Annotated in this window: 93 protein-coding genes and 1 tRNA gene (1 of these 94 only partly in view); 37 read left to right on the top strand and 57 right to left on the bottom strand. The window is 48.3% G+C overall.

Going from position 1 to position 115343, the window contains the following annotated elements; genetic code table 11:
• Both deoA and FM042_RS08130 read left to right on the top strand, forming a co-directional pair.
• Positions 1 to 765, top strand: partial view of a thymidine phosphorylase gene (deoA, locus tag FM042_RS08135; protein WP_143235926.1) — the 3' portion only. The gene continues 564 nt to the left of window position 1, outside the view; 765 of the gene's 1329 nt are visible here — the last part of the coding sequence; its start codon lies off the left edge, out of view; its stop codon occupies positions 763 to 765.
• A gap of 11 nt (positions 766 to 776) precedes the next feature.
• Positions 777 to 1997 carry a phosphopentomutase gene (locus FM042_RS08130; RefSeq protein ID WP_143235925.1) on the top strand — a complete coding sequence of 407 codons (1221 nt, stop codon included), beginning with the start codon at positions 777 to 779 and terminating at the stop codon, positions 1995 to 1997.
• Between the two features lie 50 nt (positions 1998 to 2047).
• On the opposite strand, the gene FM042_RS08125 is transcribed toward FM042_RS08130, so the two are convergent.
• From FM042_RS08125 to FM042_RS08115, 3 genes are read right to left on the bottom strand one after another with little or no spacing between them, the layout of a single operon-like run.
• Complete coding sequence (locus tag FM042_RS08125) at positions 2048 to 4111, bottom strand: S9 family peptidase (RefSeq protein WP_143235924.1); 2064 nt, start codon at positions 4109 to 4111, stop codon at positions 2048 to 2050.
• Positions 4112 to 4124: 13 nt separating this feature from the next.
• A complete protein-coding gene (locus FM042_RS08120; protein WP_143235923.1) occupies positions 4125 to 4784 on the bottom strand; it encodes an alpha/beta hydrolase in 660 nt (219 codons plus the stop codon).
• A 31-nt stretch (positions 4785 to 4815) separates the two neighbouring features.
• Positions 4816 to 5235 carry an OsmC family protein gene (locus tag FM042_RS08115; RefSeq protein WP_143235922.1) on the bottom strand — a complete coding sequence of 140 codons (420 nt, stop codon included), beginning with the start codon at positions 5233 to 5235 and terminating at the stop codon, positions 4816 to 4818.
• A 212-nt stretch (positions 5236 to 5447) separates the two neighbouring features.
• On the opposite strand from FM042_RS08115, the gene FM042_RS08110 reads away from it, so the two are divergent.
• Positions 5448 to 5894, top strand: coding sequence for an Hsp20 family protein (locus FM042_RS08110; protein WP_143235921.1), 447 nt, complete (start codon positions 5448 to 5450; stop codon positions 5892 to 5894).
• A gap of 89 nt (positions 5895 to 5983) precedes the next feature.
• Here FM042_RS08110 and FM042_RS08105 read toward each other — a convergent pair whose 3' ends face one another.
• Complete coding sequence (locus tag FM042_RS08105) at positions 5984 to 7549, bottom strand: leucyl aminopeptidase family protein (protein ID WP_143235920.1); 1566 nt, start codon at positions 7547 to 7549, stop codon at positions 5984 to 5986.
• Positions 7550 to 8075: 526 nt separating this feature from the next.
• Here FM042_RS08105 and FM042_RS08100 point away from each other — a divergent pair.
• From FM042_RS08100 to FM042_RS08090, 3 genes are all read left to right on the top strand, one after another.
• The gene (locus tag FM042_RS08100; RefSeq protein WP_143235919.1) at positions 8076 to 8750 is read left to right on the top strand and encodes a hypothetical protein; all 675 of its coding nucleotides are present in this window, start codon (positions 8076 to 8078) and stop codon (positions 8748 to 8750) included.
• 33 nt (positions 8751 to 8783) lie between these two features.
• A complete protein-coding gene (gene mgtE, locus FM042_RS08095) occupies positions 8784 to 10142 on the top strand; it encodes a magnesium transporter (protein WP_143235918.1) in 1359 nt (452 codons plus the stop codon).
• 103 nt (positions 10143 to 10245) lie between these two features.
• Entirely contained in the window at positions 10246 to 12315 is a 2070-nt protein-coding gene (locus FM042_RS08090) for a S9 family peptidase (protein WP_143235917.1), read from the top strand.
• Positions 12316 to 12359: 44 nt separating this feature from the next.
• Here the strand turns inward: FM042_RS08090 and FM042_RS08085 are convergent, their stop codons facing one another.
• Complete coding sequence (locus tag FM042_RS08085; RefSeq protein ID WP_221931512.1) at positions 12360 to 15002, bottom strand: bifunctional diguanylate cyclase/phosphodiesterase; 2643 nt, start codon at positions 15000 to 15002, stop codon at positions 12360 to 12362.
• 317 nt (positions 15003 to 15319) lie between these two features.
• On the opposite strand from FM042_RS08085, the gene FM042_RS08080 reads away from it, so the two are divergent.
• Positions 15320 to 15396: transfer RNA gene (locus FM042_RS08080), tRNA-Arg, on the top strand.
• 174 nt (positions 15397 to 15570) lie between these two features.
• Here FM042_RS08080 and FM042_RS08075 read toward each other — a convergent pair.
• The 8 genes from FM042_RS08075 to FM042_RS08040 form a co-directional block, all read right to left on the bottom strand.
• Entirely contained in the window at positions 15571 to 17214 is a 1644-nt protein-coding gene (locus tag FM042_RS08075) for a P-loop ATPase, Sll1717 family (RefSeq protein ID WP_143235915.1), read from the bottom strand.
• Between the two features lie 44 nt (positions 17215 to 17258).
• On the bottom strand, positions 17259 to 17993 hold the full coding sequence (locus FM042_RS08070; protein ID WP_143235914.1) for a M48 family metallopeptidase: 735 nt from the start codon (positions 17991 to 17993) through the stop codon (positions 17259 to 17261).
• A 2-nt stretch (positions 17994 to 17995) separates the two neighbouring features.
• The gene (locus FM042_RS08065; protein WP_143235913.1) at positions 17996 to 21271 is read right to left on the bottom strand and encodes a type I restriction endonuclease subunit R; all 3276 of its coding nucleotides are present in this window, start codon (positions 21269 to 21271) and stop codon (positions 17996 to 17998) included.
• Positions 21272 to 21345: 74 nt separating this feature from the next.
• Positions 21346 to 22551: a DUF6161 domain-containing protein gene (locus tag FM042_RS08060; protein ID WP_143235912.1), complete on the bottom strand. Its 1206-nt coding sequence runs from the start codon at positions 22549 to 22551 to the stop codon at positions 21346 to 21348.
• A 67-nt stretch (positions 22552 to 22618) separates the two neighbouring features.
• Complete coding sequence (locus FM042_RS08055; RefSeq protein WP_143235911.1) at positions 22619 to 23476, bottom strand: GIY-YIG nuclease family protein; 858 nt, start codon at positions 23474 to 23476, stop codon at positions 22619 to 22621.
• Positions 23473 to 24687, bottom strand: coding sequence for a restriction endonuclease subunit S (locus tag FM042_RS08050; protein WP_143235910.1), 1215 nt, complete (start codon positions 24685 to 24687; stop codon positions 23473 to 23475). The genes FM042_RS08055 and FM042_RS08050 overlap by 4 nt, the downstream gene beginning before the upstream one ends.
• Positions 24677 to 26200 (bottom strand): type I restriction-modification system subunit M, encoded by a 1524-nt coding sequence (locus FM042_RS08045; protein ID WP_143235909.1) that lies wholly within the window; start codon positions 26198 to 26200, stop codon positions 24677 to 24679. The genes FM042_RS08050 and FM042_RS08045 overlap by 11 nt, the downstream gene beginning before the upstream one ends.
• Positions 26201 to 26307: 107 nt before the next feature.
• Positions 26308 to 26490, bottom strand: a complete 183-nt coding sequence (locus FM042_RS08040) for a helix-turn-helix domain-containing protein (protein ID WP_456298077.1) — start codon at positions 26488 to 26490, stop codon at positions 26308 to 26310.
• A 167-nt stretch (positions 26491 to 26657) separates the two neighbouring features.
• Here FM042_RS08040 and FM042_RS08035 point away from each other — a divergent pair, with 167 nt between their 5' ends.
• The 5 genes from FM042_RS08035 to FM042_RS08015 are packed head-to-tail and all read left to right on the top strand — an operon-like array spanning position 26658 to position 29097.
• Positions 26658 to 26897: a hypothetical protein gene (locus FM042_RS08035; protein WP_143235907.1), complete on the top strand. Its 240-nt coding sequence runs from the start codon at positions 26658 to 26660 to the stop codon at positions 26895 to 26897.
• Entirely contained in the window at positions 26890 to 28071 is a 1182-nt protein-coding gene (locus tag FM042_RS08030) for an Arm DNA-binding domain-containing protein (protein ID WP_143235906.1), read from the top strand. The genes FM042_RS08035 and FM042_RS08030 overlap by 8 nt, the downstream gene beginning before the upstream one ends.
• Positions 28071 to 28397 (top strand): hypothetical protein, encoded by a 327-nt coding sequence (locus FM042_RS08025; protein WP_143235905.1) that lies wholly within the window; start codon positions 28071 to 28073, stop codon positions 28395 to 28397. Before FM042_RS08030 ends, FM042_RS08025 begins: the two co-directional genes overlap by 1 nt.
• On the top strand, positions 28387 to 28764 hold the full coding sequence (locus tag FM042_RS08020) for a helix-turn-helix domain-containing protein (protein WP_143235904.1): 378 nt from the start codon (positions 28387 to 28389) through the stop codon (positions 28762 to 28764). Before FM042_RS08025 ends, FM042_RS08020 begins: the two co-directional genes overlap by 11 nt.
• A 51-nt stretch (positions 28765 to 28815) precedes the next feature.
• Positions 28816 to 29097: a hypothetical protein gene (locus FM042_RS08015; protein ID WP_143235903.1), complete on the top strand. Its 282-nt coding sequence runs from the start codon at positions 28816 to 28818 to the stop codon at positions 29095 to 29097.
• An 8-nt stretch (positions 29098 to 29105) separates the two neighbouring features.
• On the opposite strand, the gene abiEi is transcribed toward FM042_RS08015, so the two are convergent.
• The 3 genes from abiEi to FM042_RS08000 all read right to left on the bottom strand — a co-directional run bounded on the left by abiEi (position 29106) and on the right by FM042_RS08000 (position 31606).
• A complete protein-coding gene (gene abiEi, locus FM042_RS08010) occupies positions 29106 to 29696 on the bottom strand; it encodes a type IV toxin-antitoxin system AbiEi family antitoxin (RefSeq protein ID WP_143235902.1) in 591 nt (196 codons plus the stop codon).
• Between the two features lie 347 nt (positions 29697 to 30043).
• Positions 30044 to 30796 (bottom strand): hypothetical protein, encoded by a 753-nt coding sequence (locus tag FM042_RS08005; protein ID WP_143235901.1) that lies wholly within the window; start codon positions 30794 to 30796, stop codon positions 30044 to 30046.
• A gap of 477 nt (positions 30797 to 31273) precedes the next feature.
• Positions 31274 to 31606 carry an MbcA/ParS/Xre antitoxin family protein gene (locus FM042_RS08000; protein WP_143235900.1) on the bottom strand — a complete coding sequence of 111 codons (333 nt, stop codon included), beginning with the start codon at positions 31604 to 31606 and terminating at the stop codon, positions 31274 to 31276.
• A 241-nt stretch (positions 31607 to 31847) separates the two neighbouring features.
• Here FM042_RS08000 and FM042_RS07995 point away from each other — a divergent pair, with 241 nt between their 5' ends.
• Positions 31848 to 32132, top strand: coding sequence for a hypothetical protein (locus tag FM042_RS07995; protein ID WP_221931511.1), 285 nt, complete (start codon positions 31848 to 31850; stop codon positions 32130 to 32132).
• A gap of 831 nt (positions 32133 to 32963) precedes the next feature.
• The gene (locus FM042_RS07990; RefSeq protein ID WP_221931510.1) at positions 32964 to 33626 is read left to right on the top strand and encodes a Fic family protein; all 663 of its coding nucleotides are present in this window, start codon (positions 32964 to 32966) and stop codon (positions 33624 to 33626) included.
• Positions 33627 to 33670: 44 nt separating this feature from the next.
• Here the strand turns inward: FM042_RS07990 and FM042_RS07985 are convergent, their stop codons facing one another.
• Positions 33671 to 34105 (bottom strand): antitoxin Xre/MbcA/ParS toxin-binding domain-containing protein, encoded by a 435-nt coding sequence (locus FM042_RS07985; protein WP_143235897.1) that lies wholly within the window; start codon positions 34103 to 34105, stop codon positions 33671 to 33673.
• Positions 34106 to 34382: 277 nt separating this feature from the next.
• Here FM042_RS07985 and FM042_RS07980 point away from each other — a divergent pair, with 277 nt between their 5' ends.
• Both FM042_RS07980 and FM042_RS07975 read left to right on the top strand, forming a co-directional pair.
• Entirely contained in the window at positions 34383 to 34739 is a 357-nt protein-coding gene (locus tag FM042_RS07980) for a helix-turn-helix domain-containing protein (RefSeq protein WP_143235896.1), read from the top strand.
• A gap of 8 nt (positions 34740 to 34747) precedes the next feature.
• The gene (locus FM042_RS07975; protein WP_221931509.1) at positions 34748 to 35293 is read left to right on the top strand and encodes an ImmA/IrrE family metallo-endopeptidase; all 546 of its coding nucleotides are present in this window, start codon (positions 34748 to 34750) and stop codon (positions 35291 to 35293) included.
• Between the two features lie 750 nt (positions 35294 to 36043).
• Here the strand turns inward: FM042_RS07975 and FM042_RS07970 are convergent.
• The 8 genes from FM042_RS07970 to rluF form a co-directional block, all read right to left on the bottom strand.
• A complete protein-coding gene (locus tag FM042_RS07970) occupies positions 36044 to 36676 on the bottom strand; it encodes a type I phosphoribosyltransferase (protein ID WP_143235895.1) in 633 nt (210 codons plus the stop codon).
• Positions 36677 to 36679: 3 nt separating this feature from the next.
• Positions 36680 to 37573, bottom strand: a complete 894-nt coding sequence (locus tag FM042_RS07965) for a DNA-processing protein DprA (protein ID WP_143235894.1) — start codon at positions 37571 to 37573, stop codon at positions 36680 to 36682.
• A gap of 474 nt (positions 37574 to 38047) precedes the next feature.
• Complete coding sequence (locus FM042_RS07960) at positions 38048 to 41260, bottom strand: site-specific integrase (RefSeq protein ID WP_143235893.1); 3213 nt, start codon at positions 41258 to 41260, stop codon at positions 38048 to 38050.
• Positions 41257 to 43710: a hypothetical protein gene (locus FM042_RS07955; protein WP_143235892.1), complete on the bottom strand. Its 2454-nt coding sequence runs from the start codon at positions 43708 to 43710 to the stop codon at positions 41257 to 41259. Before FM042_RS07955 ends, FM042_RS07960 begins: the two co-directional genes overlap by 4 nt.
• Positions 43694 to 44161 carry a hypothetical protein gene (locus FM042_RS07950; RefSeq protein ID WP_143235891.1) on the bottom strand — a complete coding sequence of 156 codons (468 nt, stop codon included), beginning with the start codon at positions 44159 to 44161 and terminating at the stop codon, positions 43694 to 43696. Before FM042_RS07950 ends, FM042_RS07955 begins: the two co-directional genes overlap by 17 nt.
• A 471-nt stretch (positions 44162 to 44632) precedes the next feature.
• Entirely contained in the window at positions 44633 to 46174 is a 1542-nt protein-coding gene (locus FM042_RS07945) for a Fic family protein (RefSeq protein WP_143235890.1), read from the bottom strand.
• Between the two features lie 479 nt (positions 46175 to 46653).
• Positions 46654 to 48708 carry a TonB-dependent receptor domain-containing protein gene (locus tag FM042_RS07940; RefSeq protein WP_185960746.1) on the bottom strand — a complete coding sequence of 685 codons (2055 nt, stop codon included), beginning with the start codon at positions 48706 to 48708 and terminating at the stop codon, positions 46654 to 46656.
• A gap of 565 nt (positions 48709 to 49273) precedes the next feature.
• Positions 49274 to 50062 carry a 23S rRNA pseudouridine(2604) synthase RluF gene (rluF, locus tag FM042_RS07935; RefSeq protein WP_143235888.1) on the bottom strand — a complete coding sequence of 263 codons (789 nt, stop codon included), beginning with the start codon at positions 50060 to 50062 and terminating at the stop codon, positions 49274 to 49276.
• A 263-nt stretch (positions 50063 to 50325) separates the two neighbouring features.
• Between rluF and FM042_RS07930 the strand changes: the two genes are divergently transcribed.
• Positions 50326 to 51273 (top strand): tetratricopeptide repeat protein, encoded by a 948-nt coding sequence (locus tag FM042_RS07930; RefSeq protein ID WP_143235887.1) that lies wholly within the window; start codon positions 50326 to 50328, stop codon positions 51271 to 51273.
• Positions 51274 to 51377: 104 nt separating this feature from the next.
• Here the strand turns inward: FM042_RS07930 and FM042_RS07925 are convergent, their stop codons facing one another.
• A complete protein-coding gene (locus FM042_RS07925) occupies positions 51378 to 52433 on the bottom strand; it encodes a linear amide C-N hydrolase (RefSeq protein WP_143235886.1) in 1056 nt (351 codons plus the stop codon).
• Between the two features lie 343 nt (positions 52434 to 52776).
• Between FM042_RS07925 and FM042_RS07920 the strand changes: the two genes are divergently transcribed.
• Entirely contained in the window at positions 52777 to 53244 is a 468-nt protein-coding gene (locus tag FM042_RS07920; RefSeq protein WP_143235885.1) for a mobile mystery protein A, read from the top strand.
• Positions 53241 to 53834 (top strand): mobile mystery protein B, encoded by a 594-nt coding sequence (locus FM042_RS07915; RefSeq protein WP_185960745.1) that lies wholly within the window; start codon positions 53241 to 53243, stop codon positions 53832 to 53834. The genes FM042_RS07920 and FM042_RS07915 overlap by 4 nt, the downstream gene beginning before the upstream one ends.
• 32 nt (positions 53835 to 53866) lie before the next feature.
• Here the strand turns inward: FM042_RS07915 and FM042_RS07910 are convergent, their stop codons facing one another.
• The 3 genes from FM042_RS07910 to FM042_RS07900 all read right to left on the bottom strand — a co-directional run bounded on the left by FM042_RS07910 (position 53867) and on the right by FM042_RS07900 (position 57815).
• Positions 53867 to 54244: a DUF3192 domain-containing protein gene (locus tag FM042_RS07910; RefSeq protein ID WP_143235884.1), complete on the bottom strand. Its 378-nt coding sequence runs from the start codon at positions 54242 to 54244 to the stop codon at positions 53867 to 53869.
• Positions 54245 to 54475: 231 nt separating this feature from the next.
• A complete protein-coding gene (locus tag FM042_RS07905; RefSeq protein ID WP_143235883.1) occupies positions 54476 to 56461 on the bottom strand; it encodes an acetyl-CoA hydrolase/transferase C-terminal domain-containing protein in 1986 nt (661 codons plus the stop codon).
• A 232-nt stretch (positions 56462 to 56693) separates the two neighbouring features.
• Positions 56694 to 57815, bottom strand: coding sequence for an OprO/OprP family phosphate-selective porin (locus tag FM042_RS07900; RefSeq protein WP_143235882.1), 1122 nt, complete (start codon positions 57813 to 57815; stop codon positions 56694 to 56696).
• A gap of 56 nt (positions 57816 to 57871) precedes the next feature.
• On the opposite strand from FM042_RS07900, the gene FM042_RS07895 reads away from it, so the two are divergent.
• The 6 genes from FM042_RS07895 to FM042_RS07870 all read left to right on the top strand — a co-directional run bounded on the left by FM042_RS07895 (position 57872) and on the right by FM042_RS07870 (position 64401).
• Positions 57872 to 58810 (top strand): alpha/beta hydrolase, encoded by a 939-nt coding sequence (locus tag FM042_RS07895; RefSeq protein ID WP_143235881.1) that lies wholly within the window; start codon positions 57872 to 57874, stop codon positions 58808 to 58810.
• 96 nt (positions 58811 to 58906) lie between these two features.
• Positions 58907 to 60496 carry an ABC-F family ATPase gene (locus tag FM042_RS07890; RefSeq protein WP_143235880.1) on the top strand — a complete coding sequence of 530 codons (1590 nt, stop codon included), beginning with the start codon at positions 58907 to 58909 and terminating at the stop codon, positions 60494 to 60496.
• Positions 60497 to 60636: 140 nt separating this feature from the next.
• Positions 60637 to 61149, top strand: coding sequence for a diaminobutyrate acetyltransferase (gene ectA / locus FM042_RS07885; protein WP_143235879.1), 513 nt, complete (start codon positions 60637 to 60639; stop codon positions 61147 to 61149).
• A 53-nt stretch (positions 61150 to 61202) separates the two neighbouring features.
• Positions 61203 to 62483, top strand: a complete 1281-nt coding sequence (gene ectB / locus FM042_RS07880; RefSeq protein ID WP_143235878.1) for a diaminobutyrate--2-oxoglutarate transaminase — start codon at positions 61203 to 61205, stop codon at positions 62481 to 62483.
• A gap of 25 nt (positions 62484 to 62508) precedes the next feature.
• The gene (locus FM042_RS07875) at positions 62509 to 62907 is read left to right on the top strand and encodes an ectoine synthase (protein ID WP_143235877.1); all 399 of its coding nucleotides are present in this window, start codon (positions 62509 to 62511) and stop codon (positions 62905 to 62907) included.
• A 57-nt stretch (positions 62908 to 62964) separates the two neighbouring features.
• Positions 62965 to 64401 carry an aspartate kinase gene (locus FM042_RS07870; protein ID WP_143235876.1) on the top strand — a complete coding sequence of 479 codons (1437 nt, stop codon included), beginning with the start codon at positions 62965 to 62967 and terminating at the stop codon, positions 64399 to 64401.
• Here the strand turns inward: FM042_RS07870 and dbpA are convergent.
• Positions 64398 to 65777, bottom strand: a complete 1380-nt coding sequence (dbpA, locus tag FM042_RS07865; protein ID WP_143235875.1) for an ATP-dependent RNA helicase DbpA — start codon at positions 65775 to 65777, stop codon at positions 64398 to 64400. The genes FM042_RS07870 and dbpA overlap by 4 nt on opposite strands.
• Before the next feature lie 237 nt (positions 65778 to 66014).
• On the opposite strand from dbpA, the gene FM042_RS07860 reads away from it, so the two are divergent.
• Positions 66015 to 68735 carry an Ig-like domain-containing protein gene (locus FM042_RS07860; protein ID WP_143235874.1) on the top strand — a complete coding sequence of 907 codons (2721 nt, stop codon included), beginning with the start codon at positions 66015 to 66017 and terminating at the stop codon, positions 68733 to 68735.
• A gap of 8 nt (positions 68736 to 68743) precedes the next feature.
• The gene (locus tag FM042_RS07855) at positions 68744 to 70192 is read left to right on the top strand and encodes an OmpA family protein (protein WP_232366403.1); all 1449 of its coding nucleotides are present in this window, start codon (positions 68744 to 68746) and stop codon (positions 70190 to 70192) included.
• Positions 70193 to 70253: 61 nt separating this feature from the next.
• Here FM042_RS07855 and FM042_RS07850 read toward each other — a convergent pair whose 3' ends face one another.
• From FM042_RS07850 to FM042_RS07785, 14 genes are all read right to left on the bottom strand, one after another.
• Entirely contained in the window at positions 70254 to 71015 is a 762-nt protein-coding gene (locus FM042_RS07850) for a Crp/Fnr family transcriptional regulator (protein ID WP_143235873.1), read from the bottom strand.
• A 155-nt stretch (positions 71016 to 71170) separates the two neighbouring features.
• Positions 71171 to 72421: an amidohydrolase family protein gene (locus FM042_RS07845; RefSeq protein WP_143235872.1), complete on the bottom strand. Its 1251-nt coding sequence runs from the start codon at positions 72419 to 72421 to the stop codon at positions 71171 to 71173.
• A complete protein-coding gene (locus FM042_RS07840; RefSeq protein ID WP_185960744.1) occupies positions 72421 to 73737 on the bottom strand; it encodes an outer membrane protein assembly factor BamB family protein in 1317 nt (438 codons plus the stop codon). The genes FM042_RS07845 and FM042_RS07840 overlap by 1 nt, the downstream gene beginning before the upstream one ends.
• 132 nt (positions 73738 to 73869) lie before the next feature.
• Positions 73870 to 75261 carry a winged helix-turn-helix domain-containing protein gene (locus FM042_RS07835; RefSeq protein WP_185960743.1) on the bottom strand — a complete coding sequence of 464 codons (1392 nt, stop codon included), beginning with the start codon at positions 75259 to 75261 and terminating at the stop codon, positions 73870 to 73872.
• Positions 75262 to 75384: 123 nt separating this feature from the next.
• Positions 75385 to 75939, bottom strand: a complete 555-nt coding sequence (locus FM042_RS07830) for a fused DSP-PTPase phosphatase/NAD kinase-like protein (RefSeq protein ID WP_143235869.1) — start codon at positions 75937 to 75939, stop codon at positions 75385 to 75387.
• A gap of 10 nt (positions 75940 to 75949) precedes the next feature.
• A complete protein-coding gene (locus FM042_RS07825) occupies positions 75950 to 76819 on the bottom strand; it encodes a copper resistance D family protein (protein WP_143235868.1) in 870 nt (289 codons plus the stop codon).
• 6 nt (positions 76820 to 76825) lie between these two features.
• A complete protein-coding gene (locus tag FM042_RS07820; RefSeq protein ID WP_143235867.1) occupies positions 76826 to 77191 on the bottom strand; it encodes a copper resistance CopC family protein in 366 nt (121 codons plus the stop codon).
• A 24-nt stretch (positions 77192 to 77215) separates the two neighbouring features.
• The gene (locus tag FM042_RS07815; protein WP_143235866.1) at positions 77216 to 78997 is read right to left on the bottom strand and encodes a 2Fe-2S iron-sulfur cluster-binding protein; all 1782 of its coding nucleotides are present in this window, start codon (positions 78995 to 78997) and stop codon (positions 77216 to 77218) included.
• Positions 78994 to 79710 carry a PepSY domain-containing protein gene (locus FM042_RS07810; protein ID WP_143235865.1) on the bottom strand — a complete coding sequence of 239 codons (717 nt, stop codon included), beginning with the start codon at positions 79708 to 79710 and terminating at the stop codon, positions 78994 to 78996. Before FM042_RS07810 ends, FM042_RS07815 begins: the two co-directional genes overlap by 4 nt.
• 54 nt (positions 79711 to 79764) lie before the next feature.
• The gene (locus FM042_RS07805) at positions 79765 to 82467 is read right to left on the bottom strand and encodes a TonB-dependent receptor (RefSeq protein ID WP_143235864.1); all 2703 of its coding nucleotides are present in this window, start codon (positions 82465 to 82467) and stop codon (positions 79765 to 79767) included.
• Between the two features lie 409 nt (positions 82468 to 82876).
• A complete protein-coding gene (locus FM042_RS07800) occupies positions 82877 to 86575 on the bottom strand; it encodes an efflux RND transporter permease subunit (protein ID WP_143235863.1) in 3699 nt (1232 codons plus the stop codon).
• A complete protein-coding gene (locus FM042_RS07795; protein WP_143235862.1) occupies positions 86572 to 88440 on the bottom strand; it encodes an efflux RND transporter periplasmic adaptor subunit in 1869 nt (622 codons plus the stop codon). The genes FM042_RS07800 and FM042_RS07795 overlap by 4 nt, the downstream gene beginning before the upstream one ends.
• Positions 88437 to 89747 carry a TolC family protein gene (locus tag FM042_RS07790; protein WP_143235861.1) on the bottom strand — a complete coding sequence of 437 codons (1311 nt, stop codon included), beginning with the start codon at positions 89745 to 89747 and terminating at the stop codon, positions 88437 to 88439. Before FM042_RS07790 ends, FM042_RS07795 begins: the two co-directional genes overlap by 4 nt.
• 73 nt (positions 89748 to 89820) lie before the next feature.
• A complete protein-coding gene (locus FM042_RS07785; RefSeq protein WP_143235860.1) occupies positions 89821 to 90243 on the bottom strand; it encodes a hypothetical protein in 423 nt (140 codons plus the stop codon).
• A gap of 164 nt (positions 90244 to 90407) precedes the next feature.
• Between FM042_RS07785 and FM042_RS07780 the strand changes: the two genes are divergently transcribed.
• The 3 genes from FM042_RS07780 (at position 90408) to FM042_RS07770 (ending at position 92005) form a co-directional block, all read left to right on the top strand.
• Positions 90408 to 90791, top strand: coding sequence for a hypothetical protein (locus FM042_RS07780; RefSeq protein WP_143235859.1), 384 nt, complete (start codon positions 90408 to 90410; stop codon positions 90789 to 90791).
• A 113-nt stretch (positions 90792 to 90904) separates the two neighbouring features.
• On the top strand, positions 90905 to 91369 hold the full coding sequence (locus tag FM042_RS07775) for an EVE domain-containing protein (RefSeq protein WP_143235858.1): 465 nt from the start codon (positions 90905 to 90907) through the stop codon (positions 91367 to 91369).
• 18 nt (positions 91370 to 91387) lie between these two features.
• Positions 91388 to 92005, top strand: a complete 618-nt coding sequence (locus FM042_RS07770; protein WP_143235857.1) for a glutathione S-transferase family protein — start codon at positions 91388 to 91390, stop codon at positions 92003 to 92005.
• A gap of 3 nt (positions 92006 to 92008) precedes the next feature.
• On the opposite strand, the gene FM042_RS07765 is transcribed toward FM042_RS07770, so the two are convergent.
• Positions 92009 to 92959 (bottom strand): YeiH family protein, encoded by a 951-nt coding sequence (locus FM042_RS07765; RefSeq protein WP_143235856.1) that lies wholly within the window; start codon positions 92957 to 92959, stop codon positions 92009 to 92011.
• Between the two features lie 172 nt (positions 92960 to 93131).
• Between FM042_RS07765 and FM042_RS07760 the strand changes: the two genes are divergently transcribed.
• Positions 93132 to 94001: a hypothetical protein gene (locus tag FM042_RS07760; protein WP_143235855.1), complete on the top strand. Its 870-nt coding sequence runs from the start codon at positions 93132 to 93134 to the stop codon at positions 93999 to 94001.
• Here FM042_RS07760 and FM042_RS07755 read toward each other — a convergent pair.
• The 3 genes from FM042_RS07755 to FM042_RS07745 all read right to left on the bottom strand — a co-directional run bounded on the left by FM042_RS07755 (position 93998) and on the right by FM042_RS07745 (position 96855).
• Positions 93998 to 95203, bottom strand: a complete 1206-nt coding sequence (locus FM042_RS07755) for an EAL and HDOD domain-containing protein (RefSeq protein ID WP_185960742.1) — start codon at positions 95201 to 95203, stop codon at positions 93998 to 94000. The two genes, FM042_RS07760 and FM042_RS07755, sit on opposite strands and share 4 nt — an antisense overlap.
• A 99-nt stretch (positions 95204 to 95302) precedes the next feature.
• Positions 95303 to 95842: a choice-of-anchor V domain-containing protein gene (locus FM042_RS07750; RefSeq protein ID WP_143235853.1), complete on the bottom strand. Its 540-nt coding sequence runs from the start codon at positions 95840 to 95842 to the stop codon at positions 95303 to 95305.
• Complete coding sequence (locus tag FM042_RS07745; RefSeq protein WP_143235852.1) at positions 95839 to 96855, bottom strand: Vgb family protein; 1017 nt, start codon at positions 96853 to 96855, stop codon at positions 95839 to 95841. Before FM042_RS07745 ends, FM042_RS07750 begins: the two co-directional genes overlap by 4 nt.
• Before the next feature lie 157 nt (positions 96856 to 97012).
• On the opposite strand from FM042_RS07745, the gene FM042_RS11995 reads away from it, so the two are divergent.
• The 5 genes from FM042_RS11995 to FM042_RS07725 all read left to right on the top strand — a co-directional run bounded on the left by FM042_RS11995 (position 97013) and on the right by FM042_RS07725 (position 101572).
• A complete protein-coding gene (locus FM042_RS11995) occupies positions 97013 to 97135 on the top strand; it encodes a hypothetical protein (protein ID WP_269902492.1) in 123 nt (40 codons plus the stop codon).
• A 94-nt stretch (positions 97136 to 97229) separates the two neighbouring features.
• Positions 97230 to 98057: an SDR family oxidoreductase gene (locus FM042_RS07740; protein ID WP_143235851.1), complete on the top strand. Its 828-nt coding sequence runs from the start codon at positions 97230 to 97232 to the stop codon at positions 98055 to 98057.
• A complete protein-coding gene (locus FM042_RS07735; RefSeq protein ID WP_143235850.1) occupies positions 98054 to 99463 on the top strand; it encodes a coniferyl aldehyde dehydrogenase in 1410 nt (469 codons plus the stop codon). The genes FM042_RS07740 and FM042_RS07735 overlap by 4 nt, the downstream gene beginning before the upstream one ends.
• A gap of 10 nt (positions 99464 to 99473) precedes the next feature.
• Positions 99474 to 99995, top strand: coding sequence for a twin-arginine translocation pathway signal protein (locus FM042_RS07730; protein WP_143235849.1), 522 nt, complete (start codon positions 99474 to 99476; stop codon positions 99993 to 99995).
• A complete protein-coding gene (locus FM042_RS07725; RefSeq protein WP_143235848.1) occupies positions 99992 to 101572 on the top strand; it encodes a GMC family oxidoreductase in 1581 nt (526 codons plus the stop codon). The genes FM042_RS07730 and FM042_RS07725 overlap by 4 nt, the downstream gene beginning before the upstream one ends.
• A 30-nt stretch (positions 101573 to 101602) precedes the next feature.
• Here the strand turns inward: FM042_RS07725 and FM042_RS07720 are convergent, their stop codons facing one another.
• Entirely contained in the window at positions 101603 to 101974 is a 372-nt protein-coding gene (locus FM042_RS07720) for a SirB2 family protein (RefSeq protein ID WP_143235847.1), read from the bottom strand.
• A 171-nt stretch (positions 101975 to 102145) separates the two neighbouring features.
• Between FM042_RS07720 and hemN the strand changes: the two genes are divergently transcribed.
• The gene (hemN, locus tag FM042_RS07715; protein WP_143235846.1) at positions 102146 to 103555 is read left to right on the top strand and encodes an oxygen-independent coproporphyrinogen III oxidase; all 1410 of its coding nucleotides are present in this window, start codon (positions 102146 to 102148) and stop codon (positions 103553 to 103555) included.
• Between the two features lie 73 nt (positions 103556 to 103628).
• Here hemN and FM042_RS07710 read toward each other — a convergent pair whose 3' ends face one another.
• From FM042_RS07710 to FM042_RS07675, 8 genes are all read right to left on the bottom strand, one after another.
• Positions 103629 to 105446 carry a DUF4153 domain-containing protein gene (locus FM042_RS07710; RefSeq protein WP_185960741.1) on the bottom strand — a complete coding sequence of 606 codons (1818 nt, stop codon included), beginning with the start codon at positions 105444 to 105446 and terminating at the stop codon, positions 103629 to 103631.
• A 260-nt stretch (positions 105447 to 105706) separates the two neighbouring features.
• Complete coding sequence (locus FM042_RS07705; protein ID WP_143235844.1) at positions 105707 to 106762, bottom strand: efflux RND transporter periplasmic adaptor subunit; 1056 nt, start codon at positions 106760 to 106762, stop codon at positions 105707 to 105709.
• A complete protein-coding gene (locus tag FM042_RS07700) occupies positions 106752 to 110054 on the bottom strand; it encodes an efflux RND transporter permease subunit (protein ID WP_143235843.1) in 3303 nt (1100 codons plus the stop codon). The genes FM042_RS07705 and FM042_RS07700 overlap by 11 nt, the downstream gene beginning before the upstream one ends.
• Before the next feature lie 28 nt (positions 110055 to 110082).
• Entirely contained in the window at positions 110083 to 110286 is a 204-nt protein-coding gene (locus tag FM042_RS07695; protein ID WP_143235842.1) for a YgaP family membrane protein, read from the bottom strand.
• A gap of 76 nt (positions 110287 to 110362) precedes the next feature.
• Positions 110363 to 110665: an ArsR/SmtB family transcription factor gene (locus FM042_RS07690; protein WP_185960740.1), complete on the bottom strand. Its 303-nt coding sequence runs from the start codon at positions 110663 to 110665 to the stop codon at positions 110363 to 110365.
• A 153-nt stretch (positions 110666 to 110818) separates the two neighbouring features.
• Entirely contained in the window at positions 110819 to 111862 is a 1044-nt protein-coding gene (locus FM042_RS07685) for an ACP S-malonyltransferase (protein ID WP_143235841.1), read from the bottom strand.
• Positions 111859 to 114081, bottom strand: a complete 2223-nt coding sequence (locus FM042_RS07680; protein ID WP_143235840.1) for a thiamine pyrophosphate-dependent enzyme — start codon at positions 114079 to 114081, stop codon at positions 111859 to 111861. The genes FM042_RS07685 and FM042_RS07680 overlap by 4 nt, the downstream gene beginning before the upstream one ends.
• Before the next feature lie 6 nt (positions 114082 to 114087).
• Positions 114088 to 115269, bottom strand: a complete 1182-nt coding sequence (locus FM042_RS07675; protein WP_143235839.1) for an acyl-CoA dehydrogenase — start codon at positions 115267 to 115269, stop codon at positions 114088 to 114090.
• Positions 115270 to 115343 lie beyond the last annotated feature (74 nt).

Genomic DNA, 115343 nt, shown 5'->3' with positions numbered 1-115343 from the left:
AAAAAACTGTCCGCTGGATTGGAAGCCTTAGTGATGGACGTGAAAACCGGCAACGGCGCTTTTATGACGGATCTGGATAAATCCCGAGCCCTCGCGAGCAGTATTGTCGAAGTGGCCAATGGTGCGGGTGTAAATACCAGTGCATTAATTACCGATATGAACCAAGCACTCGGCGACACCGCAGGGAACGCCACGGAAATGCGCGAAGCGGTGGAATACCTGATTGGTAAGCGCCGTAATCCGCGCCTACATGAAGTCACCATGGCCCTGTGCGCACAAATGCTGCTCCGGAGTGGCCTGGCTCAGAGCAAGGACGAAGCCGATGGCAAACTTCAAGATGCATTGAATTCAGGCCGGGCGGCGGAAATTTTCGGTAAAATGGTCCATGCTTTAGGTGGGCCAGCGGATTTTGTCGAAAGTTACGAACGCTACCTACCGAAGGCGCCAGTGATCGTTCCTGTCTTTGCTGATACGCCCGGATATGTGAGCCACGTAGCCACCCGTGAACTTGGCTTAGTGGTTGTGAGTCTCGGTGGCGGACGCACGAATCCAAGCGACAGCATTGATCATGCCGTTGGATTAAGTGATATCGCGCCCATCGGTAGCTTTGTGGACCACGACCGTCCACTGGCGATGATTCATGCGCGCGACGAAGCCGCCGCCGCGATGGCATCCGTTGAATTGAAGGCATCGATTGGCATGAGCGAATCTTTGCCTCAGCTCGACCCTGTGGTTTATGAGATACTAACGAAAGACAGTATCTAGGAGTACGCAAGATGGCACGTGCGATCATTTTAATGATGGATTCATTCGGCGTTGGTGCTTCTGCCGACGCCGCAGACTTTGGTGATGTTGGGGCCAATACCTTTGGCCACATCGCCGAAGCCTGCGCTAAGGGTGAAGCCGATGAAGGTCGTTCTGGGCCCCTTTCTCTCCCCAACTTAGAAAAGCTAGGTTTAGGATTATTGGCCGAAGAAAGCGGCGGCGAACGCCCACCTGGAATGAATTTTAACGGCCCCGCAGACGCACTTTATGGTTACGCCCAAGAGCTCAGCCGAGGGAAAGACACCCCCAGCGGACATTGGGAAATCGCCGGCGTACCCGTGCTATTCGACTGGCATTACTTCCCGCAAGAAATCCCGACATTTCCCGCCGATTTAATCGATGAACTGATTGCCGAAGGGGATCTCCCTGGTATTTTAGGGAACTGCCATGCGTCCGGCACAGAAATTATCGCACGTTTGGGTTCAGAGCACATGGCCACCGGGAAACCTATTGTATACACCTCGGCAGACTCGGTACTGCAAATTGCCGCACATGAAGAAAGCTTTGGGTTAGAGCGCCTGCTTGCTCTCTCGGAACTTGCTCGTAAAAAGCTCGACAGCCACGGTTTGCGAGTTGGTCGAGTGATTGCGCGCCCATTTCTCGGAGATAGCCCCGACACCTTTAAACGAACGGGTAACCGTCGGGATTATTCGGTATTACCCCCTGCGCCCACCGTGTTAGATAAACTCAAAGAAGCCGGTGGTGAAGTCATTAGTATCGGAAAAATTGCCGATATCTATGCCCAACAGGGCATTACGCAGCAAGTAAAGGCAAGTGGCAACGACGCCTTATTTGATGCCACTTTAGCGGCCCTCGATAGCGCTCCAGATCGCAGCGTAATTTTTCCGAACTTCGTTGATTTTGACATGGAATATGGCCATCGTCGCAATGTGGCCGGTTATGCGCGCGCACTCGAGGCCTTTGATCAGCGCTTGCCGGAACTCCTTGCCAAATTGAAAGACGGTGATCGGGTGTTTATTACTGCTGACCATGGCTGTGACCCAACCTGGCCAGGTACCGACCACACCCGAGAATACGTGCCGGTGATTTGTTTTGGCCCGGGCATCAAAGGGGGCAACATTGGTCGTCGAGAATCCTTTGCGGATATTGGTCAAAGCATTGCCCAACACCTCAAATTACCACCCACGGAATACGGTAAATCGTTTCTTTAAATAAAAACGGTGGCTATCTGCCACCGTTTTTTAATCAATGAACCTATCACTTATTGTTCATCGGCATCCTTGTGATAGCGCTTAAACCACGCCAAGGCATACTCCACTTTCGCAATCATCCGTGATGGCCGGCTCGAAACCCCATGGAAGGCGCCAGGTACTCGAACCATCGCGGACTCTACATTAACTAACTGCAATGCTTGATAAAGCTGCTCGGTATCTGAGATCGGTGTACGTCGATCCTCTTCACCGGTAAATATCAACGTAGGCGTGGTGACGTTATCCATTAAGGAAAGCGGCGAACGTTGCCAGTAATGCTCATGCGCTTCCCATGGCAATCCCGGGAACTGATTTGGGATCTGCGACAGATACGAATCAGCAGTGAGCACTTTACTCACCCAATTCACCACAGGATTGGTGGCCACTGCAGCATTAAAGCGATCGGTCAAACCAATGGCATAAGCTGTGGCGATACCACCCGCCGACCCGCCGGTAATAAACAAGTTGTTCGCATCAACAAAGCCCTTGTCGATCAACGCATCAATACCCGACATATGGTCGGCAAAATCGTAAGGCGATGAATAGTTGTACTGTAACAACAGTGCGAAGTCTTCCCCGTAGGAGGTGCTGCCGCGGTAATTGTTATAGAACACGATGTAGCCTTCCGCCGCGTAGCGTTGTAGTTCGGCTGCGAAATAAGGACCATAAGCCAAATGCGGACCACCATGAATCTCGATCAGCAGTGGATATTGCTTATCTGGATCGAAGTTAGGTGGCGTAATATACCAGCCGTGAATTTCCTGCTCGTCGTGGCTCGAACGATAGGTAAACTCATGCACTTCTCCGAGATCCCGTTGGCTCAAGAGGGTATCACTGAGTTTTGTCAGCACACGATGATTGTTACCTTGCCAAACGCCAACTTCGCCCATGCGATAAGCGGTGCCGTGGGTAAATGCAACAACGCCATTTTGCGACGAACTAAACATGCCTCCGAGGTACGGACGCCCATTGCTTCCGGTACCGACGCTATCAAGAAGATCCGTGTGACGACCACCCCGCACCGAAATGCGTGCAAGCTTTAACTTGCCGCGATCGGCATATTGAAATACCAGAGTGTTGTTGTTTAACCAATCTGGGGATTCTACGGAACGATCTAAATCAGAGAGTAATTCAGTGACCTGTTTATTGCGCCAATCCATGACCTGCAACTTCGCATTGCGGTATCCCACGCGCTCATTATGGCCATGCAAGAAGGCGAGATAACGACCATCGGGCGAGAAAACAGGATGGTACTGACGCCCCGGCTGATCCGTCAGCGCTGTGAGTTCCTTGCTATCAATATTGACTTGATACAAATTGGCTTCGAGAGTTTGAAACTCCCAGTCGTCTCGGCGGTTGGCTGAGAACACAATGTTTTCACTGTCTGGCGTCCAGGCTAACTCACCACCGTGATTGTAATCACCCGATGTGAGTTGGCGCTCACTGCCACCACCTGCTGGAACAATAAAAAGATGACGATAGGCACTTTCAAGAATGCCGCGTCCATCTTGTTGATAATAAGCACGCTCAATCACTACGGGGGTGTCCGCCCATTGGGCTCCATCAGGTCGATTGGGGCGGTGTACGCTGCGGACAAACTCTGTGGCACCCGCAGGCACTTCCATGCTGAACGCCAACCATTGCCCATTCGGTGACCACGTTACATTGCTCACGCCACGACGTACATCCGTGACACGGGCACTGGTATGTTCATCAATCCAGTGCACATGTACTTGCTGAGAACCGGAACGATTGGAAACAAAGGCAACCCGATTATTATCAGGCGCCCAACGCGGGCTTGAGTAACTGTATTCGTCTGAAAACAGTGGGATATGCTCACCAGTGCTCAAATCAATCATCCACAAACTACGACGCGTGCTATCGGTCATAATGTCGTTACTGTGACGCACGTAAATCACCCGTTTGCCATCCGGCGATACCTGCACATCATTGGCGTATTCAAGGGCAAAAATATCTTCGGCACTAAAATGACGGTCCGTGTTCGCGTCGACAGAAAAACTCAACATGCTGAGCAACAACGCGATAACTAACCCTAATCCGATACGAGAATTCATCTACTGTTCTCCTTTAGTTGAAAACGCCGCTCAACCAAGCGCTCACGTCGTTAATTTGTGGGCCGCACACTTGATGCGCCATAGGATAGGTTTGATATGTCACCTGATACCCTTTGTTTTCTAACCACTTGCGGGCATGCTCGCCCAATTGCACTGGTACCACAGGATCTTGATTACCGTGTTGCACCAGAAATGGTGTTTCTTTGTTTATTTCATTCGGGTTAACCGATTCATGGGTCGCCAAATAAGTTGATAAACACATCACACCCGCTAACTTGTATGGCGCCGTCAGTGCCGCTTCATAAGCCACTGCACCACCTTGAGAGAATCCAGCAAGGACAATTCGTTCCGCGGGGATACCGCGCTCCATTTCACGCTCGATCAGCGCAAGCGCGTGCGCCGCCGATTGACGCAACTGGGTTTCATCAACACTGCGGGCGATACTCATCTCTAAAATATCGTACCAAGCAGGCATCGTCATACCACCATTGATGGTGACCGGTATTTTCGGTGCATGGGGAAAAACAAATCGCGTATGTACGCCTTGGGGTAACTGGATATGGGGAACAATAGGCTCAAAATCATGGCCATCGGCTCCTAAGCCATGTAACCAAATTACTGCCGCGTTTGCAGGTTCTTGCGGCTCCACCTCTACACAAGGCAACACTGTCATTCGATTTTCCTTTTTAACTACGATGTTATTTTTACGATTCGTCTTTTAGGGATGTAGGAATTTCTAAATTCGGATTCGTTAAGGTTTTATGTACGGGGCATTTATTTGCTATCTCAAGCAAACGTACTCGCTGCTCCTCACTTAAATCACCTTCGAGAGTGATCACCCGACTTAAATATTCAGCCCCATGCTCACCTTTTGTGTGTTCAAGCTCAACCACAACGCGTTCTAAGGGCCATTCTTTGCGTTTTGCGTACATGCGCAGAGTCATAGACGTACATGCCCCCAATCCCGCCAATACCATTTCCATCGGTGCCGGCCCCTCATCAGCCCCCCCAAGCTGTTCCGGCTCATCAGCCAACCAGCGGTGGTTATAGGTGGTTACCTGATTGGTAAAGGGTGCCATTTTCTCTTCAACACGAACACATCCCAGCTTCACTTCATGACTCATTAGATTATTGCTCCTGTACCTTCAGTGCATAGCTTGCTCAAAACTACCCGACCCTCTCTTCGGTTGCAAAGGCGAAGGTAAAAAATTTCATGTGAGGTCTTGAAACCCATTGCGATGACCACACATAGAAATTGTAGGCAGCGGGTCTCAAAGAGAGCGCTTCCCCTACACAGTCTAACTTTATGTCATCGCTCAAAAGAGGATACACGACTATGAACACAATTGATCTTACACCCTTATATCGCAGCAGCATTGGCTTCGACCGTTTAGCATCGATGCTCGACAATGCCCTTCGCGGAGACACCGGCACCGGTGGTTATCCTCCGTACAATATTGAAGCCACAGGCGAGAACCGTTACAGCATTACCATAGCGGTAGCCGGCTTCACCGAAGATGATTTAGATATTCAGATTGAACGCGGTGTGCTTACCGTGCGCGGTAAGAAATCCGACGACGAGAAAGACCGCAATTACCTGTACCAAGGAATTGCAGCGCGCTCTTTTGAACGCAAATTTAACTTAGCGGAGCACGTAGAAGTCGTTGATGCGGAATTAAGCAATGGCCTATTGAACATTCAATTGGTGAAAGAAATTCCAGAAGCCATGAAGCCGCGTTCTATCGAAATTAAACGTGGTACTGCGCTAGAGCACAAGAAGTAACCCGCGCTCTAGCTCTGTATAGAGGCCTCATGTACAGGCCTTAAGTAAACGAAAGGCGCCATGAAGGCGCCTTTCTTTATAGACAAGAATTAGTGCTGGCGAGAATAAATTTTCACCCATTCTGTGAGCATTCGCACACCGTAGCCAGTGGCGCCTTCAGGATGAATACCCGATGCACTATCAATGAGGGCACTCCCCGCCATATCGATGTGTACCCATGGCGTATCGCCGGCAAAGTGCCGCAGGAAAATGGCACCCGCTTGAGCCCCTGGCGACCCCGTGTTTTTCATATCGGCAATGCGCGAACGAACCACATCTTCGTAGCCATCAAGGGGTAACTGCCACACCCGCTCACGAGTCAACTCGCCCGCTTCACGCAAGGTTGCAAGAATATCGTCATGGTCACTGAATATTGCAGAGTACTGTGTACCCAAAGCACCTACTTTTGCACCCGTAAGGGTAGCAATATCAGCAATCACACGGGCATCAAGATGCTCCCGTGCGTACCAGATTCCATCGGCGAGAATAAGTCGCCCTTCCGCATCCGTGTTGGCCACTTCAATGGTGGTTCCATCGCCCGCAACGACTACATCACCCGGCAAGGTGGCTTCACCAGAAATCATATTCAACGATAGCGGCACTACCCCAACCACATTCACTGGCGCTTGCTGACCGGCAAGGGCTTTTACCGCACCCACAACTGCAGCGCCACCGGCTTTATCCGTTTGCATGCGCAAAATAGAGGCTGCATTCGTTTTTAAGTTATACCCGCCGGTATCGAAAGTATTGCCCTTGCCCACTAACGCGATCGGGCGCTCATCATCACTGTTCTTGTAATGCGCCACCAGCAGGTGAGATTTATGCTGACTGCCTTCACTCACACTTAGTAACGACCCCATACCCAGCTCACGAATTTGTTCGCGATCAAGAATAGTGACAACGACACCTAAGGGTTCAAGCTGCTGACGCGCATATTCTGCGAAGGCCGCTGGATAACCATCACTGCCGGGTAGGTTAGTAAGCTCTCGCGCAATAAACACACCTTGAGCCAATGCATTCAGCTGATTGTAGGCACGCTCAGCCGCTGATGCGTTGGAGACAACCCATTGATAGCGCTGCCCTGGGCGTTCTGCGGGTTCGCTTTTATAACGGTCGAAACGGTAACTACGTAGCTCCACACCGTGCGCAATAGCCGATACCACATCCGCATTCACGCCAGGATTGGTGACCAAACGGCTATCAATCACGATAGATTCGGCTTTGCTCCCCTGAATGTGCGCCGCCAGCGCAGCCCCCATTTCTTCTGCCACATAACGGGGCAAGTCTGCAGGGTTACCCACGCCAAGAAGAACTAAGCGCGCGAACATTAGATCGGCAGGTGCAAGAATCTCCACCCGCTGTTGCGCTTTCCCTTCAAAGTCAGCGGCTGCCATCGCCCGCTTCACATGATCTGTCGTTGCATCACTCCAACCCGACACACGCACACCACCCGCGTCTTCTGGCACTAATACCACAAGCACATCCCCTTCATTCACGCTCTGTTGTGTAAATGAAGTTGCCGTATGCAAGTAACTTGCAGACGCGACAACGGTAGTGAGTAATAAACCTAACGTGAGGCTCAACAAACCCAATGCCCAACCACGAAACCTTTTCATACATTCCTCTCTATTGCGATAAAGATAGCTACCTGAACCTACGATTCGACAAATACCCGTTTAGATCAAGTCGGATTCTAGAAAATGCACCATTTTCAGGACCAACCACATGAATTCCCGAAGATTTGCGAGATTATCGTCTAGACTTACCTATTGAAAAAGGAAACGAGGTTCTGTAGTATTCGCGCCGCTTACGTGTGTAAGTATCTTTTTTGAGAGAGAAATGAATATTAACTACGGATGCTTAGATTCGGAACCTCCGAGTTGTAGCTTAAACATAAACCGCCGGACGTTAACCGGTTTGTAAGCGTACCGAACTCTCCTCCCCTAGCCACTTCGGCAATCCGGGTGGTCCTCGGCGCGATTCAAGCTGCTGAGTGACTGGCCAAAAATAATCAATAGCCCAATATGGCTGTACAAGTGCCCCAGCACCGAGTTTGCTCGTGCCAAAGGCTTGTCGTTGAGCTATTCATCATTTCTGGTTTTTTCACCTATCGTTCGGCATTCAGCAAAAAGGAATGCTGCGATGTTGAGAAACACAATGAAAAAACTACCGTTAACCAGTGCGTTACTGGCCCTTGCTTTTACCTCAAGCACTGCTTTCGCTAACGGCGGCCACTTTCTTGTGGACGATGCCACCATTACTGATCCTGGTACCTGCCAATTAGAAACCTGGACCAGTCGCGTTAGCGGTGAATCGGTTTGGATTCTGCAACCTGCGTGTAGCACCCAAGGTGGCTGGGAATTCGCGGTTCCATTGGTTTACTCATGGAGCGATAGCGAGGTTACTGAAGTGGGCCTCGAAGCCAAAACTATCGTTTCAGAAGACGTCTATGGTGGAGCACTCGCGTTCACTGTTGGTCTCGTGATGGACACCGTCGACGATGAGTTTGCCGGTGGTTTTGTGAATATCCCCTATTCTCGCGAGTTGAATGCCTACTGGACGTTACACCTCAATGCGGGCACAGAATACGACCGTATCGGCAAATACTGGAATGCGTTGTGGGGTGTTGCTACCACCTATGCGTTAACACAACATATCGACGTGATCATGGAAGTTGCCGGTGTGGGCTCGGATGATCCCATTTTTGGATTTGGGGCCCGTTATCAGTTTGATCGGTTTGATTTGGATTTAGGGATCGCGCGCGACACGCAGGTGAACGATACCATTTACACCATTGGCTTGAATGTGGCGTTTTGATTGCGCTAAACGAATAGTAGGGAGTCATAGGCTATGACCAGAGAAGAGTTACAAAACAAAATTCACGCGCAGTTGGCCACCTTTGATGCCAATGATTGGCTGTATCTAGTGCGCGAGCAGCAAGCGGCCGATATTGCTGACGAATTGCAACAAATGGATGCAGACGACGTGCACCAATTGCTCGTTGCCCTGCCCGATGCTGAGCTAGCCGACTTATTTGGGTACTTCACCCATGCCCAGCAAGACACCTTGTTGGAGTTGTTTAGCACCAGCGATAAAGCACGTTTGCTCACAGAGATGGCACACGATGAACGGGTAGATATTTTTAATCGCTTGTCAGAAAACGTACAGAATAAGATTCTTCCAAAACTCGCAAAAAAGGAGCAGGAGGATATTCTCCGCCTTGCGGCGTACGAAGAAGGCACCACCGGTGCGTTGGCGACATCCGCTTATGTGGCGATTCGCGCCCACATGTCTGTCGCTGAAGCCATTCGCTATGTGCGTACCCATGCAGCCGGTATGGAAACCATTTATCAGCTGTATATTATCGACAATAAACAACGGTTGTTGGGCACCTTGTCGCTGCGTGAACTGATGACCAGCGACGATGACGCATTGATTTCAGAGATCATGAATACCGAGTTGGTATTTATTAATGCCATGGAACCGCGTCAATCAGCTGCCGACATGATTCGTCGTTACGACCTGCTCGCGTTACCTGTCATTAATGGCGGCGACCGCCTGATTGGTATCGTAACCGTCGATGACGCCATGGACGTTGATGTTGAAGAAAGTACCGAGGATTTCCATAAAGGGGGTGGTACTTTAGCGCTAAAGGACGTGTCTTTGCGCGAAGCCAGCACCTGGACCATGTTTATGAAACGAGCGCCTTGGCTGCTCGTACTCGTATTCGCCAATATGTTCTCCGGTGAGGTTTTGGAAGCGTACGAAGATACCATTATTACTTATGTTGCCTTGGTGTTCTTCTTGCCGCTGCTGGTGGATAGCGGTGGTAATGCCGGTTCTCAGTCGGCAACCTTGATGGTCCGAGCACTTGCCACCGGCGACTTGCACATGAAGGATTGGTTTAAAACCTTAGGTCGTGAGTTCTGGGTAGCTTTGCTTCTGGGTATTGCTATGTCTGTCGCCGTATTTGGCTTAGGCGTCTACCGGGGTGGTATGGAGATTGCGATGGTTGTTTCCATTTCGATGGTCGTTGTAGTTATTTCCGGCAGTATGATCGGTATGTCGTTACCTTTCTTACTGAGTAAGCTCAAGCTCGACCCGGCAACTGCAAGTGCGCCGTTGATTACCTCGATTGCGGACTTTGTTGGTGTACTTTTGTACTTCTACATTGCTGTTAAAATGCTAGGAATGCCGGACCTCGGATAAGTCCATATGCAAAAAATATGGTAAGGTTTACGACTAAGCCGGGCTGTGGCCCTCCCACAGCTCGGCTTTTTCATAAATCTTTTAGGTGAGATGGATAACAACCATGACCATATTGCGTACTTCATTGAAAACCATGGTATCGGCCACAGCAGTAATGCTTGTGTCATTACTCATGGTCACCGTCGCTAGCGCAGAGCAGCGACCTATTACTCCAGAAGATATTTGGGCGGTAGACCGCCCGTCTGCTCCAGTGATGTCACCCGATGGCACTCGGGCCATTATCGGCCTTACCTCCTTTAGCATGGAGACAGATCGCGGCACTACATCACTCTATATGCTGAATCTCGACGATAACAGCATCACACCATTGACCCGTCCGCGCAGTGGCAGTGATAGCAGCCCTGTGTGGAGCCCCGACGGCAAGACGGTCGCTTTTGTGTCTCGTCGCGGTGCGAACAGTAACCAAATTTTCCTGATGCGCACCGATGGTGGCGAACCTATTCAGCTCACCGACTTACCTATTGGTGTATCGGCACCGAAGTGGATGCCGGACGGTGAACACTTAGTATTTATGGCACAGGTGCCTAGCGATTTTAATGGCGATTTTGAGGCCCTCAAAAAACAACAGGAAGAAGACAATAAATCCAAAGTATCGGCCTTTGTGACTGAAAATCGACTGTACCGCCATTGGGATCGGTTCTTGCCGCAAGACACCTACCCTCGCTTATTTAAGGTAAACACAGACAGCAAGGAGGTGAGTGAACTCACGCCAGGTTGGGCACGTTTCTTTAATATCGGAGGTGGAGTCAGTTACGATATTTCGCCCGATGGGTCGCTGATTGCCCTCACAGCCAATACTACAGAAGCACCGTATGATTCACTCAAAGCCGATGTGCTCTTACTGAAAACTGATGGTTCGGGGGATTACACCAATATCACCACAGAAAACACCGGGCGCAGCGTCAATCCTATTTTCAGTAATAATGGCGAATACGTGTTATATGGGCGAAGCATACGTACCGACTTCTATGCCGACCAACTTAATTTAGTGCGCTATAACGTACGTACCAGCAACGAACGTGTACTGACCGAAAACTTCGATAATACACCGAGCAATTGGCAGTATAGCCGCGATGGCAATCGGATTTTCTTCGAAGCCGGTGACCGCGCGATGACATCCATTTTTTCCATCCCTGCCAGCGGTGGCGATGTGCGTGAAATATTGCGTGGCGGCACTAATAATGGTGCGGCAGAAACCGCCGATGGTCGCTTGGTGTTTGTGCATCATGCTCTCAGCTTTATGCCTGAGCTTTTCGCGGTGTCGAGCGATGGCGGTAATAAATCCCAGCTATCCAACTTCAATACTGCGCTGCAAGAACAAATCGCCTGGGGCCGTGTTGAAAATGTCACCTATGTAGGCGCTAACGGTGCTCCGGTACAGATGTTCGTGATCTACCCGCCTGATTTCGATGAGAGCCAAACCTACCCGGTATTGAACCTCTTACACGGCGGCCCTCACGGCTTTTTCGGTGACACCTTCCACTACCGTTGGAATGCGCAAGTATTCAGTGCGCCTGGCTATATTACAATCATGCCGAACTTCCACGGTTCTACCAGCTTTGGTCAAGATTTCGCAATCTCTATTCATGGTGAGCATCCCACGCTGCCCTATATCGATTCTGAGAAAGCCATTGAGTACATGTTAGAAAAACCCTACGTGGATGGCGACCGTTTAGCAGCGGCAGGCGGCAGCTATGGTGGTTACTTAGTCAGTTGGATTGCTGGGCAAACAGACCGCTACGCTGCGTTAATTAACCATGCAGGCGTCTATAACCTCATGGGGCAATTCGCATCCGACACCACCGCTCACCGCGCCTATGCCTACGGCGGTGCGCCTTGGGATGGCCTTGACCACATGCTGCAGTGGAGTCCCGCAATGAATGCGGCGAATTTCAAAACGCCCATGCTTGTGATCCACGGCGAGCTCGACTACCGCGTGCCGGTCACGCAAGGATTTGAAGTGTATGGGGTATACAAAGGCATGGGCTTAGATGCGCGCTTGGTATACTTCCCAGATGAGAATCATTGGATTCTCAAACCAAACAACTCAGTATTTTGGTTTAGCGAGTTTCATGGTTGGCTGGATCGTTATCTAGGCGCCGGCGCTCAGTAATTAGTTGACTACCTAGCTCACAGCGCACTGATTCGTGCCGTGAGCTAGGTGTCCACTTCATCACGCAGCAACGTGCGCTGCATTGGCTTCGCAAATAAATATCCTTGAAACAAATCACATCCTTGCTGCTTCAAGATCTCGTATTCTTCTTCGCTTTCCACGCCTTCAGCAACGATTTGCAGATCTAAACTATGCCCCAAAGAAATAATACTACGGGTAAGCTTTTGGTGAATGTGATTGCTATCGAGTTTCTGCACGAAGCTTTGGTCAATTTTTAGTTGGTCAATGGGCAAGCGTTGTAAGTAGCTTAAGCTCGAGTAGCCGGTACCAAAATCATCGAGAGCAAAGCGTACGCCTTTGGCGCGCAATACATCCATTTTATCAATGGCCGCTTCGGTATCTCCGAGTAACATCGACTCCGTAATTTCCAACACAAGCAATTTAGGATCTGCACCGGTTTCCAACAAAATCTGGATTACCTGATCCACAAAGGATTCGCCTCGCAGTTGTTTTACGCTCACATTGATAGCGATCGTCCAGTATTTGCGAACGGGATGACTTGACCATTCGACAATTTGCGCACACGCAGTACGAACCACCCACTCACCCATCTTCAAAATATCCGCTGACTCTTCAGCAATGGGAATAAATATTCCGGGCGACACCATGCCCCGAGTTGGATGGTGCCATCGGGCTAAGCCCTCTACACCTACAATTTTGCGCTCAGCATTCACTTTTGGCTGATAATAGAGCTCAAATTCGTTTTGTGCTAAGCCACGATGTAAATCACGTTGCAGCTCAAGTCGGTTATTTAAACGTGCCTGCAAGTTCTGATCGAAGAACACCACCGTATTTCGCCCGGCGTCTTTGGCCTCATACATGGCCTGATCTGCTTGTTGCAACACCTGCTCTACAGAGGTATCCCCTTGTCCGAGCACTGTGACACCAATACTTGCCGTGAGTAAGTACGTATCGCCTTTGAGGGTAATCGGCTTGTTTATCTCTTCAACAATTCGCTTAACTAACTCATTGGTATAGCGAATAGCGGTCTCTTCATCCTCATCCATACCACTGGTGAGTACAACAAATTCATCGCCCGAAATACGCGCAACTGTGTCGTCTTCCCGAACCAGGGATTGCAAGCGCTGGCCTATCGTACGTAACGTTCGGTCGCCCTCTTCCTGGCCTAAGTTATCGTTCAGTAACTTGAAATTATCGAGATCGATACTGAGTACCGCAGCTCGCTGCATCGAATCACGATTGCGCCGAATGGTATCGAGCAAACGCTTATGTAACAGCGTTCTATTGGGTAAATGGGTGAGCGCATCGTAATGAGCCAGAGAGTCAATTTGCTCCTGTGCTCGGTGTTGATCGGTCACGTCCATCATTACACCGTGCCAGACACGACCAACGCCATCATGCTCGCCTGGTTGTGATTGAATACTGAGCCAACGCGTACGGCTGTTAATAATAAAGCGTCCCGCCCAGTTAAAGCTGACATGGTTTTCCACCGCAGCCGACTCAGTGGCAAAAAAGTCGTCTAGGTCCTCCGGATGCATACGCTCCATGACTGCCGATAGTGCGTCTGCTAGCGGTACCGTCGACTTCAATCCAAACACATCTCGGGCACGCTGACTGAGATATACAAATTCGTGGTCACCATCGTCGCGGATGCGCAATTGATAAACACCCACCGGCAGCATGGTGGTTAAACGACTATAACGTTCCAACGAATTCATTAATGCCTGCTGACGCTGTTGAATCTCCGTATCGGAGCTTTTCAACAGTTCTTGTGCTCGACGATAAGAAAAATAAAGCGCGACTGCGCTCGCAAGAATGATTAAGGCGAGTATCAGCATGCGTTGCAGCCAATCGCGAACCATGTGCGATCGCGGTCGCAACACCACTACCGTAAGATCGAGTTCTGGAACTTTTTTCACCATGGCGTGATTCGCGATCGTATTACCCGCCCGCCCTGGTCGTTGATACAGATAGTGACCATCGGGCCGCCGTATTAGCTCCCGTAATGCCAAACTAATCTGATGGCTATAAATTCGCTCTAACCGGTCATCACTCTCAGGTGTGGGGTAAATAAAATTAACGTACCCATCCGGTCGGATCAGCGCAATTTCAATACCCTCGGTAACCGTCCCTGGGGTCCATGGTGTATGCCGTGCATTAACGCGCAAACCGGCCGTCATAAAGCCCATGAGTTCGCCCGAAGCATTAAAGAGTGGTGTTCGGATGGGAATAGCCCACTCTTCAAGCATAGGTGTGAAGTATGGGCGCGACATGGAAAACCGAGGTTGTCGCAGCAATCGTTGAAAGTCGCTTGCGGCACCTTCAATATCGAGCAGGTTGAGGCCTTGCGCTCGGCCATCACCAAAACTTGTGGCAAGGAACAAGCCATTGCGATCTACAAATCCTAAACCCAGCAGATCTTGCTGCCGCTCCGCTACTCGCTCTAAGTATTCATTGGCTGCCTCAGGATTATTGAATACATCGCGATAGAGCACTTCTTGACCCACACTTTGCAGAAAAAGCTCATTCAGCGACATGTGATTTTCTACCCCGCGGCCCATAAAATCTGCCAAGGTTTCCATCTCTTTTTGATGCATGTCGACCGTGCGAAACCAGATAATGGCAGAGGAAACAAATGCCACCGTGACGAGCAGCCACACGGACACATTGACGAATGCACGGAGCGATGCGGCGTGCGTACGAAAAGATCGGCGCTGATGAGGTTTACGAGCAGCAACTGTAGGTCTTCGAGATTCGCTGCTTCGCGGATGTACAGGTTCCAAAATATATGAGCTCTACACAGCTGAAAGCGGTTGCTTCAATCTAGCGACTATCTCCCCAGAACGCAATGTATTCACTATGATCAGAATTGGCCAATTATTACTCAGGCCATACCTCCTTTGCATGATTACCGCCCTTTTCCTCTGGACATCACCCGTCTAATTCCCTAAAATCCACGCCTGCTCTTTTGAGCACAATATTTGCGCCCGTAGCTCAGCTGGATAGAGCGCTGCCCTCCGGAGGCAGAGGTCAGAGGTTCGAATCCTCTCGGGCGCGCCATCTATAGAAAGACATCCCGCGATAGTAACTACTTACCTATTTTTCTTTGTGTCCATCCTGTGACCATTTTGTGCCCATGATTTTTGAGGGCGATAGGTATGGTGATGGGTTTTGACCTGTGGCTGCAAAAATTTAGCAGTTCTGACAAAAGCTGAGTTTCAATGTCGAAGTGTTTTAGTATTGAAACTTAGGGGTTGAAGCATCTATATCTAGAGCCCTATGCAGCATCTTGTGAACTTTAAAATGACTTGCCCTTTTTATATCACCTTTACTAACACTAGCTTGATCAATATGAGACCAAGAAAAAGTGTCCAATGAACTTAGTTTCACACCAATCACACCAATGCGATACAGAGACTGCAAGATTGTGTAAATAACATCAGACTCTCTTGTTCCCTTACCCTCCATATAACTCAGTACAGCAGAGCAACAAGGATCAGCTAATGACATGTCGCTAATAAGAAAGGCGATATCCGAAAGCCGCTCTGAGGAAATGGCCGACTTCGTAAACTTTGGTTGCACACCACGAATTAATTCCACCGTATGTTCAAACGATGGATACATTTCCCCCCATTCTTCTTGAAGAGACTTGAGTCTTTTAAGAGAGTACTGTGCATCTGCAGCGCTTAAAATCCGCCAAGACACGCATTGTCCCTCCGGAACTAGGTTAAATGTCTCATTTACAAACTGTAGAATATCTCTTGGACGATACAAAGTTCGTTCAAGCATAAAATCTATTGCGAGCTGTCCTCCGCCCTTTTTTTCCTTTGGGAAAATCATGTCAAGCTCTATGGAGTCCTTCGTGTACTGACTTTTAAAAACCTCGTTAACTCTGAGCGAGATCATTTTTTTCAACTCGGCGGTACTCCATTTGAGCTCCAACATATAAGCTTCATATTTTTCTTCCTGAAAACCCGAGTCTCTAGTTTGATCGTAAACTAACTCTAAAAGATCCTTTCTAAGAGCAGCAATTATTTTAACAGTTTTAATTTTTCGGAATGTTTTTATCTCTTCAATCAGCGCTCTTATAAACCTACATCTAGTTGATGTGTTAGCCCAATTTTCGTCTAAGTGATCGATCAGAATATAGAATTTTTTCTGCGGATCGTCGAAAGCGTATTCGCCGAGCAAATCTAGAACTTCATTTAATTTCTTTATTTGCAATCCACTTACGACTTGGCTTGCTCGCTGCTTTATCTCCACCCTTTCTTGCTCAGTTAGGTTTTTAATCCCTTCTGTGTTTAACCCAACCCCCGAATACTCAAAACCAATTGTAGCTCTTGTTTCTTTTTCAAGGCGTGATGTTATCTCCTTCATATGCTCATCAGTGTTTAGCCAAAATTTGTCACCCCATTCATTGAAGTACTCAATCGATTTCTTGCGTGCTTTATCTTTTCTCAACCATGAAAAAACTCCTTCTATAAACCTTTTACCTTCTTCTTCGTTTCTAATCTCGTAGCGCAACTTCAAAATTTCAACAACAAGTAGATGCCGCCAAAGTAATCGATAGAACAAATCTAGTTTTATATTTAATGCGTCAAAGAATCTAATTATGTCCGAGTATTCAAGAAACCTTATCGATACATCATTCGGATCCAGTCGCATACAGCTGCTAACTGAGGTCTCAATTTTGTGAATTAAAGCGCTTTTCCCAGAGCCTGTTCTCCCTAATATGATTGCTCTTGGGTTTTCGACGTCTAACAGTTGTTCTAAGTCTCCTTTATCCACAAAGCACTTGTCTAAGAAATCGGTATCTGTTTCCGCATCCAGTGCGCCTACCTTTGAGTTTCTTGTAATTGTTATCTTTTTTTCAGTCATAAAACCATTCCTTGTAAAACATTACTAGGGTAATTTCCGCTACCTTAAACAGTAAAAAATTTGGGTGCAATTTGGTCTAAATGCTGCTTCATTTTTTCCCAATTTGGCATAACCTGCCCCATCAGTCGATAAAATCGTTCGCTATGGTTGTGCTCGGCGATATGGCAGAGTTCATGCAGAATCACGTAGTCAATACAATCGCGGGGGGCTTTTACGAGTAAGGGGTTGAGGGTAATTCGTCCATTGGGCGAGCAGCTGCCCCATTGGGTTTGCATGGTAAGTACACGTATAGGTGGTCGTTTATCTACCCACAGCGCTTGCTCAAGAACGGCGTCCAGACGTTTTTGAAATACTTCCTTGGCGCGAGCTTTATACCACTCGTCTAAAGCCAACTTGACACGCTCTCGCTCACCCGCACGAATGCTGACACGCAACTGACCTCGCAAAAGCTTCGTGCTTCGCGGAGCATCAGGATTCACTTCCACTTTCAAAACGTACTGTTTGCCCAGGTAATAATGACTTTCACCGCTTACATATTTACGAGGGGTGATGTGCTCAAGCTGTTGTTGAAACTCGCGAAGCTGCTCGTATATCCAGCGCCCTCGTTTCTTAACCGCGAAAAGTACGTCTTTATCAGAAGCTGAAGCCGGCGCTGCCACATGGACAGTACAGTCTGGTTTGACTTTGATAATTACTTTATGGCCACGGCTTTTTGTTGCCGTGCGGCTGAAGGGTATCCAGTCATCGCCATAGTAAAAGCCTTGGATTGGGACATTCATTGCTATGCGCCCAACCGGCCAACACGAACAATTTGAACTACGGATTCAACAATACGCTTGGCCTGATCAATGCCGCCACCTAGACTCTTGCACTCGGCAAAGATGAGCGGGAGTAATCGCTTTCGAATATCCGCTTCAATGTTCCGCGGATTAATAGAGTTCTCTGCAACGGACTGACTGACAATTTCATCCACCTTAAAAGCCAGGCTTGTCCATTTCTCCTGGGACTGCTCATCCATTAATGCAAATTCTTCGGGCAGATTTTGTTTAAACACGCCATAGTAGCCTTGAGCGTGTTTATTGCTCTCAAACACATCCGGTATATCGTCAAGACGACGCTCTTTCACCTGCTCTTCAAACTCATGGAACAACATGTACTGTTTGAGTGGATGGTCAAAGAGCTTCTCTGCCTCTTGAATGGCTTGGCGCAACAATTTAGAGAAAGCTTCTTGTGTGTAGGGGTCGTCACGAAGTTCTTGCTCTATTGTTTTGGTAATACGGGTCTTAATTTTGTCGGTTTCGTTGCGCGTCTTCTCTTCAGTCCATTCCTCGGGCTTTTGTTGGCCCATTTTACCAACTTCATATAGCCCCTCGGACTCGCGCACACCAACACCGGCTACATGTTTATCCAGCAGTTTTTTCACATCCGCAGTGTATTTGTCATAACTGATCCGTTCTCCGGAGTCCTGCTGCACGACCTGACGAAGGCTTGTAAGCTGCTTCACTGTCTCTTTGTATTGCGCCCGATCTTTGTCGGTAAAACTCTTATCATCAAAGAATGTTTTTGATTGCAGAGCAACTTTCAGGCAACTTGCAAACTCGGTCAGTGCCTCATAAAAATCTTCACGAACTTTCAGGTTCACATCAACAAACTCGTCGCCACGCTCTTCCATTCGGGGAACCAGAACATGCCTCAATGCTTCGATATCAGACTTATTTTTTACCCCGTCAAAGATACTCCACAAGCGTTTATATAGCTGCGGCAGGCGTTTATATTCAGTACTCATCTGCTGGTACAGGCCTTCAAGGTCGTTTATGTCGTATCCGCCTTGGGTACGTGAAGCTAAATCCTGATAATCCTGAATGGTGGTATCGAGCTCAGATAGAATGCCGCGATAATCAATCAACAAACCGAATTTCTTATCTGGGTGCAGCCGGTTCACCCGCGCAATGGCTTGGATAAGGTTGTGGCCTTTTAAGGGTTTGTCGATATAAAGCACGGTATTGCGGGGCTCGTCAAAGCCGGTTAGCAGCTTGTCCACCACAATCAAAAGCTTAAGCTCTGGATCACTGGCAAAGCGTTCAATCAGCTGCTTCGTGTAGGTTTGCTCCTCAACGCTACCGACGTGTTGCTTCCACCACTTGCTCACTTCCGGCATGGTGGCTTCATCCACAGACGTATTGCCCTCCCGCGTGTCGGGCGAACTCATCACCACGGCCGATTCAATCAGCCCAATTTCATCTAAGAAGCGTTTGTATTTAATTGCCGACGCTTTGCTGTCACAGCAAAGCTGGCCCTTGAGGCCTTCTTGAATGTTTTTATCGAAGTGGTGGGCAATGTCATAAGCAATCAAACGAATCCGGTCATCGGCGCCGTATACCTGACCTCGCTTCGCAAACTTCTTCTTAAGGTCCGTTTTCTGCTCATCACTCAAGCCTTCGGTAATACGCTCAAACCAGGCATCGATAGCCCGCTCATTCACTTCTAAATCGGGTACTCGTTCTTCATAGAGAAGTGGGGTAACTGTCTTATCTTCAACCGCCCGTTGCATGGTATAAGCATGCACAATAGGCCCAAATTTATTTGTCGTTTTATCGTCTTTTAGCAGCGGAGTACCTGTAAATGCGACAAACGCGGCTTTGGGGAGCGCTTGCTCCATACGAATACTGTTTTCGCCGCCTTGGCTTCGGTGACCTTCATCAATCAACACGATAATATCGGCACTTGGGTTGTAGCACTCTTTTAGCTTGGTCGCCGAGTTAAATTTTTGAATAAGCGTAAAGACAATACGCTCATTGCCTTTACCAATTTGCTGAGCCAAGCGCCTTCCCGACGTTGCCATGGCTGATTCACGGTCTTTTTTGCTGGCAAGCTCACCACCAGAGGCGAAGGTTTTAGAAAGTTGGTTTTCTAAATCGACGCGGTCGGTCACCACTATCACGCGACACTGTTTAAGCTTGTCGTGAAGGATAAGGGTCTTGGATAAAAACACCATGGTTAGCGACTTGCCTGAGCCGGTGGTATGCCATATAACGCCACCCTCGCGGCCGCCATCTTTGTCACGTTTTTGAATGCGATCAATCAAGCGCTTGACGCCGAAGACCTGTTGATAGCGACCTACAATCTTGCCGATTTTTTTATCGAAAATGGTGAAGAATCGCACCATATCAAACAAGCGATCTTTTGAAAGCAAGCTAATCAGCAACTTATCTTGGCCACTGACCATCAGCTCCCCACCAGCTAATAGATTTTCATACCAAGTTAAATCATTTGGATGACGGTGTGCCAAAAGGTGAGCGACTTCAGCTTCTGAGCGTTTCTTATTTTTAAGCGTCAGCATTTCAGCATCGCTTAGTTCTTCTTCCCGCCAAGCCGCCCAAAACTTCTCTGGGGTTTCAACGGTGCCGTAACGACCATCACCGCCGTTAATCGAAAGCAATAATTGTGTGTATGCAAACAAATGTGGGATTTCATCGGACCGCTGATTGCGAAGACTTTGAGATATCCCTTCAACCACCGTTGGACCTTTTTGTGCGTTACCGTCTGGGCGTTTAGCCTCAATCACGACCAGAGGTAAGCCATTCACAAAACAAACTAAATCGGGCCGGCGATTATCAAGACCATTGGCGCGAGTGACTGAAAATTCCTCGGTGAACTGGAATACGTTATTGTCGAGGTTGTGCCAGTCAATAAGCTGAATAGTTGGGCTGACTTTTTTGCCATCAACGAACTCGGTCACGGACATACCGTATAGCAAGTGGTTGTAGATTTGTTCGTTGGCGTGGCGAAGCCCTTCGTTCAGCGCAGGACTGCATAGATGTGAGATGATGTTATCAACAGAGTTATTTGAAAGCGGGTACGTGGTGCCGCCATGGACAAAGGTTCGCTTTGTAAGTACATCACGCAGCACCGACTGCAGCACAACTTGATCCTGCTTTCCTCGTCTGAGTGCTAGGGCATCAACTGGAGAGATAAACTCCCACCCCAAATTCGCCAACAGTGCCATCGCTGGAATTTTGGCAGCGTATTCTTCCTGAAATTTTGGGGAATATTCCATTCTTGAAAACTCCGTATACGTTTCCCTAGCGATAGCGCAAAAAACCCTAAACTGGTGTCATGAACACTGAATCACTAGCTTCCCTTTGCGAGATCTCGTATTCCCGGCATTGTGGGTCCATTTTCGGTGACGAGTAGTCCAGTTTCACTTCGACTAAATAGCGCTTGTAGTATTATTTCTCGCGCTCTTTCATCGCTTTGTGTTTCATTGATTAAAGATAGGTAAAGGTATGTTAATTGATGTCTTTCTTCCGCATCTCTCATCAAGTGAAAGGAACTAAACGCCATTCGAGAAGTAACCCTTACTCCGTATGCGAAAATGGCCGCCAGACTACCAAAAAGCACTACCCCTTGGAGTGAAGCTAATGACAACGGCGTTTCACCTTTTTCCATCCACAAACTTAAAATCGAATAAACACCATATAAACCCAGCCCTATTAAAACGAGCAATATTATTGTAAATATTATACCCTGATTGCGAAATTTCTTGCCTGCATCGGACCAGTATTTAGCTGGTTCTTCAAGTCTTAGCTGATCTGCGTGAACTTTTCTTAGATCTTTAAATTCATTATCCCAATATTCTTTTTGACTAACAAACTCCTCCTTTTCGTTCTTTCTTAATTTTTCGCTCAGTACTTTCTGTGCTCTATAACGTCGGATTTGCTTTCTCTTCGAGTTTTCACTCCATTTCCGACTATCATCCTTTAACTGTTCGATATCAGAAAACAATTCATCTCGAGCTCTCTGCAGATCATTTCTAAGCTTGGATAACGAAATTTTTTCGCCTCTTTTTCGGCTTAAGTGCTCATCAGAGGCATCAAAAAACTCATAGGCCGCAAAAACTCCAACTAATACGGATTTTTGTTGAATATTACTTACATTTTTCCCTATAGCGTAGGCAAAAAACGCTGCTGCCGCCTCACCCCCATGCTCTTGTGCGCACCTAATATAAGCAGATATATAAGAATGAGTTCTAGATAGCCAATACTGCTGAATGTTTCGGAGGTGTTTCTGTGTAAGACTCTGAATCATCGAATTTAATTCATCAGGATCAATGTTCCGACTGTTTGAGGATATTTCAGATATAGCAGTATAAAAACTTTTTAGATGCTGAGCGCCGTCAATGAATCTCAAAATATCGGTATTGCTTGGGAATAGCTTTTTTGCCTCCTGCCAGAATTCTATTTCATTACGAATGAAATCTTTCAGTCCTTTCAGGCTAGTAAACGGAAAGTCCTCCCCGCTGGCATCTTTTATCGAGTAACTAATGCTATCGGCCATGATTTTCGATTTCCTTTTGAAGAGATAAAGTAGATATCCAACTCATGCTATCAAACTTAAAATTAACTTAAGTTTGACGCCCTACATAATCATCCAGCGTTTGCCCTGTTTTCGTTTTCCACTCTTTCCAACCATTTGTAGCACCAAGTATTAATAAACACGAGGCTCCACTGGGAGAGTTGAACAGATAGTCTTTCTGAAAAACGGCGCGATCACCCTGCCGGACCAGCACACCTTTATCGAGCAACATATCACGTTGGCTGATCAATCGCGGTTGCGTGGTTTTTCGTTTTGGAATCAAGGGTGCTGATGAGCCTTTTAGCACGACCATTCCCTCGTTTGTGTAGTAGGCTCGGCCATCTACATCACCGCGTTGACAATAAAACATTTCATCGGTTGCTGCTTCTACCGGATCAATCAAAGCCTCAAAGATGGGGTAACCCAAGGTTGCGAGCAATAACGAGCCTGCTCGATGGATTTCCTCGCAGTCTGCTTTAAGCGGTATAGGCGTATGCGGCTTCTGCCCACTGTTGCCATTGATGAGTTCGTAACGGCCGCAGGCACGCGCCTTTTCGATGCTGATCGACTCTAAATATAGAGCATGGGTTTGGGTCAAGTTATTGGTAAGCGAAATCAGCACTAATGCTCGCTCCCAATCTTTCTTTTCATTCTTCAAATGCTGACCTAGCCGGTGGCCTACATCACCCGACTGTCCTATGTACACTTCATCCTGGTTTTCACGACCTGCTAAGAAGTACAATCCAACTTGATGCGCTTCCGGCATTTTCAGGAACTCAGCCATCTGGTTTCGTGGCACTTCTATTAGCCGCACAATCGAAGTCGTTATCTCTGCGACACGAATACCTGACGGGTCGCCGGTCGGCAAAAATATTTGGATAGTTCTGGGCTGCTTCTCCGGATTCATACTGCCTCCTCATCGGCCTTTACACGGCTCTTTCCGGTGAGCAGCTGCTGCATTAGGGCTTTTTTCTCTTGTTTTAAGGCATCTATCTTTTGCTGTAAGTTAATAATCTCGCCATCGGAAATGGAAAGCACAGAGGCAATTTTTCGTTGTTCGTCCATGAGAGGAAGTTTGAATGGTAATCTGCAGAGAGCATCAAATCCTACAGAATCCCGAACAGATCCCTGTGTACTTCCAACTATTCGTTGTTTTGCTTCATTGGAGCTCATCCAGTTCAAGAAGTAGTCACTACAGAGAAGCCCCTCTTTGACACTAAACACAACATACATGGGGCTCAATAAACCATTGTCATAACTATCTAAACGGGCAAATGAACCGACATTCAATCGCGAAGGATTGTAACCATATTGACCTTTTCGAACAATTTTGTAATTTCTTACATTCTCACTTGCAACTCGTTTTGAAAACTGATCTTCTGGAAGAACAAAGCCACTATGATTTGTTACACTGAGTACTCTATCAATTTTATTATCTCTATTACGCGATTTTTCTTCTGTAAGTAATTCTTTCAGGCGCACTTCTTTCCACTCTCCACTAAATCTCTCCCCATTCTCATCCAGCAGGCGTTTTTTGCCAGTGAGCAGTTTTTGCATTAGGGCTTTTTTCTGCTGCTGGCTGTTGGCGAGCAGTTGTTCGGCAGTGGTGATGGCCTTATCCCAAGTGGCTAGGATTCCCACAATTTTCTTTTGCTCCAAAAGAGTGGGGAGTCTGACTGGTAGCGAAAGTAGTTTTTCTTGAGTTAGGTGAGCGATGCTAGTCCTAGTCGTATAATCGTCCAATAGCTTTGTACCTGAAATGCTCTCCATATAGGCTTGAAAAAAATCAGGAAGAATCTCCCCTTTTGTTCGAAGACGATGAAGAGCTTTCTGATAGTATATGTTTTGACCTATCTCCTGCCAAACGGCACAGCGCCCTACTTCTCCCCCCTCGCACATAATAATGTCGTTAGGTATTAAAGAAAACTTCATCAGTTCGCGCTCATTGAAATGCATAGTTTTCAAATCGGATAAGTCAAAACGTCCCCATTGGACATTAGAGTTTCCTAAGTATGGAAACTGGGGTTCCTTTTGCTTCGCTTCTTTATTGAGCATCTTTCCCAGCTGGGCGTCAAATAGCTCACCAACCCGTTTTAGGGTCCAGCCCTCAGGCACCATAACCTAGCTCCTCCAGATAACTCGTCATCTGCTCCTCAAGTGTATCAAGCTCAGCTTTTAGCTTTTGTCGCTCAGCGCGCACCGCCACGAGGTCAATTTCTTCCTCTTCTTCGAAGGTGTCGACGTAACGTGGGATATTGAGGTTGTAATCGTTCTCTTGAATTTCTTCGAGGGTGGCAAGGTAGGAGTACTTATCGACGCTTTCACGAGCGTGATAGGTATCTACTATTTTTTGAATGTTCGCTTCGCTCAACTGGTTTTGGTTTTTGCCGGATTTAAATTCACGCGAGGCATCAATAAACAACACGCGTTCATTATCTTTGCTTTTCTTAAACACTAATATCGCGGCAGGAATACCCGTGCCATAGAACAGCTTCTCCGGCAATCCAATTACGGCATCCAACAGGTTTTCATCAATCAGCTGTTTACGAATTTTGCCTTCGGATGAGCCTCGGAATAACACGCCATGGGGCACCACAACACCCATACGGCCGTTTCCTGGCTTCAGCGTTTCAATCATGTGGAGGATAAACGCGTAGTCGCCTTTGGTTTTGGGCGGCACGCCACGCCGAAAACGTCCGAACTTGTCGTTCTCGGCTTCATCATGGCCCCATTTATCCAGGCTAAACGGTGGATTGGCGGTCACGATATCAAACAACATCAGGTCGCCATTTTTATCCAGTAATTTGGGGTTACGAATGGTATCGCCCCATTCGATTTTGTGATTATCCTCACCATGCAAAAACATGTTCATTTTGGCTAATGACCAGGTCGAGCCAATCGCTTCTTGACCATACAGTGCATATCTCTTGCTTCCATGGTTCGCCACGACTTTACGCCCACACTTCATCAGCAACGACCCTGAGCCACAGGCAGGGTCACAAATGCTGTCCCCAGGTTGAGGATCAAGAAGCTCGGAAATCAGATCTGATACTTCTGGTGGGGTATAGAATTCACCCGCTTTCTGGCCACCGCTGGCCGCGAAATTCTTGATGAGATATTCGTAAGCATTACCAATAACATCCAAGGAGCCCACTCGGCTTGGTTTCAAGTTAAGTTCGGGCTTGGCAAAGTCTTCAAGCAAATGGCGGAGAATGTCGTTTTTTTGTTTTTCTTCACCGAGTTTATCGGTGTTAAAACTAATGTCCTGGAACACACTTTTCCCAGCATCTTTCAGCTTAGTGCCATTGGCTTCTTCAATCGCATGGAGTGCCTGGTCGATGCGCTCGCCATTGCCTGGCTCATAGCGGCGATCATATAGCGCATAGAAACTAGCACCGGAAGGCAATACAAAGCGTTCGTTTTTCATCAGCTCTTCGATAAGTTCAGGCACATCACCATGCTCTGCTTTGTAAGTGTCATAGTGGTCTTGCCATACATCCGAGATGTATTTAAGAAATAATGCGGTGAGGATAAAGTCTTTGTAGGTATCAGCACTTACCGTGCCGCGGAACGTATCACATGCGTTCCATAGCGCCTTATTAATTGTATCTTGCGTAATTGGCGAGTTCATTCGTGTCCTTACCTTGTCTTGTTTTTCACGTTCTATTTGTTTTTACAGAGAGACTCAACTTTACAGAGTAACTGCTAGTTACGTCAGCAAGCGTCGTAGCCTCAATTCTACTTGTCCGGGTAGACTTCCAGCAAATCCCCGACTTCGCATCCAAAATAAATGCAGAGCGTCTCCAATGCAGCGAAATCAATGCGCTGTGCCGTCTCCTTGTAGAGGAGCGTTATCGTATTGCGGTTTAAACCAGTCTCCCGCGCTACGTCCATAATTTTGAGCTTACGTTCGCCCATCATTCTCGCTAAATGACACTTAATCATAACTACCCCAAAAAATGTCATCTAGAATGGCAAAAAGCTGTTGCAAATGTCATTTTGCGTGCTAATATGTCATTTAGGATGACAATTTGAACTCCTAAAGTGCGTATTGTCATTCAATCTATCACTTAACGAAGGAGCTTGCCATGTTAAATGACATGACACTTTTGACTACTGAGGAGCTCTCGGAGCGAATCAAATATGACCCGCGCACCATTCGCGACCGACTCAAAGATTCGGTGCTTCTGGAGGGTACCCACTACATCCGACCATTCGGGGGCAGAAAGATTCTATTTCTTTGGGAAGCGATTCGGGACGATATGGGCAAAGCCTCGAATCATTCACTTGCAATTCCAATGGCCAGAGGAGGTGCTGCTCATGGCTAGCGTGAGTGTACGACCACAAACCGGCAAGCTGTATCTGGATTTCCGATACCGCGGTCAGCGCTTCCGAGAACAAACTGCGCTGAATGACACTAAAGCGAATCGCCGCAAGGTTCAGCTATTACTGGAGCGCATCGAAGCGGAAATCACGCTTGGTACATTCGATTACGCCCGGCATTTTCCAAACAGCCCGCGCGCCGAGAAGTTTAAAGCCATGCAGAGCAGCTCTCGGCTGTTGGACACACCACTTTTCTCCGAGTTTGCTGAGTTGTGGTTTAGTGAGATGCAAATTCAGTGGCGCACATCCCATTCAGATACCGTACGTATCTCGCTCGACCGATATCTACTACCTCAGTTTGGAGAAAAGGAAGTTGGCCGCATCACCAAAGCGGAAATACTGGAGTTCCGGGCATCACTCGCCAAAGTAAGAACCCGGAGCAACCAGACGCTATCACCGTCGCGGATAAACCACATCATGACGCCATTGCGCATGATTTTGAATGAAGCAGCCAACCGCTTTAATTTTAGCTCACCCTATCAAGGAATTAAATCACTCAAAGTACCGCGTACTGATGTGGAGCCGTTTGGCCTTGATGAAGTTCAGATGATTATCAACACAGTCCGCCCTGACTTTCGGAACTACTACACCGTCCGCTTCTTCACCGGAATGCGCACCGCGGAGATTGATGGTCTGCAGTGGGACGCCGTGGACTTTACTCGCCGGCAAATCATGGTGAAACGTACGATTGTGAATGGTGAAGTCCAGTACACCAAAAACGATGGCTCTTTTCGGGCAATTGACATGAGCCAGCTCGTGTTTGATGCACTTAAGCGTCAGTACGAAACGACCGGTCAGTATGACTACGTCTTTTGTTCGCGGACCGGAACCCCACTTGCCCACAACAACGTCACAAAGCGTGTCTGGTATCCCCTACTTCGCCACTTAGGGCTGGCCAAGCGGCGCCCTTATCAGACTCGACACACTGCAGCGACATTATGGCTTGCTTCTGGCGAGAGCCCTGAGTGGATTGCACAGCAAATGGGCCACTCCACGACGGAAATGCTCTTTCGAGTGTATTCACGCTATGTGCCAAACCTTACTCGCCAGGACGGCTCAGCTTTTGAGCGGTTATTGAAACAGAACTTCGACACTCAGCCATATGGAGGTAAATCGTAATGAGTTATGAATACGAACGCCACCTAGCCCACACCATCGTGCTTCGACAAGATGCTGCTGAGTATGCGCATTGCCTTGCTAAAAATCTCATGGCCTCGCTTTGCATAAAATCTGGGGATGATTTGGTACCGCATATCGGTTGTGGTACCGAGGACTGTAATCTGCAGGCCGTTGAGAGTTGGGTCTACATGGTATGCACCTGCCTCAAACTTCCATTTTCAGCAGACCAATTGGAGGTCCTGGAAGGCTTATTGCAACCAACGCTGAGTGCATTAAGCGAACAGCTTGGCTATCCCCTGCAAAAGGAGGTCAGTAATGTCGGTTAACCAACATGACATGTCACGACAAAGTCCCGACGACCCAAATAACACTAGCTACTCACTCATCAGCATAAAAGAAGCCGCAAAAATCGCGCATGTTACCGAGCGTACCGTTAATCGATTAATCGCAAGTAACGAAATTCAATCCGTTAAGTCCGGAAAGCGTCGGTTTATTTGGCGCGACTCGATCTTGACATGGTCACGACATCGCACTGACACAACCGATCCGTCATTTGAAGCTCTGGTGGAAGAAATCCATCGCTCCATCGAAGAACTCAAGACCTTAAGTTTGGCTTCGATAGAGCTTTACCACCCTTCCAGTCTCTCGGACATTAAAGCCAAACTCGCAATTAAAGAACGTATTAATCAATAGGTACCGAAGCCTAATACAACCAAAACATGACTAAAAAACAAGGAGAGCTAAATGGAAATAATCGAGCGTATTTACCCGTTTTACCTACCGAACTACTCGGATGAGAAGTTTGAAAAAGCACTCAACGATATATATGACGCCGTTGTTGATGACTTGGGAAAGTGCTCGCAAGCCGAGGTAATTCGAGTTCTGGATGAGCGTGTTGAGGCAGCTTTTGAGGCCGCGCTTCGTGATTGGATTAAGCGTTGCGTGCAAGTACGCGAACTCCCGTTATCAAAGAGCTCCTCAAAGCAAGTGATCGCCCAATTTAAACTCTGCGTTGCAGATAATTAACTATTGTTTCAACGGTCCTCTTCCCACCAAGAGCAACTTCCAGGTTGCTCTTCTTCTTTTAGCGCCTCCGCTAACATCTCTGGATCAACCAAATCCAGATTACGCCCGGCTCGCTTTAAGTCGGCATAGGCAATAGATACTGGCGGAACGTAAAGGCGTCTTTCTTTGCTGAATAGGTACTTATCAATGTCACCCATGAGCTTTAGCTTTGTTGACGTAAACTCGATTTGCCCTAAAGGCGTTCTGACTTTTCCGCTAGCTCCCGTAGTCATGAGAGTGACCACGAAGGCTTGCTGAGAAATAATCGAGCGCTCACTAAGGAAAGTTTCCTGGCTCAGATACACATAGTGGCCTCGTCGCAACGCTTCTGCGGTGTGCTCAAGCAGGAACGGAAATTTTTCGTAGTCTTCCTTTAGTGCGTAGATACCTCGGCAAACTCGCGCAATTTTGCCCCGCCTGTGGAGTCTTAAAAGGGATGTGTTGATATTTTCGCGCTTTTCATCCGGAAAAAAAGCGTGAATATCGGCCGCACTCGCCACGCGGGGACCGCCATCCTTCCGCCTCATATGCATCACTTCAATCAGATTGTCTGCTTTCATATGTCAATTTCTCAGGAAAGATTTCACCCGCATGGTCTGCTCTCAGTTTAGGGGAAGTGGACAACCTCGCGAGCTGGTTTACAATTCTGTTCAGACTTAACAATAATTCAAACCGTTAGCTAAACATTTTCTATTTACTGCGGATTTTAAGATTATTTAATTTCAATTTGAGTGACCGCCCTGATGCGGCTACTGTATTGGCTAAGCTGGCTGAGTGGTTCGAAGATTACAAATTCCATCCGCACACCGGCTTGAAAATGCTGCCACCGAGAGAGTATCGAGCTCTTAAAGTGGCAAGTTAAACTGTCCGTTTTCGCGGGGCAGCTACAGTAAAACCAACACAGGTTTTAACCCCGAAATGGCACATCAAATTTGACATCATACGAATCAGAGTACAAATCAACAACCTTTCTTAACTCGTGTTGATACTCACTAAAATCTTTCGCATACATTGAAATTTTATGGTCTTGAACCTTGATCCTGTAAACCTTGGTGACAAGCCCGAAAAAAGCCGAGTTCTTGAAGTCACTCAAACGTGATAATAGCTCTTTGTGCTCTACTCGAAAGAGGCTATACATCTCAATTATCTGATTACAAAGCTCCTTGCTTTTGTTTACATGCTCATTCATGTATTCCCTCCAATCATACGCAAGCATACTATCTGCATAGCAAACTGGAGTATTTCTCTCAAAGTAGTTTATCGCTGACATACTCTCCTTCAGTGTTTCAAGATCGGTGGGAAATTGAGGAAAGCTCTCGCTTGTATAGTTTCCTTTTAATATGACACTCGTAAACGCAATATTCATTTGTACCAATTGACGTACCTTAGGAAAAGATTGCTCTAGAAATGCCTTTTCCTTACGAACCAAGTCACCAACAGTCACTACATTGTAAAAAATCGTAGAAATCACCAACGCTAAAACAGCGCTCTCAAAAACCATTCCTAACTTATTAGCACCCTGAAAAAGTTCAGGCAAGAAGTCAAAATACGTGATTTTGATTACAAAGACCGCGAACAACACGAGCACCATCAGTGTAAATTTCACTGGTATCCGTTTCAGGTATAGCTTTATTGCCATCCTATTGGTGACGTTTTCCATAAATTCTCTCATGATAAGCCAGTAGTAGGTGGACACTATTATTATCACAGTTCAGCTTCCAGGGTTTAATTTGAGCTCACTGCCCCAACAGAATTCTTAATCTTCCAACCACAATTTTGCTAGCCGAAGCTATCATTACCCCATATGTCAGACCGCCTAGTCTCGCCGCTCTGTCTCATCTGAGTACACCTTAACGGTACGCCAGAACGCGGCGCAATCGATGTAACATTTAAGCGGGGGCAACTACAAGACATTCATATTATGGAGCAGCGCGATTTACTGCATTTAGAGCTTGCTGAGGCATAATCATGCAACAAATTGGAGATATCCGAATATCGTTACCTAAATAGTCGGAAGTGCGATTCAGCAGTTAAACATCACAACATTCGAGCATCCACCGTGTCCGAGATATGGAGTCTACAACGTAACTAACAATCTAATGGGATATAGCCAATTGGATACTTAAGTAATTACGGATTATTTGCTAGTGTGGGCTTCAAGATAATCGACGACTGATTGAAGGCCAATATCAGACAATAATTGGGCTCGTGGTGTCGAGCCAAATTGCCTATTACTGGTATTCAACCAAGCGAGTGCGGCCTCATCGTCTTCGAGCAATGCATGGGCGGCATAATGTAACCGGATAAGAAGGATTGCCTTTTGCCCAGCATGGGAGGCTGGCTCAATGTCGCTCTCATCAAAATTGATTTCCGGCACTGCCAAAATTTTCGCAACTTCAGACTTGGACAAACCCAATCTATCCGCGGCATTCATGACTGCTGTAGCCAGAACTCTGTTCTTTTCTTGCAAAGTATTGCCTCCATTCAGTATAGATTTTCCGACACGAGATTAATGATCAGCTGAGTCTCGTGTCATAAAAAGATACCCTATCCTAGGAATATTATCACGCACACTGCATGAGGAATTTCACTGACCCTGAGTTGATTGACCTCAAACTTGCATGGCGATAATCTAACCGGACTATTACCCCAAACAATCCGACAAAGATGGCGTCAGGGAAGAGCCTCAGCGCACAATGAATAAGGAAATTATGATGAGCGACAAACTATTTAAAGTCGTTTTTAGTCTCGAGTATCTCCAGAAGCATGTTGATTATTGGCGCAAGGGTGAAGCTGCTGTTGGAAGGCCGAACAGCGTAACCATCGATGTAGCTACTCTCCAGAACTTTCTAGCGACGCATCCTGACGCAGCGCTCATGCTCAAAGAAGCAAAAAACCCACGCGATATACACGACCCTTTAAGCGCCACAGCTACTGATCTTATTTTTACGTACCTTGATGAGGTACTAGAGGCCGCTAGCTCAATCTTTCACTAGGATACGTACTCTAGATTGTTGATCATTCCGAAACTCCCTCGGCGATGCTAACATTTGGGGGTATGTTAGTTAACTTCTAGTCAGTCGAAGCGGTAAAAAAATATCCCAAGCCCATAAGATCTTGAGATATATGTATATCGCAGGAGTTAAGGTCATCCAGACCCTGGGATATAGAATAGAGGAATTCCGCAGGTGTGATGCCATACAGATCCTAGGATATAGGTTAAAACTCGAGAATAATGATATGCCACAGGAGTCGGGCCATCCAGATCCTGGAATATAGGTTAAAACTCGAGAATAAAGGTATGCCACAGGAGTCGGGCCATCCAGATCCTGAAATATAGGTTAAAACTCGAGAATAAAGGTATGCCACAGGAGTCGGGTCATCCAGATCCTGGGATATAGGTTAAAACTCGAGAATAATGTTATGCCACAGGAGTCGGGTCATCCAGATCCTGGAATATAGGTTAAAACTCGAGAATAAAGGTATGCCACAGGAGTCGGGCCATCCAGATCCTGGAATATAGGTTAAAACTCGAGAATAATGGTATGCCACAGGAGTCGGATCATCCAGATCCTGGGATATAGGTTAAAACTCGAGAATAATGGTATGCCACAGGAGTTCGCCTCCTATGCTTATCTTAATACAGTCAAATATCAGCTTTAAATTGTGCAATGTCTCTTGTATCGTCAAGCTGTAACTCATAATTGACTGCGCGTGACATGACTCTTTTTGAAGCCCTTGGATTCCACTGGGACCAATCACAAATTCTTGCATCACTTCCGACCTATTCGTTAGATCGAGTGTGCTTTCGTATGCATAGGATGCTCGTGGAATTCATTTGGGATGCTGCGGTACTCGAAGGGAACCCTCTTTCTTTCTGTGAAATTAAAACATTAGTTGATGGCGTGACCGTTGGAGGCAGAAAAGTCTCAGATCAGCAGCAGATTCTAAACCTCGTAGATGGTCATCGGCGCCTTCTCAGCTTACTGAAAAGTAGGCAGTTTATCGCTTCTTCGAAAACCATATTTAGTCAACTGAATGAAATAATCGTGCACGGTGAAAGCATCGATTCTGGATGCTTTCGTGGAGAGGGGAGAGAGTCGGCCAAAACGCCTGTCATCAATTTAGGTAAGCTGGGCCACTACACGCCAATATCAACATCCTCAGGGGCGTCCGAGCTAAACCGTGTTTTCCAAGAAGGTATTTCGGCACTTAATTCATTAGTTGCCTTCGAGAAAGCAGCCGCCTATTTTTTGTTTGGTGCTTTGCAGCAGTTTTTCTTTGATGGCAACAAGCGCACATCACGACTCATGATGAACGGGGTGTTGATGTCACACGGCATCGACGCAATTAGTTTTCCTGCTGCAAAGGCTGATGAGTTTAAAGATAAGATGTTACGTTTTTATAGCTCCAAGGACGGTACCGAAATGATGCGCTTTATCTTCGAGTGCCATCCTGAAGCTGACACTGCAATTCATCCTGTCGACTGAACCTGCAGTAAGTTATTCAGAGCCCAACGGCGACATTTCCAGAGTTAGTACATGCCACTATCGATCTCTATCAGCATCTGAGTAACCACTCTTGCTCCAAACTCATCCTTAGTGGCTTCGAGTGGTGTTAACCCATTCAACTTTCTTTTACTCTTGCTCAACCATCGCCGAGCTTTCTCTGGTCCACCAAACACATTTTCGGCAAGAGCAGCAAGGCGGGCCAGGCGGATTACCTTAGCGCTCTCATCAACAGTTAGCATTTTCTGACTTCTAATCCGCTCACTGATTGCTCGTGGGGAAATAATCCATGAAGTTTCATCGCGACTGAAGCCGATGTCTTCCAGAATTGACACGGTAGTTGGGCTGAGCCTACTCCTGGCTAACCGTGAGTATTCCAGTTCAGTGTCAACTCCCCAACCAAACCATTCTTCTAGCTTTCTGCTAGCAACACCTTTCTTCGAATTTTGCACAGTGGCCATATTAGTCTGGTTTCCATTCTACCGGATGTAATTAGATGCCCTACTGAAGTTCTTAGGCCCAGATGACCTATCTTAACGAAAATCTCACCGCTGTCATGATCCTATTCTTTTAGAGATCGTAGGGAAAATGATTGAAAACATCTATAAATTATAATAGGTTTCCAATGTGAACCATAAATAGGTTGACATTCGAGTCTTTTTCGACTATACTGAAGATTGGATGGAGCTAAAAATAACAATTAGAACTACATGTACATAAAGAAATTGGAGAAAAGTCATGTTAACGCCCTTAGGTAAAGAAATTAGAAAACGTCGTATAGATGTAGGGATTTCTTTGAGAGGTATGGCTGAAAGAATGGGAGTCAGTGCTGCATATCTATCTGCACTGGAGACAGGGAAGAAAAGTGTAGCTGAATCCACGTTAAATCAGATAGCTAATGCTCTCGAAGATCAAGATGGTAGCTTCTTTGAGCTTATACGAAAGCGAAATGAGTATTCAAAACCCAAAATTGAGTTAACGCTTCAGGGAAGTTCAGATCGCGCCCGCGAGGCCGCAGTCATTTTCGCTCGTCGATTTAACGGAATGGAAGATGACGAGTTTGACGAACTGATTGAATTTATAAATAGAGATTAGGAGGCACAATGTCGGGAACTAAGTTTAAAGTTAAGCCCCGTAGTAGGGTTAACATAAGAAGGGTAGCAAACGCTGTCCGCAAAGTGACTAATTGTACTACGGCCAAGTTCCCGATAATGCATGTCCTAGAATTCACGCTTCCAATGCTAGATGAAAACTTTGAGCTAATTGTTTTAGATGAGAAAACAATGGGTGCAAATCATGGCTTTGCAAAGCCTACTAAGGGAATAATAGCTCTTAGAGAGGATGTCTATTATGGAGCGATAGATGGTAACCCTAGAGACCTGATGACCGCCGCTCATGAGTTGGGGCATCTGCTACTTCACCATGAAACACATTTTATGAGGACTAGCGCTGATGTTCCGTTAAGAGCTTTTGAGGATAGTGAATGGCAAGCCAATTGCTTTGCTGGAGAACTCTTAGTTCCAGCTAACATCGTTGCATCAGAATGCGAATCTATCAATGAGGTGATGGAATTGTTTGGTGTTTCTCGTGAAGCTGCCAAAGTACAAACAAAGGCCTTCCAAAAGGAAGGCCTTATTAATTGGTCTTAACATTGTGGCTGCAATGTTAAGAACAAAAAGAGACGGTCCCGAGGGCGTCTCACTTGGAATTAGATTCAACTGGAGTATAACAAACACCAGATTAATTTCAAGCCCTAATCTCCTCGGTGTAAGGAGGTGATATGACGTATGACCAAGAAGACGGTTAAAGTTCCACCCGGCATGATGGTTATTTTCCGAGCGAGCAAAACTTGTCCAAAGACGGGCCAAGTGATGTATGCGAGAGATTATGGCCTTAGAGCGTGGCCTATCTATGTGAAGAAGAAATAGATGGTTCCGCCGAATAAAATAGGGGGGTGAATTCCCCCCTATTTTTATACACATAACAGTACTCTCATTTCTAGCCGGACATTCGAAAACATAATCAATGATAAAAACTAGTTACTCAACTTTCCTGTAAAAGCGTGTGGTGTCTGTGGTCTAGTTTTTCAGTACAAAAAAGATACTTGGCCCTATCATATTTTTGATGTACGGGCCTGATTTCTGAAATCAAATTTTCACGAGAAATACCCGATATCTCGACGCCTTCGTCTAAAATAGCGCTTAATGAAGTATGCTAAACGGTAAACCAATCCAATAATGTGCTATCTAAACCCTTAATTAATAGATGTTTTTTAATTTAGTAATTGCTATTTATTTTGTCAGCAGCTTTCAATTTTTTAACTAAAAGATAGTCATCTTCCATAAACTGAGCAAATCATGCATCAATCCGTGCGCAGGCAAGAGGCTGAACCAAGGGTATTAAACTTCGTCGTCAAAATAGGTCTTCGAGTAAACGCTTCTTGCTATGAATACACCACGAATTCGAACAAAGGGATTTTGTTGCAAAATAACTCTCTTCATTGCTTTAAAGTGAGAACCTGTCGTTAACACATCATCGAAAATGATAATATTATTGTACGGTGTAGCAGGAGCATTAAATTTATAGATGTGCTCTAAATCATCAGGCCCCATCCTGTTCCCTTCTTGGAGATGGTTTGCGGCATGACTTTTTGTAAGTAAAATAGCCTCGTGCCAATTAATAGAATTGTTCAAAGTTTTTGCATTTTGCAAGATATCTACCATCCGTGAGTCGTATTCAGGATGTGTTTTTTCTTTAGATGGTGGGATAGGCACAAAACACCAATCTGTGAAGTCAAACCCACTCAACAGTCGAGCTACGCGCCCAATTGCATTCTGTTTATGCCTGTAGTCTGGATAGCCTTTACGGGTGACACTTTTCTTTAAGTTAAATATGAGCTGATTAGGATCACTTGCGGAATACCCCATACCCACCGTGTACTCGTAAAAATAGAAGCATTCATCTGAGTTATCTAGATACCGATGGAAAGGAAGTGAAGCTGCGTCAATTTTATTAAGCCTGGTGTTTGGCATGCTTTACTCAAGATTCTCGATAATATCGGAAAACTCTTTAACCCTAATGGCACCTTTCTTAAGGTACTGATCAGGCCAGGATATTTCATGATTTTTAAAGCAACTATCAAGAATAAATAGTTTTCTCCCCTGCGCGATTGCCGCCCTTGCTTGATACAAAGTTCCACTAGTATCCGAAGCCTCAACGATTATCGTCGCTTCAGTTAAAGCGGACATTGTGATATTTCGCTGCGGAAAGAAACTTCGATTAATCCTGAAGTCTTGCTGCGAGTATCTTGCAAATGGAACTTGACTAATGACAAGATAATCCTTTGCGATTTTACTTTGTAGTTCTGTGTTAGATTTCGGATAAACTTGAGTCAGTGGTGTTCCAATCACAGCAATTGTCCTACCCCCAACTTTGATCGCTGTCTGATGCGCCATCGTATCCACCCCTTCCGCTAGACCCGACACAATTGTATAGCCGGCTTCTACCAGAAGGCGCGTAATCTTTCTCGTCCTTTTCAAACCTTCATCGGTTACCTTTCGCGCCCCGACTATTGCTATTGAAGGCGAATGAATAAGATTCCAGTTTCCTTGATAATATAGAACCTCAACAGGATTCTTAGCGTCCCTTAGCTTTTCAGGGTAGTTCGGCTCTCCATGCACACGAATACCGAAAGGAACGTCTGACTGAGAGAGTTCATTGATTATTTTTCGAGCCAGTTCCAGATTTCCAGAAAGCTCTTCCTCGCCTACCATATCGGATGGCTTCAGAAAGGGATTTTTTTTGAAATAATTAGCTATACGGGAAAACGAAGTTTCCTTTCGCTGCCAAATGGCCTCATATGCCGCCATTTCAATAAAAGGGGAAATGGCATCACCAAAATCAAGTTTATCTTCAAACAATTCTCGCATTTGTTACTCCAGAAATCGTCGTGATTTTTCTGTTAATGCTTAATGTAATGAATCGCCAACAGTAAGTCCATTTACGACCGTCAGTAAAAAAACAGTCCAGAATGGCAGCGGAAATTTCGGGTGCTCCGGCAACATGGTATAAGCGCAACCAGACACAAAATAATACCCTTTGAGTTAGTAATACCCCAACTTCCTTACAAAAAAGTAGCCTTCCTGGCCTCCTGCCACTCGCCGACCATGGTCCCATGCATGCCAACAGGTGCAACTGTAGGGCTGGACTGCGCTTGGCCTTGTTATGATTGCCCGTGACTCTGTTAGCCTATTTAGGCGCAAGGTTAAGCGCCTGTTGCATAAAAGTTTCGAAAGCAAACTACGTAGCGATATCTATTCGTTACGTTGAAACTAAAACCTATCGGACCGCCATTAAGCCCTGCACTAACTGTAAATTATACGCGAATTTAATTCTCAACTACGCTAACCACTCATCCACTTATCCTGAGTCAGGTATAGCACATATAAGCCAACGCGAAAGCCATTATCCGCAGTGCGCCGCTTTTTGATTTCGACTTTTGTGTCACTGGACTCAAGCGATGTCTGTGCCTCTGGCGCCATCAAATCAAGCAACACATAACCATTCTTATGCGTCAGTTTCCTCTTCCTATCTCGGTATTCAAATTGATACGACTTTTTGAACCCAACATTTTTGTTCCAATATGCTCGACTGCTTAACTTACTTTCCTGATTTAACCCATCTATACAAATAGTGGCTCGTAGGCGCTCTACAGGCTTCCCGTCTCTGTCTGGTAAGGAAAGATCTAGTAATCGCATGGCGGATATAAAAGTCGAGAAGGGTCTTTGTGACGTAAACTCAATACCTTGTTCAAAGGCTTGGCTGTGGGTGATAAAGTATTCGAGCGCTCCATGCAGTTTTTGCTTTTGCTTTTTTGTCAGCTTAGCCACTGCCAATAGCATCCTCTCAAGTGTCATCATTTCCCTTGTTTGTCTTGGTAAAGGGACTAACTCTTTTACATAGACAGTTTGCTTAGTTTTCACCGAACTCTCTGGTTCCTCAATGTATTTCGTCCGTTTTCGAGAATGCCGAGCCCTCAAGATGACTCTGTTGCCTTTCCTAACCTCCTTTTTTAATTCAAAAAGCGATTCTGCTCTGGCAATTGTTTGCTCAATGGATACTCCATGAACGCTGTATTTATCTTCCAAAATTCGGAGCGATGGACGAGTATCAAAATACTCGCGACATGCTAGATAAAGGTCTATTAGTTCTAGCCGTTCTCCACTTGGCTCCCTTCGATAGAGCCCTATCTTTTCGGCGATCACAGGCCTCCAATCTTTCACCTCATTCGCAACCGAAGATTTGCGACGCAATAGACGCAGTGATCGTTTTCGCAGAATGCACGGGGTGAGCTCGCCGGTGTTCGTCAGTTCTGTATTAGGCACACCCTTTTTCTTTACTATCTCAAATAAGCCCCGCTCAGTAATACCTGCTAGTGCGCTTAGTTCTTTATTTCTTAACGTAGGTTGTAGTCTCATGAGCTCAGATTCGAAGATGAGCGATGCAGTATGTATGTAGTGATGCAAGGTTGTACTCGGATGTGCGTGTCCGATAATCAGACTAATAGCATGAAGAGTTTTCCGACTGGGTTGGAGAGGTTCACTGACATCTAGCACAGCCATCCTTTCCTGCCCAATCTGCGCGATAATTTCGGGTGTGCTCATTCTGGCTATTAATGAACCTGCATGTACAGTAGTTGGCATCCATGACCAGAATCTCCATGTTCCAAAGCTATGGCGCAAGTGATGAAAGCGCATTCTAGGATTGCCCGTGACTGCACGAAGATACCAAGCTAGAGGTTCGAACAAAGCTTTTGCTGTGAGAAAAGGACGGTTATTGGAAGTTATATTAAATAGGAAGCTATTTTCTCCAGATTCATTCAGCCGGGTGCAAAAGAACGCGAAAATGGTACTTCTTTCGGTCGGCGTGACTAAAGCTCCAACGGGAATCCTTCTGTAACCAGACACAGACTTTAAAGATCTTTGTGAGTGAGGACTTACAACTATTTCCGCTTTCTGCAAAAGTTGCTCGCCATTTAGGTCGACCGGAATATGGAAATCCGTTAATCGCAGGTAATGCACTTCTGACCTTCGCATTCCGGTGCGGTATCCCAAAATAAGAAGCACCAACTGTGCTAATAATAAATCCGCGTCTTCTTTTTTCTGTGTTTTCTTTTTGCTCTCCCCCGATAAGAATTTTTTCAGTGCAAGATACTCCCAGGGCATGAGTACATCAGCATCGACCGCTCCTACTTTGTGAATTCTATATTTACGTAATATAAAAGTGTCTGGGACGTGATTTGCCTCAATTCCATATTCTCGTGTCATAAAATCATGAAAATCGCGCAGCGCTGCTGCTAGGTTATGAGCTTTATTGAATAGCCTCTTCGCTTTTTTCTCATCCGTTTCTTTCTCAGCGCGTTTCGCAACACCCTCAAGAACTCTCGTATAAAGGTCTGATACCTCGCTATTTGAAAGTTCTGTGAAACTCCTGTCGCGATCAATAAGTTTTAGGACTTTATTTATCCTTTTATAGCGATTTTTTGATGTCTGTACTGTGAGTGATTTTGACCAAGCCCCATCATTCAACAACCGATTGGAAAGCCATCGTGTTGAAAATATCAACTGGGGGCTGACTAACCACTCCATTTGCTCAATCTGGTCGTCTAGAGTTGCAGAGAGTTGCTTGCGTTCGGTGTCCGCTGATGCATTCAAAAGGTCTTCAATGTGCTTCACAAAGAAATCATCTGGACTTTCTGACACTAGCTGAAGAGACGAACGAGACAGAGTGTATTCCTTTCTGCTATTCCCCTTCCCCATTTTTGCTCTTGGTGCTTTTCTAGTAATGAGCCGCAGAAATGCACCTCTGGTGATAGGGAACGAGGTCACTTCTCCGTTTGCTATATCAACCAGTGTAGGCGTCACCTCTATGGCAAGTCTTGATGATACCCCTCGAATCAACTGTCCCTCACTCAACGGTTGAATCGATTTATCCGAATATTTTTTAAAAAAATCACAGAGCTGCCTATACCAAGACTTTCGTTTACCCTGAATTCTCTTTCCGTTGAACCATGAGGTAATCATCAACAATGTTAAAGAGTCTGGATTCCATCTTTTGTACTCCCCAGTGCTACTTACAAGATCAAACCAGACCTCTTGTTCAAGAACACATGGTGCATCCAGTCGGCGGAGTTGATGATAAAGGACCTCCAAAAACTCCTTTCGGAGCAAACCACCGAACCGCATGGCGCTATACAATATCCGGCCTATCGCATGCTCAGGTTCTATGTTTGTAACACCTAGAGAGTATCTGAATATCTGATCTAGGTTTGACACGTACTTGACTAGGTCTAGGTCATTAAGCACAAACCTAGCCGTCGGTCTCTCGATAGCTACGGTGCTTAACGTAAAATCCCCACTGCGATTCAAGCTAGAGATAAAAGCACTCAATTCCTCGGATATAGATTTGGCATCTATTGGCTCAAACTGTGTCATTCTAAAGAAAATGTCATCTATTACGTCTTTCGTGAATAGAGGCACTTCTCGATGCAACTCTACATCGGGAAATACTCTTCTAAGTATCTCTTGAAGCTCATCACTCAATTGCAGAAAATTCATACATTTAACCCCGCGATTGGTTCAATAGATAAACTTTGAATCAACTTATCAATAGCGGGCATGACTTCCCTTCGAACATCCGCCAAGCTGAATGTGGACATTCGGTCACCAACGCTTTCCCCCAATGAATAATGCCCAAGCATTATGTCCACCGATTCGGCGGATACCCTTTCCCGCTCTAGGAACGAACGCAAATATTTACGATTGGAGTTAAGTGGCAGAGTGTTGAAAGGCTTGAGAAATTGGCCAATTATGCTTGGCCGTGAGCTTAGAATTTTGTGAGTAACCGGGTCTATGAAGAACGTTTTGGATTGACCATATTTATCGGAGTCAAAGCTTTTCGGATTTAGGAAAAACAATTTGTCCCTTACTGACGAACTGTGCATCCTGTAATTGTCTGCAAGCACGAGGGTTAGGGGGTGTGTAGGTTGCATCCTAGTGTGAAATTGATCTTCGGTATCCTTGTCACGAAATACCAAAATGTCAGATTCGGCAAGAATATTCTCTCTTCCAACAAAAGGGTCAATCACCGAACGGATTCCAGTAAGTAGGCTCTGTGCGAAGATTGAATACACGGTATATAAGTTATGGAACTCGATAAATGCGTACTTAGTCGTTGCGCGGCGCAGGGTATTCAGTTCGTTCTGTAATGCAGCGATAGTCCGATATAGCCCCTTTGTGTCAGGAACATACCGAGCCCCAAAACTTTCTTCTGGCTTAGTAAGGTCGAAATCATACTCAAGGGAGTCGAGGGGCTCACATGAATGCGCGTTGATGGAGTCCTGAAAAGTTGCCTTTAGACTCAATTCCGCCTCAGCGAGCTCAAGGTAAAGTTTTGTATAGTGGTCCAGGGGATGCGCGGAGTAATAATAACGAGCGAGACTTCCGGGAAGGGTTCTCGCGAATATATAGCCGGCCACAGAAACACCGAACCTCGAAGCTGCAGCACTAATCAGATAATTGGTGACCTTTGCTGATGTGATACGGTTCGATACAGAGCCAAGAAATTCCTGCACATCACCCATAGATACTTTTAGTTTTAAAAAGGGTTGAAACAGTTCCGCGTGTTGATCAACAAAAGACAGATTAATCACTTCCACAATGAAACCTAACAGAACAGGGAAACGCAAAAGTGTCCTTGGCGTCGTCGATTTTGAATTCGATATCTCTGGAGTTTTAAAAGGTAACTCCAACCGGGGTACGACCCACGCCTTTCGGGATAAACACAGGGCTATATTATCTCCCATCTGATCAACATCGAGATTGTCACTGTTCTTTGTGACGTATACTCTTTTTGCTCTGTCGAATGTTGAAGATGTAAGCAACATGATGAGGATAATCAATGACAGCGCAACTTCCCGTCGACTTCTTATATCGCTATTCATTGTTGCGTGCAGCAGCTCTTGCACTTCGAAATTAGAGAGTCTAGTTACGCTGAGTGGAAGATACTGATTATGCCGCTCGATGCGATGCTGTTGACCCAGCCTCTTAACTTTGTTTCTAAATTTCTGCGCGTAAAGAGGTGTACTGACGTCAATAAACCACGCCGTCGGATTTGGGTTCTGAAGCTCAGCGATTTCGATGCCCGCTTCCTCTAACTCAGCCTCGAGTTCTTCACTCACCTCAAAAGATTCATACGTTCGGGCGTGCGGAACGAAATTTTCGTCAAACTCATCGCGGAACGTAAGTGGATAGACGAAGTACTTATCACCAAGAGAAGCATAGCCCCTGATTCCTAATGAAAGCCTTTTCTCAATAACCTTTTTTTCACCTATACGCTTTCTTCGCGTTACTGGTCGATTAGTAATAACTTTTAGGAAACGTAATGCAGATTTAGTGTTTGTGAAAAGGTTGCGGCCGTAATCATCAACATGTACGAATTCCTCGTTCTGGCACTCCAGAAATCTATTGACCGCCAAATAAACTAACTCGGTCGACAGGGTTGGGTGCTCAAGCTGTTCCTTTAATATCTGAGGGATTGGGTTCTCACTAAGTATTCGAACAAAGCGACAATAGTCGTCGATGTCGTTAGCGGAGACTTCTGAGGTCTTTAACCACGCTACTTGCTTAAGTTGATGTAAAACGAAGGTGCGATCTTCAGGGGCAAAAAATAGCAGTGAGTAGAGTGGAAAGCTCTGAAGCATGCCTCGGGTAAGTTTTTTTGCAGCCACATTCTCAGCGATAAATCCAGACAGCTCGGCTTGTGAGTGTATTGCTCTAAGCAACTTTTTGGCTGTACTCAAATACTCAAGCAGTTTAGGTGAAGTGAATTCCTCGACGGCTGGTACTCGAAGCATTTTGATGCAGCCAGAGATTGCTGCGCTCAAGTTCTTAAGATGATGCGGGGCCTCAATAAAATTTAGAAATTCTATCAGCCGCTCTCGCTCCACATCTGAATATCTGCAGAGGTCATCAATGTTCTCTTGAAACAAATTATTTTCGACGCTCATGTATTCTCGTCATTCCGCGAATGGAGCGTAGATCCGAATGTATTCTTGAGGCGCTCTCTCCACCCAATACGTCCACAAGCTTCTTAGTCTGCTGCGCAACTTTTGTGGACAAAGAAAATAAGCATGGAGAACCAACTAGATCTGTTTTGGCGAGACGTAAGATTTCGTCCGATGTTCCTTGCACAATAAAACAACCAACTTTTGATTCAGGCCGCAGAACTGATTTAACAACTTGAAAGGTCTTAGCGCCAGCCACCACAAAAATTTTGTTGTTACGCTGACTTAAAAAAATGGGATGAAGCAGTGCCAAATCGAATGCTGCTTCTTCCGTGAAACCAGAGCTAACTGCAACAAAATCTCTATCAGAAAGCTCTGCTATGAAGCCGGCTACTCGGGGATCAAAAGTAGTGATTTGATTAAGCTCGATCTCTCGCCTTTCGAGGATGCGCATGTGTGTCCAATGTCAGCTAAATGTCAAAAAGGACTATACATAAATCGGAATTAATGTGCCACATTTTACATCAATCGATGTAAATTGGCTCTTAATCTAATATAAAGTGATTTACAATTACCCCTTGAAGCCCAATAAAGCCGCGCTATACTGATTAAGACTAATTGCATCTACTGCACTCCGGAGGCAGAGGTCAGAGGTTCGAATCCTCTCGGGCGCGCCAAAATAAAGAACCACCCAAGCGGGTGGTTTTTTGTTTTGGGGTGCCTGAGGCCAGATGAGAACTTCTTCAGGTTCGACAAAACGGCAGGATTGCCGTTTTCAACTTACGAATGTAGCGAGTACGCCCGCAGGGTGAACGCCATGGATGGCGCGAAGGAAGATGCCCGCTAACTCCTGACCTATTTGGGTTGTTTCGTTTTAAGTCAGCCAAAACGTACTTCATTAGCGACCAATTCGACTAACCTTTGTTTACAATGCATCACTAAAAAAGACCTCATGGTATTTGCTCTCGATCTCCGCTACTTCCTCATCGGTCAGTCCCGCAAATTCCTTTCCTTTAGCCCTTTGTGACAACCTACCCTTACCTTGCGTTAAAAAATTCAACAGCAGGCTCATATCTTTATGAGGCATATCAAATCGATTATTTAAATATTCCCATACTTCATCATACCTTTTAAGGTACCTCACTTCTTCTGGAAGGACCTGCTCTACCGTGTCTTTCACACACGCAAATAGGAATTCCGCCTGGCGAGTCATATCACCATACCGGTACAAATCAATCGTATCGTTAGTGACGTGAACATTTCCTTCTCCTGTTGGCTCCCATTCGATATACCTTAATCGAGGCTTAGTAAAAGACTCTAAAACGCTCTTATATTCCCCTATTTTTTTAAGAATAACGGCGGAGACAGGAAAAATAACACCTTTTGGCGTGAAGCCACTTGCGGACAAAACATGGTGCATTAAGTATCGATGGATTCGACCATTTCCATCCTCCAACGGGTGGATAAAAACAAACGAAAAAGCGATAACAGTCGCCATTAGAACTGGATGAAACTCGGACACTTTCATAACATGATAAGCATCTAAGTAAGACGATAATAACTCATTCAAATCTTCCGGCTTCGCAGATATGTGCTCCGGAATTGGTAAGTTGGTTACCCTATCATGCTCACCAACAAAGCCTCCCGTAACGCGAATGCCTGGTACAATAAATCGATTATCGGGAATCACGATTTCCTGTAGTCGTTCTATTTCATCAATGGTTAAATCTTTCTGACCTGCTTGCCCGATAATCTTGCCCCATCGCTCAATACGGTTTCTCGGCGGTCGCTCACCTTCGATAGAATATGACGCTTTCGAATCGGATAATAATAAGAAGGCTGCTGCTCTTGCTAGCAAGTCACTGTGAACGCCTCCTATGCTACGGATCGCCTTTTCGCTTAATTGTGCTTCTATGTACTGGACAATTGCGTCTGTCTTTTTTATCAAAGGACAGAATCCACTCACCCCTGGTAGATTATTATTTATCCGTTGGCGCGCAATTTTTCTTGGCCTACAGCCAAATTGTAACGCCTCGTTAAGTGCATCAACATAGTTCCCAGAAGTCGCATCTTCAATTGGCAAGACTTGGCCGATAAGCCATTCATAAAGAAACCAGATTCTGCGACTATACGCACCCGTCGGTTCAGTTAAAATTGAACTCGTAACATCTTGTTCACCTAAGGCAATAAACAAGCTTCGGATAATCGCTAAGTCGACGCCTTCATATTTTAAAGCAAAGGTTAGTTGCGCAAACCAATGTGCGTCAGGCTTGTAGCGGCTGCCCAATAATCGCCATCTCCCCTTGCTGCGTTTTGCATTTTTAGCTGGGATGATGGCATATATTTCATCGGGTGCTGGAACAGAAAGGCGATACTCGGTGATAAGCCAGGCGTACCCCACCAAAGCAGCTTCGGGCTCTGGGAAAGCTTCCTCATCAAAAAACTTCACTTGCCTACCGAGCACCATATCACCACCATGAAAAACAATTACTGAGCATGAAAAACAGTTATATTAGATTAATCGCTGTGCATAATGATTACAAGATAAGATCTACAGCTATTGCTACAGTGAGTTGTGAAAAAGGTTTACTTTAAGTGAAAAACGATTAGGAAATGGCCATTCTGGTGATTTTTGATTATTTTAAACGATTCGGGTCCGCAGTTTTTTCTCAATTCACAGAGCTAGAATCGGCCCCCAAAGCGGGAAATGTTTAATTGACCTCTCCCCCATTCCGTGACCAAAGGTCACACTAATTGATGTAAAAGGTGAATTCATGAGTAAAAAAAGGCGAAAAACCCTGCACAAAAAACGTTAAAAGAGAAACGTCGAGAAAAAAAGCAAAAACAGCCTAAGACTGATTAACTCTCGACCCTTGCGCTAAGGGCTTCTTCGGAAGCCCTTAGCGCAAATCAATCCTCCGGCGTGGCGAACCTCGATCCCTACCATCAAAACGTGCCTTGTATCGATAAGGTGAATATCGGCCCAATGCGGCGGTCGCGCTCTTCGACAAAAGCGATAGGATCCGTTCTGCGGCCTTCATAGACAGTGCGATCCCACATACTGCGTGCGCCTAGCAGGTTGCCGAGTGTTGCGCGCACCGTGTGTCCAAACACACCGCGATGCTCTAAGTATGCGCTCGCCCACACGGGCCCTTCCCAGAACCGTCCTTGCTCTGTTAATCGCACGTTCCGCGCTTCATACACATAGGACGCATTCATGCCCCACCCCCAATCACTTCCAGGAGGATCGCTTCTGAGCACGATGCTGGCAAGATTTTCCAAGCTACGACTAATTGGTCGTGTTTCACCAGTTAGGGGATCCTCCACTCGGCTATCCTGCCATATAAAACGGGTATCGACACGACCCCCTTCCCAGCCCAGTGAAGCAAGCTCAAATGTGTTTTTCCATTCCACACCGTAGCGCCAAGCATGGTCGATATTACCCGGTGATTCACCGTCGTCGCCAATAGGAATGATATCAACGATATCATCAATGCGATGCACGTAGGCTCGCAGCGTCGTTGTTCCCATCTCACCAATTTTAGTGGATAGTTCACTCTCTAACTCCCACAACTGCGGTGGTCTCAAATTGGGGTTTGCCGAATTTCTAACATTGTCATTAAGATTGACACTCGACAGAAAGTCAAAGAAGTTGAGCTGACCGACACGACGTTGCAATCGGATATTCGCGTCGGTGTCAGAAGACAACTGCCAAGCGAGGCTTACTGAGCCTTTAGGCCGTCGGAAGTGACGCGTCATGCCATCAGCACCGACCTGCTCCAAGCGGGAATACTCACCTCCCGCATTCACCTGAAGGGTTAAATTATCTCGGAGATGGCGGTTGTAACCGGCCATGATTTCCATGCGTTTTTCTTCTACAACGGCGGTGGCTCCTGCCAGTTGCACAGGCTGAAATTGGCCATCTTGTAATTGGAAAAGGCTAGCCGTGCTATCGAGTTGATTGAATGCCGCTTCCGATGAGAACTGCCACTCACCGCCGTCTCGAACGAGGCGATATTCAGCTCGTGCGATGTGTTCACTTTCGTCACTTGTTCGATCAAAGCGATTACCTGTAACAGGTCGGTCGTCGGCATAAAACATATGCACCTGGTTGGACGATTCAACATGCATGGCGCGCGTAAGACCAATCAGTTTCAGTCGACCCGGTCCCCACGGAAACTCGTAGTCAGCGCCCAGCTCGTAATTATAACCGTCAGCGTCACCGCGCAGTTCGCGTCGGCGATCCACCATTTCTGGACCACTTCTCGTTCCATCTTCAGAAAAATGCTCAAAAATCTGGCGATAAAGTACATTAATATTAGCCACGGAATCGCCAAGGTCATTGATCACAAAGCGGCCACTTAGGCGAGGTTGGTTAAAGCGTGATTTCCACTGATCGTCACGATATTCAATCACATCACCTTGTGCATTACGCACAACAGTCGGTCCGTCGGCTCCACCATGACCGGAATGGTTATCTAAACCAAGGGAATACTCGACGCGTCCTGTATGGCCTCCTGCTGATACTTCGAAATTTGAAAGGCGAGGGTCCGTATTGTACGGACGAAATTCAGGTCGCCATGCGTAAGCGCCATTAATCCGCTCAGCCTTAACAATCACATTAGCCACTTGCCCCGACAAACCGGACACATCAAGTGTCGAAGCATCAACAATTTCAATGCGGACCACGTTTTTAACAGGAATACGACCGAGTTCCCCGATAACTTCATTGCTCTTCCCTGACATCCGCTGACCATTGATCAGAACGTTGCCCGTCGCCTGCCCTAGGCCACGTTCCTGAATCTGCTCACGAATCACAAAACCCGGAACCTGCTGCAGCATCTCTAGCGCGGTGCGCGGTGCATAGCGTTCAAAGTCTGCGGCAATATAAATGCGCCGCCCATCATTAATCTGCGAGTCGGTATCATCAGCAAGTGCTGGTACCGAAAAGAAAGATACTGCCAAAGCGCAGCCTAAGGTGGTAAAAGATTTCAAATTCATAAACGGACTCTTCATAGTTTTTCTCAATTTGTACGAATGTCTTCGGTACAAAACCCTGCAGTGGTGAATCAATGCTGATTCAAAATCTATATGAAGCAATTAGCGTGCCAAGTGAATAATTCAATATAAATCAACGCGGTAGGAGATATTTCTTGAGGTGGTAATGATAGGGTTCACGAGTATTTAGTGGTTTTTACACCTTTTTATGTTGAATTGACCACTGCTTACAAAAAACCAAGACTCTCGCCCGCGCAGGTGCTAAACGCAAGCAATTCACTATAAAAATAACGAGTTAGGAGTCAGGGTGGTGTAGCGCACATACGACCACGATGCGTATCTTCATAATCGGAGCAAGGGTCACAATTGAGTGGCACTTAACAACGCTCCTAGGAGATAACGTTATGGATAGTCAAAAAAATCAAGGCTCAAACGCGCCGAGCAAGCCAGCTCAGAAGCAGCAAGCTCAACCTGGTCAGCACGATCAGAAAAAGCCTCAGCAAGCGCCTAGCAAAAAAGCGTAGTTTCTTTACGCCATACAGGGCTCAGCAGAATTTGCTGAGCTTTTTTATTGAACCTGCTTCTTTGCGAAGCGCGGTTTCGGCCGACGGCTGCGATGCCCTTCTGGGGCTAATCCGCTGGAATGTTTAATGGAGTTCATCAGCGTATCGAGCTCATCTTGAGTGAGATCGCGCCATTTGCCTACGGGTAATTTATCCAATCGGATATTCATAATGCGCGTACGCTCCAACTTGCGCACTTGATAATCGAAGTGTTCGCACATCCGGCGGATTTGTCGGTTCATGCCTTCCACCAAGATGATTTTAAACACAAATGTAGACAACTTCGTCACCTTGCAGCGTTTGGTGCGAGTTCCTAGGATCGGCACCCCGTTCGACATACCACGAATAAAATCTGCGTTAATGGGCTTATCGACGGTGACTACATATTCTTTTTCATGTTGATTACCGGCCCGTAATATCTTGTTCACCAAGTCGCCGTTGCTGGTCAACATAATCAGACCTTGGGAGTCTTTATCTAGCCGCCCGATGGGGAAGATACGTTCTTTATGGCCCACGAAGTTAGTAATGTTATTGCGCTCTGCCGAGTCTGTGGTAGACACCACTCCCACGGGCTTATTTAACACGATGAAAACAAAGCTCTCTTTATCTTGAGCAGCAATGATGCGCCCATTCAAACGTACTTCATCACCGTCTTTCACTTTGTCGCCCATCACCGCAGGACGACCATTTAAGGTCACCTGGCCCTGCTCGATAAATTTATCGGCTTCTCGGCGCGAACAAATCCCACTTTCGCTGATGAATTTATTCAGTCGTACCGTGTCCCGTGCTTGCATAGTTCCTCGGTGCAGATGAAATAACACAGTTATTATCTATTTCTGAAGCGGCGAAAGCCAATGAAAATATCAGCGATGTTTTCCGTAGAATATCGAATATGCTGAATCATATGCCTACAGGTTTCGCCTTCGAGACGCTCAAACACCTGTGTTGTGATGGATATATCGTTCTGCACACCGCAACAAAATGGCATAAAGTAATGTCTATAGGCGAAATAATTGATAAATCATTCATAAACATCCCGAAACAAGGACAACAACACATGCATCACGCCACTGGGTTCACAAGGAATTGTTGGTTATTTTCCGCATTCATCGCATTGGCGATGTTTATCGCTGTACCTGCCCACGCCCAGGATATTCGCTCGGGGATCAACGAAGCCTTTCATGAGGTGTACGATGCCATTGAAGCGGCCGATGTGAAAACGGCTGAGCGAGCCTTAAAGGATATGCGGCGTACGCATCGCGATACGGCAGATTTTCATTTTCTTGAAGGGCAAATCAGCATGCTGAAATTAAACGATGCGTCGATGGTACGCATGCCATTTATTGCTCGCGGGATGCGCCGAAGTTGGGAGCGGGCGGTAGAGATTGACCCTGAGCACCAAGTATCCCTATTTAGCCTTGCTATGTATTACGCCGCCGCACCCGGCATAGTGGGTGGCGATAAGGAAAAAGCCACGGCGATTCATAAGCAACTCGCAGAGCTCAACAGTAGCTGGCAATACCCATTACATGTCACCTTACTTATGGGTAAAGAGGCAGAACACGACGAAGTGGAAGCTGCTTTTGAACGCTGGTTCGAAGCCTACCCAGAGCTCATTGGTGCACGGATGAACTATGTTCTTATCCGCAACAATGAAGACGATCGCAGCCGCGTGTACGAGCAATTAAAAATTGTCGATACGCTAATTGAAGCGAACCCGGACCAGGTGACTGCCGACCAGCGCTCCCAAGTGGATTATCAGTGGGGAAAAATGGCCGCAGAATCGGGTATAGCCCTTGAGGAAGGAAAGAAGCGATTGCTCGCGTTGATTGAAGAAGATCGCATCCCCATGAATATACGCGAAGGCTTTGTGCACGCGCGCTTGGGCGCAATCTATCAGCAACTGGACGATCAAGAAAACGCCCAGAGCCACTTTGCGAAAGCCAAACGACTCTCATCTGACGACAGCGATCTAAAGGAATTACTGGAACGTTTAAATGTATAAGTAACTCACCCGTTTCACTCATTGGCGCACATAGCGATGCATCCTACAACACGATAAAAACTCTCGGGCGCTGAATGTACTTTCTGCAGCCCGAGAACTTCAAATCATAATCCTTGAAATCGGAACGGTTCTGCTTCAGCAAAATAACCGCTGGATTCCCCCGCATAAATCTCACCGCCTGCCAGTTCTAACTTTTTCACCGGGGCTCCTTCACTAAAATCGACATTATTGAAGTCGACCCATACCGTATTTGGAGTGAGTACGTTCTCGAAGTAATACACCAAATTGCGTTGGTCAGATACCACCCTCCAGCGGGTATTCGATAGGTGCGGCTGTTCTGGCGTACCTATGCCATAGGGCACGGAAACATTACGAACCACACTAAAAACACTCGCCGCCGCGATTCTCGGGTCACTCGTTTGTGGGATCATATTTAAGTAGTACGACGCTCGCACGAAACGATCGGCGGCCTTACCAGTACCAGGCAAAAACGCCTGCCCTGGCACGGTATCCCAATAACTCTTAATCGCGAGTTGCTCACCAAATGGAGGATCGTTGGTCATCACTTGATAGTCACGGCTATGATGAATCTTTAGCTTACCGCCAATATATTCAAAAATAGCACTGTCACCAGTGGCATCCGATAACGACAAGTGTACCGTAGTGAATTTATCAGTGCCGGGAATGAAATCTGACACAATGGCAAAGGACTCTTCCGCAAAAAAATCCACAGCCTCCGCGACCGTGGCAAAGTTATCAAGCGCATACTGCGCCCAAGCTGATATGGTCAAGCCAGGTTGATCGCCGTCTTTCTCAAAGTCTGGATACTCAGAGGCGACCAACCACAGTAGATTAGCCACCAGACCCTTTTCATTCATGCCATCAGGAGTAGCTATATCCCACGAACTTGCAGCAACACTGCCATATTTCGAGCGCCATGTAATCGAGTTAGGACCCACTTCACCTTGTCGCTCCATACCCCGAGGGAAGATCCATAAATTGGCCGGAATATCGATCGAGAAGTCCATACTTCGACCCGTAAGCACAGTGTTATCTGGGCCTAAATACACCAAGCGGGTGCAGGCTTCGGCGGGTGTGGGCGTTGCGATATAGACGACAAGACTCGCGGTAAAAACGGTTGTGACTAACTTTTTTATCATGATATTGGCCTCACTGTCGGAGTCGATACGTACAGGTCTCGAAAAATCATCCAAGTACTCGCTGCGCCGTATTAGCAGCCTTGTTCGTTAGAATACGGAGCTTTGGCCATTTTGGGTTCGCATTGCGCAGTGAGTAGCAACCAGTCGCCATTACCGGAGCGATCCTTAGATATCTCGATATATAGCGTAATGGCTGAAAAAAACCACCATCCCTGTGAGAAGTATTAGGATTAAAGTGATATTCAAAAATTGCTAACTGCATATTATATAATTGACAGATTAACAATAGATGCATATTGTTTAATTTACATTAATTAAATATATGAATATTAGGTGATGTGCAATGAGCGTAAAAATTGCTGCGAATAGACAATATGTGCAGATCGTAAATCGTTCTGCAGATCAGCTAAACACATTGAAAAAACCACCTGAAGGGTGGCTTTCGGTTATGCGTAAAGCACTCGGCATGTCGGGAGCTCAGGTAGCGAAACGCGTTGGCGTCAGCCGTAACGCGATCTATCAAGCCGAACGCAATGAACGCGATGGAGCAATTACGATTAATCAGATGCAAAAGCTTGCCGAGGCCATGGGCGGACGGTTTGTCTATGCCATTATCCCAGAACACGGTCATGTGGAGGATGTAGTTCGATCACAAGCCCATCGGGCAGCAGAATTGTTGGTCCAACGTGCAAATGCTCATATGGCGCTAGAGCAGCAATCACTTTCCCAATCTCAAACAAAACGCCGGATTGATGCACTTACAGAGGATCTCATCCGTGAGATGCCCGCTGACTTTTGGGAGCCTAAGTGATATTTAAAGAGCCCGATGGAGCAACGCCGCTCGATCCTAATGAAACACAAGGACTGAAATTTCAGCATATAACAACGCGTGCTGAATTAAACGAACTAGAGCAGGCGAATATTGAACAAGGCCTGCGCTGGGTGTCGCGACGACGTGGCGGCTCTGTTTTTGATGATCATTTCATCCGAACCCTGCATAAACGGCTCTTTGGTGATGTTTGGACGTGGGCAGGCGCGTATCGAAGAACAGAGAAAACCATCGGTATAGATCCACAACAAATATCAGTCCAGCTCAGGATATTACTTGATAACATTCAATATTGGATTGCCCATAGTGTTTACCCACCCCTCGATATTGCTGCCCGCTTTCATCACCGCTTAGTTCAGATTCATCTTTTCCCCAATGGCAATGGCCGCCATGCGCGCATCGCAACCGATATATTACTCGAGGATGTGTATAAGCTACCACCTATTCCATGGGCCAGTGGCTATGATCTTGAATACGACAATCAACGACGCAAGGAATATATAACCGCCCTTCGCGCCGCTGATTGCAATGATTTCACGCTGCTACTCAAATTTGTTGAACGAGCTAAATGAGTTCTCATCAGTCCGACAGCGCGGATGGGTTATTAGCTACGCTCAATAGCATCAAGCTTACTTTGCCCCCATCCGAGCAGCTCGCCATTGGCGAATACTAAGGGTGTGCATTCGTCTTTTGTGGTCATGCCATCGGCGGTGACGCGCTGTGTACGGTAATACAGCACACGATATTCCACACCATCACGAGAAAGACGCTCATCAAAGTCAGGGGTGCCCATTTTCATCAGTACCGCACTCGGTGATGTCCCAATATTTAATTGCGAAATAGCGGCACGATTTTTCTCTTCGCGCACTTCGAAAGACGCAGATTCCCGTTTCACTCGCTTGTCACCATCGACGACCACAACACAACCAGACAAAAGGCTTACCGACAGAAGCCCGGCGCTTAATAACATGATTTTTTTCATTCACTACTCCAATAATTCATTGCGTTAGGTAACGCGAACATAGCTAAGGGAACACATAATGCATTCTTCAATCAGTAAGAAGCAATTAGCGTGCCATTTATTTTAAATAATAAATTCAATGAGTTATAGGGGAAGGGTTAAATATGGATTACCCATGAAACGAAAGCTTCGCCAATTTCGCTAAATAGATCGGCGAGAAATGCTAACTGAATGGCGAAATGTGTCGTTGCTTTAGGCGTCGGCTTTTTTGAGTCCCCATACGAGTAACCGACGGTCGAGCCATGTTTTGAAATCTGGCGTTTTTTCCAGCTGCATGCGCTCTAGGAGCGAGGCGTACTTATGACCTGCCGATCCAAAGAGAAAGGCCTGGATCAAGGTTTTTGCTTTCCCCAATGGTGTCGCGGTGTCGGCCTTCAGCTGTTTTAACCCTTTACCAATACGCAGCTCTTCATCGCTGAACTCGCAACCAAAAGGAAACGGCGGGAACAGGTCTTGTTGCTGAAACTCACGCAGTGTTTGGGCTACGGCAGCCGGCGTATTGTGTTGCCAGTCCGCCGGCATTTCAAAGTTCGCATCTACCTTCCCCGCTTTCTTTGCCTGCTTTAATAGATCGGCTTGGAAGCGAGAATCAGCAATGCGAATCAGAGCTAAATACACATTCTCATCTGATTTTCCGCGCAAGTCCGCGATGCCATACTCCGTAATGACAATGTCACGCAAATGACGAGGAATAGTGCAGTGCCCATACGAAAATACAATATTTGAATTTGTTTTACCGTTTGCGGTGCGAGTACTACGAAGGGTTAAAATAGAGCGGGCTCCTTTTAACTCATGGGCCATAGCCACAAAATTATATTGCCCACCGACACCACTGAGCACACGTCCATCTTCGAGCCCATCCGACACTGCCGCCCCATCCAGGGTGCATTGCATTGCCGAGTTAATAAAGCGACTCGATACGCGCTGGGCCGCCTTCAACCGTTGATCACCAAAGCGATGATCATTGAGGTCATTGATAAAGTTAACGCTGGTCATATTAATTAACTTGCGTTGCTCCGGTGTGAGCTGTGCCAGCTTCTGGTAAAAATTACGCGGCCCTAAGTAAAAGCCACCATGCATCACCACTCCTTGCGCTAAGCGAGAGTCATTAATGGATTCTGGGAGCGGGATACCATCGTTTATCTGCTGCTGTAACTCCGCATCGGGATACACCTTGCGACTTAAAACTCCGGCTTCAAACAAATAGATAAAGCCATCTACCATCATTTCGCTACACCCATATAATCCCTTCGTAAAGGGTGCGATGCCTCCATACTTCTTCGCAACTGGGAAGCGCTCAGCCACCTGAAGGTGGTGATATAGCGACTGCCAAGCAGAGTTGTTCTGATGACGTAAACAGGTGCTATAAATCAATGCAGAGCCCAATGAGCCAATACCGACCTGCAGAGTGCCACCATCTTTGAGTAGGGTACTGGCGTAAAAACCAATCAGATGATCTGTCGCATTAATCGGTGCTTGTGGTACCGAAAATAACGGATAGTCGGTACTTTCTGTGTCAAAAATCACATCAAATGTAGACGTGGGCAGCGCAGCGTCATTGCCAAAGAAGGGCAGATTACGATTGCACTCAGCGACCAGAGCCACGGGCTTGGTATCTGTTTCAGCGGCCCGTAATTCGGTAAATAAATCCAAGGACAAGTCAGGATTACAACTTAAACTGACCTGATCAGGGTGTGCTGGATCAGTATCCGGCGCCACGATTTGTGCGACTACATTGATATCAAGGGCAAGTAAATCGCGCAGTGCGTGGGTATAATTAGTGCAAATATAGCGCTGCTGTTGCTCTTTGTGATTGAGATAGTTCCCCGCCTGAAAAAAGAACTCCGACACCTTCACATTGTCGGGCAACTGGTGATTAAGAACATCACGAGCGTATTCAAGCTCAGGAATATCACCATAGATCCGCTCAATGAACGGGCCCATAAAGCGCGCTTCAAGGCCTGGTTTAGGCTTTGGCGCGACCAACGACAACGCAGTAACAATATGCAGGTCGATTTCCGGATCGTCTTTCGCTCGTTGGTATAACGCGTTGATAAAATGAATCGGCTTTCCCAAGCCAAGCGGGAGACCCAAGGTAATTTTCTTGCCCACTTTTTGAATCACCTGATCGACACACACATGACTTTCTGACGTTCTTTTCGGCGGTTCCTGCGACATGATGCGACTCCAAGGCTTTATCGATTTCCGGTTACTGAGCGTCGGCATAGCGCGACTATTCAAAACTAATCTGGTGCGTTAACACATGCCTATCCACACAGATTATAGTCAATGCATCTCACTTCGATGAGAACTGCCTGGGGATTTTTCTTTATCCGACATAAAGTTGCTATGCGGGCATAAAAAAACGGAGGCTGCTGCCTCCGTTTTTCAAATAGTTTTGGAACCGAGCTTAGAACGCAAACTGTGCCCGCAGCGCAAATGCTGTTGGCTTCTCATCACCGTTGATACCATCTTTGATATCCGCGAAGATAACGTTCGCCATAAAACGTACATTGCTGCTTGCATAGTAGTTTAAGCCAAGCGTGATATTACTTTGCTCACCACCCACGATCAGGCCATCTGACAAATTCGTTTGGCTATAACGTGCTGCCACTTCCCAAGCGCCTTTGCCATTTGGAGAAATACCACGGAAGTTACCACCGCGGTAACCACGTTTTTCACCGGTCAACACATAGCTCGTTTGAATGTGGAATCCGTCAAATGTAACGTCTGGATTGCCATCACGGTTTACGTTGTTCGCAAGGTATTCTGCTTCAATTGAGAACGGGCCTGATTGGTAGGCCGCTTCTAAACCGAATTTCAACGTGGAATCCACATCAGCAATGGTGCCAGTATCGATTAAACGAATATCAGCCGGACGCACTTCTGGGCGATCACGGTAACGCAGTGCGTTAAAATCACCTCGGTCTTCGGCAGCAACTGATACACCTAAGTGCAGCAACTGATTTTCGCCAACCGACGGAGTAAACACTAAACGTCCCGCGATACCCATAGGTGCATCACTACCTGAGTTCGCACCTGAAGGACGCTCGCCCCCAATACCACGGGTATAAAGCATGGATTGGAACAACAGGTTATCTATTGATTGTGCGTAATGAATACCGATACGGCGGCTATCTGCAGTAATATTACTGTTCGAGGCCCGCTCCATAAAGGTAATAGCATTTGAGCTTGTTAATTCATTCAAGCCCATAGGTACTTTTACCTGACCGATGGTCAAGGTACCTTCGCCCAGCGGTCGGCGTAGGTACACATCGTTAGCGCTGGTGCCATTTTCAGCAAAATCATATTCAATTTGGAATGACCAAGTGTCGTCTAACTTGCCAGACATACCTAGGCGAGTACGACGCAAAGCCGTTGCGTTGCCCAACTCAGTCACATCTGAATCATACGTTGCCGTATCTAAGTGCATACGACCTCTAACTTCGACGCTTTTTGCTTCTGCAACTCCAGAAGCACATGCCAGTGCGATCAATGCTGCAACCGCTGAGATTTTTAGTGTAGTAGTCATAACAGTTCCATAACAGGTTGAGTGAGAGTTACGGAAAGCTATTAGACGTGCATTGCATGACAATTCTGCGAATTAATTATGACGTTATCGTGACAATTGCAATCGACAGTGAGCCATTTCAAACCGCCTTTTGGTCTACACTAACAAACATGAACTCTATTTCTACGTTACTTTTAGTTGTTCTCTTGGTATTCCCTGCCCCTGCGTTTTCCGATAATCGCGAACGTACTGTCTGTGGGTTTATTAAAGAACGCCTTTATTTCAGTATTTGGAGTTCTCAGGCTCCGAGTCGCAATCCTGCTCAAGTCACTGCAAACGTGCTCGTCGACGAAGCAGAGTTTGTTACTGGTGATGGGAAAACCCTCCGCGGCTATCGATACCATGCTCACAATGACAGTTACGAGCGAGTTGAGCCCCAAGGGTATGTGCTCATGGCCATGGGCAATGCCATGGTGAGCGATCAGATGATCGCCACCCTTGCGCCCTACGCTGCGGCAGGTTTCAATGCTTATGTGTTTGATTACCGAGGTTATGCAGACTCCGAAGGACGTCGACGCATTCAAGCCATCGTGAAAGATTATCAAGAGCTGATCGCGCATCTGGCAGACGACTATTCAGAAGGATTGCTGTATGGCACTTCGTTAGGTGGTCTGGTTATTCTCAATGCACTCAGCGAGCATCAGGATTTTACCCGTGCAGTGATCGATGCGAGCCCTTCTCGGCTCTCTGATCACGGCTGTCCAGAACGATTCGACCCCACAAACCATCTCACTGCAAACAACGCAAACAAGTTTTTGGTGATTACCGGTGGTCGCGACCGCGTGCTCAACGACGGCATGACTGGCCCACTGAGACAGAAAGCTGAGGAAGTTGGTGCTCACACCTATCATGGAGAGCAGTTTGATCATCCATTTATGGATTCAACGCGATATCACAACCAACGGCAAGCGCTCATTATTGAGTTTTTGTTACAAGGAAGGGTGAAAACGCCATAAATCCTCACCAATATGTCCCCGCGCATTGAATGATCGGCCTAAATCGCGTAGATTGCGCACCTTCATTCGCCTGTCTAATTTTTGAGTACCTATTTAGTGATTTCAGCTGCAAACATCACCATGCAATTTGGTGCAAAACCTCTCTTCGAAAATATCTCTGTCAAGTTCGGCCAAGGTAATCGTTATGGCCTGATTGGCGCGAATGGGTGCGGCAAATCCACCTTTATGCGTATTTTAAGTGGTGATCAAGAACCCTCTGCCGGCAATGTGTCGGTGGCACCGGGTTTGCGTGTAGGTAAACTGCGCCAAGATCAGTTTGCCTATGAAGCCTTCACCGTTGTGGATACGGTGATTATGGGTCATGAAACGCTATGGGCTATTAAGGAAGAACGCGACCGGATTTACAGCGGCGAGATGACCGAAGAAGACGGCATGCGCGTAGGCGATCTGGAAGTTGAATTTGGTGAGTTAGACGGGTATACCGCCGAGCCGCGCGCGCAAGAACTGCTTACCGCTTTGGGCATTCCCATCGAGCAACATTTTCAGCCCATGTCGGCGCTGGCCCCTGGATTAAAAATCCGCGTGCTCTTGGCGCAGGTGTTATTTTCGGATCCGGATATTATGTTATTGGACGAACCGACCAATAACTTGGATATCAACACCATTCGCTGGCTTGAGAATATTCTTGCAGAGCGCCAAAGTACCATGATCATTATTTCTCACGATCGCCACTTTTTAAATAGCGTGTGCACGCACATGGCCGACATCGATTACGGCGAACTGCGTTTGTATCCTGGAAACTATGACGACTATATGTTTGCGTCAACTCAGGCCCGCGAGCAGTTGCTACAAGACAACGCCAAAAAGAAAGATAAAATCGCCGAGCTGCAAAGCTTTGTGAGCCGGTTTTCTGCCAACGCATCAAAAGCAAAACAAGCCACGTCGCGCGCTCGTCAGATTGAAAAGATTAAGCTCGATGAAGTAAAAGCCTCGAGCCGTATGAGCCCCTATATTCGCTTTGAGCAACACAAGAAGCTCTATCGTCAGGCATTGGAAATCGACAAGCTGAGTAAATCCTTTGGTGAGCTGACAATTCTTGATCAAGTCTCCACCCATATCGAAGTGGGCGAAAAAGTCGCGATCATCGGTGCCAACGGTATTGGAAAAACCACCCTACTTAAATGCCTTATGGGTCAATACAAAGTCGATCACGGTCGCTTCAAGTGGTCTGAAAATGCCAACATCGGTTACTGCCCTCAAGATCACGGCAATATGTTTGAGCAAAACATCACGGTGTTTGAGTGGATGAGCCAATGGATGCAACCTCACCACGACGAGCAAAATGTGCGTGGTGTGTTAGGCCGTATGCTATTTTCCCAAGACGACATCAAAAAGCCGGTGAAGATACTTTCAGGTGGCGAAAAAGGGCGCATGATCTTCGGCAAGCTCATTCTACAAACACCGAATATTCTCGTGATGGATGAACCTACCAACCACTTGGATATGGAGTCCATCGAGTCTCTGAACTTAGCCTTAGAAGACTACAAAGGCACCTTGCTATTTGTCAGTCACGACCGTGAATTTGTATCGTCATTGGCCAACCGAATCATCGAAATCACCGAAGATGGCATCCGAGATTTCGCCGGAAGCTATGATGATTATTTACGCCAGCTAGACAAGGCGTAACGCTATAGGCCTTATCAAGTAAGGGCCATGGCGATGGTGTTAACTTAACTTTCCAGTAAGTCCAAACCGCTGACTTGTTTATCTCTGCCTGTTTACTAGTATGTATAGGCTTCAAAAAAATGAGGAGATAAGTCAGCGCTATGGCGTTAGAGCCTACTGAAGACAGCGACAAGATAAAATTAGGTGTTCCGCAATCCACAGATGCTTCTGCGGTGAACCTGCTCATCCAAAATAGCCCACCTCTCGATACCAACTCACTCTATTGCAACCTATTACAAACGAGTCATTTCGCTAATACAGCGATTGTAGCGAAACTGAACGATCAGGTTGTTGGCTTTGTTTCGGGGTATATCAAACCCGAGCAACCAGACACATATTTTTTGTGGCAAGTGGTGGTTGGTGAGCAAGCACGAGGTCGCGGCTTGGCCAAACACATGATTACCGCCCTGTTTGAACGGGACAACTTTCGTGATGTGCACTGGCTGGAAACGACAATCACCCCAGATAACACGGCATCACAACGGCTTTTCAAATCCTTAGCAAGCGACTGGCAAGCATCTATAGATGTGCAGGTGTTTTTTGACAAACACGCACACTTTGCTGGCCAACATGAAAGCGAAGAACTTTATCGCATTGGTCCGTTGCAGCGATAACGCGCGCCAGCCTATTTCTTATGATTATTTTTAAAATTGATACGGAGTAAAGAATGAATATTTTTGAGGAAGTTGAATCTCAAGTGCGTTCCTATTCTCGTTCATTTCCTACTGTTTTCACGACAGCGAAGAATGCTCGTTTACAAAGCCGTGATGGTCAATCATACATCGACTTTTTAGCCGGTGCAGGCACCTTAAATTACGGTCACAACAACGACCACTTCAAGCAGCCCTTGTTGGACTACATTGAGTCGGATGGCATTACCCACGGCTTAGATATGTATACCGGTGCGAAAGAAGATTTCCTAAATGCTTTTAACGATATTGTCATGGGTCCGCGCGATATGGACTACAAAGTCCAGTTTACCGGTCCAACAGGCACCAATGCGGTGGAAGTGGCCCTAAAAATTGCCCGCAAAGCAAAGGGACGTACCGGTATTGTATCGTTCACCAATGGCTATCACGGCTGTACCTTGGGATCGCAAGCGGTAACCGGTAACAAAGGCCAGCGTTCTGGTGCTGTGGTGTCCCTGCCCGATGTGACGCGTATCCCCTATGATGAATATGGCGACGAGAATGATGACTTTATGGGTCTCAAACTCCTCGACCAGATGTTGAGTGACCCAGGTAGCGGCGTGGAAGTACCTGCCGGTGTAATCGTGGAAACGGTACAAGGCGAAGGCGGCTTGAACGCAGCCCGTATGATCTGGTTACAGCAGTTAGAGAGTCTCTGTCGTAAGCACGACATGCTGCTGATTATCGACGACATTCAAGCCGGCTGTGGCCGCACAGGTACCTTCTTTAGTTTCGAACCTGCGGGCATCAAGCCTGACATTGTGACCTTGTCGAAGTCCTTAAGCGGCTACGGCTTACCGTTTGCGATTACCTTGCTGCGTCCCGAGCTGGATAACTGGGAACCCGCCGAACACAACGGTACGTTCCGCGGCAATAATTTAGCATTCATTACGGCTCGCGTTGCCTTAGAAAAATACTGGCAAGATGATGCCTTCAGTAATGAGATTAATGAGAAAGCCAAGGTGCTCGAAACCCGCTTCCAGCGCATTATTGATCGCATGGATGTGCCTCTTACCCTGAAGGGTCGCGGCATGATGCGCGGCATTAGTACACCCGATGGCGATATCGCCACGGCGATTTGTAAGCATGCCTTCGCAAATGGGCTTATTGTTGAAACCAGTGGTTCTTGGGGCGAGGTCGTGAAATGCCTGTGTCCTCTCACAATTCCCATGGATGATTTGAAGCAAGGGCTGGATATTCTCGAAGACGCATTTGAACAGGTTTTGAATAAGAAGCAGGCTCAAGCGAAAGCAAGCTAATTAAATTAAAAACAGGAGATAGTACATGATTGTTCGCACACTAGAAGAGTGCCGAAATTCGAAACGTAAAGTAGATGGTGAAACCTGGAATAGCGTTCGTATGTCGTTAAAAGACGACAACATGGGCTATTCGTTTCATATCACGACCATCTATGCCAATACGGAAACTCCGATTCACTATAAGAATCACTTAGAAACCGTGTATTGCATCTCAGGTGAAGGATCTATTCTCGATAAAGCCACTGGCATCGAGCATCCGATCAAGCCAGGCACTGTGTATATGTTGAACAATAACGATGATCATATTTTAAAAGCGAAGTCGGAATTGCAAATGGCTTGTGTGTTCAATCCGCCGCTAAACGGAAAGGAAATTCACGGCGAAGATGGTGCCTATCCATTGGAGGCTGAAGCAGTCACGGACTAACGCACAGCTTGCAACACCATTCACCGTTACACTCACAGAGCAGAAGGGGAAAGCAACATGCAAGGCCATACAGTCGAAAAAATTGGTGGAACTTCCATGAGCGATTACGAGGCGGTTCGCGACAATATTATTGATCTGAATCGTCCTCCCCATGCTCTGTATAACCGTGTGTTTGTTGTGTCCGCCTATTCGGGCACAACAAACGGTTTGCTGGAAGATCAATCCACTAACAAGCCCGGTGTATACGCCCTGTTCGCCAATGATGATTCCGATTCAAAATGGAGTGACCGCCTCACTGAAGTTGCCGACGAAATGTTAGCGCGTAATAAGAAGCTATTTCCCAATGAACATACGCGTCGTCATGCGGATCAACTGGTAAACGATCGCATCGAAGGCATTCGCAACTGCCTACTGGATCTCCAGCGTATTTGCTCCTGTGGTCATTTCCAGCTTGAGGAGCATTTATCCACAGTACGGGAAATGCTTGCAGGTCTTGGCGAAGCCAATAGCGCGTTTAATCTTGCCCTACTTATGCAACACGAAGGGGTGAATGCGCGCTTTGTCGATCTCACCGGGTGGCAAGAAACCGACAAGCTCTCCATCGATGACAAAATTAAAAAAGAACTGGCAGATTATGATTTCAGTAAGGAAATGCTGATTGTAACCGGCTACGCCCATTGCAAGGAATCCATGCTCCGGGCTTATGGTCGCGGCTACAGTGAAATTACCTTTAGTAAAATTGCGGAAATCACCGAAGCAAAAGAAGCCATTATCCATAAGGAATATCATTTGTCGTCGGCAGACCCGAAGGTGGTGGGCGATGAGAAAGTCAGCCCTATTGGACGCACCAATTATGACGTGGCAGATCAGTTGTCATTAATTGGTATGGAGGCTATCCATCCGAAATCAGCCAAAGGTCTGCGTAAAAAGAATATTCCTCTGCGTGTGAAAAACACCTTCCAACCGGACCATGACGGGACCTTAATCACTAACGATTACGTGAGTGATGAGCCCTGTGTTGAAATCGTGGCGGGGAAACACAATGTGTTCGCCCTTGATGTATTTGATCAAGATATGACCGGCGAGCAAGTTCACTTTTTGAATATCCAGCAGATTGCCCAAGACTGTAAAGTGTCATTGTTGGCCCGGGAACATAATGCCAATACTGTCACGCTCTACATTAGTAGTGGTTTCCAAGGTATTAATAAGCTCAAAAAGCGCCTGCAGGATAACTATGTGAACGCGGAAATATCGAGCCGGAAAGTGGCTGTTATTTCCGTAATTGGCAGTGATATGAATGTACCTGGCATATTGGCAGACGTGAGTAATGCGTTAGCCGACGACAATATTAGCATCCTGGCGATCCAGCAGGGAATGCGCCAGGTGGATATCCGAGTGATTGTTAGTAACGACAGTTACAAAGACGCCATTCGCGCACTGCACCGCCGCTTTTTTGAATCAAGCAAAGTAGTATGCAAGCATAAAGTCGCTTAGAGCAAGCGCGCTTTAAAACGGCGACCTTTGAGTTTGTCGTTATTTAAACAGGACAAAGCCAGTTTGGCTTTGTCCTTTTTGATCGCCACGTAGCTATTAATGCTTTGTATGCTGATCTTGCCGACGCTATCAAAATCTAAAACGTTATTCCGTGTCAGCGCACCCACGATGTCGCCCGGACGTAACTTATCTTTTTTCCCACCCATAATATGGATAGTGGTCATTTCCGCGTGTAAAGGACGCACCTGTTGAGCTGCAGACTCAGGCAACTGTTGCGGCTGGCCCAGCGTTGGCATCGTATCTTGCAAGAGGCGGAATTTGTATTCGTCCGCAGGCGTAACCAAGGTGATGGCCAGGCCAACCTCACCGGCGCGCCCGGTACGCCCCACGCGATGGATATGCGTGTCAGTGTCGTGGGCCATGGATACGTTAATCACCATATCCAAGGCTTTAATATCGAGACCCCGCGCAGCCACATCGGTGGCCACCAGTATGCGAACGCTCTTATTGTTAAACTGCAGTAGAGTTTGTTCCCGATCTCTTTGCTCTAAATCCCCATGCAGTGCCTGCACACTAAAGCCGACATTATGGAGAACTGTAAACAGCGCATGAGTCTCACGCTTGGTATTGCAAAACAAAATGGCATTGTCAGGCTGGCGCTCGAGTAACAATTGAATCACGGCATCTTCGCGGCTATCGCTAGATACTTCATAAAATACTTGCTCGATACTGTTCTCAATAGGATTCTCTTCCACAACAACGTGCTTCGGCGATCGCATCAAACGCTCGGTAAGGCTCGCAATTTGAGAAGGAAAAGTGGCACTAAAGAGTAATGTCTGTCTGGTGGCAGGTGTAGCCGCGATAATCTGATCGAGCTCCGCCTGAAAGCCCATATCTAACATGCGATCCGCTTCATCGAGCACTAATGTTTGTAAGCGCGAAAAGTGAACTCGTTGCTGAGTGAGATGATCCAGAATACGTCCTGGCGTGCCCACAATCACATGAGCGCCATGTTGCAGCGACTGAGTTTGAATTCGGGAAGGAACACCGCCACATAGGGTTAACACTTTGATGTTGGCCTGACTACGTGCCAGCCGACGGATTTCATCAGCGACCTGCTCGGCAAGTTCTCGGGTCGGACACAGCACTAGGGATTGCACATGAAAATCCGCTGGATTCAGGCGCGCAAGTAAACCTAAAGCAAATGCAGCTGTTTTACCGGAGCCTGTCTGTGCCTGCGCGATGACGTCATCACCCGCTAACATCGCGGGCAAACTTTGCGCCTGAACCGGCGTCATCTGATTGTATTGAAGGGTTTTTAGGGTGGCTAACTGCTCGCTCGACAGCGGCAGATTGGCAAAATCAGTCACAGACATCACTTATTCATCTTAGCGGGCAAACGCCCTGCGTCACAAAACGCCAGTATATCAAGTGTGGACCCTCCCGACGATATGAATCACCCATACGATCAAACTGACCATGAGTATATAAACATAAGTGCGCCACCGCACAGACAGCTTTAAGCCGCCCATTCATAATCACAGCCATGTTGAATTCTACAACATACGGGGTTGGATATTACCCCGTATCACTATATCGAGAGGATATACACAATGCGTCCTACATTATTTAATTGGTCCAGCACACCCAAGTGGTTTTTGCTGGCAATCGTTGGCACCTTCTTGGTTGCCTGTAACGATCATGGGCGTGGGCCTATTCTCGGAACAGACGGCAATGTTGCCTTATCACCCACCGTCACAGCAGTGGCACCTGCTAACAATGCGACCAATGTTACTGTCATCAATCCGACAATAACGGCTCAATTTAGTGAGCCGGTCAACGCCTTAACAGCAGCAGACTTTACGGTAACGTGCGCGAGCCCGTGTACCACCCCAACCGGAACCGTCACGATGAACGCCTCGAACACTATGGCGACATTCACCGTAACCGATCCAGCAGAACTAAGCAGTTCAACCGTGTATACGGCAACCATCGTTAACGCGACCAGTCGCAGTAACGGACTGTCGATCGCACAGCCTTATGTTTGGAGCTTCACTACCGGTGCCGCATTAGTCAGCACGCTTCCACGGGTGACCTTGACCGTTCCAGTAACCACGGAATCGGATCCAACACCTAATGTGAGTGTCAATACATTGATTACTGCCGAGTTTACTAAAGACATGGCGGCGGAAACCTTTACCGACACTAGCTTTACCGTAACTTGTGGAACGCCTTGTGTGAATCCGACAGGCTCGGTGTCGTATAACGTGGCATCGAAACGTGCTGAGTTTACACCGACAGGAAGTTTAGACTGGGAAACCACCTATACGGTTACTATTCATAGCTCGGTCACCGACTTGGCTGGCAATGAGCTTGCCGGTAATCAAGGCGATGCCACCAGCGCAAGTGATTACATTTGGAGCTTCACTACTGCAGCCGCCCCAGTTGCCACGCTTCCTCGCGTGTCTTCAACTGTACCGGCCACATCAACGTCGTCTGAGCCGACCTCGAATGTAGTCGTTAACACGGTGATTTCCGCAGAGTTTACGAAAGAAATGGACGCGGATACCATTACCGACGCCACCTTTATCGTGACCTGTGTGTCCCCTTGTGTGAATCCCGTAGGCTCTGTCTCATACAACATGGCATCGAAGAGCGCCGTGTTTATACCAGAAGATAATTTAGACTGGGACACGACCTACACCGTAACAGTAGATAGTTCAGTGACCGACCTAGACGGTAACGAACTTGCCGGCAATCAGGGTAATGCGACAACTGTAAGTGATTACATTTGGCAATTCACCACAGGCTCTTTAGTGGATACGACACGCCCACGGGTAACCATTACGGAACCGGTAACTTCAAGTAATGGCCCCACGGAAAATGTTCCGGCAAATACTGCCATCACAGCGGTATTTAGCGAGAGCATGCTCGCCAGCACAATCGATAGCCAAACTTTCACGCTCACCTGTGAAACACCTTGTGTGTCTCCTGCTGGTGCCGTGTCGTACGTATCCGGCTCAAAGAGTGCGGTGTTTACACCTGAAGAGAATTTAGAGGAAGGTACAACCTACACGGCAACAGTATTTAAAGAAGTAACTGACCTTGCCGGTAATCAATTAGCAGGTAACCAAGGACCGGTTACCAGTGCTAGTGATTACATTTGGACTTTCACCACCGTTGCAGCCGTGCCGGCGGATAACATTTTTGTTCTATCTACTGACCCAGGCGATGGCGATTTCATGGCCGTATGCCCGAGTGCAAGTATTAATGCCACTTTCGAAATCCCCTCAGGTGTTCGCCTTAATCCAACGACTGTAAACGACATGACGTTCATTGTGGTTGAAAACGACAATCCTGCGAATAGCGTTACTGCTGAATCCATCATGCTTGATCAAGATACAGGCACCATCATCACCTTTATCCCTCAGGAAGAGCTTCCAGAGAATGTGACTTACCTTGTCACCATCAAAGGCGGCCCTGATGGCGTGAAAGATCTCATCGTTCCGGGCAACGAAATGCTCGAAGATTATGAATTTACCTTTACTACTGAAGCACCAACCGAAAGTTGTTTGGAGCCTGTGGATCTCGGCACCGCAGCCCCATTTGGAACGTTCGGTGGTAGCGCTGGTGTTACTAACCAGGGTTTACTTACCATTGTGAACGGCGATTTAGGAACCACTGCGACGTCAACATTGGTTACAGGATTTGTATCTGAGCCAGGTTGTGAATACACCATTACTACGCTAAATGAAGGCCAAGTGAATGGCAAAATATTCACTGCTCCACCGCCTCCAACAGTTGCGTGCCCACAAGATGGTACAGCAGAGACTGAAGCCATTGCAATTCAGGCGCGCCTCGATGCAGAAGCCGCATTCATTGCACTATCGCCAGCCAACATGCCCGGTGGTCAAAACCCAGGTAACGACAATCTTGGTAGCTTGACACTTACCCCAGGTATTTATACAGCACCTAGTGGATCATTTCTTATCCAAGGTGGCGATCTTACGTTAGACGCACAAGGCAACCAGAACGCGGTATGGGTATTCCAGATGGCGACCACGCTTACCGTGGGCGGCCCTGGTGCTGATTTCCCACAAAGCGTTGTTTTAACAAACGGTGCACAAGCGAAAAATATCTTCTGGCAAGTTGGTAGTGCAGCCACCATTAATGCAGGGGGCGGCGGCAATATGAAAGGAACCATCATTGCTCAGGATGGAGTCAGTATTTCAACCGCTGGCAACGTCGATATCGTGACCTTAGATGGTCGGGCACTATCTCTGACCGCATCAGTTACGATGGTAAACACCGTGATTAATGTACCTGCAGAGTAATGGAGAACATGATGAAAACGAATAAAATTACCCAAGCGATAGGTGCGCTGGCCATACTCGGCATGTCGGTACCCGCGGTAGCCGCTGATCAAACCGGATGGTTTATCGGCGGAAGCGGTGGACGGGCACACGCGACCATCGCAGAGAAAGAAATCATTGCCGACTTGCTGGCAGCCGGATTTGAAACCACAGATTTTAGCACCGACAGAAAGGACTTCGGTTATAAGCTCTTTGCTGGCTATCAGTTCAATCCAAAGTTTGCTATTGAAGCCGGTTACTTTGATTTAGGAACCTTCGATTACACAGCCACAACAGACCCAAGTGGTAGTAAATTCGGAACCCTAAGTTTTAGTGGTTGGAATCTCGATTTTGTCGGCACCATGCCGCTTACTGAACGCGCCGCATTGATTGGTCGCTTTGGTGTGCATGAGGGCAAAACCAATACCAACTTTGTCGGGACCGGTGCAGTGAACGTGCTGACCCCGCATTATCAAAGCAAAGACTTTGACTTCAAAATTGGCGTGGGGTATCAGTATCAAATTAGCGATTCCTGGACCTTCCGCCTAGAAGCTGAGCGCTTCCGCATGGATGATGCAGTTGGCAACGCGGGCGATATCGACTTGTTCTCGATGGGTGTGATCTATCGCTTTGGTGCGCGTAAGCACGCCCCTGTAGCAGCACCTGCACCAGCGCCGGCACCGACGCCTGCTCCAGCCCCTCCAGTTGCAGCAACTGAGCAATATTGTAGTGCTCTAGAAATGCAATTTGAGATTGGTCAGGACAGTGTCGAGCGCGTGAATCGGGAACACATTCAAGTACTGGCAACCTTCATGACCACCTATCCAACCACTAAGGCTATTATTCAGGGCCATACGGATAATGTGGGCACTATTGAAGATAACCAAGCGCTATCGGAGCAGCGTGCGCAGCGGGTCGTCGACTTCCTCATACGTGAACATCGTATCGCAGCTAGTCGTCTGAGCGCTGTGGGCTACGGTGAGACGCGCCCAACCGCCAGCAACAGTACCGTTGAAGGTCAACAAGCCAATCGTCGTATCAACGCCGTGATTGATTGCGCGAACGATATGGCAGGGCTTAGTACACTGCCTGCGCGCACAACCTTAGCCATGGCACTTGAGTTCGATGCCAATAGTGCAACGGTCGATGCCAAGTATCACCATCAATTGGAGAATGTGGCGAAATACTTACACGCCAATCCAGATTTGATTGTGACGCTTGAAGGCCATACCGACAATGCGAATCCAGCTATGGCGCAAGCCATATCGGAACAACGCGCTCAAAACGTTGCCGATTATCTGGTGAATCATTTCCGGGTAGATCGCTCACGTCTGAATGTGGAAGGCTTCGGCGCCACACGTCGTGATACATACAACATCACCGCGTCGCATCGTCAAGATAACCGTCGGGTGAATATTATCCTTGGATACCCTAAATAACCTTTAGGGCTTACCAACCTTTAACGTGTGCCTGGTTAGTTGTTCCAGGTACGCGTTTTTTTTATTGCTGTTTTCGTAGTTTGGGTTTGTAGTGGATTAACCGTTCGCACTCTGTTTTCACCACTTGATAGCATTCACAACTACGATCCTCGAGCTTGTCGCGGTCTTTGATAGTTAAGCGACCACGGTGATACTCGATAACCCCTAGCTTTTGTAATTTCCCCGCCGCCACAGACACCCCTTCCCGACGCACCCCGAGCATATTCGCAATTAATTCTTGAGTCATCGTCAGCACGTTACTAGGAATGCGATCGAGTGACAGTAACAACCATCGGCATAGTTGCTGATCAACACTGTGATGCCGATTGCATACGCCCGTTTGCGCCATTTGTGTCATCAATGATTGTGTATAACTCAAGAGCAGCGTTCGGAAATGGCTATCCTGAGCAAATTCTTCTTTTAATACATGTGCAGGCAAACGGTATGCCACTCCGGCACTCTGAACAATCGCTCGATGTGGCGTACTATCGCCGCCCAAAAATAACGAGGTACCAAGAATGCCGTCGTTTCCGATTACGGATATTTCCGCAGAATCGCCATTTTCCATCACATAGATCAAAGATACGATTGAGTTTGTCGGGAAGTATGCATGCTTGAGAATATCGCCAGATTCGTAAAGGGATTGCCCCAAAGGCAAATCAACTTTTTGCAGATGTGGAGCTAACCGTGCCTTTAGCTCCGTACTGAGGGCGTTCAGCAAATAATTTTGCTCCGGTGTGGATAGCGGATAACTACCGCAGTCCATTTGTTTGATCGAGTTCATGCCGCGCCCATCCATTATATTCTTGGAGATCCAACTCGTCATAGTAGCTGTTATCGGGCACGAGCGTGAAACTTTATCGTGAAATGAGCATGAGAAAATCGCATCCTTCGCCTAAACCTTGATATCCAGAGGCACGGGACATCCGTGCCGCTAGGTTATTTTTGATGTGCTTTGAACACAACCTCACCATGTTTTACCACAAGCGCAACAGATTCAAGATGCGCAATATTTTGCAGTGGATTCTCTTGCAGAACAACAAAGTTGCTCTCATACCCTTCCTTGAATTCACCTATCTTGCGGTCGGTAAATAAACGCTGTGGTCCTATCTTTACAGCGCTATCTAATAATTGCTCGGGTGTGAAGATTCCAAAATTCTGCAAGTATTTAAGTTCGTGCACCACATTCACATCAAAGCGGTCGGTACCAGGGATAATCGCGACCCCTGCCGCATGCAAGCGGCTTAAATTGTTGATTTGAAGTGCTTGTACTTGCGCCAACTGCTCAGGGTTATCGGGATATACCATTTCACTCACGCTGACAGTGGTAATCACCGCCGTGCCTTGTGCCGCGGCCTGCTCGATAATTGCATCGGAGAGTCGGTAACCCTCTGGGTCATAACCCCGTTCCCAACGATAACCGGGTAAATGCGCGATGATATCAACACCGGCATTCACCGCTGTGGTGAAATCTGCATTGCTCTCCACATGCGCTACCACCCGTAAACCGCGCCGTTGCAGTTCTGCGGTTAAAGGCTGCACAAGCTCTGCTTGCAAGCCGTTAATACCATGGAAGCTCGGATTACCACGGCGCTCTTCTCGATCCGAATGGACTAAAATGATTTTGATAAATTCGCTGCTACTGGCGTTAATCAACGGCCATTTTTCATCGATATCCGCGATGGAGTCGATCACGATGTAATCCCGATCATGGATGTCTGCGGCAGTCACACCTTCATCGGCAAAACTCTGTAACGCCATACGTAACGGGTGCCCATCGGAACTCGAGATACAGGCTCCCGCCAATTGAATATCTAAACTGGTTTGGTCCAAGATAGTCCGAGTTTCCGCGGCATTGTGATGACTCCCACAAAGCATCAGGCCATACAAAATACCAGCTCGTTCGTAGTTGGGTGCAAAGTTGTTAGCAAGCCAAGGGTTTTGTAAATTATGATTATGACCTTCTACAAGGGGAGGAATAACAAAACCTCCTCGCAGATCCAACTCGTCATCAATCACGTCGGGAGTCGTGGTTGTAAGCACGCCCTCAATGGAATACCAGATTTGTGATACGAATGCGCCCTCTTGATACCACATTCCGTTAACCATACGAATTGTGCTTTGCCCCGCGCTAACCGAAGCTGATACACAGAAGCCTAACGCCACGAACAGTAACATCAGAGTTTTCATTATTTTTCCTCGCTTGAGTGCGCATCCCAGATCATAATCTCGCCCGCGGTACTCAACAAAATTAATTGTTGGTTTACCCACGCCGGACTCCCCATAAATCCACCACTCGCCATGACTCGTGCCATAACGCCATAGAAAGAGTCTTGCCAGGTGCCGTTGCTCATATCCCGACGCAAACGATCGTTCTCACCTAAAATTTGGTACACGTCATTAAGATAGGCACCATGGCGGCTTTCCCAAATCACCGACCCGTTCATTTTATCAAGGGCAAGGAGGCGCCCCGTCATGGTGGCGGTGAGTACTGCATTGCTAAACACAAGCGGTGAGCTGTATGTCCACGCGCCTGTCAATGCGCGCCATGCTTCCTCACCGGTATCCCGATGCAAAGCAAGCATTAACCCGGTATCCGAAGTACCTAAGTAAACATGCAGATCATCCACCGATACCGTAGGCACGACCCACGAACGACGCATATCATAGCGCCAAATTTCTTCGCCAGATAGGCCCGTTAGTGCATACATATAGCCATCGCGACTTCCAATAAACACTGTGTCATCAACCACCGTAGGGCTTGCTTGAATGCCGCGCCAAACGTTTATTCTTTGTTCCGATTCAGTGTCAAATTTCCATCGTAGCACGCCATCCGCATGTTGAATCGCATACACGGCGCTGTCCCAACTTCCCACGACAATCAGATCGTTCAACAAGGTCGGTGAGCTGTGTACGTGTCCGCCTGTTTTGAACGCCCATTGTACATTCCCTGTTTCAGTATTCAGTGCATACACATGATGATCGCTGCTACCAAATACCACTAAATTATCGACCACGAGAGGCGACGACTGCATCAAGTCCCATGCATCCTTCACTAGCTTGTTATTCGCCACACCGAGGTAATTATAAGCGGCAAACGTTGATTCGCCTTGCGTCTCAAACGACCACTGAATAGCACCATCACTGAGGTTAATGGAATAAAAGGCACCCGCTTGACTCAAAAAGTACACTTGTCCGTCGTTTACCGCAGGTGTCGAACGAATTGCACCGCCGCTATCAAAAGCCCAAATTAAACGCTTATGCTCGAGCGAGAACGCGTAGAGCACACCATTGTCTGTGGCCGCTAAAAGCGTATCACCGGATATCACGGGCGATGCAGTAATAGTGGCAGGGAGCCGGTGTTGCCATACGAGGGAAAGTTTCTCGGGAAATGCATCGGTAATGACCGCGTTGCGATCGGTACTTCCTTTGAAAGTCGACCAATCGCTCGCTGCCGCTTGCGCTTGACTGAAGAACAATAAAACAGCCAATAAAAGCAGGCTCAAGGTACTGAACCCGAACCCACGTTCGGATATTTGAGTGGAGAATGTATTCACAATAATGCCTCGTTTTAGTCAATGTGCATCGACAGTACGAGACCCGGATACAAAGAGGAACTTAATAAACCTAAAGGATTATTAAGGTGCCCTGACTAACGCCTTGAATCGCTCCATAAGACCCCTGTAGCCCTGATGATCGGCGACTTTCTCATACAAGGGATCTGCAGCAAACCACAGTGCCTCAACTTGTTGCTCAGCGAGTGCTTGGTCGAGATATGTCATGGCTGAATTGGCATCCCCGGCAATAATCGCATGACGGGCTAGCGACAGCGGCGGCCCATAATGACCTAGGCGGGAACTCGGTAATTCCTCTTTTAATATTCCATGAACTGCCGCTAAACCTTCGTCTTGGAAAATCATTTCATACCGATAGACGCTTTTGTCGGGCAAGTCAGCGAGCTTCATCAGGGCGTACAAATGCGACCACGCCATTTCATCATCGTCGGCAGCAAGCCCGATGAGCTGGCCAGATACGTGCAGCCCATAGGTGGGCGCATCACTTTCTAAAATGCGATTTATTTCTCCCCGTGCCGAGTCAAGATCACCCATCATCAAATGCAACCAGGCCACTGCGGGTATCGCATAAAACTCCGGGTAGGATCGACGGAGCTCATGAATACTCTCCGCGACACGGTCAGTTTCACCCATGGCCAGCATCATTTCTGCATAGCTGAGTAGGAATTCCGGCGTGTGCGTCTCTCGGGTGTACGCTTGCGTAAGTTCCTCATGGGCTCGAGTAAAGTCCCAGAATCCATAGAAATACACCTGCGCAGAAATCCAATGCAAGTGCGGTAACTCGCTATCCAGATCTCGAGCACGATCCAACAGAGAAGCCAGCTCTTGACCATGCTCTTTTAGTTGTGCCACTGGAATTTTGAATAACTTGGCCTGTACTAACCCCAGATAGGCTGAGGCATCTGGCCCTTGCGCCAGCACCTGTCGAAATAAACGCATGGCGTCGTCGGGAGAGTCGTGCAGGAGCGCTTGGGCGTCGGCGATCAACGCAGACGGTGGCTCAATGTCCGTCGTCGTGTCTGAGAGCCTGACAGTAAGTAATGCGACAATGGCGACCACCGCGATGCCTGTGCCCCACCACCAACGAGTGCGAGAGTGAGATGATCGATTTAATTCAGCTCTTTCAGTGACGGGGAGCCAACAATAGCCGGATCCAGGAATAGTCTTAATGAACATCTCCGAGGATGTTTGCCCAAGATACTTACGCAACTGACTAACCGCCACCGTAATGCTCTCTTCGCTCACAACCCGTGGTGCCCATACCTCCTGCAGCAGTGTCTCTTTGTTGAACACCGATTGCGGCTGTTCACAAAACAACTGCAATAGCTTGGCTAAACGTGGCTCTAACTCAATGCGTTTCTCTTGCGGCGACAACAATACGGCCGTAGCGGGAATAAACGTCCACCCGTTAAAACGATAGGCTATGTTAGCTAGCCAAGGTTGAGAGTCTTTCACGCTCGATTTCATGACGCCCGAGAGTTCCATTCTTAGTTGATTTAAAAGGGACTGCATTTCGAAAGCACAATGCCAAAGGCGCTGGGCGCAACCGCGTCGTCGTCGCCCAAACATCCTAACCGTCTAGTCTAGGTTTGCTTCCGCTTGCTCCCGCACATGACGCTCAAGACTTGTTAAGCCATACGCTTTACCGAGCGCGATCGCTTCTTCGAGTTCTACCCCTTGATGCCAGTGCGCCCGTAATGCCACCATGGCACCCACTCGGTTAGCGCTTGCACAGTGCAACAGAGACGATTCACCTTCAATGCGATTCATCACCTCATGGAAAATACCCACATAGTGCGGTGTTAAATCAGCACCGCCGGCAATCGGAATATGGAAGTACGCCATGGTTTCTTCCGTTGCCCACGCGGCGGGGTTAAAGTCTTCGGTTTCTGAAGGCGGTCGCAGGTTTACCACGTTTTTTACACCCAGCTCTGCAAATGCTGCGAGCTGCTCACGGGTGGGCTGACCACCTGTAAAATGTTCAGCAGTGGGCCGCTGGATATTAAATACATCTGCCACCGATTCAGGGATGTCTAAACCGGACTCGTGATGATCACGGGCTTCCACGCAGCCAGTGAGCATTAATAGGCTCACCACCATAGCGCCCAACAAAATAACAGTCGTGCTTTTCATAAATACTCCTCTAATGATGTCCTACAACTACAGTAAATGTCGCTGTTAAGGCAAAGATAACGGCGACGCAAATCATTTCAATATAAATGACCGTCGAGAGATAGGGCGAAACGGTACTATCTGCTAAGCGTGGCACGATTATCCATTTATTCAAGGCCGCACAAGTAAGCAAAATAATAACGAGGATCAGTTTAAGAAGTAACGCTATTCCATAGCGTGTTTTCACAAAGTCAGAAGGCGCTGCCAGTAGGTACCATGTCATGGTTATCCCGGCAACGATGAGTATCGCCACGATAATTTGCGCCCACTGACCGAAGGTTTCGAAGACCCGTTGCCAAGTCGCACGTGTTTTTTTACGTGCAGCTAACCATAGCGGCAACAGCGCTCCTGCCCATGCGCCAAAGGCCAGTACGTGCAACATCAGTGCGAGTTGCAACCCGTACGACGATGACGCCAGGTGCCCCCTCACAGTGAAACTCCATATCAACAACCCATAGGCGAACCATAGCAACAGGCGCCAATAGCGAGATTCGCGACCCAGACTAAATCCAATCACCAAGAAGGCAAGGGCTTGGGCCATAGCTGCTTTACCGGGGGGATCCATCAGTAAAAACACCATCAAATCCGCATCAAGCATACCGCGAAGGCCTGATTGGTTGATGCTACCGATGAACAACAGATAACTCGCACAGGCAGCGATACAGCCTATGCAGGCTGCGGCAACACTATAGCGACGATGCATACGTTCGTCTCGATTCCCGAGTTCAAGCGAAGGTGCTCTTTGTTGCCAAAGCATACGTACAAAAGCACCGCCAATAACTCCGGCGGTGCTTGCGTAGATCATGGTGTAGCTAAGTGCTACCCATATATCCCATGTCATCGTTGATTAATCACGATCCAGCACAAACAAAATTGTACCCGACACCCGGTGACCATCTTCACCTATCAACGTCCAAGTGATGGTGTAGTCATCACTTTCAAGCTCCGGAACGCTAATCCGAAAATGATCATTTGCGCGTCGCGCTCGGCGAAAATCAATATCGATCTCGCCATGCTCATTTCCTACTAGCTCAACCGACAACAAACGGACTTCTTCGTTATATTGAAGATGAAGTGCCGAGGGAGAACTTGTGAGCCGATCGCCATTCGCTGGAATTGATTGCACTAATTGACTGTGCGCCTGGGCGCTTTGCATAAGCGCCCCCGCAAACCAAAGTACAAACACCAGCGTCATTTTTGGAAACAATGTCATGGGTATTACCCTCCATTAATTCAGTTAAATACCAAAGTCATCAAATCGGATACGGCTTTGATCCACACCTAATTGCTCTAACATTTTCAGTGTCGCTGTGAGCATCTTAGGCGGCCCGCACACATAAAAATCAAAGGCTTGAATGTCGCTTTGTGCAAGGTATGCAAATACAGCTTCATGAACAAACCCTTCTTCACCTGTCCATTCACAACTGGGTTGTTTTTCCGATAACACAGGAACGTAATTCACTACACCACGTTGATTTAGCTCGTTGAATTCCTGAGCATAGACTAACTCCTGACGGTTTCTAGCACCATAGTAGAATACCATTGAGCGCGGCTCTGGTTCTGACAGCTCCTCTTGAATCAATGCCCGCAATGGTGCCATTCCTGCCCCACCTCCGATAAAGAAGAGTTGTCGATCGGCACCTGGAAGCCGCTGGAACTCACCATAAGGCCCTTCCGCCACAATACGCTGCCCTACTTTCATATTGCACAAGTAGGTTGACCCAACGCCCGGATGGTCGTGACCATTACCAGGAGGTTGGTAACGCACCGTGAACACCAGTTCTTGCGTATCCGACGAAGTCGCCATGGAATAGCTTCGGCGCACTTCCTGGTGCGTGAATACCGCTTCCTTAATATTAATCCATTCCGGAGAGAACGCCTCGGGAACATCAGAAGGTCGGGTTGGTGTTTGTGCAGATGGAATCAAGAACTGCATGTATTGCCCTGCAGAAAATGGAATATCCCCATCATGAACTCGAAAGCGCAATTCTTTGAGCATTGGCGTTAAAAACTCGCTGCTCATAAGCTCAAGCGTGTATTTATGCACATCCATTTCTTTGACTTCTACCACAGGCGCATCGCTAATTTGATGCTGGCAAGCCAAACGGAAACCTTGTTCAAGCTGTTCTTCACTCAGCAAATCACGTTCTGCTGACGTTACCTTAGTTGTTGTCGCCAGTTTCACCGTACACAATCCACAGGTACCGCCTCCACCGCAACCACTTTCAACCGGAATATCATGCTTTTGCAAAGTTTGCAGGATTGTTTTATGCGCTTTATCCTGTAAATTCACATCTTGATTGCCCACCTTAGCTCGCAGTGTCGTATTGCGCAGGCTGACACGCATTTCACCGCTTCCAATGAGCTTCACAAGTAGAATAAGCCCAGACAATGCGAACCACAGGGTAACAATCCCAGCGGTGATAATAACGAGATTATTAAAGTTCCGGCCACCGGTGTAATCTATAAAATGTAATCTAAACATCCAGTCTGCGACCACCCAGGGAGTGTTTCTGTGGTCGAGGACTTGGCCCGAATGGCTATCCACGTACACTCGGGTATTTAGATCGTCATTGTAGTCTATCCGGTAGCCTTGTCCTTGCCATCCATTGAGTTCTCGCGTGCGTGTGATGGCAGCAACCCTTACAGCTTCACCGGGGCCGGAGTAAGTTGTATTGGCAATCTGAATTGCCAAGTTTTGATGAGTTCGCCACGGTTCCCCCGTACGCCCATCAATAAAGCTAATCCCTTCCCCGTGATGTATCTCTACTTGAGGAATATTGGCGATTAGCCGTGTTCTGAGTTTCGTAATATCGCTAAAATCACTCCACCAACTGGGATCCAATGCAGCTACCTGCTCTACATTGAGTGAGAGCGTAGGCGGATGCTGATGATATTGATGTCCTTTCATTCCATGATGGTCCACAAGGGCAAAGTACAGCCCACTGATAGTCCAAAGAATGATTTGCAGCAGAATGATTAGTCCCGTCCAACGGTGGAGCCATTGCATAAATTTCATACCAGCTTCCTCCGCGACGAACGCAATGTTTGGATCACAAGAATGGTTCCGGTAAAGGTAAATCCGAAGGTGGCCAATATAAACCCACGCAACCACCATGTGGTAATGTCGGTTCGGTCCTTGTAGTCCATAATATGAAGCATCCACATAATGTCGAAACCGCGCCAGAAATCATGGCGGCGTACTGTCATTTCCCCAGTTTCTCTATGCAAATACAAACTCGTGCGACCGAAGTCGTCAAAATCAACACGCCAAATAGGCAGGTGAGCCGGATTTAGCTCCGTAGGCGCATTATCCGTTAGCAATTCGACCCGAGTGATTTCAGCCTCACCTTTCTTATAATAACGAGCCGCTAGCGCTTCGATATCTCGGTCGTTGAGCGTGATCGTTGCTAAGTTATTTAAACTGACCAGGAATTTTCGATCAGGCGTATGAAGCTGCGCTACTTCTTGATATTCACCACCGATAAAACGACGCACAACATGCACGTCATGCACATCCGGATAGGCTTTCAACACGTCCGGTAACCGATTCATTGTGGTCTGGTTCGTAAGGGGCTGATCAGCCTCTTGCGTAAGGTGAACACCATGAATAAATGGCAGCTTGAAGAACACCATATACGCACCGGAGATGGCCCAAATAACCATCTGAATACCAACGATCAGCGAAAGCCAACGATGCCAAGTACGATAACTGGAAGACTGCGTTTGCATAGAGAATCCCCAACTAAAAAGCGGCGAAAGCAACTGCTTCCGCCGCTTACAACATTAGAACTGATAACGTAATTTCACATAGAGCTGACGCCCCATCAAATCGTATGTCATCGTATCGGTGTTCGCGTCTGTCCAGCTCCGGATAAACGGCGCTTTCTTATCAAACAGATTGTTCACACCCGCACTTAACGTCCAGTTCTCATCGAAGAACCACATGCCTTGAACATTGTGATAAAACACGTTGGATACACTCGCGCCGATATCACCAGGTGATGCATTGATATCATCCGCGGAACCAATCATGCGTACACCATAGTGGAACTGCCATTGGTCAGCACTAAAGGTCGCTGAAGCATCAGAGCGTAAACGCGCGAAGCTGCCGCTACCACCCGTGATCTTACCCGCATAACGAATCGGGTTAGCTCCCGCAAAAGGTTCTAACGTGTATTCGTCGAGATAGGTCATGTTCACATTGAAACGCGCATCAAGACCAAACATCTGGGTACGGTAGTACATGGATGCATCCACCCCGGATACGGTCTCTGTCGCCACGTTGTCAGGCTGTGCAGATAGGAAGTTAATTGCGCCTGTTAACGGATCACGGGTGAACGTATCAGAACTACAGAACGGATGAGATAGGTTATCCGAGTTGTAACACGCTGATAATTTAGTTGATCCCGCCACTCCGCGAATCGCACTCTTTATTTTTATGTCGAAGTAATCAAGAGTGAACTGGAGCCCTTCCACGTAAGGTACATCCCACACAACACCTGCGGTGAATGTATTGGCATCTTCGGGTTGTAAGTCTGGATTACCGCCCGTGCGCGTCAGTACTGTTGAACCCGACTGGGTGTAACCTGCTGGAACGCCATCTGCTTGACAATTCGCCGCGACTGTTGGATTTGCTCCAGGCTGATCCCATCCTGAACATGGATCAGACGTCGTTAGGTTCCCTTCACCAATACCGCCAAATAGTTCTGGTATATTGGGGACACGGAACGCAGTAGATTGTGTCGCACGTAGCTTCAGGTTGTCATTTACAGCCCAGTGCAATCCGAGCTTATAGTTCCCATCGCTGCCAAAGGTATCGTAATCAGAGTAGCGATATGCGACATCCAAAGCGACATAGTCTGCGAAGTCACGATCGACGAGTAATGGAATCGAGGTCTCAACATAGGCTTCTGATACCGTGTACTCACCGCGCAGGGGTTCTTGACGGTTAGTGTTCATGATGCCGGCAACAACTGATGAGTCCGGCTCACGCCAACCGCTTTCTTTGCGATGCTCTACGCCAAAGGCCACCGGGATCACACCATTACGGGTTTCAAATAAATCACCTGCAATATTTGCGGTAATGGCCCGTTGCTGGTTACCACCGTAATCGTTGATTCGGAAAAGAATATAGTCCATGGCCTCTTGTGAGATATTGCCCAGACCAATTAAATCCGCACAAGGAACTCCGTTACCACAGGTGTCTGGATCGATAGCTCGCCCTAAACGCTCTAAGTTCACAATGTTATCTGCCGCATCGTTTCCTGTCGTGCGACCAAAATTATAGGCCACTTCCCACGACCAATTGTTGTCCCAGAGTCCATTTAAACCTGTCACCATGCGGAAGGTATTTACGTCTTGTTCGAAATGACGTGGACCTGCTTCTTCAAGGCGGCGCTGTACGATTCGAATGTCCTCTCCCACAGGGTTATGTGGGTGATCGGCGGAGTAGTCTAAGTTGCGCAAGGTACCTGGGGTCGCAATTTGATTTGAACGACGGTTGTTATAAAGCACTTCTGCAAACGCATAGGTTTCCTGACCAATTCGATAGTCACCGAAGCTCGAGAAGCTCAATGTGGTCACAGGATTGACCGCGTTCAGCATGTTGAAGAAATCAACGTTGTGAACTGCTGGATCATAGGTGTCATATCCTTTCGGATCGCCACCTGGTGTTTGGTTGAAGTTAATCTGCCGGCCGGTTTCTGGGCCGCTTGTAATGACAGCGCGACCACCTGGCGTAGAAGCACTACCGAAGCAGCCTAATTGGCCAGGAGATGTTTCTGCAAGCGCACAAGCGGCGCGATCTGCCATATTTACTGCTTCTGTTGAACGATAACTTAACGTCGTTGTTAAGCGACCGCGATCCGAAGAGGTTCCGAGCATCATATTGACCGATGTTTCCTCGCCATCACTCTTATCGGTGCTCGCGAAACGCGCTTCTGTCATGAAACCTTCAAAATTCTTGCGAGTAATGATATTCACGACACCGGCAACTGCATCGGCACCATAAATCGCTGATGCGCCGTCTTTCAATACCTCGACGCGTTCAATCATGGTCACTGGAATGGTATTTAAATCGACAGCTGCATTGGCTCCGGTACCACCATTCACTACGCGACGCCCATTGAGTAGCACCAAGGTACGGTTGACCCCTAGGCCCCGCAAGTTCACTTGGGTTGTTCCCCAGCCACCGCCAACCCAATAAGCACTGGTTTGGTTGCCGCCAAAACCGGCGGATGCTGACATCTTCTGAAGCAAGAGCTCCATTGAAGTCACGCCCGACAATTCAATATCTTCTGCCGTGAATACTTGAATTGGGGCCGCACTCTCGGCTTCACTGCGCAGTACTCGTGAACCGGTCACAGAGATGCGTTCTACCCGCTGTTCTTGCGCGTCTGGTTGTGTGTTTGTTTCTTGTGCAAATGCGCTTGAGCTAGGTGCGACAATAAATCCGACCGCAATAGCAACGCTTGATAATTTATGCATTTTCATGATTCCTCCGGCATGTGCCTTGTTGTTATCTTATGCACTTCTATTCATAGCAGCGATCTTGTTGTATATGCAACTTTAATTAATCGCTCACCCGATACGTATCCAATTGTTTTTATTTTAAATTTTGACCGATAACGGGCCCAAGCCGTGATTTTTAAACGACTTGTATAGATAGCTATATGCATTTAGTGTGTGTGTTTTAAAGCATTTTTTGAGTTCGTACCTCCTTGCCAAGGCTAAGTTGTATGTGCATATATATATTACTAATATGAATAAGAATTTATTTATTGCGCCAAATAAGTTTAAAAAACGTGCACTTTTTTATTTTTAAATCAACCTTTACGCTTGCCTATAAACGGGTGAGCACTGGGGCGCACGTGTCATCACCCGCATCTTGTCTAACTTAGCCAGTCGGTTGCGTACCTTTCAGTCGTAACTGCCACTCTTCCCGCAAGCTATACAGCACCGGTACCACGAACATGGTAAGCACCACAAAGGTCAACCCACCCACGGTCGGTATGGCCATAGGAATCATCAAATCGGCACCACGCCCTGTAGCTGTTAGTACTGGGAACAAGGCCAAAATGGTGGTAGCACTGGTCATCAAGCACGGACGTACCCGCTGGAGTCCCGCCTCAACGACGCGCTCACGAATAGCCTCGATGCTATCGCTGGCCCCTTCATTGAATCGTTGTTTCAGGTATGTCGCCATCACCACCCCGTCGTCTACGGCGATACCAAAGAGGGCTAAGAAGCCAACCCAGACGGCCACGCTTAAGTTGGTCACATCGAACTGGAAGATTTCCCGTAAGGTGACCCCTTGCGTGATCAAGGGCACTGAAAAATTGGCAAACCAAGACTGACCATAGAGGTAGAGCATAATGAAGCCCCCGCCCCAAGCGACGGCAATGCCACTAAAGACCATCAAGGCCGTGCTCACTTGTTTAAATTGCAGGTACAACAAGATAAAGATAAGCGTCAATGACAGTGGAATAACGACCTTCAACGTTTCCATCGCGCTTTGTTGTTGCTGGTAGCTTCCTGCAAAGGTGTAACTGACTCCTATTGGCAGCCTTAACTCGCCTCGGTCCCGAGCCTGTTGCAGATGCTCGCGAGCTGCCTCTACCGCTTCGACTTCCGCAAAACCAGATGCGGCCCCGAATGTGACATAAGCGGTGAGGAAGGTATTCTCCGAGCGAATCATTTGCGGCCCACGCTCAAAGCGGATTTCCGCCAGTTCCGAGAGCGGTACCTGAGTTCCGTCAGGTGTTGCAACGAGGATGTTATACATGGCTTCGATGTCGTCGCGTTGTTCGCGTTGATAACGTACCCGAATCGGATAGCGTTCACGCCCTTCCACGCTCCGTGTCACCTCAACACCGCCAATGGCAGCTGCCACGGTATTCTGTACCGACTGAATTCGCAGCCCATAGCGGGCAATCTGATCCCGATTCAGGTGAATCTCAAGATATGGACTTCCGACGACACGTTCGGCGTTTACAGAACCCGAACTAACCCCTGGCGATGTGCGCAATACAGACTCAATCGCCAATGCGGCTTGTTCCAATGCCGCTAAATCTGGGCCTTGTACTTTCACCCCCATGGCCGCTCGCATTCCCGTTTGCAGCATGAGTTGGCGTGTTTCAATCGGTTGCAAACGTGGTGCTGATGTTACCCCTGGCACGTCTGCAGCACGCACGATTTCATCCCAAATATCCCGCGGGCTCTGGATATGATCACGCCACTGCCGATAAGGGCGTCCGCGACGATCTTCAATCAGATTACCTTGGCCATCCCGCACGAATTCACCTTGGCGGTTTACACGGAAATTCAGACGACGGCCGTTGGCATCAGTTTTAAATTCACTTTTGTAGTTAATCACGGTTTCGATCATCGACACTGGTGCAGGATCAAGCGCCGTTTCCGCGCGACCAATCTTACCCACCACGGTATCGACTTCCGGAATTGCAGCGATCGCACGATCTTGTTGACTCAATACATCCAATGCTTCGCCAATAGATGCGTGCGGCATGGTGGTTGGCATCAGAAGGAATGAGCCTTCGTCGAGCGGCGGCATAAACTCCCGTCCCAACCCAGGCATAATCACCAAGCCGGCGATCACCACCAAAGCTGGCAATGCTAAAAACAAGGCTTTGAACCGCAAACACCAGCGCAAAATATGGGCGTAGAAGTGAATAAGAATTGAGAAGCCACCTACCACGATCGCGAATAGCCCACCCACGAACAGAATATTACGAAACGAGCCAGCACCAGGACCCAAAGGCTCCCACAGCCCCGCTAAGATCACTAACACCACAAAGGTCAGCAGTGCATAGCTTCCATGATAAAGCCGCTTACGTTGCGCTAACCACTGATCCACAACCTTGAACCGGTCGCTTAGCAGTATCCGCAGCATAATTGGCACCACCACCAATGCAAGCACTATGGCCGCAAGCAACACTAAGGTTTTAGTGTAAGCCAATGGGGTAAACAGCTTCCCTTCCGCACCTGTCATAGTAAATACCGGTAAGAAGCTAATCACCGTGGTTGCAATGGCAGTCAACACCGCAGGTCCCACTTCCTTTGCACCTTTAACGATGGTTTCGGTTACCTCAAGGGACGGATGTTTCTTGCGCAATCGCAGTATATTGTCGGTGACGATGATGCCCATATCGACAATAGTACCGATCGCGATAGCGATACCTGCTAACGCAACAATATTGGCTTCCACACCGAGCATACGCATCCCGATGAATGTCATCAGTACCGCCAACGGCAGCATGGTGGCAATGGTGAGTGCTGCGCGAAGATGCAGCAACATAAGCAATACCACTGCTGCGGTGATCAGTAATTGCTGAGTGAGAGCATCATTTAAGGTGCCCAGAGTTTCCATGATCAACGTAGAGCGATCGTAGAACGGCACAATGGTGACTTGGCTGAGGTTCAGCCAATCAGGCCATCGCTCGCGCGGATGCGCTTGCAACCACTGAGCCCATTGTCGTTGCTGAGCATCATCAAAGTTCAAGGTTGCCGATTGATAGTTCGGTAATCCCTGTTCGCGCGCGAAGGAGCGCACTTGTGATTCGGAAACAGCATTCCAATCAATCACAGCACGCGCTGGAAGGCTTGCCGCAATCTCATCAATCCGCTGTTTGGTATTTTCGATCGCAGCAAGCGGATTAAATCCCTCCCGCACCGTCACCACACCACCCACGGCTTCTGCACCGGCGACATCAAGGGCACCGCGACGCTCTGCGGGACCGAAATTCACACTGGCCACATCGGAAACTCGAATGGGTGTATTGTCGCTCGCCAAGCGCACAACCGCTTGTTCTATATCGTTGAGGGATTTAATAAAACCAACGCCCCGCACGATATACTCAACTTGATTAATCTCTGTGGTACGTGCGCCAATATCTAAATTCGACTCGGCCACAGCGGCCATTACTTGCTCTAAGGTGACATCGAAATAGCGGAGCGCATCTGGGTCGATATCGATTTGGTACTCACGTACATAGCCGCCAATGGAGGCCACTTCACTAATCCCTTCCGCGGCCAAAAGGCCATAGCGAACGTACCAATCTTGCACCGAACGCAACTCGTCCAGATCCCAGCCACCAATCGGTTGGCCATCGGGGTCCCGCCCTTCAAGGGTATATAAATACACTTGGCCAAGCCCGGTGGCGTCTGGTCCAAGGGCAGGTTGTACTCCCTCCGGCAAGGTGCCGCCGGGTAAACTCGCCAATTTCTCCAATATCCGAGCACGCGACCAATAAAACTCCACATCCTCATGGAAGATTACCGAAATACTGGAGAAACCGAACATCGACAGAGTCCGAACATCTTTCACTCCAGGCACGCCCATCAATTGTACCGACAATGGGTAGCTCACCTGGTCATCAACGTCCTGAGGAGAACGCCCAGCCCACTCGGTGTAGACGATTTGCTGATTCTCGCCAATGTTGGGAATGGCATCCACCGCAACCGGCGATCGCGGCATGGAGGTGTCCCATTGAAACGGAGCAACCGCGATACCCGCAAAAATGACTAATACCGTAAAAAGCGCAACAATCAGTTTGTTTTGCAACAACCATTGTGTCATTCGTGTTGCCCTCCATCGCCACTGAGCAAGCCTTCATGATCGCCGCAGCGCAGCATTTGTGCACCGAAATACGGATTCAACAAGGTATCGTCTTGCTGTAACCAATGGGCTCCTTGGCCACGACGGGCCATGGGGCAAAACATCAGGTGCAGGTCGCCGTGATGAAAACCCGCTTGCGCGAGTGCAATCATGCCTTGGGAATGATCAAAAAAGTGGTCGCGGGCGGTGGCAATGCGAGCTACATGATGCGCATGCCCCATACCTTGCTCAAGCAAACCTTGCACATCGGCGAATGACGCAGGCCAGTGCACTGCATCAACTTCGGTATAGAAATCTTCTGCTGCGGATTGCCAAGCGCTTAGATCATCGCTATGCAATGCTTCCCACATGTGATGGTAGGCCCGAAAAAGCGGTTCAAGGTGCAGCTGCGCATCAAACTCTATTTGTTCGGCGACAGCACTGGGCTGAATATGCGCATTCTGGTCATGGGCACTATGGTCATACGCGTCATCGTCATGGCTGCCATGGCCATGATGTTCATGACCCGTTGGGCCACCACCCTCGGGTGCCATCATGCTAGGACGACCGCGAAGTTGTAGCTCACTGTCGATGCGGAATGCACCACGACTCACAATCAATTCGTCTGCTTCAACACCGCTGAATACTTCGTAGCGATCGCCGAGACGACGCCCCAGTTCCACAGTGCGTGCTTCAAACTCGCCTCCCTGTGGTTCGGTTTGCACGTAAACCACAGCGCGTTTGCCAGTAATCAACGCTGCTGATTTGGGAATGGTCAGCACATCTGCTTCTTCAATTTTTGCGGTCGCTCTGGTAAAGGAACCAGCAACTAACGCGCTTTGAGTATCCTCGATCGCGACGCGCACAGTGCGCGTACGACGCTCAGGATCGATACGCGGAGCGATGGATACCACTTCACCCGTAAGCCGCTCTTGGGCTGTCCCCAAGGCAAATTCGAGGGTTTGACCGACTCGGATATAGGCTAAGTCCCGTTCAAAAACTTCAAACAACGCCCACAACTGTCGACTATCTGCTAGCTGGAGCAAAACATCACCGGTATTCACATAATCGCCCTGACTCACGTTGCGAGTGACCACTAGGCCAGAACTCGGCGCACGGATGGTAATGCGATCACGCGCTTCGCCTCGCTCGATAATCTGCGCGATTTGTTCTGGGCTTAATCCCAATAAACGCAAACGCTCTTTTGCAGCACGCAAAGTCATAGCCTGTGAGTCACGCAGAAAGGCTGGTGCATCTTGATTGGCCTGCCGATGTGCTTGCAATAACTCCTGTTGAGCAACAAATAAATCCGGGCTATACAATTCTACGAGGGGAGTATTCTTGTCCACTTGCGCACCCGTATAATTGACATATAGCCTTTCGATACGCCCACCCGTCCATGCACTGATCGAGGTGAGTGCTCGTTCATCAAAGTCGATTTGTCCGGTAAGACGAATCTCATGATACGCGCTACCACGACGCACAGGCTCGGTTTGCAAACCAAGCAAGGCTAAGCTGCGACCACTGAACTCGATGCGTACGAATTCGTCGTCGGAGCCACCCGCGGCCACTGGAATCAGCTCCATGCCACAAATAGGGCAACGCTCATTCGGATCGGATGACCGAAAATGCGGATGCATCGAGCACGTATATTCTTGGGTTTGCGAACTGAAGGCTCCTTGCAAGTCGCCGTTTTCATGATCGGTATGATCATGCTGCGCATGGGCGTTGTGATCATGAGCATGGTCATGCGGGGGCGTTTGAAAAGCTATCCCAAGTGCCAGCGTGCCTACTGTCATCACAACAAACAGGGCCGCAATGGCCGTTACGGTATTTAGTTTTTTCATGGAGACACCTCAGCATCGATCGCTGGAACAATAAGGGATTGGATAGTGGCCACTGCCGTTAATTGATTGGCGAGTGCACGGCGGTAGGCGAGTGAAAAGCTCAACCATTCTTGTTGACTCGCAACAACATCCGCAAAGGTCGCATTACTATTACTATATTGACTGAGTACCGATGCAACTGCCTGCTCGGCGCGCTGCACCAGCACATCACCGTAGAGCTGTCGGTTACGTTCAGCCTCACGCCATTGATAAAGGGCCATGCTTAGCTCCGCCTGAACTTCAAGCCGTGCCGCTTGCAATCGCGCTTCACCACTTTTGATATTCGCTCCGGCAGCTTCCTGCAATGCGCGGTAGTTCGAACGCCAAATCGGAAGCGAAAACGACACCATGCCCGCGAAAGTACCATCGCCCATATCGGTATCCATATATTCAACACCGAGCATGAGACGCGGAAGGCCCGCACGACTCGCAACATCTCGCCCTACATAGAGCGCTTGCAGTTCATACTGCGTTGCCAGCAAGGTCGCATTCTGTTCGTTTGCTAACGCATACAAAGCGTCGGCATCAGCTGGCAAATGGGCATATGCTTGGTGGGTCGTGGCCAGTGAAAAGTGGCTAGGCAGTGGTGCCCGCGCATCACGTCCTAACGCGCTATTCAGGCGTGCTTGTTGCGATGTTTTTAAGGCCTTTAAATTCTCATAATCACTTTGGGCAGCATCGCGTGTGTTCTGGGCACGCAATAGATCGCTCATCGCCCCATTGCCCGCTGCGTACTGCTGCTCAACAACGTGCACCACGTGCGTCAGCAAACTGATAAGTTCATTTTGCAGCTGTAGGTTTTCCTGAACATAGAGAAATTCGCTAAACGCCGTCACCACATTTGCCGCTAGATCAGCTTGTACCTGCAGAAGCCGCGCTTCGGCTGCGCGATGTTCCGCGCGCGCTTGTTCGATGGCCATACTGCGGCGTTGGAAAATGGGGATATCCTGACTGAGCGCAAGAGTGCGATACCCAGAATCATTAATGCCCTGGCTTAAACTGACTTCTGGATCCATAAAAGCGCCCGCTGCCGTCATATTGGCATGGGCACGCTCAAGATCTGCCTTCGCGGCTAGAACTTGCGGGTGGTATTTCTGGGCGTGCCGGATTAAATCGGCAATTTCCGCATCAACAGGTAAAGGCATCGCCTGCTGATGATTAGAAGTCGCACTAATCGCGCTGTAGTCTGGCTGATAACTCGCACAGCCTGAGACAAAAATGACAACCAACAAGGCGCAAAAGCGCAATGGGTGACGATATAAAAACATGGAGTAGCTCCTGAACAATCAATCACAATCGGTATCTGTGAACAATCACAGCAACCGAGCTTCAACGATGTATTCAGGCAATAATGGGGGGTGGTGACGCTTGTGCGAGGGTAAACGAATAAAGTGACAGCGGGGTGACCGCTGCGTCATGCATTACAACAGGGTTGTTCAACTGCAGTGCTGCAGCTGCGGCGCTACATCCATGACCTGAGATCACGCAATGGCCACAATCTGTTGAGCAGTCGGTTAAACAGTCAGACATGTCGTCGCAGCAGTCTTTGGCAGATGGTGCATGGTGCTCAGACCGCAGCTGACGTACTTCAGCCATTCGCGCCGCCATTAATTCACAGTGGGCGTCGTCGCTGTTAGTTGCCGTTGATTCTGTCAGACTCACTTTTTGGTCCATGGCGTGTACGTCAGGCAGCATCGTGCTGTTGCCGGAAAACGGCAATAGCAACAACGAGCATACTGTGACGAATACAATCCAAAACCGCATAAATTGCTCCCAAAGTGAGTCATTTCACTATACCCATACTTTTCACGTTTGCAAACACTAGGTTGTAAATACAACTAAATAATCGTCATGATTTTTGCCAAATATCTGACAAATCTAAGTTTTGTGTCTACGTTTAAAGAGAAACCTAAACGAGGAGCAACGTAATGACAGCAACCATGGTCATGGGGCTAGCCTCCATTCTCTTTCTTTTCGCGATCATTATTGGCGTTATGCTAGCGTTCGCCCGATTTGGCAAAGGTAATAACCCACCACCGGTGTTGGTCTGGTGGCACGGTGCTTTTGCAATTCTTGGCTTTCTTATTTTGCTTTACGGTGCGTTTTTTGTGGGGTATCCGGCTACGGCTACCACAGGCATCGTATTGATCGCACTTGCCGCCATAGGTGGATTGATTATGCACTTTAAATACGACCGCCGCCGGCAGTTAATTCCAGTGTTTATGGTGTGGGTGCACGGGGTCGTCGCTGTTGTCGGCTTTGTGATGATTCTATACGCGATGCTTAATATCGCGGATACCACTCGGCTATAACGAATCTATCAATATAAATAAAGGCAGCTCAGCTGCCTTTATTTTTGCGCCCCTCAAAAAGTGATAAAGTGAGCTCTGCCTAGCAACACTATTGTTCAAGGAATATTGCAACCATGCCTAAGCAATTTTGGCTGATGAAAACCGAACCCGACGAATGCAGTATTGATGATTTTGCCAAGAATCCAACGCAGCCGATTCGCTGGGACGGAGTGCGTAACTTCCAAGCACGCAATTTTATCCGCGACATGGACCTCGGCGATCACGTGCTGATTTATCATTCTAGCTGCAAGCACATCGGAATTGCCGGCATTGTGACTGTCGCGAAATCCGCCTATCCGGATCCCAGCCAGTTTGATCCCCGCTCGCCCTACTACGATGCCAAATCCTCAGATGATAACCCCCGTTGGAGCGCCGTGGATCTTGTATTCACGACAAAATTCCCTCGTATCCTTTCTCTCGACGAACTAAAACAACTGCCCGCATTGGATAAAAACCCATTGGTAAAGAAAGGTAACCGCTTATCCGTAATTCCCTTTACGGAAACTGAGTGGAATGCCATCCTTGAAGAATCGAAATAAACAAATGGGAACGTGAACATGAAGCTCTATGAAACCGCCACTGCCCCCAATCCACGCCGCGTTCGTATGTTTTTGGCCGAGAAAGGATTGCTTGATGAAGTCGAGTGCGTGCAAATTGATTTACAAAAAGGAGAAAACCTCACGCGTGAATTCACGGCCCGAAATCCCATGCGCAAAGTGCCTGTGTTGGAACTCATCGACGGTACCTGCATTAGTGAAACCATGGCGATTTGTCGCTACTTCGAGGAAGCCTATCCTGAATCACCCAAGCTTCTTGGAGAAACACCCCTAGAGAAGGCGCAGATTGAGCAATGGCTGCGATGGATCGAGTTCTATTTAGCCATGCCCACAGGCATGGCGTTCCAACACTCCAGTGGTTACTTTAAGGATCGCATGAACTGCTTCCCCGAGTGGGGCGACGATTGCAAGTATGCCACGGAACGCTTCTTCGAGTTTCTTAACGACCATCTCAAAGAGCGCGAGTTTATTTGTCATGAACGCATTTCTGCTGCGGATCTCAATGCTTTTGCAATCGTTCAGTTTGCTCGGGTCATCAAAGTGCGGATGCAAGCGAGCCAGTCTTATTTAAATGCATGGCATGATCGAATTGCTGCACGCCCTTCTGCCCACGTATAAGCATTATGCAGAGTGCAGCACCCACCATAGGGTGCCGCTGGCAATCATGAGCCACAACACCGTGGCTACAAGAATGGGCTTCAATCCAGCTTGCTGCAATCGCGTCACCGACAAGCTTGCGCCAATTAAAAACAAACACAATGCCAATAGGTGGCGCGCCCCCTGAAATGCGAAGGTATACAGCGGTTCGCCTTGCGGAATAAATTCGGCAATTACGATAGCCAGCACATAGAGCACAATAAATAAGGGGATTGCAGGAAGCTTACTTGCAGCCTCGGCCTCTGGGTGCTGACGGCGATACCACCAGGCAGCAACAAACACCAAGGGCACAATGGCCAACGCTCGGGTTAGCTTTAAAGTGGTGGCAACGGCAAGGGATTCTTCACCATAGAGTTCCGCAGCAGCCACAACCGACGAGGTATCGTGAATTGCCAAGGCCGCCCAGACGCCGAATTGTTGCTGAGACAACTGAAAAAAATGACCTACCGCTGGAAATACCCACAGGGCGATAGCGTTTAATACGAACACACAGGCCAAGGCCACGCCGATATACTCGCTGCGAGCGCGAATCGCGGGAGCAAGAGCGGCGATGGCACTACCGCCGCAGATTGCGGTTCCTGCACTGATTAAAGCGCCGGTGGTCGGCTGCATCCGCGTAAGGCGAATCAGCCCCCATCCGAGTAGCAAGGCACTCACAATCACCGCAATTAACAAACCTAATTGGTTTATGCTGGCTTCCAGGGCCACACTAAGATTCACGCCAAACCCCAAGCCGACAATAGCAATGGCGAGTAATCGCTTAACCCACGCACTGGGATTTATTTGTGGCGGCACCCAACCGAGCAGCGCCATAAGAAGCCCTAGCACCAAAGCATAGGAGGAGCTGATCAATGGCGTAAGACTAAGCAGCGCCAGAAACAAAAAAATAATGTGTTTAAGTGCAACAACCTGCATGGAGAGTCTGTCCTTATGAGCCGGAGCCCTATTTAACCACACTTTAATACAAATTCCCGTCTTGCGAATTCATTGATTTACCACGATACTTTCGCTGCGACTTACATGGTGCCAGTCATACAACGCAAAGATAACAGGTTTGGCACGTACAGAAGACAGAAGGATAATCACAATGAAAATTCAATATCTCGTTGCAGGGCTTTGTGTCGGGGCGTTAGTCCTTCACTTTAGCTCGAAGAACCCTGCCTTTGCGAATGATAGCCGCTGTAAAGTGTCGAAAACCGAAACATTTTCACTCACCATCGACCAAGCCAAACGACTTCAAGTAGGTATTGGTCCCGATAAACTTACGCTGCGAGGACGTCGGGGCGACGCTGGGGACATTAAGGTCCGTTTTTGTGCCTCTGATGACTCACGTATGGATGCCATGCGCGCGGATTTAGCCATTCGTAATGAGAATGCAACCTTAGAACTCGATCATGGTGGCCAATCTAATCGGACGTCCGGCGGTTGGTTTAGTCGTCGCAAGAGCTCCTACAGCTACTTTGAAATTGAAGGAAACTTGAGTGCATTGATGGACGTCGATGTCAGCGTAGGTTCAGGATCCGCTAACATTTCCGGCTTTTCAAGCGCCAATACCATCATCGGTAGCGGCTCACTCTCGGTTGAAGATATTGCCAATAAAGTGTCGGTCACCGTCGGTAGTGGTAAAGCCACACTCCGGAACATTGGTGAGCTTGATGTTGGCGCCATTGGTTCTGGAAGTGCTGAGGTACGCCGCGTGCGTGGCGGTGTAGCCGTTGGCAGCATTGGCTCCGGGAAAGCGCACTTAAACCAAGTTGAAGGTAACGTGAGTGTCGGGAATATCGGTTCTGGTTCGTTCCGAGCAGAAGATGTAACAGATTCAGTGGTCGTCGGTAGTGTCGGTTCAGGTAGTGTTGTGGTGCGCAACGTCGAAGGCGATTTAACCGTTCGCAGTAAAGGCAGCGGTTCGATAAGCCACGAACGGGTAAGCGGACAAGTGAGAGTTCCGAATCGTTAAGCGCTTTGCTTCACTTGCCGTAATAAGAGTTCTGCTTCGCGTTGCGATTGATTTAGCAACGCGACAGCAGAAATCTGAAGATTCGCCCCACTCGTGGTATAAAACGCTGTTTCAATCTGTTCAACTGCTTGCAATATCGCGCCGGCGTCACCGCCATAATATAAAATTGCATGTTCAATAACCTTCGTCATTCGAATCTGGGTTAAAAACTCTTCCTTTTCGATGCCTAGCATCTGCTGTGTACCGGAAAGCAATCCAACCAGAAACGCCTGCTCACAAGCCTTCTTATCCGCCCCTTGCGCTTGCGCCATATGCTGACACATAAGTGCGCGAACAAGTACGATCCGCACCTGCGACACATTGCCTAAGCGCAACAACATCATCAGCAGTACCCATTTGCGAAATGCCTCAATGCCAATCAATAAAATCACTTCTAGCACGGACTCAATTCGCTTACTGACGCCATAATAGGGGCTGTTGGCTATGCGTAGCAGATTCAACACCAGCATCGGGTCTTGCACAAGTAAATCGGCAATAGCGGAATAATCCGGATCATCACGGAACGTGTGACTTAATACCGACGTAAACTCAGTAAGACCGGCGGGTACCCGCTTGCCATGAATAACTTCTGGGCGCGCCAGAAAAAAACCCTGAAACAAATCAAAGCCTGCATCATAAAAGTCCAGATAAGTTACTTCATCTTCGATACGTTCTGCCAACCAGAGTGCGGGCAACTCGCGAAGCTTACGACGCTGCAGTTTTACATCAGTAAAACTCGTTTGCTCGATATCTACTTTGATGATGCTGGCCATTTCTAACAATGGAAACCAACTGGACTTGAATTCAAAATCATCTAACGCAAAGCGAAAACCGGCGTCGACCCAATTGCGAATCGACCGAATTAGCCTTGGTGTGGGCTCAATGCGCTCCACAAGCTCGACAATAACGTGTTCAGGTTTGATCGGTAGAAAAGAACCGGACTCAAGAAATTCGGTGGACACGTTAATACAGATGGGGTCGTCGAAAAAAGTACTCTGCTCTATCACTCCAGCACATAAGTTGTGTAATAGCTCACTCGTTGCCGCGGTATCCCCAACGTCTAAAGCAGTCGCGCCATTTTCATGTCGATAGAGTAACTCCCGCGCATAAATGTCCCCGACCCGATCATAAATGGGCTGTGCCGCAAACATCTGAGAGTCCACGAGAATATCCTTATTCGTAGTTATCATTATAATGCTCTAAGCTAGCTTAGTTCTCTTTACAAATCCAGCTCATTTTTTGAGCGGTGCGTTTCCGATAGTTTATTTCTCAATCTCTTCTAGGCAAAGCGATGCACTCAATGTATAGGCCGTATCTCCTAGCGGCGAGTCATCATCATCCGCTGCCACCGCTGCAGCATAGAGAGTTGAGCACGTGTTGAAAGCGTCAGGTATCTGCCAGATCAGTACAAAGGTTGTTTGCTGTTCCCCGGATTCATGCGGTTTACTCGCTACCGGGTGCGTGTGTGTCAGGTATTCGATGTCTTTGTACGTCACAACTTGTTGACCCGCTGCGGCCTTCCAACGACCGTCCTCGACCATGGCCTGAAAACCACCCACGCGACTTTCGGGGTCGAGTAACACTAATGTAAGTTCAAGTGTACTTCCCGGCGTGATCGACTCTGTCAGTGGCAATAAACGCAAACCACTTTGCGTTGAAGGCTCTGGACCTGCGAAGTGACAGCTACTGCAATCCTGCTGATTTTTAGCGCCCGTATGAGCAGGTGGCGCACCTTCAGGAAAGGCGGCCACCGCACAACTAATGACGGCTGTACAAGCAATAATCAGCCGATATCCATTCATTCGCTAATCCGCGCCTGACCTATAGTGTTTACATCGGTACCAAACCAGATGCTATGCGAATCTGCGTCGTACACCATGTGACGAACCGTCCCTGCACCGCTAGGTACGGCAAAAGACGCCGTCCAACGTTCTGAACGGGTGTCGAACCCAACGAATGGATTCGGTTGCACACCGGTTTCTACAATCCAGAACACATCATTTTGGTCCATGGCAACGGCATAAGGGCGAGAGTTCTCCGCTGAAGGCGCACGCCATTCATGAATTTCCTCGGTTTCTGGGTTATATCGACCGACATAGCCGTCGGCATAGTCGGCATACCACACATGGCCTTCGGAGCTGACTGCAAGACGACGAGAGCGTGTTTGTTCGCGCGGTAAATCGATTTCAACCAGTTGCCCATCCGTCACAGTGGCAATGCGATTTGTGCCCAGCATCACAACCCAAGGTTGGTCTTTGTGAACCACTACACCGTAAGGTCGTGAACGCGGCCGCTCAACCTCATACATGGTGAATTCTTCGGTTTCCGTGTTGAAGAAACCAATACGATTACCGCCTTGCTCTGTAAACCAAATATTGCCTTGGCTATCCCAGTCCATGGTGTGCACATCACGGGGCCCATCGCCTGGAGGGTAGTATTTGGTAATGTTGCCAGAGTCGACGTCTAGGAAACCGAGGTGATTAGCGCGATTACCGGCATACCAAGCACCACGATGATCGGAAATCACGGTGTGAGGCCCGGCCCCATCTTCCAGATCCCACTTATGGAACTCGCCTGTCGACGGGGTTAAACGTCCCACATAATGGGTGCGCTGGCCCACGAAATAAATGGTGTCTTCACCGCCGACCCAGGGATCTCGCGAACGCGGACCTTCATAGGGCACTTCCCATTCCTGAATTTCAATACTGGCATGATGTAAATTTCCATGGTTGTGCGCGAGCACCGCAGATGCCGATAGACCAAGCGCAAGTGCGCTAGTCCAGAGCAAACCTGGAATAGACTTGAAACGTATCATGATTGCGTCCTCCGCTACTGTAACCTTGTGTTACATACGACACTTAGTGTAGCGGATGCCTTTGATATTGCGTTGAAAGTAATGATGCGTTAGTCGCAAATTCAATCACACTCACCGATCTACATAACGTTGTGGCGGTAGCTACGACCCGAATCGAGTGGCTCAAATGATTCCAGAGCAACGCCCAGTACTTGAGAATGATCGGGTTATTATGATGGAAATCGATGGTCAATTTTTCCTACAAATCAATCATGGTGACTGGCGACCATATATGCGCTAGGCTTTCAAACAGTTGTTTAATTCATTCTTCTCAACATCACAAAGCAACACCCTGTTGAGATATTTTGTAGAAGCACAGCATGAAAGAGAGCGTCATGACATCAACTTCACCGCAACGAATTTTTATTACCGGTGGCGCCAGTGGCTTTGGATTTGCACTGGCTACCCATTATGCCAAACAGGGATGGCGCGTGGCCATCGGCGATATTTCCGATGAACAAGGCCACCTCGCCGCAACCGAGTTAGGCAAACTCAACCCCAAAACTGAAGCCCGTTACCTGCATTGTAATGTGACCCAAGAAAGCGACTTGGCGAAAGCCATGGCTGTGCTTAAGCGCGATTGGGATGGGCTGGATGTGATCGTCAATAACGCTGGTGTGGCCCAAGTCGGCGCCATTGATACAGTGGATATGCAAGATTGGCAATGGATTACCGATATCAATGTGTTTGGCGTGGTCCGTGGCTGCAAACATGCGGTACCGTTATTCAAGCACCAAGGTTCAGGTTATATCGTTAATATCGCGTCTATGGCCGGTTTACTCGATGTTCCCAACATGGCGGCTTACAATGCCACTAAAGCTGCCGTTGTTTCCATCTCGGAAACCCTTCAGCATGAACTTGCCCCGCACAACATTGGTGTGAGTGTGGTGTGCCCATCGTTTTTTCGCACCAACTTAGGGGCTACCATGCGCAGTACTGTTCCGGGCATGGATAAAACCCTTGATAAGCTGATGAGCAAGAGCACATTAAGCGCAGATGATATCGCCCAAGTCGTGGCAAAAGCCATTGAAAAACGTCAGTTTTATGTGATTCCCCATGCCAATGCCCGCCGTATTTGGCGCTTGAAAACCTGGTTGCCCCGGCGTTGGTATGCGCGCATGATGCAAAAACAAACAGCAAAGCTTCGAGGCAAATCAGCATGAATGTATTAACCGCACTTTTTCAGGCATGTCAGCGCGCGTACCACGATCAACCCGTGCCACCCGCCAGCGCGCGCATCGCACATTTAGAGCGGTTAGAGAAAGCACTTCTGCAACAACAGGAAGATTTTGTACAAGCCATCAACGACGACTTTGGTAAACGCAGTGAAGACGAAACCCGCCTCGCCGAGCTATTACCGTCGCTTGAAGGCATTAAGTACGCAAAAAAACGAATTAAACGCTGGATGCGCCCGTCTCGTCGCTCCGTTGGCCTTGCCTTTCAACCGGCTAAAGCACGCGTTGAATATCAGCCATTAGGGGTGGTTGGTATTATTGTGCCTTGGAATTACCCACTCTATTTAGCGATCGGCCCACTTACGGCGGCCTTGGCAGCAGGTAATCGGGTGCTGATTAAGATGAGCGAATATACCCCTGCTACGGCCACGGCGCTGCAAACGCTGATTGCGCATGTTTTTCGGGAAGACCATGTTACCGTGGTGACTGGAGGACCTGACGTGGGTAAGGCGTTCGCTGAGTTACCCTTTGATCATTTGCTCTTTACCGGCGGTACCGAAATCGGACGCCATGTCATGGCCGCCGCCGCAAAAAATCTAACACCGGTTACATTGGAGCTTGGCGGCAAATCCCCGGCCATTATTGGATCGCTACAGGGTGCATCCGAACGAGCCGAAGCCGCGGAACGCATTGCCTTTGGCAAGGCATTGAATGCTGGGCAAACCTGCGTAGCTCCAGATTATGTATTGTGCCCAGCCGATGAAGTAGACGCCTACGGGGCACTTATTAAAGCAGCGTGGGAACGAATGTATCCTTCCTTTGGGCATAACCCTGACTACACGCAAATCATCAATGATCGTCAATATCAGCGCTTAACCGAGCTTCTCGACGACGCTCGTACAGGTGGTGCGACGGTAATTCAATGTAATCCCGGCAATGAATCCTTCGCTAATAGCCGTGTGATTCCGCCCACCATCGTGATGGGCGGTGGCCCTGATCTGCGCATTTATCACGAAGAAATTTTTGGGCCTATCCTGCCGATCAAACCCTATGCACACATCAAGGATGCAGTGGCACAGGTCAATCAAGGGGGTCGTCCCCTCGCGCTGTATTACTTTGGTTTTCAGGAAAGCGAGCAACGCTATGTGCTTGAGCATTCCCGATCCGGGGGTGTCTGTATCAACGATACCGTATTCCACGTTGCCCAAGATGACTTGCCATTTGGCGGAGTTGGTCAATCGGGGATGGGGCATTATCATGGCCACGAGGGTTTTCTTACCTTTAGCCAAGCACGTAGTATTTTAACCAAAGGCAAACTCAACAGCGCCAAGCTGATTTATCCGCCCTACGGCGGCAAACTGCTGCGCCTTATCTATCGATTGTTTATTCGTTAACAGGTGCATTATGAATCGCCGCTCATTTCTTAAACTCTCTCTGGGCGCCACCATCGTGCTGGTTTCCGTGGGCGGCACCGCGCGCTTTTTCCAACGTTCTCGCCGCACCTCAGCTAGCGGCTATCAGGTGTTACGCGCACAAGACCTATTGTTTTTTAGCGCCCTCTTCCCGGCAGTCGTGGGCCCGCATCCGCATTTTCATATGGACACTGCCTTAGCCAGTTTGGACCGGATGCTCACCGCCAGCAGCCCCGCTATGCGTAAGGAAGTTTACGATCTCTGTGACCTCGCAACCTTTGCTCTCACCCGCGGCCCTGTCACCGGCGTCTGGAGCGGTTGGCGACAGATTTCAGTTGAGCAAGCGTCTGCCTTTCTACAACGTTGGCAACATAGTCGGATCAGCCTTTACCGACAAGGCTACCAAGGCATTTGTCAGCTCTGCCAAATGGCGTGGTATGGCGTTCCTCAGGCATGGCATGCCGTAGGCTACCCTGGCCCTCCGGAATTCCTACAGAGGCTTTGGGAACAATGAATAAAGACGTGTACACACTCGGCATGGACCGCGGCTGGAACATCATCGATGCTCGTTCATCCACACAAGTGATGTCATCGCCCGATGTAATTATCATTGGCTCAGGCGCTGGCGGCGCAACGGCAGCAGCGGCTCTCGCCAAATTCGGTAAGCGGGTTCTAATTCTCGAAGAAGGCTCGCTAAAAACCGCCAAAGACTTTCACAATGATGAGCTGAAGGCGTATGCGGAGCTTTACCAAGAAGGCGCCTTGCGCACGAGCAAAGACGGCGGCATTAGCATTTTGCAAGGCCGAACCGTGGGCGGCACTACCACCGTGAACTGGACCAGTAGCTTTCGCACACCTGCATCAACGCTCTCCTATTGGCGCACACACTTTGGTATCGCCGATGCGCAAGAAGACCTACTGCGACCGTATTTCGAACGCATCGAGCAACGCCTGCATATCGAACGCTGGGCCGCCTCCCCCAATGAAAATAATGCGGTGATTCAGCGCGGATGTGACCGGCTCGGATGGCAATGGGATGTGATACCCCGCAATGTACAGGGCTGCTGGAATCTAGGCTATTGCGGAACCGGCTGCCCCACGAATGCCAAACAGTCGATGTTAGTGACGTCGATTCCAGAAGCGCTCGATCACGGTGCCCAGCTCATTCATAGTACGCGTGTGCAACAACTAGTCTGGGACAACGACCGTGTCACTGGGGTGATTTGCCAACCCATGGACAGCCATTTGCACGATACGCAAGGCGATGTCATTCACATCAACGCTCCGCTCGTGATCCTAGCAGGGGGGGCTATCAATAGCCCGGGGGTGTTACTTCGCTCACAGGTTCCCAATCCACATCGCACGCTTGGGCGTCGCACCTTTTTGCACCCCGTGTGTATGAATATGGCCGTCTTTGATCACGCCATTGATGGATTTTACGGGGCGCCTCAGTCGATTTACTCGGATGAGTTTAACGCTATTCCCGATGGGCCGGAGCTCGGTTTTAAGATCGAAGTGGCACCGATGCAGCCGAGCATTGTGTCTGCGCTAATGGGAGAATTTGGTGAACAGCACCATCAGCGTATGCAACAGCTCGCAAACTCAAATCTGATGCTGGCATTGATGCGGGATGGTTTTCACCAAGATGATCCGGGCGGGCAGGTCGAATTACGCAAAAATGGTGATGCGGTGCTCGACTACCCTCTAAGAGCGCATCTTTGGGCCACCTGCAAGCAAGCATTTTTGCGTATGGCGAAGGTTCAATTCGCAGCGGGTGCGCGCAGCGTAATGCCGGTACATGCGTTAGGCCAGGCTTGCACATCGTTGGCTGAATATGAAACCCATCTGCAGCAATTACCCATGCGTATTTTTGATGTACGCTTATCCAGCGCTCATGTGATGGGCGGTTGTGGCATGAGCCAACGCCCTGAAGATGGCGTGGTGGACCCCAGTGGGCGACACCATCAATTGCACAACCTCTACATTTTTGATGGCTCCATATTTCCCAGTAGTATCGGCGCCAATCCCCAAATGAGCATTTACGCCTGGACGCAAAAACTCACAGAAGCGCTGATTGAGCGCCTGCGCTAAAACCCACAGGCACTCATCGTTGAGGTTCGTTTAAAAAGGCTTCGCCATGGCTAGATGGAAAATCGCCAACAGCTGCACAAAAGCCAGTATCGCGGCAATAATACGTGTACGGGTTGCGAATTTTGGCTTAATGGCAAACACGCCTGCGACGATGTAACCCACCAGCAACAGGATCTTCAATAGTAGCCAATGCTGACCAAGAATATTCCAGCCGCCAATCACCACCAGTGAGATGGCCATGACCAGTAAAATGGTGTCGTTTACATGCGGAATCCACCGTAATGGTGTGCTGCGCCAGCCTGGCTTGCCGGCCGCATCTAGACCCAATCGCACGAGCAAAAATAACCCCGTAAGGTACGCGGTTAACATATGAATCATCTTGAAGGTTATATAGTGTTCCATAATCTCTCTCTTTTTTATCGTTATTCTCAACAATCTCAATCAAGGGCTCGGGTTTAGTCTGCCACTACACTTTCGATCATTCTTTAGGCACAAGCATTGTGACAGATCAAAGTTTCTAAGTCCGCTTCTGAGTATGCTACGACTTCACACTCAAAAAGCGTGGATATCCTTATGTTGTTATCATCTTCTCCTGCTACTCAAGGACATACTGAAGCCCTTGCCGTTCCTACGTGGGATCAGGAGTTGATTCAGCGCTACAACATTCATGGCCCGCGCTACACATCCTATCCGACCGCCTTGGCATTGTCCCCTGATTTCTCGGTGAATCAGGCAACTTCTGCTCTTGGAGAAAGCGCACAGCCATTGAGTTTGTATATCCACATCCCGTTTTGCCATTCCCTATGTTACTACTGCGGTTGCAACAAGGTGATCACCCGGCATCAACACAAGGCCGATACCTATCTTGATGCCCTTATCGACGAGATGAAACTCTATAGCCCTTTCGTCAGCCATCGAAAAATTCAGGCGCTGCACTTAGGTGGCGGTACACCTACATTTTTGTCTGAAGCCCAGTTTACCCGCTTATTTCATGCTCTCAGTGAGCATTTCGATTTTGAGCCGACACAGTGTGATGAAGTCAGTATTGAAATCGATCCGCGGGAATGCACTTTGGCAAAGCTCTCGCATATTCGCGAACTCGGCTTCAATCGCGTTAGCTATGGCGTACAAGATTTCGACCAGGATGTGCAAATTGCCATTAATCGCATTCAAGATGAAACCCTCGTACGCAACCTGGTGGATGCGTCGCGGGAACTTGGATTCGATTCGATCAATTTGGATTTAGTCTACGGATTGCCCCATCAAAATCTGGAATCCTTTCAGCACACCCTTGAGCGCGTGTTGACACTCAATCCCGATCGTATTTCGTTATTTAGCTATGCGCATTTGCCGTCACGCTTTCCTGCCCAACGAAAAATCAAGGATCACACCTTACCCAACGCCAGTGATAAATTAGCGCTCTTACGTGCAGGTATTGAAACCTTCACCGGTGCTGGTTATCAGTTTATTGGTATGGACCATTTTGCCCGCCCCGACGATGAACTTGCCATTGCGCAGCGCGAAGGCCGACTGCAACGGAATTTTCAAGGCTATACCACCCATGGTTCCGATTGTTTATTGGGCCTAGGGGTTTCATCCATTAGCCAAGTAAACGGCGTGATTTGGCAACATGAAAAAGATGTCGGTGATTACCAACGAATGATCAGTGAACAAGCCCTTGCGGTGACGAAAGGGATCAGCCTCACTCGTGATGACCAAGTGCGCGCAGCTCTCATTATGCAATTGATTTGTCATTTCAGCCTAGATATCGCCAGTTTTGAACACAGATGGCAGATCAGTTTTCACGATTATTTTGCCGACGCCATAGAAGCCTTATCGCCCTTTGTGACCGATAAGCTCGTTATCCTTACATCTCAGTCGATCCAAGTAACACCAGCGGGCCGATTGTGGGTGCGCAGTATTTGCAGTTGCTTCGATGCATACCTGCAACAAGGCCAAACCCGCTACTCCAAAGTGATTTAACCCCGAACCACCGCTGTATCTTTCGCGCTGAGTAGCCAACGCACCGCGTTGGCCACTTCGGCGTTGGCTTGTGTCAATAACAACTAAAGTTGGTAACGGCCCGGTGTTGCCCACCAATAGAGAGAACGCGCGCGCAAGGCATCCGTGTGACTACATCACCATCTCTGATTTGCTGGTTAATTTCTTCGGAGTAATGAAACACAAACTGGTGCATATGGGTCCAAGCTTCACCTTCAGACGCTTCGTGGCCAAAAATAGAGCAGGCGACGTTTCTATCGGTTTTATCCAGCACACACAGTAAATAGCCAGATTCAGGAATGGCTTCACCCGCTTCCGTTTGCATCAGATCCAACCAATTACCAATGCATTCCACATCTGTTTGCAAACAACGCTGACTCAGCAGATGCCGACCGATCTCCTCTGTGAGCTGTTCATCGAGCATATCGCCAGGCGCAGGGCCTTGAATGCGATTGATCAATACCGACAGCTCAAACTCATCGATTTCCGGGCGTCGAGGTCTCATATAGCGGTGAGTTCGCGCCAACATCAAGGCAATCTCATCATGAATTCCTTGGTATTCCTCATTTTTCTCCCAATCTTCAAGAACGCGAATACCATACACCCCAGCGCTGAACCTAAACCACTCGAGCTTATCGGCAATCTCGTTGGCGGTACGTCCTTCCAACACCATACGTTCCGCCTGACTATTCGCCGCCAAAGGATACGGATTAAGCACCGGCGTAAAACTCAAAGTCGCAATCAACATTCCCAGCAAGGCGACCCCGACATTAATGCGCGGAATCCATGTCCAACCGTTACTCTTGCGTAACCAGCAGCTCGCACTGTAGCCCAAGCTATATAAGGCAAGAAGAGCTACCGCCAAGAACGCCCAGTACCGTTCTGCGGTCCAACCATAGTCGCCAATGCGTACCCAAACCGCAGCCACTGCCAGAACTCCGAGTATAGGGCTTAGGGCGAGCGCCGCTCGTACCAACCAATTCAGGATTCGCGAGTAAGGTAACGCCTCGTCGCCTAATTGAAACACTGCGTTAAAGAGCACAATCAGAAACACCAACAGCACACTTAGGGTCACTGCCATACTCACATGGCTAGTTCCGTGCCAAAGGGCTGAGAATCCAACGAACGGCAACGTGGCTAAGAAGATTAGTAATACAAAAGCGGTAACCGGCAGCAAACCGGTACAGAGGGCAAAAATTAATTTGCGCGAGGTTTGAATTGCGTGCTCTTGGGTACGCCCAATGAGAATCCCCATACCAAACAGGAAGCCAGTCATAGCAGCAACGAACGCTTCAGCGGTGAACAAATCGAAGAAAAAGGAAATATTGATCAAGCGGAACAATGCCGCCCACAGCATCAGCAGGCCCCAACTGATGAGTATAAAAAAGAACGCTAGCGTGAGGGTTAATGTATTTTGCCACGCATTTTTAAACAGCGAAGGGTAGTCCATGCGCCACGAGCGCCATTGCAAACGCGACTGCAAAAACGGTACAGCGGCGAAGGCAACCAAAAACATCACGACGGCAAAGGCAGACAGCACGTGATCTGCAGGCAGGAAGTAGTCGGAAGTTACGATCCGTGCCGAGTACCAAGCAAGCGACGCGAAGATCAGCACTAATAATCCTATATGTTGCCAGAAGAGCCGATCCGCCAACACTCGAAGCGACAGCATAAAAACCGTGGGTACAATCAGTACTAGGGTAATGAGCGTTACTTGGCTGACCAAAAGCGGTAGCCAGTTATGCTCAATGCCTTTGAGCACCACATACAAGGCAATCGCTTGCAGAATGCCCACAGTAACCAATGTGAATTTTTCCGCCCGCGCTAAATGAATTCGGGCGTGATTGCTTTGAGCGTCAGTGGTCGATTCCATCCCGTGCATTCCTTTACCAGAAAAACGAATTCCATTTTGCACAGTTTTCAATCGATATGCTATTCACCTTTTACAGCCAACGCAGTGCGTTGGGTACAGGGGCCGGTCTGGCACGGTGGTGGGATAAGTCACGTGGGGGTGTGCGCGGCAGGGAAGCCGCGCCCAAACCTATAGGGACATATCCACGGCGTCCCCCACGGGGCTTTCTCACCGCTGGGCCTTGAATCGACCACGGGCCAACGCGGTGCCTTGGGTACCCTTTATCGTTTCACGACATGATCGCCGGCTTGAAGCCCCGCGACAATTTCTACCCAAGGCTGCTGCTCTTGGCTAAACACATCGCCAAGGCGCACAATTCGACGCTCAATTCCTTGTTCAGTATCCACCCACACAAAGGTGAGTTGTCCTTGTTGCTCGATCCACGCTTGAGGCACGAATAACCCCTGACGCTCGCCTACGGGTACGGTGACTTTCCCATACATACCAGGATAGAGTGTGTCTGGCGTCGTCAACACAAGGCGAACGATAAAGCTGCGCGATGCAGTGTCTGCCGCCGGTTCTATTTCGACCACGCGCCCGCGTACATCCTGCTTAAGTACATCTAGGCGTACCGGCAATTCATCGCCAATGGCAAGCAATCCCAATGCAGATTCACTGATCGACGCTTCTAAACGCAGCGTCTCGGGATCATACAAACTCACAAGGTGCATACCCGGAGTTGCAGTGTCGCCGGTAAATACCGCCCGACGGCTAATCACACCGGAAAATGGCGCGACTATCACACTGAAACCTTCGCTCGTACGAGCTTCAGATAAGGCTTCCCGGGCGCGATTGAGCTCCGCTTCAGCGCTGTCACGCTGGGCCCGCACTTCATCGAGACGTGCTTCCGGCAGCAAACCCTGACTCACCAGTTGCTCGCTGCGCTGAAAGTTTAATCGCGCTTCGTTTACCCGTGCCTGTGCCGCAGCAAGCCCTTGCTCCTGCTGCCGAACCCGTGCGCTTAAATCGTCGCTTTCGAGACGCAATAACACATCACCTGCTTCCACAACATCGCCTGCATCTACCAATACATCGGCCACTCGAGCCGTAATACGCGCAGATAAGTTCGCCTGTTGACGCGCCTGCATGCTGCCACTAAAAGACCGCGATTCAGCAATCGTGGTGTACTCCATTTGCAGCGTATCACCGGCACGTTCACCCGTACTCAATTGTGTTTGCGTGGGTAACTTAGCAACAAAGCCACCCGCCAGCCAAATAAACACCAACATCAGGCCTAGTGCGGCCGCGGCAATACTCATCAGTGTCTTACGATTCATCTGCTAACTCCTGTTGCGAACGCGGTAAACCGTGTCCTGGCGTATTCTTGTACATCATGTAGTACACCACCGGCACTACGAGTAAGGTAAATAGCGTAGAGGCGCTAATGCCAAAAATAATGGCCCATGCCAACCCATTAAAAATGGGATCTAACGTAATCACAATATTGGCGAGCATTGTTGTGCCAGCCGTAAGTAATATCGGCCGTGTCCGCGCTGCGCCCGCATCATAAAGAGCCTCTTGCAATGAACATGGGGTTTGCAGTCGCTGGTGGATAAACTCAATAAGAATGAGCGCATTTCGCACCACAATCCCCGCCAGAGCAATCATCCCGATCATCGCGGTTGCCGTAAATAATGTTGGATTCGGATAGCTAGCAATCTCGCCGGCAAATCGATTCAAAAACCAGAATCCTGGCATAATGCCTATGATGGTTAAGGGAATGGAAAGCATCATGATTCCTGATACAGCCTTCAGTCCGGTTTGCAGAACCATCACGATATACACGCCTAACAACGCCACCCCGTAGGCAATACCCAGGTCGCGAAACACGTCTAGAGTAATCTTCCATTCGCCTTCGCCGCTCCATACCACCTGAATGGAATCCGGCACCGACCAGCCTAAACCAGCGCCATTATTGAAGTAATGGCGACGCCATTGCGGCACATACTGATCGCGGTCACTATTCTGATCTACCATCACATCCGCCACAACATCAGCAGGTACTCGGCCGACCGATTCTGCGTATACGTAAGCCACAGGGCGAAGGTTTTTGTGAAAGATTGGGCGATCGACGGTACGCTCAACAAAGCGCCCAAGCTCCGCAAGTTGCACCAATGGCGCCGGCGCATCCACCAATCCAGTACCCTGTAATTCTCGAGCGACTCCCGGTTGTCCGCGAACATACAACGACAACAGATGGTCTGGGTTATCACGCTCTCCGCGTGGTAAACGCACTTCGATAGGCAGCGGATTTACTTCCGTGGGAATTTGTAAGTAGTCCACCACCTGCCCCGCTAATGCCGTGTGAATGGTGCGCTGAATGTCTTCGGTAGAAACGCCCGACAAGGCTGCTTTTTCCCGATCGACCTCGAAGCGCCATACGCGCTGAGGCGCCGGCACCGACGTATCCACTTCACGCACCGAATCTTCTCGCGCTAAACGCTGGGCAACGATATCAGCCGCCTGCTCTAATTCCACATAAGGTGTGCCCGGCTGACCATAAATCTCCGCAACCACGGTGGCTAACACCGGCGGTCCGGGCGGCACTTGCACGATATTCAATTTCGCGCCAGCAGCTTCTGCTATCCCGGTAAGTGCATCGCGCTCGCGCGTAGCAATTTCATTAGATTGCATCGCCCGACGCTGCTTATCCGACAACATAACGCGCACTTCACCATGCCACGGTTCGCCACGGCGAAAGTAATGGCGCACCATGCCATTAAAATCCATGGGTGATGCCAGTCCGGCAAAGGTTGCTACCGCTTCAACTTCCGGCACCTGTTGCAAATAAGCTGCGAGGCGCTGAACAACCAGCTGAGTTTCTTCAACTGCACGCCCTTCCGGCATATCAATCACCAGTTGAAACTCATTTTTGTTATCGTGGGGCAGTAATTTTAGGGGTACCAATCGTAATGCCGGTAGTGCAGCGGCAATCACAAACAAACCCACCACAGACCAAATAAAGATTTTGCCGCGCCGATCGGATACCAACAGCGGCTCTAAAATGCCACGATAGCCCCGATACAAGAGCGTTTGCGTTGGATCATAAAGACCGCGATCACGGGCGCTACCCATAATTTTCCACGCCAACCATGGCGTAATGAGAAACGCTGTGGCTGTAGAAAAGAGCACACTAATGGGCACGTTAAAGGCCATCGGCGCCATATAGGGGCCCATCATGCCCGTAATAAAAAACATGGGGGTAAATACGATCACAATGGCCAAGGTGGACATCAGTAGCGCGCTACGAATTTCTAGCATGGCATTGATAATGCTTTGCTTGCGAGAACCGTCTTCGCCTTGAATATGACGCTCGATGTTATCGATGGCCGCAATGGGGTCGTCGACAATCAAACCAAGCGCCAAGATCAATGCAAACAAAGTGACTCGATTAATGGTGTAGCCAAACAGCAAATCCATACCCAGCGTCATGCCGTAGGCAATTGGAATTGCTATGGCCACCACAAGAGCCGCTCGCCAACTTAAAAACAAGCCGACGAAAACAACCACAACCACCACCGCAACCGCCAGACTGCTGACCAGTTCCTTTACTTTTTCATCGGCGGTATCACCATAATTACGAATCACCGCAATATCTGCGCCGGCGGGCAGACTCTGCTCACGCAATGATTCCATCACGGCCAAGGTGTCGCTAGCAACACGCACGGCATTGGCCCCACGCTGTTTTCCTACAGCGATATAAACCGCTGGCAAACCCTGAGATGCGCCACTGGGATAGTAAAAGGTATACTGGTCCGCTTGCGTGGCGATATCACGCACGGCGGCCACATCACGCAAGTAAACAGGTTTACCATTCACCACGTTAATCACGGTATTGCCTAGTTCGGTCGCACTCTGGAAGAAGGATCCGGCCTCTACCTGAATCACTTCACCCGCGTGATGCAAGCGGCCGGTTTGTTGCTGGCGATTACTACTAGCGATAGCGCGTTGCACATCTTCGATGGTGGTTTGATGCGCTGCTAAATCGACACTATTCAATGCAATCTCGATAACACGAGATTGCCCACCATAAACATCCACGCGGTTGGTTTGAGGAACAGCCTTGAGTTGTTGTGTGGCTTGCTCTGCTAAACGTCGCAAATCATAGCTATCCACCTGATCCGGCTTGGTACTGTACAACGCTGCAACCACGATTGGCACATCGTCTATTTCAATGGGCTTCACGGCCCAATGGGTTACTGCCGTTGGAATTTCATCCGGATGGGAATAGAGTTTGTTGTAGAGCTTCACCAAGGAATCTTCGCGATCTTCACCCACATAGAATCGCACCGTCACCAATGCCTGATCGCGATTCGATTGGGAATATACATACTCCACACCATCAATTTGGCTCACCACCCGTTCAAGCGGCTCTGTCACCTGTGTTGCAATTTGTTGGGCAGATAAACCTGGTGCCTGCACAAGGATGTCGGCCATGGGCACCACGATCTGCGGATCCTCTTCCCGAGGCGTTAACCACAGGGCAACGGCACCGAGAAGAATCGCAAAGCCAATGAAAATTGGCGGAAACGCACTATCGAGAAACCAGCGGATGACCGAACCTTTCATGTATCACTCCTATCTCTTAGCCCGGCGCTTACTTAAACGCTTGGCCAGGTTTTGCACCTAAGGCTTTCAGTATTTTCGCTAGCGGGCAAAAGCCACTAAAGGCCGCTTGCAGCATATTGACGCCGACAAAGGCCGTTAACCAAAGCCACAACGGACTGACCTGCCAAGCTAACAGTACCGACAGTAGGATTACGCTACCTGCAAAGGCAAATACGATACGATCGATGTTCATAGTCTAGTCTCTCCAAATACAATATATTACTTAATTCTAATATATTAGGCCAAAAAAACACAGGGTCGATAAAACCCTATGCGCAATAAATCGAGTGTAAGGTTTCTAACATCTGCAGCGCATGTTTGTCATCAACGCGATACCAAACCGTTGTACCGGTTTTCCGATACGACACAATCTTCTGTTCCCGCAGCTTCGCGAGGTGTTGGGACAGAGAAGATTGTGACAACCCTACTTTTTGCTCTAACTCGCCGACGGACATCTCACCTTTTACCAAGTGACACAAAATCATCAAGCGATGACTGTTCGCCAGTGATTTCAGTAATGCTTCCGCATGTGAGGCATTTTTTTGCATGTCTTCAATCGAAATAGTAATCATAAGTCTATTATATTAGCTTTATCTAATTTATCAAGTGGCAACTGCATTTACATGTTTCGGAGAATACACCGCCTGTTGGCGGTAAAACAAGCGCCAGCACCGACTAAAGTACTATTTACATGTAAAGACTTACTATTTTTCAGTTAATTACATTCACCTCGTAACCATGTTGCGTTGTTCATCTAAGCCCATGGCTAACAGCAAAGGTGATTTTTTCTGGCGTTGAACAAAGTCGTCCTTGTTCGTTATTTGCTGCCATTGTTCTGCGATCAAGGCTTGGGCTACAGCGCCGCCCATGGTACTTCCAGGGCCAGTAAGGATAATCACATCTGGCGCAAACTCTTTCGCAGCGGTGACCACAGCGGTACTGAAATCGTAGGTTTCACACACTTGATGCACCAAGGTATATTCACGCAATGCCCGATTATCAGTGCCCAATGGCTGCCAAATATGGCCACGGCCATCAATCATAGGCACCTCCGGTGCCGCAAAGAATTCTGGGCTGAATCGCTGCAACGCCTGCTCACTGGCCGCCTTCATCAAGGGCGTATGAAACGCACTGTGTCCGGGCAATATCAAAGGGTAGCGCTCTTGCGTAGGGGGTAACGTTACCGCCCCATGTTGAATCGCTGCGCTAGTCCCCGCGAGTACTTGATAGCCACCGAAGCGAATCGAGGTATACAACCGCTTATTTTCACCCGTCGCTGACAACAACGGTTGTATTCTTGCGTCGAGTTCAGGATCGAAGCGCCAATCGTCGCCGACATTGGGATACAACAGCTGACCACCGAGATCCGCGCTATTGGTCATCGCCGCCATATCGCTCACGAGTTCAAAACCCCGGGTTGCATTTAAAGCACCAGCGCATGCGAGGGCAATGTACCACCCCATAGAATTACCCGTGACCCCAACAATGTCGAAGCGATCCCGATTAATGGCCTGAAAATCCGCATAAGCACAGCTGTAAATAAGTGGTGCCGCGTTGGTCGCATGCAAATGTAATTTGGCACTAAATGTGGCCGCTTCATCTAAGGCTGTCACCGTAGGTTGGTCGGTTCCGCGCAAAGCATCAAATTGCTCAAATAAGTCACTGCGCTGGCCATGATAGCGTCCCAAATACCCTAGTTCTGGGCGGTTATAAGTTCCTCGCCCAGGGCATATTACGAGCGCGCGTTGTTTTTTGGCTGCGGTTGTCATTTCACGCCTCCTTGGCTCGGCGCTTGAATAAGCTGCCTGACTGCCGCTACGATGCCATCTTTATCGGGTAACACGTGATAAGCCGCTTTGGCTAACGGAATAAAAGAGTCGTCGGCGCAAACACGCCCTAACACCGCAGGGCAATTTGTTTCTTGGAGTCGCGTCCATAACTCTTCAGAGACCGATCCCGTTTCTCGACACTCGTCGACGATAAGCACGTGACTACTTTCGGCAATGGCGGCAATCAGGCTCTCCATGGGCAATGGATGCAACCAGTTTAAATCGATCACACGCACCGATAGCCCCGAACGCGATAATTCGCGCGCCGCCTGTCGACTCAAATAATACCCGTTACCATACGACACAATACTCACCTGTGGCGCAGCCCCTTCGTCCACTGCACTGACGCTACCAAATGCCACGCGCTCCTCCGGTTCCGGATAATGAAAGCTCCATTCGCCATCACCGGGTTCGTGCAGATCCTTCTGGTTGTATAGCGCGATGGGCTCAAGGAAAATCACTACACGGCGCTGTTCATCCGCTAAGCGAATCGCTTCTCGCAGCATGCGAGCACCACTTGCCCCATTCGATGGACAGGCGACCACGACTCCGGGTAAATCACGAAACACGGCAAAACTGTTGTCGTTATGGAAGTGCCCGCCAAAACCACGTTGGTAAGCGAGTCCCGCCACACGAATGACCATGGGATTGGTAAACTGTCCGGCACTAAAAAACGATAAGGTCGCCGCTTCGCCGCGAATCTGATCTTCAGCATTATGCACATAAGCCAAAAACTGAATTTCTGGAATGGGGATAAAGCCATTGTGAGCACAACCAATGGCCATCCCCAGAATACTTTGCTCATCGAGAAGCGTATTAATCACACGGCTGGGACCAAAATGCTGAATCAATCGACTGGTGACTCCGTACACTCCGCCTTTTTTGCCGATATCCTCCCCCATCATCACCGTATTAGGATACCGCCCCATAATATCGAGTAACGCCCAATTCAGGAGTTTATTGAGGGTTTGGGGTTTGCCCAGATTATGTTTTTCATGGGCAAATAAGGCCGCCCGTTGGGCATCAGCTATGGGCGGTGGCAGCTCTGCGACTGGATAGTTTGGCGCAATAGACGCCATCACCTCGTCGGCATTCGCTAGCTTAGGACGCACAATGGCTTCCCGGCCCACAGCGCGGACACGATCAAACAAACTTACCAGATACGAACGCATTTGTTGATGACTTGCAATGCCATAGGCTGCGAGTAACGCAAGGCTGGTACGCAAGGGATCGTTAAGCTCATTGTGGGCAATTTGCTCTTTACTTAAATAGGTCATTTCCGCATCCGAGCCTGCATGCCCGTACAAGCGCACACATTTCATATGCAAAAACACCGGCTGCCGTCGTTTCCGAGCAATACGTTCTGCTTCTCGGGCAGCCCGATAAACATCAAGCAGGTTACGCCCGTCGCAACTTAAATAGTGGAGCCCTGGGCGCTGTTTAAAACCTGCTTCAATCCAACCATGAGGCGTGCGAGTACTAATACCAATGCCGTTATCTTCACACACAAACACAATCGGCATAGGCACATTTTGATAGGCAGCCCAACAGGTGGCATTAATGGCCCCCTGTGCGGTGCTGTGATTCGCCGATGCGTCGCCAAAACTACACACCACTAAACTATCTGCAGGCACCTCGCCTGCACGATTTAAACGTTTTGCTAAACCAATGCTGTGGGCCATGCCCGCAGCTTTCGGCAGATGCGAGGCAATGGTACTGGTTTGCGGTGGCACCATCACCGCCTTACTACCCAGTACTTTATGGCGCCCGTGGCTAATCGGGTCGTCTTTGCTCGCAGCAAAGCTAAGCAGCATATCGTAAATCGGAGTCGTACCCGGCACTTGTTTCTGGCGCTGAATAAAGAACGCGCCTGATCGATAGTGTAAAAAAGCCATATCCGTAGGCCGCATCGCTGCTGCAATAGCCGCATTGCCCTCATGCCCAGCGGAACCTATGGTATAGAAGCTTTCACCGGCCGCTTGCAGCTCACGACTATGTAAGTCCAACACCCGACTCGTGAGCTGGGTATCGACCCAGGCAAAGAGATCCGCTAGGGTTAACCCCAAGCGCTCAAGATCCGGTAAATCGTCTGGTTCGGGTAAAGGCGTATCAAAAAGCGCACTCAACAGGCGCTCCTGCAACGGATAATCTTGGTTCATGAGCAGTTAGCTTCCAAATGCCGCTAAACCCGTTTGTGCGCGCCCTAAAATTAATGCGTGCACATCGTGTGTTCCTTCGTAGGTATTCACCGCTTCTAGATTCATCACATGTCGAATCACGTGATATTCATCTGCGATTCCATTGCCGCCATGCATATCGCGAGCCACCCGAGCGATATCGAGGGCTTTGCCGCAGCTATTCCGTTTGATCAAGCTAATGGTTTCCGGTGCCAACTGACCTGCATCGGCCATGCGTCCCGCTTGCAGAGCCCCAAGTAAGCCCAAGCTAATCTCGGTTTGCATATCCGCAAGTTTCTTCTGGATAAGCTGCGTAGCCGCCAGCGGACGACCAAATTGAATGCGGTCTAAGGTATACTGACGTGCTGCATGCCAACAAAACTCAGCAGCCCCTAAACTGCCCCAAGCGATACCGTAGCGCGCTTTGTTTAAACAACTGAAGGGGCCTTTTAAACCTTTCACTTCTGGGAACATATTGGCGTCGGGAACAAATACATTATCCATAACGATTTCGCCAGTAATCGATGCCCGCAGGCTAAATTTCCCGTCTATCTTTGGCGCGCTCAAACCTTTCATGCCTTTATCAAGCACAAAGCCGCGGATGTCACCATCAAGTTTGGCCCACACCACAAACACATCCGCGATAGGGCTATTGGTAATCCACATTTTCGAGCCAGTAAGTTGATAGCCCCCGTCCACTTTCACCGCGCGGGTTTTCATGCTCGCCGGATCCGACCCTGCATCGGGTTCTGTGAGCCCGAAACATCCCACCCATTCACCGCTCGCAAGCTTGGGCAAATATTTCTCCCGCAACGCATCGGTGCCAAATTCGTAAATGGGGTACATCACAAGAGAGCTTTGCACACTCATGGCGCTCCGGTAGCCTGAGTCAACGCGCTCAACTTCGCGAGCGATGAGGCCATAACACACATGGTTCACGCCGGCGCCACCGTAGTTCTCAGGAATCGTCGCCCCAAGTAAGCCCATCTCGCCCATCTCAGTCATAATTGCGCGGTCGAAGTGCTCATCACGGTTTGCCATCAACACCCGTGGCATTAGATTTTCCTGACAATAGGCATGTGCGCTGTCGCGTATCATGCGCTCCTCATCGGTGAGCATTGAATCCATCAGGAACGGGTCTTCCCAGTTAAATGCGGCGCGGCTACTCATGCGTTGTTCTCCAACTTGGTTTGCAAAGATGATGAAGGTAAGAATTTACGTGATCGATAACACGCAAGTTGTTT

It is taken from the genome of Aliidiomarina halalkaliphila, from assembly GCF_007096385.1.
GTDB lineage: Bacteria > Pseudomonadota > Gammaproteobacteria > Enterobacterales > Alteromonadaceae > Aliidiomarina > Aliidiomarina halalkaliphila.
This window is presented reverse-complemented; position numbering and strand designations above follow the sequence as displayed.

Coding starts and splice junctions, on each gene's coding strand:
- FM042_RS07995 (WP_221931511.1), top strand. CDS start 31,848: ATGATGAGCGACAAACTATTTAAAGTCGTTTTTAGTCTCGAGTATCTC.
- FM042_RS07830 (WP_143235869.1), bottom strand. CDS start 75,939: ATGAAAAGCACGACTGTTATTTTGTTGGGCGCTATGGTGGTGAGCCTA.
- FM042_RS08120 (WP_143235923.1), bottom strand. CDS start 4,784: ATGACAGTGTTGCCTTGTGTAGAGGTGGAGCCGCAAGAACCTGCAAAC.
- FM042_RS07770 (WP_143235857.1), top strand. CDS start 91,388: ATGAAGCTCTATGAAACCGCCACTGCCCCCAATCCACGCCGCGTTCGT.
- FM042_RS07685 (WP_143235841.1), bottom strand. CDS start 111,862: ATGACAACCGCAGCCAAAAAACAACGCGCGCTCGTAATATGCCCTGGG.
- FM042_RS07940 (WP_185960746.1), bottom strand. CDS start 48,708: ATGAATTTGAAATCTTTTACCACCTTAGGCTGCGCTTTGGCAGTATCT.
- FM042_RS07785 (WP_143235860.1), bottom strand. CDS start 90,243: ATGCGGTTTTGGATTGTATTCGTCACAGTATGCTCGTTGTTGCTATTG.
- FM042_RS08115 (WP_143235922.1), bottom strand. CDS start 5,235: ATGAGTCATGAAGTGAAGCTGGGATGTGTTCGTGTTGAAGAGAAAATG.
- FM042_RS07735 (WP_143235850.1), top strand. CDS start 98,054: ATGAATGTATTAACCGCACTTTTTCAGGCATGTCAGCGCGCGTACCAC.
- FM042_RS08060 (WP_143235912.1), bottom strand. CDS start 22,551: ATGGCCGATAGCATTAGTTACTCGATAAAAGATGCCAGCGGGGAGGAC.
- FM042_RS07955 (WP_143235892.1), bottom strand. CDS start 43,710: ATGAGCGTCGAAAATAATTTGTTTCAAGAGAACATTGATGACCTCTGC.
- FM042_RS07945 (WP_143235890.1), bottom strand. CDS start 46,174: ATGGTGCTCGGTAGGCAAGTGAAGTTTTTTGATGAGGAAGCTTTCCCA.
- FM042_RS07950 (WP_143235891.1), bottom strand. CDS start 44,161: ATGCGCATCCTCGAAAGGCGAGAGATCGAGCTTAATCAAATCACTACT.
- FM042_RS07720 (WP_143235847.1), bottom strand. CDS start 101,974: ATGGAACACTATATAACCTTCAAGATGATTCATATGTTAACCGCGTAC.
- FM042_RS07740 (WP_143235851.1), top strand. CDS start 97,230: ATGACATCAACTTCACCGCAACGAATTTTTATTACCGGTGGCGCCAGT.
- FM042_RS08005 (WP_143235901.1), bottom strand. CDS start 30,796: ATGGAAAACGTCACCAATAGGATGGCAATAAAGCTATACCTGAAACGG.
- FM042_RS07930 (WP_143235887.1), top strand. CDS start 50,326: ATGCATCACGCCACTGGGTTCACAAGGAATTGTTGGTTATTTTCCGCA.
- FM042_RS07900 (WP_143235882.1), bottom strand. CDS start 57,815: ATGACTACTACACTAAAAATCTCAGCGGTTGCAGCATTGATCGCACTG.
- FM042_RS07710 (WP_185960741.1), bottom strand. CDS start 105,446: ATGGAATCGACCACTGACGCTCAAAGCAATCACGCCCGAATTCATTTA.
- FM042_RS07750 (WP_143235853.1), bottom strand. CDS start 95,842: ATGAATGGATATCGGCTGATTATTGCTTGTACAGCCGTCATTAGTTGT.
- FM042_RS07745 (WP_143235852.1), bottom strand. CDS start 96,855: ATGATACGTTTCAAGTCTATTCCAGGTTTGCTCTGGACTAGCGCACTT.
- FM042_RS08090 (WP_143235917.1), top strand. CDS start 10,246: ATGACCATATTGCGTACTTCATTGAAAACCATGGTATCGGCCACAGCA.
- FM042_RS08020 (WP_143235904.1), top strand. CDS start 28,387: ATGTCGGTTAACCAACATGACATGTCACGACAAAGTCCCGACGACCCA.
- FM042_RS07970 (WP_143235895.1), bottom strand. CDS start 36,676: ATGCCAAACACCAGGCTTAATAAAATTGACGCAGCTTCACTTCCTTTC.
- FM042_RS07795 (WP_143235862.1), bottom strand. CDS start 88,440: ATGAAAAAACTAAATACCGTAACGGCCATTGCGGCCCTGTTTGTTGTG.
- FM042_RS07925 (WP_143235886.1), bottom strand. CDS start 52,433: ATGATAAAAAAGTTAGTCACAACCGTTTTTACCGCGAGTCTTGTCGTC.
- FM042_RS08030 (WP_143235906.1), top strand. CDS start 26,890: ATGGCTAGCGTGAGTGTACGACCACAAACCGGCAAGCTGTATCTGGAT.
- FM042_RS07965 (WP_143235894.1), bottom strand. CDS start 37,573: ATGCGAGAATTGTTTGAAGATAAACTTGATTTTGGTGATGCCATTTCC.
- ectA (WP_143235879.1), top strand. CDS start 60,637: ATGGCGTTAGAGCCTACTGAAGACAGCGACAAGATAAAATTAGGTGTT.
- FM042_RS08050 (WP_143235910.1), bottom strand. CDS start 24,687: ATGGTGCCTGAGGGCTGGACCCTAAAACGGGTTGGTGAGCTATTTGAC.
- FM042_RS07810 (WP_143235865.1), bottom strand. CDS start 79,710: ATGCAAACGCAGTCTTCCAGTTATCGTACTTGGCATCGTTGGCTTTCG.
- FM042_RS08055 (WP_143235911.1), bottom strand. CDS start 23,476: ATGAATCCGGAGAAGCAGCCCAGAACTATCCAAATATTTTTGCCGACC.
- FM042_RS07855 (WP_232366403.1), top strand. CDS start 68,744: ATGATGAAAACGAATAAAATTACCCAAGCGATAGGTGCGCTGGCCATA.
- FM042_RS07680 (WP_143235840.1), bottom strand. CDS start 114,081: ATGAACCAAGATTATCCGTTGCAGGAGCGCCTGTTGAGTGCGCTTTTT.
- FM042_RS07760 (WP_143235855.1), top strand. CDS start 93,132: ATGAAAATTCAATATCTCGTTGCAGGGCTTTGTGTCGGGGCGTTAGTC.
- FM042_RS07730 (WP_143235849.1), top strand. CDS start 99,474: ATGAATCGCCGCTCATTTCTTAAACTCTCTCTGGGCGCCACCATCGTG.
- FM042_RS08075 (WP_143235915.1), bottom strand. CDS start 17,214: ATGACTGAAAAAAAGATAACAATTACAAGAAACTCAAAGGTAGGCGCA.
- FM042_RS07850 (WP_143235873.1), bottom strand. CDS start 71,015: ATGAACTCGATCAAACAAATGGACTGCGGTAGTTATCCGCTATCCACA.
- FM042_RS08065 (WP_143235913.1), bottom strand. CDS start 21,271: ATGGAATATTCCCCAAAATTTCAGGAAGAATACGCTGCCAAAATTCCA.
- FM042_RS08015 (WP_143235903.1), top strand. CDS start 28,816: ATGGAAATAATCGAGCGTATTTACCCGTTTTACCTACCGAACTACTCG.
- FM042_RS08100 (WP_143235919.1), top strand. CDS start 8,076: ATGTTGAGAAACACAATGAAAAAACTACCGTTAACCAGTGCGTTACTG.
- FM042_RS07700 (WP_143235843.1), bottom strand. CDS start 110,054: ATGAAAGGTTCGGTCATCCGCTGGTTTCTCGATAGTGCGTTTCCGCCA.
- rluF (WP_143235888.1), bottom strand. CDS start 50,062: ATGCAAGCACGGGACACGGTACGACTGAATAAATTCATCAGCGAAAGT.
- FM042_RS07980 (WP_143235896.1), top strand. CDS start 34,383: ATGTTAACGCCCTTAGGTAAAGAAATTAGAAAACGTCGTATAGATGTA.
- abiEi (WP_143235902.1), bottom strand. CDS start 29,696: ATGAAAGCAGACAATCTGATTGAAGTGATGCATATGAGGCGGAAGGAT.
- FM042_RS07860 (WP_143235874.1), top strand. CDS start 66,015: ATGCGTCCTACATTATTTAATTGGTCCAGCACACCCAAGTGGTTTTTG.
- FM042_RS07705 (WP_143235844.1), bottom strand. CDS start 106,762: ATGAATCGTAAGACACTGATGAGTATTGCCGCGGCCGCACTAGGCCTG.
- FM042_RS07910 (WP_143235884.1), bottom strand. CDS start 54,244: ATGAAAAAAATCATGTTATTAAGCGCCGGGCTTCTGTCGGTAAGCCTT.
- FM042_RS07825 (WP_143235868.1), bottom strand. CDS start 76,819: ATGACATGGGATATATGGGTAGCACTTAGCTACACCATGATCTACGCA.
- FM042_RS08045 (WP_143235909.1), bottom strand. CDS start 26,200: ATGAACTCGCCAATTACGCAAGATACAATTAATAAGGCGCTATGGAAC.
- FM042_RS07815 (WP_143235866.1), bottom strand. CDS start 78,997: ATGAAATTTATGCAATGGCTCCACCGTTGGACGGGACTAATCATTCTG.
- FM042_RS07820 (WP_143235867.1), bottom strand. CDS start 77,191: ATGACATTGTTTCCAAAAATGACGCTGGTGTTTGTACTTTGGTTTGCG.
- FM042_RS08130 (WP_143235925.1), top strand. CDS start 777: ATGGCACGTGCGATCATTTTAATGATGGATTCATTCGGCGTTGGTGCT.
- FM042_RS07985 (WP_143235897.1), bottom strand. CDS start 34,105: ATGGCCACTGTGCAAAATTCGAAGAAAGGTGTTGCTAGCAGAAAGCTA.
- ectB (WP_143235878.1), top strand. CDS start 61,203: ATGAATATTTTTGAGGAAGTTGAATCTCAAGTGCGTTCCTATTCTCGT.
- FM042_RS07960 (WP_143235893.1), bottom strand. CDS start 41,260: ATGAATTTTCTGCAATTGAGTGATGAGCTTCAAGAGATACTTAGAAGA.
- FM042_RS07675 (WP_143235839.1), bottom strand. CDS start 115,269: ATGAGTAGCCGCGCCGCATTTAACTGGGAAGACCCGTTCCTGATGGAT.
- FM042_RS07875 (WP_143235877.1), top strand. CDS start 62,509: ATGATTGTTCGCACACTAGAAGAGTGCCGAAATTCGAAACGTAAAGTA.
- FM042_RS07695 (WP_143235842.1), bottom strand. CDS start 110,286: ATGAACATCGATCGTATCGTATTTGCCTTTGCAGGTAGCGTAATCCTA.
- FM042_RS07765 (WP_143235856.1), bottom strand. CDS start 92,959: ATGCAGGTTGTTGCACTTAAACACATTATTTTTTTGTTTCTGGCGCTG.
- FM042_RS07690 (WP_185960740.1), bottom strand. CDS start 110,665: ATGATTACTATTTCGATTGAAGACATGCAAAAAAATGCCTCACATGCG.
- dbpA (WP_143235875.1), bottom strand. CDS start 65,777: ATGTCTGTGACTGATTTTGCCAATCTGCCGCTGTCGAGCGAGCAGTTA.
- FM042_RS07920 (WP_143235885.1), top strand. CDS start 52,777: ATGAGCGTAAAAATTGCTGCGAATAGACAATATGTGCAGATCGTAAAT.
- mgtE (WP_143235918.1), top strand. CDS start 8,784: ATGACCAGAGAAGAGTTACAAAACAAAATTCACGCGCAGTTGGCCACC.
- FM042_RS07870 (WP_143235876.1), top strand. CDS start 62,965: ATGCAAGGCCATACAGTCGAAAAAATTGGTGGAACTTCCATGAGCGAT.
- FM042_RS07790 (WP_143235861.1), bottom strand. CDS start 89,747: ATGTTTTTATATCGTCACCCATTGCGCTTTTGCGCCTTGTTGGTTGTC.
- FM042_RS08035 (WP_143235907.1), top strand. CDS start 26,658: ATGTTAAATGACATGACACTTTTGACTACTGAGGAGCTCTCGGAGCGA.
- FM042_RS08110 (WP_143235921.1), top strand. CDS start 5,448: ATGAACACAATTGATCTTACACCCTTATATCGCAGCAGCATTGGCTTC.
- FM042_RS08125 (WP_143235924.1), bottom strand. CDS start 4,111: ATGAATTCTCGTATCGGATTAGGGTTAGTTATCGCGTTGTTGCTCAGC.
- FM042_RS07975 (WP_221931509.1), top strand. CDS start 34,748: ATGTCGGGAACTAAGTTTAAAGTTAAGCCCCGTAGTAGGGTTAACATA.
- FM042_RS07805 (WP_143235864.1), bottom strand. CDS start 82,467: ATGCATAAATTATCAAGCGTTGCTATTGCGGTCGGATTTATTGTCGCA.
- FM042_RS07905 (WP_143235883.1), bottom strand. CDS start 56,461: ATGTCGCAGGAACCGCCGAAAAGAACGTCAGAAAGTCATGTGTGTGTC.
- FM042_RS07725 (WP_143235848.1), top strand. CDS start 99,992: ATGAATAAAGACGTGTACACACTCGGCATGGACCGCGGCTGGAACATC.
- FM042_RS08070 (WP_143235914.1), bottom strand. CDS start 17,993: ATGAATGTCCCAATCCAAGGCTTTTACTATGGCGATGACTGGATACCC.
- FM042_RS07775 (WP_143235858.1), top strand. CDS start 90,905: ATGCCTAAGCAATTTTGGCTGATGAAAACCGAACCCGACGAATGCAGT.
- FM042_RS07895 (WP_143235881.1), top strand. CDS start 57,872: ATGACAATTCTGCGAATTAATTATGACGTTATCGTGACAATTGCAATC.
- FM042_RS08025 (WP_143235905.1), top strand. CDS start 28,071: ATGAGTTATGAATACGAACGCCACCTAGCCCACACCATCGTGCTTCGA.
- FM042_RS07800 (WP_143235863.1), bottom strand. CDS start 86,575: ATGACACAATGGTTGTTGCAAAACAAACTGATTGTTGCGCTTTTTACG.
- FM042_RS08105 (WP_143235920.1), bottom strand. CDS start 7,549: ATGAAAAGGTTTCGTGGTTGGGCATTGGGTTTGTTGAGCCTCACGTTA.
- FM042_RS07845 (WP_143235872.1), bottom strand. CDS start 72,421: ATGAAAACTCTGATGTTACTGTTCGTGGCGTTAGGCTTCTGTGTATCA.
- hemN (WP_143235846.1), top strand. CDS start 102,146: ATGTTGTTATCATCTTCTCCTGCTACTCAAGGACATACTGAAGCCCTT.
- FM042_RS08040 (WP_456298077.1), bottom strand. CDS start 26,490: ATGATGGGCGAACGTAAGCTCAAAATTATGGACGTAGCGCGGGAGACT.
- FM042_RS07780 (WP_143235859.1), top strand. CDS start 90,408: ATGACAGCAACCATGGTCATGGGGCTAGCCTCCATTCTCTTTCTTTTC.